The following is a 115,343-nucleotide window of genomic DNA, read 5'->3' as shown; positions in this document are numbered from 1 at the left end:
TTATCAGTGACCTTGATGTTCACCAACTTCTGCGGATAGGTCTGAACGGGTGCGGCCAGCTCAGACAGCGGCTTACCCGTCTGCTTCATCACATTCAGCAGCTGGATCCCGGTCAGCATCCCGTCACCGGTGTTGTGGTAGTCGAACAGGACCACGTGACCGGACTGCTCTCCCCCGATGTTGTACCCATGCGCGCGCATGGCCTCCACGACGTGCCGATCACCGACCGCCGTCTGAACGGACTGCATGCCGTTCGCCTCGAGTGCCTTGTACATGCCCAGGTTACTCATCACAGTCGTGACGACGGTGTCTTGCTTCAGCCGGCCCTGAGCCTTCATGTAGCTGCCCAGCACGAACATGATCTTGTCCCCGTCAACGATGTGCCCGGCTTCATCGACTGCGATGCAGCGGTCACCGTCGCCATCGAAAGCCAGCCCGACTTGGGCGCCCTTATCGACGACCATCTGGGCCAGCGCTTCTGGATGGGTCGAGCCGACATTCTTGTTGATGTTCAACCCATCCGGATGGGTCGCCATCGTGTCGAACTCGGTGTCCAGGTCCGCAAACAATCGGCTGACCAGGTTGCTGGTCGCCCCGTTAGCGGCATCGATGCACACATGAAGGCCTGCCAGGTCATCGGAGAGCGTCTGTTCGAGGAACTGCGTGTACTTCAAGGCGCCTTCCGGATAGTCGGCGACCGCACCTAGGCCTTCAGCCGCTGGCCGTGGCAGCGTGTCCTCCGGCGCGTCCAGTAGCGCTTCGATCTCCTCTTCGGTCGCATCCGACAGCTTGTAGCCGTCCGGGCCGAAGAACTTGATCCCGTTATCCGCCGCCGGGTTGTGGGAGGCAGAAATCTGGATGCCGGCGTCTGCGCTTTGGACCTTGATCAAGTAGGCCACCGCTGGCGTCGTGATCACGCCGAGGTTCAGCACTTCGATGCCGACCGACAGCAACCCGGCAGTCAGCGCCTGCGCCAGCATTTCACCTGAGGCCCGCGTGTCGCGTGCCACCAAGACAAGTGGCTTCTTGGAGCGGTCCTGGCTATGCTGTGTCAGCACATACCCCCCGCACCGGCCGAGGCGAAAAGCCAGCTCAGGGCTCAACTCCTGGTTCGCGATCCCACGGACACCATCAGTACCAAAATACTTCGTCATTGTAACTTCCTCATTTCTTCTGCTGTTGATCAATCTGCTGAACTGGACGACGACGCGCTCGATTCATCCGCAGCACTTGAGGTGCTGCTCGCGTTGCTCGCGCGACTACTTGACGACTCGGTCGTGCTCGACTGGTCCGGCACGATCTCACCGTCCGCCTTAGCGTCTTGCGTGACCCCGATAGTCACCTTAAGGGTCTTCGGATCGGTCGCGACCAGCTTGCTGTTATCGTCGAGCAGCCGGATCGTCTTGGTCGTCGAACTCGTAACGCCGCTGATGCTGACGGGCACCTCAAGGCTGTCGATCTGGTCGATCACGTCTTGGGCGCCGTAGATCGTCACGCGGCTGGCACTGGCCTTGAGCGTATAGCGGAGCCCAGTGACGCCGGCACCCGATTGTTGGAGCTTCACAGACACGCGCTTGCTCGGCAGGCGGACCGGCAGACTGACATGGACCGTCTGCGGCGAGACGACGACGTTCACGGTGTTGCCGTCGCTATCAAGCGCCTGTAACAGCACCTCTTGGTCGACGGCGTCTTTGGTGTCGCGGCTCAACACCAGGTTCGCGACGATCTGGTAGACCCGATTGATCTCACCTTTGCCCCCGGTCACCTGGGCGGTCTCAGTGTTCAACTTCGCGGTGCCGGCAGTGTAGCCCGGCGCCAAGCTGTTCGGATTGTATTTGACTTGGATCGGCATGGTCTTAGTCTTGCGATCCTGAATGGTCACCTGAATTGTCTTCGGCTTCAGACTGTATGTCAAGTCCTTGTTCAGGCCCTCCTCACGCAGGTGGACCGTATGCTTGCCGACGCCGAGCTCGCTCAGGTCCGCGATCACGCGGAAGTTCATCGTGTTGGCCGTCATTGTGACCAGGCTGGTGCTGCCGCTCAACGTGACGGCCACCTTCTCGGGATACCCCGTGATGAAGTACTTGTCTGTGTCGGCCTTCAGCGACAGCGGGACCTTGAGCGTGCGCTCTGTCGTCGCAGTGATCGCGTTATTGCTGCGTGAGCTCGGCGACAAGCTGTTCAGGTCCTCAGCGTTGACGTAGGCGAACAACCCGACGGCGAGCAGCAGTGCAAGCAGGCGATAGAACCAGGCGCTTTCCCAGAATTTGCTGAGTTTCATCGCTTCGCCCCCTTCTTGTGGGTCAGACGGGCGAGGACTTGGTTGACCGGGTTCGGTTTTGCCTCTTCCGCTGGGACCAGTTGGGCCGTCAGCAGCTTCAGGTAGTCATCGCGCGTCAGGTCACGGATCAGGTGGTTGTTATTGGTGACGGTGACGCCGCCGGTCTCCTCTGAGACGACGATCGTCAGCGCGTCAGTCACTTCGCTGATCCCGACCGCGGCTCGGTGACGAGTCCCCAGCTCCTTGGGGATCAAGTTGCTTTCGGACAGCGGCAGGTACGCCGCCGCCACCGCGATCCGGTTGTCACGGATGATCACTGCCCCGTCATGTAGCGGCGTGTTCGGGATAAAGATATTGATCAGCAGTTCCCCGGAAACATCTGCGTCCAGCGGGATCCCGGTCTCGATATAGTCCTCCAGCCCGGTGTTCTTCTGGATCGAGATCAACGCGCCGATCCGTCGCTTGCTCATGTACTGGATCGCCTTATCGAGCTCCTTGACCATCCGCTCTTCGACCTCGTGACGCGTCGTCCGCGCCCAAGGCAGGACAGACCCGCGCCCGAGGTGTTCCAGACCACGCCGGATCTCGGGTTGAAAAATGATGACCAGAGCCGGCACCGACCACGTGATGATCAAGTCGATGATGTAGCCGACTGTCTGTAAGTGTAAAAAGACGCTGATCAACTTGATGATCGCGATCACGAAGATCCCCTTGAGCAGCTGCACGGCCTTGGTGCCGCGGATCAGCATGATCAGGCGGTACACCGTGTACCAGACCACCAGGATATCGATCAGATTCGTCAGCGTCGACCAGCGCAGCCATGTCGCCAAAAAATCCTGCATCGTCGTTCCTCCATTTTTGTATTTGCGTCCCATTATACCACGTTGGCGCGTGTGCTTGGCCGTGATTCCGTGCACGCTGTTGCGCCTAAAAAAAATTGCTGTACCAGTCACCGCGCACTGTAATCGCCACCACGATTCGTGAAAAATCAAACGAACTCCGGCTGACTCGTGGGCCAAGCCGCGGTCAGCACACTGCGTCACGCCTAGGAGTAAGCCTGTTACAGCAAGTTTTCATTGGGTTTACAACCACGTCACCGCTCGCTAAGATGGTCCTGAAATCAAGATTAGGAGATGCTTATCGTGACCACGATCACCGCAATTCACCCACAACCCACCCCAGGCCCAGACGCGACGCACGCCGTCGATCAACTGGTGGCGTCCGCCCAGCTCGCCTTCAATGCGTACCAATCCTTCACCCAGGCCCAAGTCGACGCTGTGTGCGCCGCAGTCGTCACTGTCGCCCGCCAGCACGCCAAGGACCTCGCCTTCTTGGCGTGGAAGGAAACCGGGCGCGGTGTCGCCGAAGACAAGGCGATCAAGAACATCTACGCCAGCCAGTACATCTGGAACGCGATCAAAGACGACCGGACTGTCGGCTTGATCCACGACGACCCCGCTCAGGGCCTGCAACAATACGCCGAGCCCCTCGGTATCCTCGCCGGGATCACCCCGGTCACCAATCCGACGTCCACGGTGATCTTCAAGGCGCTGCTGTCACTCAAGACACGTAACGCGATCATCTTCGGCCTCCACCCGCAGGCGCAACAGTGTGGGGCGGCCACCGTCCACTTGCTGGCCGAAGCGGCGACCAAGGCTGGTGCCCCGGCTGGGCTGATCCAGTGCATCGCCCACCCGAGCCTTGAGGCGTCTAACGCCTTGATGAACCACGATCAAGTCGCCTTAGTGCTGGCGACCGGCGGCCCTGGTATGGTCAAGGCCGCCTACTCGACCGGTAAACCTGCACTGGGTGTTGGTCCTGGCAACGCACCCGCTTACATCGAGCGCTCTGCCGACCTAGAGGCGACGGCTAACGACCTCCTATTGAGTAAGAGCTTCGACAACTCGATGATCTGCGCGTCTGAGAACAGCATCGTCGTCGACCGCGCGATCTATCCTGAGCTGAAGGCGGCACTGACGGCCCGCGGGGCGTATTTCGTTCCAGACACGCAAGTCGCGCAACTGACGGCGGCCGTGATCGACCCAGCGCGTCGGACCGTGCGTGGTCCGATCGCTGGTCAAAGCGCAGAGAAGATCGCCCGTCTGGCTGGACTGACTGTCCCTGCTGGCACGAAACTCCTGATCGCCAAGCTCGACGGCATCGGCCCGCATTTTCTCCTCTCTGGCGAAAAACTCTGCCCCGTATTATCCCTCTACCTCGCCAATGACCAGGCCAGCGCGTTTGCACTGTGCCGCGCCCTGCTGGACTACGGTGGCCTCGGCCACACCGCGGTCATCCACACCCAAGACCCAACGATCGCCACGGCGTTCGGCGAAGCAATGCCCGCGTGCCGTGTCCTGGTCAACACACCGGGGTCGCTCGGCGGGATCGGCGGACTGTTCAACCAGCTCACCCCCTCGCTAACACTGGGGACCGGCTCGTACGGGAAGAACTCGATCTCACACAACCTGACCGATATGGACTTGCTGAACATCAAGACCGTTGCCCAGGCGACCCGCCACCCCAACGACTTGATCGGCGAACTCCGTGACCTGATCCACGCCAAGTGACACGAGTCGTTTTGTTTGCCAAACCCACGGGCCCGCAGTAGACTGCAGGTAATCCAAGGGGAGCTCGCCTGGTGATCGCGTCAGCGCAACGCGGTCGTTCACCGACGGGTAGCCGAAATCATCCAGGGGATATTGCTTCCTCAGTAGGCTAGGCCCGGAGTATCGATACGGTGAGGCGTGATGAGTATGCTCACGTTAGCTGGTCTAAGTCGGATGACACCACCGGGCACAAGGCAAGACGGTGGTGATCGGTGCAACTGCACGCTGCCACGCCAGACGGTCTGAATCTGGCGGGACAATCAAGACGGTGACGCAGACTGACCGCGTCACCACCCGGCCGGTCGATGGCAGACCGTTCACCCCCGGCCGGGCGCCCCCGCGGGGCAGCCGCGGTAGTCAGCCAAAGGCGTCCTCAGGTGCCCTGAGGGCGGCTTTGGTGTGTCTGAAAACCAGAGCGCAGCGGAGGCGAACTTAGGGCGACAGATTGCCTAGCCAAGCGCGTTGACCCCTGGTCTTGGGGTCGGCGTGCTTGGCGTAGCAAGATGCTCGCCCGTTGTCTCCGCGGAGCTCGACGAAACCAGAGCGGCGCAAGGCCGCCCTTAGCGGGACGGCTAGCCTAGCCGGGCGCCTTGGACCGCTTCTGGGTCCAAGGTGTCCGGCGTAGCTGACACATGCAGCGATGCTTCATGTGTCCTGCGGCGTGAGGCGAAGCCGAACGGAAGCAAGACGCGCCCGCGTTGGCCTTGCAGAGCTCGACGGCAATCGGGAAGCAGTCAGCAAGCACCCAACCGTTGGTGAGTCCCCGCCCAACGTCAGCCCAAAGCCGCAATATTGTGCGCATCCCCCGGGCGTGGCCTTGCGTTGGGCCGCCTTAGCCCGCTCCTGGGGCCGCGGCGTCTGGCATAGTTGGCCGCGTGGCGCACAAGATGTCGTCCCCATCAATTGATCAACCTGGTGTACTGAATCATTTATATTGAATATTAATTGCATCTTAATTAGACCTCGCATCACTGGTGAGGCCTATTTTTTTCATTCCGATCACGTTATCCGTCTGTAAACATTCAATCAAAAGAATGTGTTCCGGCCCCTTCAAAGCGCTAGAATAAGGGTAAAGAGCGTGTTCACCACGTCCCACGTACCCCAATCGGCGCGCGATGAAAGGACAGACCACGATGTCAACAACAGATAAACGCACGCAATTCAGCCAGGCCTCGCCAGAAGCAGTCCTGCACGCACTGAACAGCCCTGCGACGGGGCTGAGCGAGACGGAAGCCAAAGCGCGGCTCGCGCGCTTTGGGCACAACACGATCACCCACGCCAAGCAGCGCGCCCAACTGATCGTCTTCCTCAAGAACTTCGGCAGCTTGATGGCAATCCTGCTGTGGGTCTCCGGCGCGATCGCCATGCTGTCTGGCACGCCAGAGTTGGGGGCCGCGATCTGGTTGGTCAATGTGATCAACGGCCTGTTCAGCTACTGGCAAGAGCGGGCAGCGCAAAAAGCCACCGACTCCCTGATGGCGATGCTGCCGACCTACGTGCAGGTCTTGCGCGATGGCCACCTGCAGCAACGTGACGCAACGGAACTGGTCCCGGGTGACATTTTTACCCTTCAAGCCGGTAACGCGATCCCCGTCGATGCACGCCTGCTCGAAGCGACGGCGATGCAGGTCGACCAAAGCGCACTGACAGGTGAGTCGGTGCCGGAATCTAAGACGGTCACCTTCGCCCCTGGTGAAGGTGAATTCGCCGAGTCTAACCTGCTGTACGCCGGCACGACAGTGGGCGCAGGGACCGGCAAGGCGGTCTGCTATGCGACCGGGATGTACACCGAATTCGGCAAAATCGCAGCGCTGACCCAGAACCAGACGAAGCGCGATAGCCCGCTGACGCGCGAGTTGAATCGCCTGACCAAGCAGATCTCACTGATCGCCATCGCGATCGGCGCCGCGTTTTTCCTGGCGGCGATCTTCTTTGTCCACTACCCCGCGGCCAAAGCCTTTATTTTTGCCCTCGGGATGATCGTCGCCTTCATCCCCGAAGGCCTGTTGCCGACCGTTACGCTAAGTCTCGCGCAAGGCGTCCAGCGCATGGCCAAGAAGCACGCACTGGTCAAGGACCTCAATTCGGTCGAGACGCTCGGGGAGACCACCGTGATCTGCTCGGATAAGACCGGCACCCTGACCCAGAACCAGATGACGGTCGAGGCCGTCTGGACCCGTGCGCAGACCTTCACCGTGACCGGACGCGGCTACGTCAACAACGGCCACGTCCAGCGCGGGGATCAGCCTCTGGCCTGGGACGCCGACCCCGACCTTGCGACCCTGATCCGGGTCGTCGCGCTGAACAATGACACAACCGTCGAGACCACCGAAACGGGCAAGCCCGAGCTCCTCGGGACACCGACGGAAGCCGCACTGGTGATCTTGGCGCAAAAAGCGGGCTTCCCGCTGGCCGAACTGGCAGCCAAAACGCCACGGTTGCGTGAGTTTCCCTTCGATTCCGAGCGCAAGCGCATGTGTACCATCCACCAACACGACGCCAAGACGCTGAGTGTCTGCGTCAAGGGCTCGCTGTCCGACACGCTGCCGCAGTGCGAGACGATCCAAGTCGACGGGCATGCACGGCCACTGACGGAAGACGATCGGCGCGCAATCAACGCGGCCAACGCACACTACGCCAAGCTCGGTCTGCGCAGCCTCGCCGTGGCCTACCGTGAGCTACCGGCCGCGCCTGACCAAGCCGCGCAGCTGGACGCGATGACGATCGCCGACACCGAGGCGCACCTGACCTTCGTCGGGTTGACGGTGATGGCCGATCCCCCGCGCCCCGAGATCTACGACGCCGTGGCGAAGTGCCATGCCGCCAACATCAAGATCATCATGGTCACCGGCGACTCAACGCTGACTGCCAAGTCCATCGCCGTCAAGATCGGCCTGACCTCCGACCAAGCGCGGGTCGTGACCGGTAGCGAGCTGGACGCGATGAGCGAAACCGAGCTTCAAGACGCGCTACGCGGCGAGATCATCTTCGCCCGCGTCGCGCCAGAACAGAAGTACAAGATCGTCTCGACCCTGCAGAAAAATGGTGAGATCGTTGCCTCCACCGGTGACGGTGTGAACGACGCGCCGGCACTCAAAAAAGCAGACATCGGCGTGGCAATGGGCGTGACCGGCACTGATGTGGCCAAGGACGCCGCGGACATGATCCTGACCGATGACAACTTCGCCTCGATCGTCGCGGCGATCGAGGAAGGCCGCACCGTTTACAGCAACCTCCAGAAGTTTTTGACCTACATCCTGACCAGCAACGTCCCCGAAGCGATCCCGTCGGTGCTGTTCCTCTTCTCGCGCGGGCTGATCCCGCTACCGATGACCGTGATGCAGATCCTGACGGTGGACCTGGGCACCGACATGCTCCCGGCGCTGGGCCTCGGCGCCGAAAAAGCGGAGCCTGGCATCATGCAGCAACCGCCGCGCGCGAAGTCTGCGCACCTCATGAGCCGCGCCGTGATCTGGAAGGCGTTCGCGTGGTACGGTCTGATCGCCAGCGTGATCGCGACCGGCGCCTACTTTTTCGTCAACTGGCAGGCCGGCTGGCCGAGCCAAGCCTTGGCTGCCAGCGGGACCACTTACGCCCGTGCGACGACCATGGTGCTCGGCGCGATCGTGTTCTCCCAGATCGCCAATGCCTTGAACTGCCGCACCAAGGTGGCCTCGGTCCTGCGCACTGGCGTGTTCAGCAACCACCGGGTCTGGCTCGGCATCGCCTTTGAAGTCGCCTTGTTCTACGTGCTGACCGTGACGCCGGGGCTGCAGACGCTGTTCAACACGACCCCGCTGACTGGTGGGGACTGGCTGGTTCTCTGCGCGATCCCGCTACCGCTGTTTCTGATCGAAGAAGTGCGCAAGGCGCTGGTCCGCAGGCACCGGCACTGAAGCGGCAACCGCAACAGGCCACCAGGCCCCTGATCGGGGCCTGGTGGCCTGTTTGTTACGTCAGCTGTTTCAGGACCAACGGCGCCAGTGCGTCGATCAGCGCGCGACCATCACTCGCGAGCGGCACCGGGGTAGCGTGGACACCGGCCCCATCGACCAGCGTCAGGTAGTCGCCCGCCGGCACGGCGACCGTCACCGCTTCATCTGTCGCGTTGAGCCCCAGCACCAACGAGTCGACTTGAACCACCACCACGCCTTGCGCCGCCTGTAGCACCCGGCTGGATGCGGCCAGGCGCGCGTAACTGGTCTGACGGAGGGCAGGTTCTCGCCGCCGCAAGGCCAGGAGCGCTTGTAGCGCCTGCTGGCTGGCCCGGTAACGATCCGCCAGCGTCCAGTCGATCGCATTGACCGCATCGCCAGCCGCATAGGAGTTGGCCGCGCCGCCTTTGCTGCGCAGGAACCCCTGGCCGAACTGGAAGAACGGAAGCCCCTGGCTCAGCGCGATGATCGCGTTGGCCAGCTCGACGCGCCGCACGCGCTGTGCCTCTGGTTCATCCGGTGCCGTCGCGGCCAGCTTGTCCGCCAGCGTCAGGTTATCATGCGCCTCGACGTACTGCACGACCTGCGTCGGTGCAACATACGGGGCCCCCGCGCCGAGCAGCCCCGCGGCGACCGCGGCGGCCTTGCTGCCATCGCCGTTGACGAAGCCCGGGACCGCCGGGTCGAAGACGCTACCCTTGACCGCGTCACGCACCCCGTCGTTGAAAAATGCGATCCCCGGCAACTTCGCGGCATTCGTCTGAGTCGCCTTGTGCCCCGCCGGCAGCGGCGTGTTCAAGTCCCACCCCTCCCCGAGCAGCAACAGACCCGGCGCAACAGTGGCCAGTGCGGCTTGCACGGCTTGCATCGTCTCGACGTCCAGCACCCCCATCAGGTCGAAGCGAAAGCCGTCGAGCTGATACTCACGCGCCCAGTACACCACCGAGTCCACGATGTACTTGCGCGCCATCGCGCGTTCAGAGGCCAGATCGTTGCCGACGCCAGTCCCGTCGGCCAGTGTCCCGTCGGCGTTGTAACGGAAAAAATACCCCGGCACGGTCAGCGCCAGTGGACTGGTCGTCGGGTCATAGACGTGGTTGTAGACCACATCCATGATCACCCGCAACCCCCGCTGGTGCAGCGCCTGGATCATCTGCTTGGCCTCCAGCAGCCTGATTCTCGGCGTCGCGGGATCGGAGGCGAAACTCCCCTCCGGCACGTTCACATTGACCGGATCGTACCCCCAGTTGTAGCTGGCCTGCGGGTGCGCCTCATCGACAGAGCCGAAGTCAAAAAACGGCATCAGCTGGACATGGGTCGCGCCGCTGGCCACCAGCGCATCCAAGCCGGTCGGGGTCCCGGCAGCCGTATGTGTGCCCGCCTCGGTCAGCCCAAGGTACTGGCCACGGTGGCGCACCCCACTGGTCGGGCTGGCGGTCAGGTCGCGGATGCTGACCTCTGTGATCACCGCATCAGTCGCCGAGCCGAATGGGGGCAACCGCGGGCCCCAGACCGCCGGGCGGACCTGATCAGGGGCCAGCACGACCCCACGGCCGCCGTTGAGCGTCGCCGCCGTCGCGTAGGGGTCGATCGTCTCGTTCGTCGCACCGTCACCGAAGCGCAACCGGTACGTGTAGACCAGCTGATCCTGGTCCCCCGGTAGCGCCAACGTCCAGACCCCGCGGACCCCACGAGTGAGCGCGATGGCACGCACACGCGGCGCGGTGGGCGTCGCGTCGGCGTAGATCACCATCGTCACTGCCGTGGCCGTCGGCGCCCAGAGGCGAAACAGCGTCTGCTGTGGCGCGTAGCGGACTCCGAGCCAGCCATCAAAGGCCCAGTCGGCGTCCACGACGTGCATCATCGCGCCTGTCACCTCACACCTCTGGCCGCGCGGCGATGTTGAATTGGATCGCGGCGAAATCGTCGTCACGGTGCGCCTGGACATACGCCATCGCGTCGCGGTTGACCTGCGCGAGGTCGATCCCCTGCTGCTTGGCGGCAAACAGGCAGCCGCAGTAACACTGACGATAGACGTCATACTCTTTGCACATCGCCACGCTGCGCGCGTAGCCGCCGCGTTTTTTAAAATCGCTTGGCAGGTACGCGACGTCGTAGAGGTGTTGGACCTCCAAGCCGAGTTCGTTGATCACCGCCGAGTTCTTGCTTGGACTGATCGTCAGCGCACTGCCGAAGTAGTCGAACCCCAGCGCTTGAGCCTTGGCGGCAACGCGGTCCAGTCGGTAGTTATAGCAGATACGGCAGCGCGCGCCGCCTTCCGGTTCGTCCTTGAGGTGCTTCGTCACGGCGAGCCAGTCGCTCGGCGTGTACGGCGCCGCAAGGAACTGCACGTGGTTGCCGGTGTTGCGGTTGAAGTCCAAGATGAACCGTTCCTGCACCAGTCGCCGCCGCTCATATTCCATCCGCGGGTGGATGTTGGGATTGTCGTAATACACCGTGACCGCCGCGAACTGCGTGAGGTACTCCAGCGTGTACGTCGAGCACGGCGCACAGCAGCTGTGCATCAGGATCTTCGGGCGCTTGGCCGCCTGCTGCCAGTCGCGGATCACCCGCTGCAAGATCAAGTCGTAGTTGATCTTCTGGCCTTTTTCGAACTGGTTGGCGATCTCCTCATATTCCAGCATCGTGCACCTCCAACTTCATTACGTTCAGTATAGACGAAGCCGAACGACCGCGCAAAAATCAACAGGCGCAGCCGCCGATTTTGGGGGTGAGGCCCCGACCATAAAGTGATAGAATGGTAAGCGGATTCAACCTATATGGAAGCGAAGGTGATGACGATGACTCGTCTCGGCAGTATCGAGGCTGGTGGCACCAAGTTCGTGCTGGCAGTCGCAGATGAAAACTTTAAGATTTTGGCGTCTGAGCGGATCCCGACCACGACCCCGGCGGAATCGCTGGGGGCATGCATCGACTTTTTCAACGCCAACCCGGTGGAAGCGCTTGGGATCGGGAGCTTCGGCCCGATCGGCATTCGCCAAGGCGCCGAAGACTACGGCCACGTGCTCAAGACTCCTAAGCCCGGCTGGGAAGGGGCCGACATCGTCGGTACGCTGACCGAAGCACTGCATGTCCCGATCGCGTTCACGACTGACGTGAACGCTTCAGCCTACGGGGAATACAGCGTCGGCGCCGGCAAAGACGCGCACTCGCTGGTGTACTTCACGATCGGCACCGGTATCGGTGGCGGTGCGATCCAAGACGGCCACTTCATCGGCGGCCGCGCGCATGCCGAGATGGGCCACACCGTCGTGTTGCCGCACCCAGACGACCACTTCGAAGGCGTCTGCCCGTTCCACGGCAACCGCTGCTTCGAGGGCATGGCCGCAGGGCCGTCGATCGAGGCGCGGACTGGCCAGCCTGGCGAGACCCTATCGCGTGACGAGCCCGTGTTCGACTATATCAGTTACTACGCCGCCCAGCTCGCCTACAACACCTACCTCAACTTGGCCCCGGAGAAGATCGTCTTTGGCGGCTCCGTGTTGAGCGAAGCCGAGCTGCCGAAGGTGCGCCACTACTTCGAGCAACTGAACCAAGGCTATGTCGACCCCGGCGATCTGAACGACCTGATCGTCTTGTCCGGCGTCCCGAACAACGGCTCCGCGACTGTCGGCGACTTCGCCATGGCCGCTGCGCTACTCGCCTGATCACGGCTCGCACAAACGGGGCTGTGCCATAACGCGGTTTTAGCCCAGAGTATAAGCGCGATCCCCTGTAAAACCCGAACTTAGGTTTTACAGGGGATCGCGCTTATACGGCTAGGGCGTTGCGTTATGGCACGTAACGTTCTGGAATAGTCGTGCCACCAAGGGTTACGTCACAACTCCGTTCGTGCGTGTGACGCCGCACCCGTCTCGGCGGAAGCATGGCTCAACACACACAAAACCGCCCGCGACCCAATTACAGGTCGCGGGCGGTCTTCGTTGTGTGTCAGTCCCCTAAGCCGATGCGGTCGAAGACCTCGTCGACATGACTGAGGTGGTAGTGGTAGTCGAACGCATCGTCCAGCGCCGCCTGGTCGAGCCGGTCAGTGACGGCCGGATCGGCTTCGAGCAAGGCGCGAAAGTCGCGGTGCTCATCCCAAGCCTGGGCGGTCTTCGGCTGGACCAGGTCGTAAGCCGCTTCACGACTCAGGCCGGTCTCGATCAGCTTCAGCATCACGCGCTGGCTGAAGATCAGGCCATGGGTCTTGTTCATGTTGACGATCATCGCGTCCGGGAATACGTCGAGGTTCGCGACGATCGTGGTGAAGCGGTGCAGGATGTAATCGAGCAGCCCGGTCGCATCCGGCAACATCATGCGCTCCGCGCTGGAGTGCGAGATGTCGCGCTCGTGCCAGAGGTTGACGTCTTCAAGCGCCGGGACGCTGTAGCCGCGCACGATCCGCGCCAGCCCCGAGACGTTCTCGGAACCGATCGGGTTGCGCTTGTGCGGCATGGCGCTGGAGCCTTTTTGGCCGGCGTTAAAATGCTCTTCGACCTCGTGGACCTCGGTGCGCTGCATGTGGCGGACCTGAGTCGCGAAGCGCTCGACAGACGTGGCGATCAGCCCAAGCGTCTGAATGTAGCGCGCGTGCAGGTCACGCGGCAGGATCTGGGTGGAGATCTCCTGGGCGCGAATGCCCAGGTGCGCGGTCACATAGGCTTCGACTGCCGGCGACGTGTTGGCGAAGGTGCCGACCGCACCGGAGATCTTGCCGGCTTCGACTTCGTCTGCGGCCTCTTCGAAGCGCGCCAGATTCCGCTTCATCTCGGAGTACCACGTCGCCACGACCAGCCCGAAGGTCGTCGGCTCGGCGTGCACGCCGTGGGTACGCCCCATCATCGGGGTGTGCTTGTAAGCCTTGGCCAACGTCGCCAGCGCGTCCAGCAGCGCCTGCAAGTCCTGCCGCAGGATCGCGTTGGCCTGCTTCAAGACGTACCCCTGCGCGGTGTCGACGACGTCGGTGCTGGTGAGGCCGAAGTGGACCCACTTCTTCTCGTCACCCAGCGACTCGGAAACGGTCCGCGTGAAGGCGACCACATCGTGGCGGGTCACCGCTTCGATCTCGTGGATGCGGTCGACGGTGAAGCGCGCGTTGGCGCGTAGCTGCTTGACGTCCGCTTCAGGGATCTCCCCTAACGTCGACCAGGCCTCTGCCGCCAGGATCTCGACTTCAAGCCACGCCTTATACCGGTTCTCTTCGGTCCACACCGCGGCCATCGCGGGGCGGCTGTAACGGTCGATCATGCGAAAATTCCTCCTTATCAGTTCAACGTCTCAGTCATCTCAAGGTGAAAATGGTCGGTCGCCGCCAGCGCTTGGCGCACGCTGGCCGCCGCCCCGAAGATCGTCACTTGCCCGATCAGCGGCGCGTTGGCCGGATAGAATTGGAACTGCCAGTCCGGTTTGATCTGAAGCTGGGTCAGGGCCGCCGCGCGGTCATCGGCGCGCAGCGGGAGCAAAACGCCCGGGCGGACCAACGTGACATTGGGGAGCGGCCACCCCAGTAGCGCGCGCAGGTGCATCTCGTAGGTCGAGGTGCCGGTGGTCGGCAGCAGGACGTGCCCGTTGAGCTGCGGCCCCGGGAACACGCGCTTGACGTACAGTGTGAGTGACGCGGTCATGAAGAACTCGATCCCGAACACGCCGGTGTAATCGAGGTGCTCGGCGATCACGCGCGCGACGCGCGCGATCTCTTCGATCACCGCGCGCCCGCCGCTGGCTGGCACCACCGATGCCTGTAGCGCATGCGCCGCAAACACGGTCTGCACCACCGGCATCACGCGGATCGTCGTGTCGCTTTTGGCCACCGTCACGGCGTATTCTGTCGGGTGGTCCAGCCACGCCTCCAGCACATAGGGCCGCGCGGCGAGCAAGTTAGCCGCCCGCTCGACGTCGGCGGGCTGCCTCAGGAGCAGCTGGGAGCCGACCCCGACGCCTTTTTGGATCGGCTTGAGGATCGCCGGGAAGCCGACGGACTCGATCGCCTTGGTGATGTCGCTGGGTGTGACCACCTGCGCATACGGCAAAATGTTCATGTTCAAGTCATCCAGGAAGACCTTCTCGAGGTAGCGATCCTGCGTGACCGACAAAATATCGACCCCCGACGGCAACTGACGCGCGGTGGTCAGCGTCGCCAACGCCGCGGCGTCCACGTTCTCATCCATGTAGGTGATCACGGTGGCGACCTCTGCCAACCGCGCGAGCGCGGCCGGGTCATGCGCCGCCCCGACCAACGCCATGTCCGCGGCGTCGAGTGCGATATCGCCTTCGTCAGGCGCTAGCACCACGGTGTTGCACCCCAGCTGCTTGGCCACCTCGACGAGTCGAAACGCCAAGATGCCCCCACCGACGATCCCCAGGACTGCCCCGGGCCGAATAAATTCTGTCATTGCCTTGCCTCCGATGGTCGCGCGACGCGACCAGTATTGCCTCTATTGTACCTAGATACGGGCAAAATGGGTAGGCAACGGGTCAATCGCGTTCATTCAGCCCGTCTTTGATCTCCAACTCTGGCTGTTGCTGCTTGGAGTTGAACAGCAGGTTCAGCCCCACCGCGCTGATGGAGGCCATCAGAATCCCCGACGAGAAGAGCAACTGCGCCGTTTTGGGCAAAAACTGCACGATGTCGGGCTGCACGGTGACCCCGAGGCCGAGGCCGATGGAGATCGCCGCGACCAGCAGGTTTTTGTCATTATGGAAGTCCACCTGCTGCAGCATGCGGATCCCCTGCACGGCGACCATGCCGAACATCACCAGCATCGCGCCCCCCAGGACTGGATCCGGGATGATCGTCGCCAGTGCCCCGACCTTCGGCAACAGGCCCAAGAGCACGAGGAAGGCCGCCGAGAAGATCACCGGCTTGCGGGTCTTGATGCCCGAGAGCTGGACCAGCCCGACGTTTTGGGAGAAGGTCGTGTACGGGAAGGTGTTGAACACCCCACCGAGCAGCACGGCCAGCCCTTCGGCGCGGTAGCCGCGGCGAAGGTCATCCTGCTCGATGCGGCGCCCGACGACGTCCCCCAGGGCGAAGAACACGCCGGTGGATTCGACCATCGAGACCAGGGAGATCAGGATCATCGTGACGATCGAGCTCCACTCGAAGTGTGGCGTGCCGAAGTAAAACGGCGTTGGCACGTGGAACCAGCTCGCCTCAGCCACCGGGGCGAAGCTGACCATGCCCAAGGCCCCGGCCAGCACCGTGCCACCGATCAGCCCGATCAGGATCGCGATCGAGCGGACGAAGCCCCGGCCCCAGACGTTGAACGCTAGGATCAAGAGCACGGTGAAAGCGCCGACCGCCAGATTCGCCATGCTCCCGAAGGACTTGGCCGTCGTGTCGCCACCGCCGAGGTTCTGGAACGCGACCGGGATCAGGGAGAGCCCGATCACGGTGATCAGCGTGCCGGTGACCAGCGGCGGGAAAAAGCGTCGCAGCTTCGCGAAGACGCCGGAGATCAAGAAGACGAACGCCCCGGCCGCGATGATCGCCCCGTACATCGTCTGGGGATCGAACTTCTGCCCGATCATGATCAGCGGGGCGACCGCCTGCACGGCGCACCCGAGCACTACCGGCAGCCCGATCCCGAAGAAGCGGTTCGCGAAAACTTGCAGGGCCGTTGCGATCCCACACATGAAGATGTCGATGGACACGAGGTAGGTCATCTGGGCGCTGTTGAAGTGCAGCGACGCGCCGATCAGGATCGGCACGAGCACCGACCCGGAGTACATGGCCAGCAGGTGTTGAAGCCCCAGCACGGCGGCTTTTGGGGCAGAAATATCTGGTTGTTTAGTCAAGATGACCCTCCTTGAGTGCTAGTCTTGGGCGAACACGACAGCGCCGTCGGCAAATGCCTCGATGCGCGCGAGCGATTCCACGTGGATGCCACGCTCGTCAAGCAGCTTGCGGCCCTTCTGGAAGGTCTTCTCGATCACGATCCCGACCCCGGCCAGCGTCGCGTCGGCCTGCCCGATGATGTCGATCAGCCCCTCGACCGCCTGCCCGTTCGCCAGGAAGTCGTCGATGATCAGCACCGTGTCGTCCGGGCCGAGGAACTTCTCGGCGATGGCGATCATGTTGGCCGTCTTCTTGGTGAAGGAGTAGACTTCCGCGGTGTACAGGTCGTCTTTCAGCGTCAGCGACTTGTGCTTACGTGCGAATACGACCGGCACGTGGAACTGCATGCCCGCCGCCAGCGCTGGTGCGATCCCAGAACTTTCGACCGTCAGGATCTTCGTGATCTTCGTGTCCTTGAAGCGGGCGTAGAACTCCGCCCCAAGCGCCGTCATCAGGTCTGGATCGATCTGATGGTTCAGGAAGTTATCGACCTTCAACACGTCTTCGCCTAACACTTGACCGTCCTGTTTGATCCGGTCTTCCAGTAATTTCACCAGTAAGCACATCCTTTATTGAGAGTTAAATTTTACAAATTCTACCACAATTTACGCACTCAGACAACGCGATTCCCTAAAAACGTGTGGCTTTTCGTCAACATGTTCTGGGCATGAAAAAACGGTGAAATCTTGATAAGCACCGGCATCTGCGGATTTTCCCCGTAAAAAAATAAAACCCGATCATTCGGGTTTTAGGCACGTTCCTGCATCTCGGCGCGGTATTTGTCCATCTTGCGCCGGAAGAGCTCACCGTTGCTCGGCGGGGTGTAGGTCAGCACCTGTGCTCCTGCCGCCAGGGTCGCCGCGATTGTCTCGTCGGTCGGCCCACCGGTCGCGATGATCGGCAGTGTCGGGTGGGCGTGGCGCAGGCGGGCGACGATCGCCGCCGTGTCGCGCCCACCCGACACGTTCACCATGTTCACGCCGGCGGCTAAGAACGGCGCGACCGGTTGGTTGACCGACACGACGCTCAGCACCAGCGGCGAGTCGATCGCCGCACGGATCTGGCGCACGGTGTCTAGCGGCGTCGGCGCATTGACAACCATCGCGATGGCCCCGAATGCTTCCGCCAAGAGGCCGATGTCCGCGGCTCGCCGGCCTTGGGTCAGGCCCCCACCGATCCCGGCGAACACCGGGATATCGGCGACCTGGCAGATCGCCTGCACAATCGCGGGGTGCGGCGTGAACGGGTAGACGGCGATGATGCCGTCCGCATCTGTGTTTTTGACCAGCGCCACGTCTGTTGTGAACATCAGGGTCTTGATCCGCCGACCGAGGACACGTAGGCCCGGGGCCGCGTGCATCGCCGTCGGGACCCGCACGATCTCTTGGCGCAGCGGGGACATGATCTCTTGTTTGGCCATAACGCTCCTTTCTGACGGGCACCCGTCAGCCATCGTATTGGGCGAGGTCATAGGTCTCGATCACACGGATCAGCTTGGCGGGGTAGTCGGGGTCGGTCGCGTAACCCGCAGCCTTGAGCGCATACGCCGCGGTCTTATAGTCGCGCGCCTGGCGCACGGCCAAGTACTGATCCTTGTTCCAGTCGGTCCCGTTGACGAACAGCAGTGCGTGCGCCTTCATCGAGGCGACGTCGCTATCGTAGACCTGAAACCGCGCCTTGACGGTCACCCACTGGTCGTTGACATACTCTTGGGTCTCCAGCAGCTTCGTCGTCGACGGATTACTGCCTTTGATCCCAAACAGGTTGTGGTACTGGCTCGCTAGCGTCGACTGGCCCCAGTCCGACTCCAGGATCGCCTGAGCCAGCGTGATGCTGGCGCGAACCTGATACTGCTTGTCAAGCACTTGGGCGTAAGGGGCAAGGCGGCGAATGAACCCCTGCTTCGACTCACGTGCCGCCACGCTTTGGCTGGCGGCACGCTCGGCCTCCTGCGCGAGCTCATGGCGCGTCATCAGCGTCTGCACGCTGACGATGCCGATGCTGAGAAGTATGAACCCGATGAGCAGGCTCACCAGCACCGGTAACTGTTTTTTGCGGCGTTTGGCCATGGCTACCCCTTCGTCTTCAGTTGCCCGCTGGCGCCGGCAGTTGTGCGGCCGCCCATTCGAGCAAGTCGAGCTTCTTCGTCTGGATCTGCTTGGCCACCGCGGTCGGGACCACGAAGTCGAGCAAGTCGACCAGTTCATGGGCCCCGTATTCGCGGCGGATCTGCAAGTGCTGGGCGATCACGCCGTTAGGCTGCTCCGTCGCCAGCACGCGCGTCGTCACGTCCGGCCCCTTGAGCCAGGCCATCGCAATGGTCGCCTTGGCGTTTTGGTAGCGCCACGCGAGGCCCTGCTCGACCGGTTCCGTCTCGTTTTGGACCACCAGCTTGCGCGCCAGCATCCACTCGTAGTCGGTGAATAGATAGCGCAGGCGCTTGCGCTGCGCAGCCGTCAGCGCGGCATCCCCCGCCAGGACCGCTGCAATCGGGATGTGTAGTTGGTGTTCGAGCACCGCGCGCCCGTCGCCGTCGCGCGCTTGCAGGGTCTGAACGGCTAATTCAAGCAATGTCTGATCATTCATATCGATCACCTCTTCTTCTATTGTACCAGAGCTCACCGCAAGTGGTACGATGGAAGCAGTTAGCGTCATCACTCATTGCACCACCTGAAGGAGGAACTCACATGACCACTTACAACTGGGGCATCATCGGCCTCGGCGGCATCGGGAGCCAGTTCGCCGCCACGCTGCCCGCCGACCAAGTCCTTTACGGCGTGGCCGCACACGATGCGACCCGTGCGCAGGCCTTTGCCACACAGTACCACGCCCTGCACGCCTATGCGTCTTACGCCGAGCTGTTCGCCGATCCGGCGATCGATATCGTGTATGTTGCGACCACGCACAACTTCCACTACGAGAACATCCGTGCCGCCCTGACGGCTGGCAAGCACGTCCTGGCCGAAAAAGCGATCACGCTGAACCTCGCCCAGCTGGATGAGCTGATCGCGCTGGCCCAGGCCAACCACCTGATCTTGATGGAGGCCCAGACGATCTACCACATGCCGCTGTACCCCGCCCTCGCCGAGTTTGCCGAGACCAACCGCCTCGGTCGGCTCAAGACCATCAGTGTCACCTTTGGCTCGTACGCCAAGGGCAAACCCAACGGCCGCCTGTTTGCGCCAGAGCTCGGCGGTGGCGCGATGCTCGACATCGGCGTGTACGCCCTGAGTTTTGCCCGCCGCTTCCTGACCGCGACCCCCACACTGGTCGCCACGCAGTGGACCCCGGCCAACACCGGTGTCGATAGCCAAAGCGTGCTGATGCTGAACAATGCCAACCACGAGATGGTCAACGTCGCCTTGAACCTCGAAGCCCGCATGCCCAAGACCGGGATGGTCGCCTACGAGGAAGGCTACTTCACCGTCGACCAGTATCCGCGCAGCGAAGAGGCGACCTTCACCGCGCCGGATCAGCTCACCCAGCGCGTCGCCGCCGGCCAGACCGAACAGGCGATGGCGTACGAGGTCGCCGACATGGTCCAGGCCGTGACCACCGGTGAGAACCCGACGCTGGCCTGGACCCGCGACGTGATGGCGATCATGACCGCCGCACGTGAGGCCTGGGGCTTCCGCTACCCTAACGAGTGAGTCAACAGCACCATGTCGCGCAGCGGGCGGCCATTGACGCGCGGCACTGGCGTGTACTGGCTGAAGAAATCACGCCGCAGGCCACAACACACGAACCCGTTGCGCTGGTAGAAGCGCAGATTGGCGTCCTCTGCGTCCCCCGTTCCGACCAGTAGCGCTGACGCCTGGCCGCGATAGGCTGTGATCATATATTGCACGAGTTCAGAACCTAGCCCACGCCCCTGTTGATCTGGGGCCACGGCTAGGTTTTTGAGTTCCAGCCCGTCGCCGGTCCGACACACCAACGCGACCGCGACGGGCTGACCGGCATCATCGACCCCGCCCCACAGCGTCCCGTGCGCCTCATAGCGCGCCAGCATCGCTGGGTCTTCGTCCCCGATCAGCAGCAGGGCATGCCATCGTTGCCGATCGCCTGGTGCCACCACTTGGATCTTCATCGCGATCACTCCTTTGTGCCGCAATCATACCAGAGCGACCAGGCGGCGTCGAGGCCCAGTCGGTACCGCTAAGCCAAAAGCGCATTCATACGCTATAATCAATTCTATTGCCCGCAGATCGATCCTTGATCCACAATCGACCAGAGTCGAAATCGATGATCACGGTATTTTGGCCGTTATTTATAGATATTGCCGCTGAATCGCTCATCACCCATGCTATATTTAACGTATATAATGTGCTTTTCGATGAGGTGATATGAGGTAAAAATATAAATCAAACGCAGTGCCACGCCATTATTCTGCGCCGCGGGGCCCGGTCTTGATCGTCAAGCCTGTGCCGCCGCGATCCCGTTCTGTCACGCAACGCGCCTTTGGAGGAATCGATTATGGAAAATTTTGCCACCTTGGTCATCTTGGCGGGCTTGCTCGCGATGGGCTATGCCGTCTTTCACCTGATCAAAGCGTTCAGGAGAAAGGCTAGGTTCAAGGTCACTGGCCTCATTGCCGCTGGCGGGTTCGCCCTGATGCTACTCGGCGGGGCCCTACTGAACACGACCGACTACCCAGCGAGACAAGCCGCGCTGGAACAAAAAGCGACCTTAGCGTCATCGCGGCAGGCGTCGACAAGCGCCAAACAAGCGGCGGCAAAAGAAGAGGCGGCGTCCCGCTCGAGCCGCAAACAGGCGACGAAAAAAGCCGCAGTCGCAGCCAGTGCCAGCCGGCAGCGCGCCAAACAAGCCGCGAAGAAAGCGACCAAACAGGCCGCCTCATCCGCCGCTCGCCAAGCGGCGTCAACTCGCTCATCCAGCCGCAAGGCAGCGTCTAGCACGTCGGCGGCCGTCGCCTCATCCCAACAGGCGGCAAGCCAAGCTGCGCAGGCGAGTCGTACCGCCAGCGCCAGTCGGGCGGCCAGCAGCGCGCGGGCCGCTAGCACCAACCGGGCCGCCAGCGCTAGCCGGGCCGCCGCAGCGGCACGCGCAAGGAGCATCGCGGCAAGCCAGTCCAGGGCCGCTGCAGCCAGACGCGCTGCCGCAGCGGCCGCGACGTCTCATCAGCAGGTCAGCCGAACGGTCTACATCGCCCCGAACAGCGGCAAGAAGTATCACTTCGATCGCCACTGCCGCGGCCTGAACAACGCCAACGCTGTGGTCTCAATGTCACTGTCAAAGGCTCAAGCCGAGGGCTACACGCTTTGCGGCTGGGAGGACTGACGGACAGGCGTTATCGTCAGCACACGATGTGGGCCCGAACGTGATGATGTGGGCGCTCAAGCGCACCACCGTCGGTCACCCTCGAGCGGTGGCCGGCTGCCTGCACGCCGATCGGCACACACCCGGATCGCCGTTAAGTCGCCCACTCGACCTCGACCAGATCCATCGCGTCAAAGACCGTCTCTGCGCCGCCTCAGCGGCTTTGCAGGGACGGTCTTTGAGCAGATCAAACCCCGCGACCCGGTACCGGCACCCGGCTGACGATGCGCACAAAAAAAGATCGGCATCCGTTGCATAAGCAACAGCTCTGCCGATCCTTTGTCACCGCTTATTGCAGTTCTTCGCTGCGGGCAAGAAGACTCGAACTTCCACGGGCGCAATGCCCACAAGATCCTTAATCTTGCGCGTCTACCAGTTCCGCCATGCCCGCATGACTCATAAGCACAAGAAATAGTATATTAGGCGGGCAGACTAAAGTCAACGGTTTTTCACCGAAAGTGCAAGAAAACCCAGTCTGTATTCAGTCGAGGGGTGACGCTACCCCCTGCCGGTCGTTTTTGGTATGATAGGCGCAAGACAATATGGAGGCGTATCATGACACGCAAAGGTTCTTCGTATACCATCAGCATCCTTGGGATCTTCGGTGCGCTGATCATCTTGCAGGCCTACATCCCGATGATCGGCTACATCCGCATCTTCCCCGCCTGGCCCGCGATCTCGACCATCCACCTGACCGTCATCCTCGGCGGCGTGCTCCTCGGCGTGCGCGGCGGGGCGGGCCTCGGTCTGCTCTGGGGCCTGATCAGTCTGATCAAAGCCTACACCAGTGCGACGGATCCGATGACCCTATTGCTGTTCCAAAATCCGGTGATCGCGATCGTGCCTCGGGTGATGGTCGGCGTCGTCGCGGCCCTGATCTTCAATCACATCGCCCGGAGCCACCGAACTGGGACTGGCGCCACACTCAAGATGGTCTTCGCCGGCATCGCTGGTGCGCTGACCAACACCGGCCTGGTGATCGCCTTCACCTGGCTGTTCTTCGCCAGCCGCGCGACTCAGGTCGTGCCCGGCGCAGACGCCAGCAACCTCGGATGGCTCCTGATCGCCGCTTTGGCGATCAACGCCCTGGCCGAGGCGACGATGGCTGCGATCGTGACGCCGATCCTCGGCACCGTCTTGTTGCAGGTGCAGCGGCGCCACCGCAAGTGACCAGAACAGATAACTAAGGGGCCGTGACTTTTGTCACGGCCCCTTAGTTATGCCCGACTATTCCAATCATGTGACGTGTGGCCCCGCGCTAATTCATGTGGTCAGCGGCCTGCTTCAGCAGCTTACCCTGCGCTGTGACGGTCTCGAGGTTCGCCGTCACGATCTCCGCCTGCTGGCTGAGTGAGCTCGCGTACTGGTTCAGACGAGACAGCGCCGCATCGACCGCCGACTGATCGGTCGGCGCAGCGGCGACCGCCTTGAAGAACTGCCCTTCGGCCGCGGCCAGCTCCGCGTAGTAAGCGTCGAAAGTCTTATGGTCCAGCTTGGCGAGCTTCAGACTATCCAAAACGCTGGTCAGCTGTGCGCTCGGTAGGTTCTCATTTTGCTGCGAGTTGATCTTGATCAGCTTCGTCGTCGCGGCCTCAAGCTGCTTTTGGGCCCGTTCCAGGCGCTTGAACGCGGCCTCGCGCTTCGCGATCAACGTGGCCGCTGCCCCGGTGGTCGCCAAGTCGGCAGCCGGGGCAGCGGCGTGCGCCTGCTGGAATGTCGACGGGAAGGCCGTGGCGGCGTGATCGATGGTGGTCAGCGCCGCCTGCTCCTGGCTCACTTGGGTCAAGACCGTTGTGGTCGCGTCTTGCAGCTGCGCCTTTTGGTCGAACACGCGCGTCGAGCAGCCCGTAAGGAACAGGCCAAGCGTCAATAGGCTGAGGATCAGTTTCTTCATCGTTGCCCGCTCCCTTCTGTTTCTTCAATCGTAGCCGATTTGGGGACCAAATACCAGACCGACATGTCGCGATCCGATTAAAGCGCCACCATTCATTCAGATTACTAATCGTTTTATAAAAAGCGACCAGTCAGCCTATCCCGACCGGCAAACAACCGTTATTTTGGCGCTTGCCTTGAACCATTTTAGTGATGGTGCTAGAATTTAAGAGTACTTTTTGACTAGCGTCCAAGATCGCCTGGCGGTCGCAAGCCCCTACCCAAAAAGCTACTTTATTATTATAACGCGCCAAGGCGCAAGGAGGATGTTCATTCATGGAACACGGCACAGTTAAATGGTTCAACGCAGAAAAAGGCTACGGCTTCCTCACCCGCGAGGATGGCTCGGATGTCTTCGTTCACTTCTCCGCGATTCAAGGTGAAGGCTACAAGACGCTTGAAGAAGGCCAAGCAGTGACCTTCGAAGTTGAGCAAAGCGATCGTGGCCCACAGGCGGTCAACGTCAACAAGGACTAATTACCCGCCATTAACGGCACAGCAGGGGCGCGAGTTTTGTCGCGCCCCTGTTTTTTGTCCACGACTAGTCCAGCCTCGCGACGGGCCAAAAGTCCGCTTTAGGCCCGCCGCGTGGCTCGCATCTTACCGCGCGGTGCCGCATAATGAACGTAATCACTCCGAAAGAAGGCCTGCTTCATGATCCGACTTGCGACCCTACCAGACGCGGCGGCGATCGCCGCCTTGTACACCGACTTGACCCACGAGATGGCGACCCTGGCCCCGACGGTGATCCGCCCGCTGAATGCGCCGAAGACCGGCTATTTTCGCGACTACATCACCGATGACGCGAGCGGTGTGTGGGTCGCCACCCACGCCGACACCATTGTCGGCTTCGCCTTGGCCGTCACGGCGACGACCGGGGTCGAGGCAGAGGCGGTGCCGCACCGCTTTGCCTACCTGATCGACATCTACCTCACCCCGGCGGCCCGCCGGCAGGGGCTCGGGCACCAGTTATTAGTGGCCGTTGACGCCTGGCGTCAGGCCAACGACCTGGCGTTCCTGCAGCTGAATGTCTTGGCGGCCAACACCGCGGCGCGCCAGTTCTACGCGGCCCAAGGGTTCACCGAGACGACCCTCACCCTAATGCGCTGAGGCGACCAGTTGCAACCGGTGGTGGCACCGCCCGCACACGACCCGAGCTAGGTTCATGCGCCGCTGGCGGGGGTACCGCATCCCGCAGTGGGTGCACCGGTATTGATAGCGCGGTGGCGCCACCGGCGTCAGGCGCGGGGCGAAGCGCAGCCCGCCGACCGCCGCCAGCAATGCCTTGAATGCGCGGTCCTTGTGCTGATAGCCCCGGTGCGCGCGGTACAGGTGGTAGTGGCACAGTTCATGCTTGATGATCCCCGCCTGCACGTCCGCGCCACAGGCAGCAAACAGGTGGGGGTTGAAGTCGAGGTGCTGGTCGCTGAGGTGAAATCGCCCACCGGTGGTGCGCAAGCGGGCGTTGAAACGCGCCTGATGGACGAATGGTCGCCCGAAGGCCTGAAGTGAAAGCGACTCGACGAGTCGTTGTAAGTCTTGATCTGTCATGCGGCCACTGTATCACAAATCACGCGCATTGTCCCGCCCGCTTGAGGCGGGTCTTTGGCGTGGCTGCGAGATGAGAAAACCTGAACGGTTCGGTTAAATTGATTGTCTTTCTTCGAAACGTCACGCTATAATAGGGCCACTAACCGGCTGATCATTCGTTAATTGAGAGGAAGTGCACAAGTTATGGGCGTCATTCGCATCACCAATATGCAGTTTCACACCTACAACGGGGTCTACGCAGAGGAGCGGCGCCTCGGCCAGCGACTGGCCATCGACATCGCCCTGCGTCTGCCGATCGAAACGCAGGTCCAGCACGACGACCTCAGCGAAACGATCAACTACGGCGACGTCTACCGCGAGATCGCCGAGTTCGTGGCGACCCATTCGTACCAGCTGATCGAATCACTGGCCAACCACCTGCTCACCCACCTGCAGGCGCAGTTTGCCGTCCACGGGATCACGCTGCGGATCCGCAAAGGTGCGGTACCGATCGCCGGGGTCTTCGACACGGTCGAGATCGAGGTGAACACCGATGACTGAGGCCTATGTCGCCCTCGGCAGCAACCTTGGGGCACGACTGGCGACGCTTCAAGCGGCGCGCGTGGCGCTTCAGGCGCTACCGGGGCTGAGCGGATTGCGCGCCTCACGCGTCTATGAGACCGAACCGGTCGGCGGCGTGCCTCAAGGCGACTTCCTCAACCAGGTCGTCCGCTTTGACACGACGCAGCGAGCCGACGCCTTGCTCCAGCAACTCCAAGCGATCGAACGCGCGCAACACCGCGAGCGCCTGGTCCACTGGGGGCCGCGGACACTTGACCTGGACCTGCTCTACTACGGTCACCTGGTGATGGCGACCCCCCAATTGACGCTGCCCCATCCAGAGATCGGGAAGCGGCGCTTCGTGCTCGAACCGCTGCTCGAGGTCGCTCACGGCAGCCTGCGGGCCCAGGTCCACCACCTGCTCGCGACGACCCCCGACACCCACTGGGTGCGCCCCTACACTGAAGACAAAGGATGACTGAGATGGACACACACCAGATGGAAACCGCCGTCCACGCGCTTTTGACGGCGGTCGGCGAGACCCCTGATCGCGCCGGCTTGAAAGAGACCCCCGCCCGCGTCGCACGGATGTACCAAGAGGTCTTCAGCGCGCTCGCGCAACCGACCTTCAACGACGCGAAGGTGTTCACTGTCGACGCCGACCCAGGCCTCGTCATGATCCAGCAGATCCCGTTTTACTCCATGTGCGAACACCACCTCCTGCCCTTCTTCGGCCACGTGACGATCGGCTACCTCCCGGCGGACCGGCGGATCATGGGGCTGAGTAAGTTTGCCCGCCTGGTCGATTGGGCGGCGCGCCGCCCCAACGTCCAAGAGGCGATGACCAGCCGCATCGTCACCGAGCTGACCCGGGTACTCGCTCCGCAAGGTGTGGCCGTTACAGTCACGGCACGCCACCTCTGCATGGAGATGCGTGGGATCAACCGCGGTGATCTGTTCACCTACACCTCCCAGTACACCGGGGTGTTCGCCGAAGCCGGTACGATGCGCAGTGATTTTGACCAAGCCTTGAGGCAGCCCCATGACCGACTATGAGCAACTGCGCTAGGCGATGGATCAGCGCATGTTGGCCGGTGATCCGCGGCGTGTCGCTGCGTTGCGCGCCGCTCTCCACCGGCTCGGCGACCCCGACCAAGCCTTACACCTCATTCACATCGCCGGCACCAATGGCAAGGGCTCAACTGGGGCCTTCCTCGCACAGGCCCTGGCGAACGCTGGCTACCACGTCGGTCACTTCGCCAGTCCGCCACTGGGCGACCCGCGCAATCAGACCCAGCGTGACGGGATGGCGATCCCCGCGGCCGCGTACGTCGAGGTCCTGACTCACTGTCAGACGGTGCTCGGCGTGACCGGCGCGGCATTCACCACGTTCGAATGGGACGTGTTAGTCGCGCTGCAGTGGTTCGCGCAGACCCACACCGACTGGGTTGGTGCTTGAGGCCGGTCTCGGCGGGGCGACCGATGCGACCAACGCGATCCACGCCGCCCAACTGATCGTCTTTACCCACCTCGCACTTGACCACACCGCCCAACTGGGCCCAACAGTTGCAGCCATCGCGGCCAATAAGGCCCAGATCATCAAGTCTGCCGCCCCGGTCGTGATTGCCCCGCACCAACCGGCGGCCGCGTGGGCGGTCCTCACCACCGCCGCCCGCCGCCACCATGCCCCGGTCGTGGCGGCCCAGGCCGTCAGCGTCACGGTCACCACCGCGACGTTGACGGGCACCCAGCTGACCCTCGCCGGCCAGCCAGTCCACCTCGCGATGCTCGGGGCGCATCAAGTCGACAACGCGCGCACTGCATGGGCAGCCAGTACGGTCCTGATCGCGCAAGGGGTGCTGCCCGACGCTGAGCCGATGCGCCAGGCCCTGGCACACGTGCAGCTCCCCGGCCGCCTGCAGGCCCTCGACACGCAGACCTTCCTCGACGCCGGCCACAACCCAGATGCCCTCGGCCAGGTCCTCGCGACACTGCGCGCCCAGCGCCCGGTCGGCGGGCGCCTGCTGGTCGTCGCTGGGTTCCTGGCGGACAAGGACGTGCAAGCACTCGCCCACTTGCTGACGCTTGCCGATGCTGTCTGGGTCACGACGCCGGCCCACCCGCAACGAGCCTTGAGCGGCGCGCGCCTTCAGCGGCTGGTCCCGGGCAGTCAGTTCAGCCCGTCCGTGCGCGCCGGACTGGCGGCAGCGCGCGACGCAGCAGGCCCACAGGACCTGATCCTTGTGACGGGCTCCTTCTACTTGATCGGCGACCTGATCGATGACTGAGTGGCTGGTCGCGACGCACAACCTCGCCAAACTCGCCGAGCTGGCAGCGCTCCTGCGGCCCTACGGCCACACCGTCCGCGCGGCGGAGAGCGCACCGCTTGAGGAAGGGCCCCTTAGCCTCGCCGCCAACGCTCGGGCCAAAGTCGAGGCGCTTCACCGCTGCTACCCGCATACCTGGGGCCTCGCTGATGACAGCGGGCTGTTCGCCCGCGGTTTGCCCGGCGCCCTGGGGGTCCAGACCGCGCGTCGCCTGCCGCGCAACGGCACCAACGCCGCGTTGCTCACCTTGCTGGCCGGCCGTGATCGGCGCGTGACACTGGTCTCGGTGTTGGCACTCGCCACCCCGAGCGGCCGCGTGACCACCGCCACCGGTCGACTGGTCGCGACGGTGGCAGACGCCCCAAGGGGGACAGAAAGCGGCGGGTTCGACCGCCTGCTCGTGCCGGTCGGTGCCACTCAGACGCTTGCCCAAATGTCTGCCCTCAGCCGGGCCACGTACCTGCCGCGCGCACGTGCCCTCACCCAACTTCTAGGAGGTTTCGCCGATGCAGTTCACTGAATTGACCACCCCGACCACCATCTCAGCGCAGACCGACCCACTACAAGCGACGCAGCAACTCGCTGACACACTCCTGCAGACCACCTGCGTCCGCGACCGCCAGGTGCTACTCGCGGTGACCACCCAAGCAGCGGAGCAGGCGGCCCTGGCGGCGCTGTTCGATCGCTTAGACCTCATCCACACCCCGACGCGGGTGCTCGTCCCGCACGTCGCGCTGCCGGTCCTGCAGGCCGCACTGGCCCCGCACTGGCCACAGGCGGCCGCTCAGATCCAGGCGATCGACGCCGCCCACCGGATCCACTGGCAGGCCGGCCGCTTCAGCTTCGATGTGTCTGCGCGCCCGCTGGTCTACGGGATCTTGAATGTCTCGCCCGATTCGTTCTACGACGGTGGCCGCTTTGTCGCCAAAGCCGCGATGCAGGCCCAGGTGGCCAAAATGATCGCCGCAGGGGTCGATGTGATCGAAGTCGGCGGCCAGACCACACGCCCCGGCTTCACTGAGATCAGCCCTGAAGTCGAGCTGACGCGCATCGTGCCGGTCCTTGACTTCCTCCGCCGCGCGTTCCCCGACCTGCCGCTGGCCGTCGATACCTACAAGTACCCGGTGATGGTCCAGGCCCTCAAGCTTGGCGTCGATATCGTCAACGATGTCACCGGCTTCACCGACGATCCACGCAAGCTCACGCGGCTGGCTGACAGTCCGGTCGGCCTGCTGACGATGCACAGCAACCGCGACCGTGAGTACCAGGATCTGACTCGGGAGATGAACGCCTTTTTTACGCGCAACCTCGCCGATCTGACGGCGGCTGGCATTGCCCGCACCCGCATCGCGCTGGACCAAGGGATCGGCTACGCCCAGGTCGCCGACGGCCAGCAGGATTACACGATGATGCGCAACCTCGACCAACTCAACCACTTCCAGCGGCCGCTGATGGTCGCAATCTCACGCAAAGGCTTCGGCGCCCGGCTGTTCGGCTTAGCCAAAGACGACCGCCTGCCGGTCACCCTGGTCGCCGAAGCCGCGATGGTGCTCAAGGGGGGCAACATCTTGCGCGTCCACGACGTCGCCGAGACCGTCCAGTTGGTCAAGATGCTGCGCACGATCGAGACCGCATACTGGCTGGGCTGACGTCCCAAGCCCGTGACCTGCGCCGGCGGTTGGCGAAAGGTATCCGCTCGCTAACCGCCGGCGCACGTGAAAGCCCCCTGCTAAGCAGCCGCCTTGGCGGCACGACTCAGCAGGGGGCTTTCACGCGGTTCTGCGACCGCTTGATGGCTCAGCCAAAATATTGAAGCAGATCTGCCCGCGTCAGTTTCGCCTTCGCCGCCGCGTCGTAGTCGGCGACGATCCGCCCCGCATCGAGGACGATCAGCCGGTTACCGTAGTTCAGCGCGTCTTCCATCTGGTGCGTGATCATCAGGCAGGTCAGCTGCTCACGCGCCACGATCTGCGCCGTCAGCGTCATGATCGCCGCGCTGGTGTGCGGATCGAGCGCCGCCGTGTGCTCATCGAGCAACAGAAGCTCTGGCTTGCGCATCGTGGCCATCAACAGACTGAGCGCTTGGCGCTGGCCGCCGGACAGTTGCTCGGTCGGCTTATCCAGTGCGGCCTCCAACCCGTTGCCGGTCTGGGCCGCCAGTGCCTTGAACTCGGCCATCTGGCTGGCGAGCTTGCGCGAGGCCAAGGTCAGCCGCTGCCCGCGCCGAGACGCGAGAGCCAGGTTCTCCGCCACGCTCATCCGCGGCGCCGTCCCCATCTTCGGATCCTGAAACACCCGCGCGATCAGGCGGGCACGCTTCTCCGGTTTTTCCCGTGCGATCGCCTCGCCGGCCAGGGTGATCGTGCCGCCAGCCAGCGGAATGTCGCCGGTGATCGCGTTGAACAGCGTCGACTTGCCCGCGCCATTGTTACCCAGCAGGGTGATGAAGTCCCCTGCGTGAACGTCTAAGTTGATCTCGGTCAACAGCGGCTTGACGGTCTCGCCCACCGCGACGTTGACTTGCACGTCTTGCAACGCTAATTGTGTCTCAACCATTGGTCTTCACCCCGTTTCGCAAAACCCGGCGGATGCGCAACCGCGCCTCCAGCTGTGGCACCATGATTGCGACCGCCAAGACGACCGCCGAGATCACCTTCAGGTCGTCCGGGTTGAAGCCGAGTTTGAGCACGATCAGGAGCACAAAGCGATACAGCACGCTGCCGAGCACCGTGGCGACCAACCGCTGGCTCAGGCTCAGCTGACCGAACACGACCTCGCCGATAATGATTGCGGCCAGCCCGATCACGATCACGCCGATCCCCATGTTCACGTCGGCATACCCGTTGTTCTGGGCGATCAGGCCGCCGGACAGGCCGATCAAGCCGTTGCCGATCACCAGCCCCAGGACCTGCTGGTGTGCCGGATCGATGCCGAGGCTGCGGGCCATCGTCGGGTTATCCCCGGCGGCGATGAAGCCCTGGCCCAGCTGCGTGTTGAGAAACACGATCAGCCCGGTGACCACCACCACGCAGACGATCAGTCCGACGACGACACTGTCGGCATAAAGCGGAAGTGACTTCAAGAAGGCGTTGTCAAACAAGTTCGCCTCATTCAGTAGCGACAGGTTCGCGCGCCCCATGATGCGCAAGTTGACCGAGAACAACCCGGTCATCACCAGGATCCCTGCGAGTAGCACCGGAATGTGGCCCTTCGTCGACAGCAGACCGGTGACCAGCCCCGCGAGCATCCCCGCCAACAGCGCCAGTAGCGTCGCCACCGCCGGGTGAATCCCGTGCGTGATGGCCGCCACCGCGACGGCGGCGCCGAACGGGAACGTTCCTTCGACCGTCATGTCGGGAAAGTCCAAAATGCGAAACGTCAGGAACAGCCCGACCCCGAGTAACCCGTAAAGTAATCCTTGCCCGATGGCAGATACGCCTAAACTCATCTTATTCGATGACCTCCCCAGTCTTCTTCGCCTTCTCGACCACGCTGGCTGGGATCGTGATCCCCAGCTTCTTGGCTTCCTTCAGGTTAACGATCAGATCGCCGCTCGTCTCGAAGTGGATCGGCGTCGTCGCTGGCTTCTTCCCCTTCAGGGCCGCTGCGACCATTTTACCAGTCGACACGCCCAAGTGGAACTGGTTGAGGCCGATCGTGGCAAGCCCCCCGTCTTTGACCATCGTGTCGACCGTCGGGAAGACCGGGATCTTCTCGGCGTCCGTGGCGGCGATCAGCGTCTGCATCGCCCCGGCGATCGTGTTATCCGTCGGGACGAACACAGCGTCGACCTGCGTCGCCATCTCACCGGCGACCTGGTTCAAGTCGTTGGTGGAGCTGATGCCGTAGCGCTTGACCGTGAAGCCATAATCACCCGCCTGAGCTTCGACCATCTTGGCTTGGGTCTGCGCGGAGTCATCGCTGGAGGTCGCGATCACCCCCAGCACCTTGGCGTCTGGCATCAGCTGGCGGATCAGCTTCAGCTGAGCCGCGATCGGCGCTTGGTCGGAGACGCCGGTGATGTTGCCGCCGGGGCGTGTGTTGCTCTTGACCAGCTTAGCGCCCTTCGGATCAGTGATCGCGCCGAGGATGATCGGCGTCTTCTTCGTCGCGTTAGCCAGCGCCTGGGCGGCCGGCGTCGCGATGCCGACGACCACATCGGCGTTCTCGTTGACGAAGCGCTCGGACATCGTCTTCATGTTGCTCTGATCGTTCTCCGCGTTCTGGAAGTCGATCTTCACGTTCTTACCCACTGTGTAGCCTTCATCCTTCAACCCCTGGATGATCCCCTTGTGGATCTGGTCCAGCGCCGGATGGCTCATCATCTGCAGGATCCCGACGGTCGGTGTGGCCGCCTTCTTCTCCGTCTTGGTGTCGCTCGGGCGCGTCGCCACATAGGCGATCCCGACAAAAGCCAGCAATGCGATAACAACTGCGATCATTCGTTTCATGTGTTTATCCCCCTAGGATCGGTCTTGGTGCCAAAAAAACGACAGACATCCGCGCAAGCTGCGGAAATCTGCCGTGAAAAACAAAAGTCCGCATAGCCCCACTATGGGTGTCTATGCGGACGAAATGGAAGCCAACATAGACACAACCTGCGCGTCTGGCAGGTTGTGTCGTGACAACCTACCTACTGTTGGCTTTGCCAGCTCTTGATGACAGTAGATACGGAATGTTTCATGTCGGCTTCCTCCTCGAATATTTCTTGTGTCTAACGATACGGCCTTCAGCGCAGGCTGTCAACACTAATCGCGAATTTTTTTCGCAGACCGGGGTCAGGCTAGGGCGGAGACCTTCTGCAGGTGCTTCATCAGCTTGCCGGTCGCTGCGTCTTGCGCCGCCTCGGCGGCGTTGAACGCCGCGACATCCAGCGTGGCCGGAGTGTCATTCAGGCTGGCCGTCATTGCGGCACAGCCGGCAACGAACTCGGCGTATGCGCTAGTCATCAGCTTGTGATTGCCCATCAGGCGCGCCGGAACGGCCACTGCGTCTAGTTGCTGGCCCAGTGCCGCGTACTGCGTCGTGCCGGCGCTAAAGGCGGCCTTAGTCTCGGCGTAGCTTTCACTGTCGAACGCCGCCAGCGTCTCGCTATCGATCGCGGTGCGCAGCGCCTCGAACTTCGCGCTCATCGTCTCTTGGATCTCTTCGGTCTGCGTGATCACGCGGTTGACCACCTGACCGTAATGCAGCAGCTTCACCTGATTCTTATTCATCATGTTCCTCCTTAGCCTCACGAGGCGGGTCGCAAACACCCGCCGAGAAGTCCCGGCGGGTGCTGTCTATTATCAGTGTACTAGTTTTTGCGTTGACGTAAAATCAATTTTACCAATTCCACGATCACAATGATCGCCACCCCGGCGCCCAGGACCGTCAGCCACTGGTGCCAGTCGAGGCTGGTCACGTGGAACAGCCCGTTGAAGCCCGGCACGAGGATCGTGACGGCGAGCAAGACGAACGACGTCAGGATTGCCCAGTTGAACGCCTTGTTGCGGAAGGCACCGACCGTGAAGAGGCTCTGGTGGATCGACTTGACGTTGAACGCGTGGAACAGCTGGATCAGCCCCAGCGTCGCGTAGGCCATCGTCAACGCATCAGCATGCACCGCGGCGCTACCAGTGTGCACCGGCCAAGTGATCCCGATGAAGTAGACCCCGAGCGTCAGCGCGCCTTCAAGCAGCCCCTGCCAGATCACCGCCGGCCCGACGCCACCGGAGAAGAAGTTGGATTTGCGCCCGCGCGGTTTCTGGTTCATGATCCCCGGTTCCGTCGGTTCGACGCCCAGTGCAATCGCAGGGAACGTGTCGGTCACCAAGTTGATCCACAGGATGTGCACCGGTGCCAGCAGGTCCCAGCCCAGCATGGTCATCATGAACAAGGTGAGCACCTCACCGAGGTTCGCGGACAGCAGATACTGGATACTCTTTTGGATGTTGGAGAAGACCTTGCGCCCCTCTTCGACCGCCACCACGATAGTCGAGAAGTTGTCGTCGGCCAGCACCATGTCGGAGGCCCCCTTGGAGACTTCCGTTCCGGTGATGCCCATCCCGATCCCGATGTCCGCCGCCTTAAGCGCTGGTGCATCGTTGACCCCGTCGCCAGTCATTGCGACCACTTTGCCGCGCTTCTGCCAGGCGTTGACGATCCGGACCTTGTGTTCCGGCGCCACCCGAGCGTACACGCTGTACTTGGTAACGTTGCGCCCGAATTTCTCGTCGGACTGCTGGTCGAGCTCGGCCCCGGTGATCACGGCGTCGTCATCCCCGGCGTCGATGATCCCCAGCCGCACGGCGATCGCCTCTGCGGTGTCCTGGTGGTCCCCGGTGATCATAATCGGGCGGATCCCCGCCGCCTTCGCCTCCGCGACGGCCTTAGCTGCTTCCGGCCGCTCCGGGTCGATCATGCCGACCAGCCCGGCGAAGATCAAGTCGGACTCGATCGTGTCAGAATCGACGTCGTCTGGTACCTCAGGGATCTGGCGGTACGCCATCATCAGCACGCGCAGCGCCTGCTTAGCCATCGCCGTGTTTTCGGCCAGAATGGTCTCGCGGTCTGCGTCCGTCATCGGCCGGACATCCGCCCCTGTCGCGATCCGCGTCACCCGCTTCAGCAGCTGATCCGGCGCCCCCTTCGTCGCGACCAGATAGCCGCCGCTTGGCAGCTGGTGGATCGTCGACATCAGCTTCCGCTCGGAGTCGAACGGCACCTCGGCCACCCGCGGTTCGCCGGTCAGCTTGCGGTGCAAGTCGAACTCATGCTTGATTCCGTAAGCCACCAAGGCGGTCTCGGTCGGATCGCCCAGCATCGTCCCATCTTCTTGGATCTTCGTGTCGTTGGCGAAGTTCATGATGGTCATCAGTGGGTTGCCGCCGGTGATCCCGTCGGCCGCGTCATGCAACGCACCATCGTAGTAGACCTTCTCGACGGTCATCTTGTTTTGCGTCAGCGTCCCGGTCTTATCCGAGGCGATGATATCGGTCGACCCCAGCGTCTCAACCGCCGGGAGCTTGCGCACCAAGGCGTTGCGTTTGGCCATCTTCTGGGTGCCCAGCGCCAAGATGATCGTGACGATCGCCGGCAGCCCTTCTGGGATCGCTGCGACCGCCAGCGAGATCGCGGTCAAGAACATCTCGGGCAGGCTCGCCGCCCCGCGCCACAGCCCGACAGCAAAGACGATCGCAGCGATCACAAGGATCATCACGGTCAGGGTCTTGCCCAACGCCTTCAGGTTCTCCTGCAGCGGCGTGGTCGTGTCGCCGGCCGCGTTGATCATGCCGGCGATCCGGCCAACTTCCGTGTCCATCCCGGTCGCGACGACCACCCCGACCCCGCGGCCGTAGGTGATGTTCGCGTTCATGAAGGCCATGTTCGTGCGGTCCCCGATCCCGACCTCCGTTGAGTCCAAGACCCCAGTGGTCTTCTCCACCGGTACGGACTCGCCGGTCAACGCGGATTCTTCGCTCTTGAGGTTCGCGGACTCCAGTAGGCGCAAGTCAGCTGGCACCACGTCGCCGGCTTCCAGCAGCACGATGTCGCCGACGACCAGCGAGTCGCTCGGGATCGTCACGACCTGGCCGCCGCGGCGGACATGGGCATTCGGCGTCGCCATTTTTTGCAACGCGTCGATCGCCTCTTCGGCCTTGCTCTCCTGGAACACGCCGAAGACGGCGTTGAGGATCACGACCGCCAGGATGATCCCGGCGTCGGCCCACTCGTGCACGACGAAGCCGGCGATCAGGGCCGCGACCAGCAAGACGATGATCATGAAGTCCTTGAATTGGTCCAAGAAGCGCTGAGCCAGCGTCTTCTTCTCCCCCTTCGCCAACGCGTTGGGGCCGTTATTGGCCAGGCGGGTCTTCGCTTCGGCGGCAGAAAGCCCGGTCGCGAGCTCCGTCCCGACGCGGTCTAGCGTTTCGCGCTCGGTGAGCGCGTATGCGGGTTTATCGGTCAATGTGGTTCCTCCTTTTGATAGCCGGGCTGGCGGATAAAAAAGAGACTTACGGCCGCCTAAATAGACGATCCATAAGTCTCACTGATTAAGGCAGCGCCAGAATTTTAGCCTAGCTGGTGGCACTGCCGCGGATCAACCGCTAGTTACTCCCTTATGTCTACAATAACAGTATACTGTGTCAACCGGCGTTGCGCAAGCGGGTACGGTCAACTCGCCGAACCCACTCACCGCCAAAACGTGTCGAACACCGTGATCGGCAGGTGCCGCTTATGCGCAGACTTCTGGTACCACGCCTCGATCTTATCCGCAGCGGCCGCATCGATGGCCTTGCCTTCCAGATAGTCGTCGATATCGCCGTAGGTCACGCCCAGCGCAACTTCATCTGGCAGTGATGGCCGGTCTTCCTCTAGGTCAGCGGTCGGCGTCTTCTCGTAGAGGTGCGCTGGGGCGCCGAGCACCCGCAGCATCGCCGCCCCTTGCCGCTTGTCCAGTCGGGCTAGCGGCGTCACGTCAGCACCGCCATCCCCGAATTTGGTATAAAACCCGGTGATCGCCTCTGCCGCGTGGTCGGTCCCGATCACGACCCCGGCGCGTGCGCCCGCGATTGCATACTGGGCAATCATGCGGGCGCGGGCCTTGATGTTCCCCTTATTGAAGTCCGAGATCACCTCGCCGTTCGCCGCCACCGCGCTGACCATCGCGTCGACGCTGGCCTTGATGTTGACGCGTGCGGTCTCATCCGCCTGCATGAAAGCGATCGCCGCCATCGCGTCCGCCTCGTCTGCCTGCTCACCGTACGGCAAGCGCACCGCGATGAAGCGGTAGGCCTGATCCCCGGTCTCGGCACGCAGCTCCTGCATCGCCTGTTGGGCCAGTGTCCCTGCAAGCGTCGAATCCTGACCGCCGGAGATCCCGAGCACATAGGTGTGCAGCCCCGGATAATGCCGGATGTATGCCTTCAAAAAATCGACGCTGCGGCGGATCTCCGCGTTCGGGTCGATGGTCGGCTGAACGCCGAGGGCGGTGATGATCTCTTGTTGCAGTTCACGCATGTTGTTGCCTCCGTTGTTTGAGTTCACGACTACTGTACCGCGATCGGTGCGCCCGCGCACGCGGTCGTGTCAGCTATACTGTCATCGAGGCGAAAAAAGCCTGCACCAGGCAGGCTCGGTCGCCGGCCTAGAGCTTGCCCTTGGCCACTTTGGTCTTGATGTGCTTGATCAGGTTCATCTTGTTGTCCCAGGCCGCCTGCGACAAGTCGACCGGGTACTCCTGCGGATTCAAGACGCGCGTGTACTCATCCCACAGACTCGCCACGCTGTGCATGCAGAATTCGCGGATGTCACTCAGACTCGGGAGCTGGTAGACCAGCTCTCCTTGGTCAAAAATCGGCTTCAGCACCGGCCGCGCGTCGAAGTCCGTGACCGTCTTGTTGATGTAGGTGTAACTCGGGTGGAACATGTACAGCTCATCCAGATCGGTGATGTCCTCATCGGCCAGGCTGATGTAATCTCCTTCGGACTTGCCGTTGGCGTGGCGCGTGATGCGCCAGACCTGCTTTTTGCCCGGCGTCGAGACCTTCTCAGCGTTGCTGGACAGCTTGATGGTATCGACCATCTCGCCGCCTTCGTCTTCGATCGCGACGAGCTTGTACACCGCCCCGAGCGCGGGGTGATCGTACGCGGTGATCACTTTGGTCCCGACGCCCCAGATATCGATCTTAGCGCCTTGCATCTTCAGGTTCTGGATCGTGTGCTCGTCCAAGTCGTTCGACGCGACGATCTTGGTGTCCGTGAACCCTGCCTCATCGAGCTGCTGACGGACGCGCTTGGAGATGTACGCCATGTCCCCTGAGTCGATGCGCACACCTTGGAAGTTGATCTTGGCGCCCATCTCCTTGGCCACACGGATCGCCGCCGGCACCCCGGAGCGCAACGTGTCGTAGGTGTCCACCAAGAAGGTGACGTCGCGGTTGGCCTCCGCATACGCCTTGAAGGCGGCGTAATCATCGCGGTACGCCTGCACCAGTGCGTGGGCGTGCGTCCCAGAGATCGGGATGCCGAAGCGCTTGCCGGCCCGCACGTTACTGGTGGAGTTGAAGCCGCCGATGAAGGCCGCCCGCGTGCCCCAGATCGCCGCTTCCGTCTCCTGGGCACGCCGCGTCCCGAATTCCATCAGCGGATCGTTGCCGACCACTGCTCGGATCCGCGCCGCCTTCGTCGCAACGAGCGTCTGGTAATTGACCATGTTCAACAGCGCCGTTTCGATCAGCTGCCCCTGGGCCAGCGGCCCTTCGACCTGCAGGATCGGCTCATTGTTGAACACCAGGTCGCCTTCGACCGCGGCGCGGACGCTGCAGGTGAACTTGAGGTCCCGCAGGTAGTCGAGAAACGCCTCCGGCCACTCGGTCGTCTCACGCAGGTACGCGAGGTCACTGTCACTGAAGCGCAGCGCCTGCAAGTAATCCACCACGTGTTCAAGGCCGGCAAACACGGCAAATCCACTGCCGAACGGTAGGTCGCGGAAGTACATCTCAAACACCGCGTTCTTCTCGGCGATCCCCTGCTGCCAGTACGTATACATCATGTTCAGCTCATAAAAATCTGTATGAAGGACCAAACTGTCATCTTCATAGGTCATGCGAGTTTTCTCCTTTATCGGCAGTCGCCTGCCGTTATCGCCCATCAGGCGTTCAGTATTATTCAACCAGCTTGGTGACCATTATACCAGAAATCTGCCTGACGGCGTCGCTGAGCCGCAAAAGGTGTCGCGACAGCGGGCGCTTCGGGTCGTAAGCGGCCCCAAACCCAAACAGGGGGGTATGACATAACTTCTGGTGGCACGACTATTCCAGAACGTTACGTGCCATAACGCAACGCCCTAGCCGTATAAGAGCGATCCCCTGCAAAACCTAAGTTCGGGTTTTTCAGGGGATCGCTCTTATACTCTGGGCTAAACCCGCGTTATGGCACAGCCCCCTAGGGGCGCTGCATCAGCGTTCGAGGTAAAATTCGAAACGCTCACCCACGTACTGGGTGCGGACGTACTCGAACGGCCGGCCGTCTTGCAGCAGGGAGGTCTGGCGCAACCGCAAGATCGCCTCGCCTCGCTTGATCTCCAAGAAGTCCGCGATGCGTTCCGACGCCAGCTGTGCGCTGACAGTCTGCGTCGCGCCACCGAGGTGGTAGCCACCCTTTTTTTCCAGCGTGTGGTAGAACGACTTCGTCACTTCGCTCTTGGAGAAGTCCTTGACCAGGTCGTAAGGCACCGTCGCGACTTCGAAGCTGATCGGCACGCCGTCTGCGTATCGGATCCGCTCCATGCGCAGCACCTGTGCGCCATCGGGCAGCCGCAGCTTTTCGCTTTCGGACAGCGACGGCTTGGCGACGTGATACGAGATGGTCTTGCTCGACGGCTTCTTGCCCTGCGCGATCATGATGTCGGTGAAGCTGGTCACCCCGGAGACCTTCTCCTGGACCTTCTGGTTGGCGACATACGTCCCCGCCCCGATCCGGCGCTCCAAGATCCCTTCATCGACCAGCGTCTGGATCGCTTGGCGCAGCGTCATCCGCGAGACATTGAAGGTCACGGCCAAGTCGCGTTCGCTGGGGATCCGGTCCCCGACTTGCCACTTGCCGGCCTCGATGTCCTGGCGGATCTGGTTGTGGATTTGAATATAGACTGGAGATTCCAACTGATGTCGTCCTTTCTCGACCGTCACCTCAAGGCGGCGGCTCCGCGCAGATTACGTACACGGTCTAGTTTAAATGGTATAGACCAAAAAATCAACCCATCGGCCAAAACTTTGGTCTACTCCTCCTGGTCCTTGGCGATCGTCGCGTCGACGCCGGCGACCACCGCCGGCATGAAGCCCGCCGCCTCCATCGCGAGCAGGCCGGCAACGGTCGTGCCTCCAGGGCTCGAGACCTTGTCGATCAAGTCGAACGGGCTCTCGCTGCTCTGCAGGACCATTGCCCCGCTGCCCAGCACCGCCTGCGCGGCGATCCGCGTCGCGGCCGCCTTGGTCAGCCCGTACTTGACGCCGGCGCGGCTCAACGCGTCGATGAACAAGTAGACGAAGGCCGGACTGGAGCCAGACAGCGCCACGAAGGTGGAAAAGTGTGCCTCGGCCAGCTCGATCGTCTCGCCCAAAGCGGCGAACAACCCGACGACCGTTGCCAGCACTGGCTGGGCAGCGGGGTTCGCAGCATACGCCGTCATTCCAGCGTTGATCGCAACGTTCAGGTTAGGCATGGTCCGGACCAACGGGTAGTCTTTGGTACCCAGATACCCCTCGATCTGCAGGATCGAGACCCCACTCATCAGTGAGATCAGCGGCGTGACTTTCGCGGTCAGCGCCGGTTGGATCTCGGCGATCACATCGCTGGCGAGGCGAGGCTTGACCGCCAGCACGACCAGGTCCGCCTGTTCGACCACCGCTGCGTTGCTCGAAGCGGTCTGCACGCCGACCTTGGCGGCATACGCCGCATAGTGCGCCGGCGTGCCGCCGTGGATCACGATATCCGTCGGGAGCAGTGTACCGGCTTTCAACAAGCCGTCGATGATCGCTTGCGCCATATTGCCGGCGCCGATAAAGCCTAGTTTCATGTGTGTTCCTCCTTATCGCTCAGCGGTGGTGGTCAAACCAGTCTAAGATCTCCTGCAGGCGGGCGAGGCGTAGGTTCGGCAACCCGGTGCGGGACAGGTCGTGATTCGATTGCGGGAAGCGCACGAAGCGCGTATCGACGCCGCGCAGGCGCAGCGCCATGTAGAACTCCTCCCCTTGGCCGATCGGGCAGCGGTAATCTTGCTCCGAGTGTAAGACCAGCGTCGGGGTGGTCACCGCGTCCACGTACTTGAGTGGTGAAAACGCCCAGAGCGTCTCGATGTCATGAGTATCACCGGCCCAGTCACCCGTCAGCTCCCAAGGCGTGAAGTAGTAGCCGATATCGCTGGTCCCGTAGAAGCTGAGCCAGTTGGCGATCGAGCGCTGCGTCGCGGCCGCCTTGAAGCGATCGGTGTGCGTCACGATCCAATTGGTCATGAAGCCCCCGTAAGACCCACCAGTCACGTACAGGTGGGTCGCATCCGCCGTCGGGTCGAGCGCCAGCACCTGGTCGACGCCCATCATCAGGTCGTCGTAGTCGCCTTGGCCGTAATGCCCGATCACCGCCGCTTGGAACGCCTCACCGTAACCCTGCCCCCCACGCGGGTTCATCGCGATCACCCCGTAGCCGGCGCTTGCAAGGACCTGCATCTCGTGGAAAAACGTGTAGCCGTAGCCGACCTGAGGCCCACCGTGGACGTCGAGGACCACCGGGTGCTTGCCGGTAGTCGTTGGCCGGTAGTACCACCCCTCCAGTGCGAAGCCGTCGCGCGTGAAGGTGAAGTGTTCCGGCGTGACCAGCGTGTGGGTCCGCTGGTAGGCCGTGTTCGGATCGACCAGCAGCGTCTCTTCCTCCGTGATCAGGTCCAGGTAACGCAGCTGGCTCGGCGTCGTCAGCGTTGATGCGGTGAACAGCACCCCGCGCCCGTCTGGCGTCAGCGACCAGTCGCTGATCTGCCGATCCCCACCGAGGATCACGGCCAGTGGCTCGCTCGGGCCGCCGGCGTACAGGCTGAAGCGCCCGTGATCGAACCCCGTGGTCAGGTAATAGTCCGTCGTCGCATAGGCCGCTACTCGGTGGGACAAGCCCTGCTGGATGTCGCCGGTCACGTACCCGTTGATCTCCAGGTCCCACTCGGCGGTGACATCGGTGAAGGTCTGAGTCGTCAGGTCGTAATGCCACAAGTGGTTCTGCGCCGTGTTCGGGGCGTGGTTGTCCGTCCCGTAGACGAGCAGCTGCGTCCCGTCATGGGCGAACGCAACGCCACTGAAGCTGCCAGCTAGGACTGTCTGGTTGATCACGGTTTCTTCGCCAGTCGTCAGGTCGAGCAACGTCGCGACGTCGCTGAAGTCATTCGGATCCGCCGGCATGCGAGACTGGCTGTATGTCGCCTTGGTCCCATCCGGCGAGACCGCCGTCAGCTCGATCGGCGTTGCGCTCGTCAGCAGCGCCTGGCCCGACTTGTTCCCCAGTGCCTGGCGTCGCAGGGAATACGTCAACCCTTCCGGCAGGAACCCGGCGCCGTTGAGCTTGTAGCGCGCCTGGGTGATCACGGTCGGCACCGGCAGCTTGCCTGCCGCCGGAACAGGCGTGTGCGTGGTGTACAGAATGTCCGCAGCCGCCCAGAAGAACGCGTCGACGCCCGCCGGCTCGTGCGTCAGCTGGCGGGCACTGCCCCCGCTGGTCGCCTGGATGAACACCTGCGTCTTAGCCGCCTGGTCCTGGCTCAAAAACGCCAGCGTCTGACCGTCCTGGCTCAACTGAGGCGCGTGGTCGTGGCGCTGATCCGCACCGTAAGTCGTGCGCTTGCGGGTGGTCCGATCCAGGTGGCGGATCCGGCTGTAGTAGGTATTGTCCGCCTCATCCACCCAGTTCTCTTGATAGAACACCGATTGCGCCGTACCGATCGGGTAGCTCAGCGTCTTGATGGCAAAAATGTCGCGTGCTTCCACTTGCTTCATGGTATCCCTCCGTCATGCGGTATAGACTGCTTTTCTTCCAGCCTAGCGATTAGGGCGCGGCAAGTCAATGCGTGGCGCGAAAAAATTGGTCTACCTCACGTACCACAGACCGACTAGGCTGCCCGCGGCACGCGCGAACATCAAAAAAGCGAGTCAGCCGCAGCTGCTCGCTTGTGTAATGGAGGATCTAGGATTCGAACCTAGGAACCCGAAGGAACGGATTTACAGTCCGTCGCGTTTAGCCTCTTCGCTAATCCTCCGTGTGCGTTGACCGAATCAACGCTTCTTAATATACAAAATCCACGGGTCAAAATCAACCGTTTTTTTCCGCCACCGTCAGGACCACCAGCGTGCGCGTCCACTCCTGGTACCAGTCCGGACTGGCCCATTCGTACAGTCGGCGCAGGCCGTACCCCATCGGTTGGTGGTGAAACGTGGTCTGGTCCACCGTCAGTGGCGGCTGGCGCTTATGCAGGTGCCCGAAGACCACGTCGCGGACACCGGTGCGCACGAGCAAGTTGCCGAGGTGGCGCGAGCCCATCAGCGCCGTCGCCATCTGCCAATGCGGGTGGTCCGGTGCGTACACCATCATCTGCGGCGTCGGGACAAAGTGCGTCGCGTACAGCACCCGCTTGCCAGCCGCCGCAGTGACAGCGGCCTGCGTCGTCGCCAGCACTCGGGCCATGCGATCGCCGTCGCTCACCGGCTGATCGATCCCGCGGTCGATCCAGTAAGCCCGTTTCCACTGGGCGTAATCCGCCGCGGTCTTACCCGCATCCGCCGGCGCCAGACTGTAGTCGTACCAGCCGTTGTTCCCGATGACCACCGTGTCCGTGCCCGGCAGTGCGACCATTTTTTCGTGCAGGTACAGCGGCGACACCGGGCTCTGCGCCTCCGCGTAGCTGATCCCGTTGACGAGGTCGTGATTGCCCGCCAGGAAGCGCACCGTAGTCGCTGGCGCCTGGCGCTGAAGCGACTCGAAGAACGCCAAGGTCTTGGTGAAGTCGTTGAACGTATCCCCGGCGTTGACGTACACCGCGATCCCCTGGGCCGTCAGGTAAGCCGCCTGGCGCTCGGCGACTTCGAGCGGGTCGAGCTTATTCACATCGATGTGGTTATCCACGCTGAACGCGATCTTCATGCCGCACCTCCCCCCATAGTGTTCCATACCCGCCGCCTCAACGCAACTGGTCACGAGCCCGCGCCGGGTGATCACCGCGCGACGCCCAAACGGGGCCTCAGCGCAGCGGTAGTCCCCGTCACGCCGAGGCCCCGTCATCGGTCCCGTCTTGATTCAGTTTCGGGCCTGGCCCGTGATCGACCAGCAATCAGCGGCGCAATGCGCCCGGGCCCAGTCGGCGTGCTTGCGGCAGCGCGCGCACCAGCTCAGTTGACCCCTTGCATCAGCTTCTCGATCCGCGGGATCATGAAGCCAAGCACGACGGCAAACAGGATCGTGATGACCCCCACCGCCGTGAAGTAGGCGACCTCCGTGGCCGGGGTGTAGAGCTTGACGATCTGCGCGTTGATCGCCTGTGCGGCCGCGTCGGCGAGGAACCACATGCTCATCATCTGGCTGGCAAAGGCCTTCGGGGCCAGCTTGGTGGTCACGCTCAGCCCGACCGGCGAGATCAGCATTTCCGCAATCTCCACGATCGCCCAGGACAACACGAGCCACAGCGGCGAGACCCGCACGTCGGTCCCGAACAGCGCAACTGGCACGACCATCACCAGGTACGAGAGCCCGGTGAAGACTAGGCCGTACGCGAACTTTTTGGGCGAGCTCGGCTGCCTGTTGCCCAACCGCACCCAGAGCCATGCGAAGAGCGGGCCGTAAAGCAAAATGAACAGCGGGTTCAGCATCTGGAACCACCCTGGCAGGATCTGAAAACCCCCGAAGTGCAGCTGCGTCTGATCGGCGGCAAAGACCGCCAGCACGACCGACCCTTGCTCTTCGATCGCCCAAAACAGCACCGCGGCGATGAATAGCGGGATATAGGCCCAGACACGCGAGCGCTCGACCTGAGTCACCTTCTTGCTGCGCAGCATCATCACGAAGTACGTGACCGGCACCGCGATGGCGAAGACCGTGATCAGCGTGATCACGTTGGCGATCGTCAAGCTGCCGGTGACCCCCATCACGCCGAGGATCACCACCAAGGCGACCAGCCCGATCGCGACCTTGAGCAGCAGCGGCCGCAACTCGCTGGCCGTGATCGGATCCGGCGCCTGGTTGTCGGCCGGGTTGATGTACTTGCGCCCGTCGATCACATAGACGACCAACCCGACGGCCATCCCGAACGCCGCCAGCGAGAAGCCGACGTGGAAGTCATACGTCGCCTGCATCCAAGACACCACTAGCGGCGCCAGCAGCGACCCGAAGTTGATCCCCATCACGAAGATCGAGAACCCGGAGTCGCGGCGCAGGTCCTGCTCCGGGTACAGCGACCCGACCATCTCAGAGACATTCGGCTTCAGCAGCCCTGTGCCGAGCACGATCAGGGCGATCGAAGCGAACAAGGCGTTCGCGCCCATCGGCAGGCTCAACACGACGTGGCCGAGCATGATCAAGATCCCGCCCCAAAACACTGTCTTGCGACTCCCCAGCAGGCGATCGGAGATGAACCCGCCGATCGTCGAGCTGAGGTACACCAGCGAGCCGTAGATCGACATGATCGATAGTGCCGTCGCCTTGTCGAAACCCAGCCCGCCGTCGCTGACTGCGTAGTACATGTAGTAGATCAGAATGGCACGCATCCCGTAGTAGCTGAAGCGCTCCCAGAACTCGGTCATCGACAGCGTCAGCAAGCCGCGCGGATGCCCCATGAACGTTTTTGGTTGATTCAATTCCAACAGTCCTCTCACTTGGTCAGTAACCACCGAGTGAGCCTTCCGCGACGCTCCCTCAAACGCCGCGGAATCCGAGAGTCAATTATATACCTGAATGAATTCGGTAACAATATACAAAAAAACGTCGCATGGCATTTCTCATTTAACTAGTCAATTCTCACGTAATGCTCACCTGACCGCCATGGAGTATGATTTCGTCCCGTGACGACCACCGCGCAAACCACTCATGCCCGATTGAATAAAAAAACGATTAGAATTGAATGTTACCGAATGAGAATCCGGTGACGTTGGCGGGACGGCCAAGGGCCCGAGCCGATGTTGACGATCGACTCGGGCCCTATCGTTCTGCCTCTCGCCCAGGCGCCGGTCACACCAAGTGCGGCCAATCCGCCGGTTGTGGCAGCGTGACGGCGTGCGTCTGCCCGTCGAACGGATCGGTGAAGCTGAGCGCGAACGCCTGTAACCACTGGTGCGGCGTCGCCGCTGTCGGAGTCCCGTACAGCGGGTCACCGACCAGCGGGTGACCCAACGCCGCCATATGCACCCGGATCTGGTGCGTTCGGCCAGTGAACAGCGTCAACTCGACGAGGCTCATGTCGCCGGCCGTCGCCACCGTGCGGTAATCCGTGCGCGCCGGCTGACCATCCGGTGCGACCATGCGGTGGATCCCGTCTTCCGCCTTCGCCAGTGGCAATGCGATCGTACCGCTGGCTGGCTGCGGGCGGCCGGTGACCACCGCCCGGTACTGCTTCGTCAGCTGCGCCGCTTCGGCATCGAGCCGGCCTTGCGCGTAGGGGTGCTTGGCGACCAGCACCAGCCCTTCGGTGTCGCGATCCAAGCGGGTGATGATCGCCGGCTGTGGGCCCTCGACGCCGGCGGCCGCCAGATAGCCCGCAACACGGTTGAGCAGGCTGTCCGTCGGATTGCTCGGCCCCGGCACGCTGGCGAGGCCCGTCGGTTTGACCACGACCAGCCAGTTCGGCAGCTCCAGCATCACCGTCAGCGCCGCATGGCTAACGGCCACCTCTGCGCTTGGCGGCAGCTCGATGCGCACGGTCGCCCCGTGGATCATCTCAGCGTTGCCTTTGAGCTGGCTGTTATTCAGCCACACCATCCCCGCGTCGAGCAGCCGCTTGAACAAGCGGTGGCTGACCCCGTTTTTAGCCAGCAGGCGCTTGACGGTCGTGGCCTTGTTCGCCTTGAAGTTGAAAGTATATCGCATGATTGCCTCGATTCCTGATTTTCTCTCTATTATACCGGACATTTGGCTCGCCTTGCGGTAGACTAGATAAAAATCCCTTGGAGGCGCTCTCATGCTTGATGATCCCAATGCCCTGACCCAGCTCCACGACGACGCAGGCGCCGTCTACTTCGACTACCACGGCTGGCACGCGCGCCTCAGTGCGGTGAACGACCACCTCGCCCGCCTGACCGTCACGGCCGGTGACTGGCCGACGCAACCTAGCATCCCGGTCGACCCGACGATCGAGAAACACGCGGACCACACGATCGCCACCGGCGGCGCGGGCCAGCGCTTCGACGCCCCCCTGATCACCGCCACGGCCACCCAGCCCATTCGTTGCACGGACGGCGTGGTGACGCTCGGGGCCCACACACTGACGCTGGGCGCGGGGCGACTGGCCATCACCCGCGGCCCGGCCCCGGTCTGCACCGTGTTCTTGCCCCAGCTGACCGACCACGAGTGGACCACCCGTATCCGTAGCCTGCCTGGTGCGGCCTACTTCGGCGGCGGGGTCCAGAACGGGCGGGTCAACCTCAACGGCCTGCTCGTCGCGATCAAAAACGAGAACCGCTGGACGCGCGGCAGCGTCACCAGCCCGGTCCCATTCTACTGGAGCACCAGCGGCTACGGGGTCCTGATCAACTCCTTCACACCCGGCGAGTACGACTTCGCCGACCCGCATGCTGGCGTCTACCTGCGTCACGAAGACGCCGTTTTCGATGCCTACCTGATCCTGGGTGCCACGCCCCAGGCGCTGATCCACGGCTACCACGAGCTGAGCGGTCTGCCGGTGGTCAGCCCGCGCTTCGCGTTTTACCCCGCTCACTTCAACGCTTACAACCGCGACTACTGGGTCCCTGTGACGCCTGACTCTGCCGGTGCGATCCAGTTCGCCGATGGGCTGTGGTACAAGGAGTACCAGCCGATCAAAGCCGAGACCTTCAACACCGGCTACCGTGCCGGTACGATCACCGTCGCCGGCGTCACGCTGGTCCCCAATGTGACCGGCAACGGCCAGGTCACCTTCACCGACGCCGACGCGCAAGGCATGCCGCGCACCGCGATCCGCGAGACGCTCAACGGTGAACACGACCCGCAGTTCTCTGCTCGCGCAGTGATCGCGCGTTACGCCGCGCACGACGTGCCACTGGGGTGGTTCCTGCCGAACGACGGCTACGGGGCTGGCTACGGTCAGACTGAGACGCTGGCCGGCGACCTCGCCAACCTCCAAGCCTTCGCCGACTACGCCCACACCCAAGGGATCGCGACCGGGCTCTGGACGCAGGCGAACCTGTCGCCGGCAGACCCCGCGCACCCGCGCAAAGGTGAGCGCGACTTTGCCCGGGAGCTGGACGCCGGCGTGCGCGCGATCAAGACCGATGTCGCCTGGGTCGGCGAGGGCTACACCTTCGGCCTCAACGCCACTCACCGAGCGGCCGCCGAGTTCACCCAGCGCGACTTGCGCCCGATGATCGTCACACTGGATGGTTGGGCTGGCACCCAACGCAACGCGACCGTCTGGAGCGGCGATCAGGCCGGTGCCGACTGGGTCAACGTGCGCACACACATCGCCACCTACTTGTCCGCCGGGCTCTCGGGCCTCCCGAACATCGCCAGCGACGTCGATGGGATCTACGCCGGGGGCGATCCGGTGATCCAGACCCGCGACTTGCAGTGGAAAGCCTTCACGCCGACCTTCTTTGCCATGGACGGCTGGGGCGATGCACCGCGCCTGATGGGGATGCAGCTCCCGGCCCCATTCAACGCGATCGATGCGGCCTACCTGCGGTTCCATACGACACTGATCCCTTACCTCTACAGCCTCGCCCACGCGGCCCGCACGACTGGCGCCCCGGTCCTGCGCCCGACCTTCTGGCAGGCCCCAGACGACTACACCACTAGCGCAGCGTTAGAGGACCAATTCCTCGTCGGTTCAGCGTTACTGGTCGCCCCGGTCACGTCCGCCTATGGCCTGCAGGCCGACGGCAGCGGGGTGCGCGACCACCTCTTCCTGCCAGCTGGCGACTGGGTCGACTGGTGGTGCGGCCAAGTCTACCACGGCCCGCAGACGCTCGCAGACGTGGCGGTGCCGCTCGATCGCGTCCCCGTATTCGTGCGCGCCGGCGCGATCCTCCCGCTGACCCCCGCCCACCAGAACCCGGCAGCGGCGACCCAGGCCCGCCACTTCGAGTGGTTCCCCGGCGCGCCAACCCGCTTCACACTCACCGAAGACGACGGGCAGACCCAAGCCTACCTGCACGGCGCACAAGCCACAACCACGCTGGACAGCGACGGCCAGCACCTGCTGATCGATGCGACCCAGGGCGAGTACACCGGCCAGCGCGAGCGCGTCAACGTGACCGTCTTCATCGCCGGGGCCACCGCTCCTGTGACGGTGACGGTCGGTGGCCGGTCGGTCACACCGACCGTCACGGTGGGCCCGCGGCCGGCCGACCCGCTGAAGCGCCCGGCCCCTGGCCTGACCCTTGACCTCGGCGTCTGCTCGATCCGCGAGCCGATCGTGATCACGCTACCGGACTGATCGTCAGCCGGTGGCCGTGGCTGGCGTAACGGCCCGCAGGCGACACCCGCCGCTTCCAGATCAGGCCCGGCCCATCAAGCGCCGCCCGTTGTCACGCAAGTCACGCCCAACGTGCGAACGGGCCCAACCCGGTGGACAAGCTCACGTCTGGCTCAGCCGGTGGCGCGTCTCGGGCGACTTGCAAAACCGCTTCCACTTGGACTATGGTAGAGGCAGCGACTATTTTTGATGGAGGTGTCTCATGATCCAGAAGAGCGATATTGCGTATGGCCCAGACCCGCTACAGCAGGCCGATATCTATTTGCCTGACCAGCCCAACGGTGCCGCGATCGTGTTCGTGCACGGCGGCGGGTGGTTCCGCGGCGACAAGGCCCAAGACGCGGCGATCGGTGAGGCTTTTGCCGCGGCGGGCTACGTCACTGCGCTGCCGAACTATCGCTTGGCCCCTGGCCACCGCTTCCCGACCGCTCAGACAGACGTCGATGCCTTTCTCGACTGGTTCAGCGCGACGGATTACCCGTTCGAGCCGACGCGGATCGGACTGCTCGGCGCTAGCGTTGGTGGGACCATGGCGCTGACGAACAGCCTGACCAGCGGCCGGCCGGTCGTCACCTGGTCAGCGATCGTCGACCTCGCCAACTGGATCCAAAAACACCAGACGGTCAAGGCGGCGTTGGATGCCCGCACTGAGCTCGGCTTGACCGAGATCCACGCGATCCACGATGCGTTTTACAAATATTTTGTGCAGACTTACCTCGGTGACCTGTCGCCGCAGAAGCTGACCGCCGTGAACCCGATGAACCACCTGACCGAGACCCTCGGCCCAACGCTGATGTACAACTCGACGGATGAGCTCGCCCCCCTGCCAGGCGTCTTTCGCTTCTTGGAGCAAGCCGCCGCGTTCAAACGCGACATCGCAGTCCACGTCGTCCCTGGCACCGGCCACGCCCGGGCCTACACGGACTTCGCACTGCCTGGGACCCGCCAGTTCTTCGACTATCACCTGCGCCAGGACTGAATCACACCGGATCGCCCCAGCTGTGGGCGATTTTTTTGCTTGCATAATCGAACGTATGTTTGTATTATCGACTCATGGAGGTGAGCGCATGGACCATGCAGCCTATATCCGCCGCGTCAGCAGCTTCTTTGCGCACGAGTACGTCGACCGCGGGATGCTGAAGTGGCAAGGGTTTTTCTTATCCGATCACACCGCCGCCCTGAAGCGGCAGGCCGCCGCAGAACAGGCTGCCCCGACCGACCTGCCCGCGCAGTCGCAAGCACTGATCCGGGCCGCGCTGGCGCGTGCGTTTGCCACCGGCCAGTCAGTGCGCGCGCAGCCCACTGGCTTGACCCCCGACGGCACCCACCTGCCGCCGTTCGTCGGTGTAGTCGGTGGCTACACCACAGACGACGGCGTGCGGATCGGCACGCAGACCGTGACGATCACTGAGCTACGCCACGTCGCCGTCCTTCCGTTCAAAAAATAGTGAAATCTTAAGCAGATGGTGGTATGATTGGTCCTCGTTGTTCCAACCAAGCAAGGAGGGTCATCATGACCACATCGTTTCGCCCCTGCACGCCAGCCGATATCGATCAGCTGCGCACGCTCAGCGTCGAGACATTCACCGACGCGTTCGGCGCGCAGAACACCCCGGCTGACCTGCAGGACTACTTGGCCCACGCCTACGCCCCAGAGGCGCTGCGCCGCGAGCTCACCACGCCGAATTCGACATTCTACTTCGCCTTCGTCGGCTGCACGCTGGCCGGCTACGCCAAGCTGAACACCGACGACGCGCAGTCCGAGCAGATGGGACCCGACTACCTCGAGGTCGAGCGCCTCTACATCCGCCGCGACTTCCAGCACCAAGGCCTGGGCCGCCAGCTGCTCACCCTCGCGGCAGCGCGCGCTGAAGCGCTGGGCAAGCACTACCTTTGGTTAGGCGTCTGGGCGCTCAACACCGATGCCCAGGCCTTTTACACCGCGGCGGGCTTCCACACGATCGGGCAACACCCCTTCACGCTCGGCACCAGCGTTCAAGTCGACCTGATGCTCGAAAAACACCTCGGGTGACCCCATACCCGGCGGCCCCCAGCGGGAAAGCGCCGCTGAGCCATCAAGCACCCCTCTGCAAGCCCGACTTAGGGTGCTGCAGGGGGGTGCGTTTAGCTTGTGCTGCCTCGTCGGGCCCGCGCTGTGATCGGGCCCTCAGTCCTTGCGCGCCAAGATCGAGACATTGCCTTCGTTCAGGTCAACTTGAGGCAGGTACCCGGTCTGATTGTAGACATCGAGGTAAAACGCGTCGGCCACGACGCCCAGGATCGAGGTCGAGAGGTTCTTCAGCCCCAGTAAGGCATCGTTACCAGTCGCCGCCTGGATCCCGAGCTGGCCGATCCCGCCATGCGAGAAGACCAGCGCGTTGTCATCCGGGCCCAAGGCGCGGGCGATCGTCCAAAGCGCCGCCGTGAAGCGGCGACGCGCCTGGGTGAAGTCCTCCACGCCAAGGGCGACCAGCCCAGGATCGGGCTGGCGCGCAGAGAGCTTTTGGAACAGCGCCGGGGCGGACGCGACCAGCGCCGCTTGGGTCTGCCCCTCCCACTGGCCGAACGAGAGCTCCGTCAGGCCCGCCACCGTCTGGCACGGTGGTAGCGGGGTCGTCATCGCCGTGGCGACGCGGGCGGCGCTGGCTTGCGCACGGCCCAGCGGACTGCTGTACACCGCCGCGAAGCGGTACTGATCCAGGTAGGCGGCGAGCGCTTGATACTGCTCCTGATCGTCGGTCAGTAAGGGACTGTCTGCGCCGGCCCCCTGTAACCGCTTCGCCAGGTTCCACTGCGTCTTGCCGTGCCGAACGATGAATACCCGGCGCATCAGACGCGCCCCACGGTGTCACCGCGCAGACCGCGACGCAGCGTTTCCAGCGACGTCGCCTCATCGTAGGCGATGTTGCCGAGGTTGACCCCCGGTCCGAACTTGAGGATCAGGGCGACCTGCTGGGCCTTCAACGGGGCTTCAAAGATCAACTGGTCGACGCCCGCGGTCGCCAAGGCCGCCAGCTCGTCTGCAATGATGTCACCGTTGGCGTCGTAGATCCCGATGTTCTTGCCGGCTTCGCGCGCCTCAAGGATCACCGCTTCTGCCCCGCTTTCGAGGTCGGCCTGGATCTGCGCCAGCCGCTGGGCCACCGTCAGCTCGTGGTCGAGCGCCGGGGTCTTCTTGCCAACCTCCGTGAGGACCGTCAGCCCGGCCGCGCGGGCCTGCTGGATCAACGCGCGGCGCACCTCAGGGGCGATCGTCGTCGACCCATCCGAGACCTCGATGGCGGTGAAGCCCAGTGCCTTGGCTTCGGCCAAAAACGCGTCAGCGCGGCCGGCCGCCACAGCGACCTCCAGCAGCGTGCCGCCTGGGTATGGCACGATCCCCGCGGCGCGGTACCTCGCCGTCTTCGCGGCGATCAAGTCCGCCGACATCGTCGCCGCAGTCCCCCAGCCGAATTTGACCCAGCTGATCGACGCCCCGGCCGTGGCGATCAGATCGGTGACCGCATTCAGCCCCAGGCCCTTATCCAGCACCATCGTCCGACCGTGTGGTGCGGCCCCCGGGGTGATCGATCGTTCAAATGCTTGCATTCCCTCGCCTCCTCATGATTAGCGTCATTGTCCGCCGTACTGACGACGCGGGCCGGACCAATTCGTGAAGAAAGCGTGATGATTTAATGAAATCTTGACCACGTCGGGCCCGCCGACCTGCTATAATCAGCGCAATAGGAGGTGCCTTATGACCAAGTACCGCTACCCACTACTACTTGCGATCGTCGCGATCGCACTGCCGCTGATCGGTGCCCACTTCTCGTGGCTCGACCGCGCTGGCTGGCTGCATGAACCCTTCTTCTTCACGGTGCCGCTCGGCTACGCCCTCTTGGCTGTCGCCGTGGTCTGGGCGATCGTGATCGCCGTCAAGCATCACCGCCAGGCCCACTGACAAAAAATAATTCTGGTCCGCTGAGCAGTCGCTCGGCGGATTTTTTTTGCGTCGTGCAGTTCGGCCTATACCACTAGGAAAATTCGGTTCGAAAAGGCTTCGACGGAAGCGGTCACGATAACCTTGTTTATATAAATAAAATCCTATAATAATAATAGTTATTCACGTTGTTCGTGATGAAACTATCTGGTACGATTTTCGTAGCGATAGATCAAATTGCTAACAACCTAAGGAGGAACCACTCAATGTTTCATACCCGGACCCTACTGACCGCCGCCTTCGCTGGCCTGCTACTGGCAAGCGCGCAACTGACCCCCGTCGCCGCTGCCGAAGCCAAGGTCACCGATCAGACCACCGCGACCGTCCAGATCACCGATACCGATCCGGCAGACGGCGGCTTGACGCTGATCCAGGCGCCGAACTTCGACTTCAAGACCGTCGCCGCCGAAGCGATCTACAACGGCTTCGAACGCACCGCGACCGCCGATCAGGACCTGATCGTGCTCGACGCGCGCCCGTTCGATGACGCCAACGGCTGGACCCTGACCACCCAACTCGGAGCGTTCCGCAACGCCCGGGCGGGTGAGCTGAACACCAGCGCCCTGGCCTTCAACACGACCGTCACCGACCCCGCCTTTGCGGCTAACGGTGAGCTGACGACCAACGGTAACGCGACGCTGGTCGTAAGCCCTGCCAGCATCCGTGGGACCCAGGCACTGGCGGCCGATGGCTTGCACGTCAAACTGACCCAGACCGGCACACAGTTGCAGGTCAAAAAAGGCGATCGCTTCACCGCTGATCTGACCTGGACCCTTGCCCCTGCCGCCGCCACGCCGGCCGGCTTGTAACCCCCACTAAGGAGGTCCCCTTGCGTCACTTAGTCTTCCTTTTGCTGATCGCCTTGAGCTTGCCGGCGACGCCTGTGGCCGGTGCCGAATCTGGTGCCGGCTTTACGCTGACGTCAGCCGTGCCGGATTCGGCGGTGACTAGCTACGTCCGCCTCACGCTGCCCGCCAACGCCGACCGTCACCTGCAGTTTCGCGTCAGCAACCTGACCGATACTGCGGCGACCTACACCGCGCAAGTCACCGATGCCAGCACCGGGCCCGAGGGCAAGATTACCTATGTCCCCGGGACCCCACAGCCTAGCGAAACGACGCGCTTGAGTCACTTCGCTCGCCTCACGGCGCCCACGCTGAGCGTGGGCGCCCACTCGACCAAGACGGTGACCGTCCGGGTCCAGGTGCCGGCGACCGGGGTGCCGGGGGACCTTCTCGGGGCCTTGTACGTGCGCCGCGACCGCCAAGCCGACCAGGCCGGCGAAGGGCTTCAGAATCGCTTCGCCATGGCGGTACCGATCCACCTGACCGGTACGACGCCACCCCCAGCGCGCCCGCGCTTGTCGCTGAAGCAAGCCAAGCTCCTGTCACGTCCGACCGGACTGGCGGTCAGCGCCTTGCTGACGAATCACAGCCCGCGCACATTCGGCGCAATCACCCTGACGACCACCGTGACCACGGCCGCTGGCCATCAAGTGACCCGCCAGCAGCTGACCCAAGCCGAGATGGCCCCGACCAGCGTGATGCCGCTGAATCTGCCCCTGGCGGCCCGCCAGCTCGGGCCCGGTCGCTACACCGTGGCCGTTACGCTGCGATCGGGCCGCCAGCGTTACCAGCTACGCGACCACTTCACGATCAAGGCAACGGCCACCGCCGCCCGGCCAGGGGCTCGCCCTACGCGTCTCGGGCCGTGGATGTGGCTGTCCCTGGGCCTGGCCGGTGTGGTCTTGCTCCTCTTGCTGTTGCTCTGGCGCCAGCACCGGCGGGAGGCAACGCCATGACGCCCGCATGGTCAGGCCGGGCCCTGGTGTTTGGCAGTCTCCTCACCCTCGCACTGTGGGGCCCCGCCACCGAGTCCGTGGCAGCTGCGGCGCACCATCAGCACAGCCACGCCCAGCTGCTCGTGACGACCGACAGTCCATCACTGCCGCCGATCTCACCACCGCAGCCGGTCCAGACCGTCGTCCCGGCGCCGACCACCTCGCGTCGCACCGGCCGCTTGCCGGCCACTGGCAACACGCCTGGCGGCTGGCTGGTCGGGCTCCTCGTGCTGAGCGGCTGGTGCCTGGTCCTGACCCACCGGAGAAAGGAGGCTACCCATGCCACGCACTGATCGCCGCGTGTACCTGGTGATCGTCGCCCTGATCGGTTGCTTACTGGGCTGGGCGCCGCATCACCGGACACACGCCATCACGACCCCGATCCTCCCGCAGGTCAGCCGCTGGGCACCGGCCTATATCGCACCGACTGCGCCAGGCTCGGATTTTGTTAACGGCTTCCGCGCGCCGACTCCGAATCAACCCGGGCTGTCCCTCAAGGCTGGTGGGACCTTGATCGTCCCTTACCTTTACCAACGCGCTGTGCTGAACGACCTGTGGGCCAAGCTGGTGATCACACTCCACGTCTGGCAGGTCAGCGACACCGCGCCGTACGTCGCCACGCGCGTCCACACCCAGTCCGAGACCCACACCGCCGCTGCGTTCACCTACAAGTTCGACGGGCGGATGGAATACGTCCCGCCGACACCTGGCGTCTATTTCTTTCAGTTCACCGCCGGTCGCGACACCAAAACGACGAGCTACGCGAGCAACATGGTCCAGCTTGAGGTGACCCCGACGCTGATCCCACCGACCAAGCTGACGATCACCGGTCCAACCACCGTTTTGCCTGCCCTGGGGGACGACCCGTGGTGGCCGGCGACGGCGACCGTATGGCCAAGCAACGCGACCGCACCGCTCACCTGGTCGGGTTCGGCGGGGTTACGTGTCGCACCGATCCACGGTGGCAGCACCGCGCTGACCCCGCTGATGCCACAAGCGATCAACTGGGCGCCGACCCGCGCCGGGTTTCCGGAGACCCTCCGTGTGACTAGCGGACCGATCGAGGCGACCCACACCGTGCTCGTCGGCGGGCTCACCGCCTTGGACCTTGACCTCGACCAGCACCAAGCACGGACCTTCACGCACGCCCCGAACGGGTTGGTCAGCCTGGCCAACTTGCTGCCGGACGCCACTTGGCACTACCAGTGGTTCCGCTACTCGACCACGGCCGCCGACCACGGGCCACAACTAGACCCGGACAGTGACACCGCGCTGACCCCGGCGCTCGGTGTGACCAATGCCAGCGGCCAGACCAATACGCTGAGCGACGATGCGGTCGCCTTGACCCTGAACCGGACCGGTGCGGCGATGCGCCACGCGCGCCTTGCCCAGCGAGCCGGGACCCCCGACGTCCTGCAGCTCGTGCTCACCGCCACACAGGCGGGCCACGTCTACACCTACAGCACGAACTACGCGGGGCTGAGTGTTCACCATGGTCCTGGCCACCTGACGCTTCACGCCCCGACGCACCTCCGCTGGCAGATGGACTGGGCGACGTTCTACGACGCCCGTGCGGTCCCAGCGCTCAAGGCAGGGCCGGTGGCGATCCGCGACACGCGCCCGCCGGAGTTCGAAGGCGCTGAACCGTGGCAACTCAGCGCGCAGCTACACACCGGCCGTGCCGGGTTCCCCTTCGTCCTCGCCTTCACCTTAGACGAGCAGACGGTCCGGCTGCTCCCCAACGGCCCCAGCCAACTGGTCGCAGCCAGCAGGACCGGCAGCGCGACCCTGCCGCTGATCGCGACGGCGACTGCGCTGCGTCAAGCGGTCGATCGCACCCACTTCAGCGCGACCGTCGATTGGACGCTGACGACCGCGATCCCGACGCTCGACGCCTTGCCATGACAAGAAGACCGGCCCGATGTGGGCTGGTCTTCTTGCGTCAGCGGGTCAAAACGCAAAAATTGACTCGTCAGTCATTGACCAATTGGACAACAGGGCGTACACTCTAGCCGTAATCAAATCACCGGCGCCAGACGCGCCCATTGGAGGCATCCTTATGACACAACCCGTCGTTGTGATCGATCAGCTTCAGAAGAATTTTGGCTCATTCAAGGCCCTCAAAGACATTACCCTCACGGTCAATCCCGGTGAGGTATTCGGCTTCATCGGGCCCAACGGCGCCGGGAAGTCGACGACGATCCGTACCCTGCTTGGCATCCTCCAAAAATCCGGCGGGCGGGCAACGATCTTCGGTCAAGACGTCTGGACCGACGCCGTTGCGATCCACAAGCGCCTCGCCTATGTGCCCGGAGATGTCTACCTGTGGCCGAACCTCAGCGGTGGCGAGGTGATCGACTTGTTCCTGCGCCTGAACGACCAGGCCCACACGGCCCGCACCGATGCGCTGATCCAGAAGTTCGACCTCGATCCGCGCAAGAAGGCCCGCACCTACTCCAAAGGCAACCGGCAAAAAGTCGCGCTGATCGCCGCGTTTTCGACCGACGCCGAGCTGTACATCTTCGACGAGCCGACCAGCGGCCTTGACCCGCTGATGGAAGAAGTCTTTCAGCAAGAAGTCCTTGCGCTCAAGGCCGCAGGCAAAAGTGTCCTGCTGTCCAGCCATATCTTGAGCGAAGTCGAACGGATGTGTGATCGGATCGGGATCATCCGCGATGGTCGGATCATCGAGACCGGGACACTGGACGACATGCGCCAGCTCTCCCGCACCCAGGTGACCGTCACGACCACCCTGCCGCTGGCTTCGATCCAGTCGCTGCCCGCGGTCCATCACTTCGATGCTCCCGACGCGCACAAGGCGACCTTTGCCGTTGACTCCGAGGCGCTCGGCAGCGTGATGTCGGCGCTCGCGCCGCTGGGCATCACCGCCCTGCAGAGCACCCCACCGACGCTGGAGGACCTGTTCCTGCGCTATTACAATCAGGAAGGCGGGGAAGCGGATGCGCAACACTAACACGAAAGCCGGCTTCTTGCTCCGGTCAGCCCTGCGCCGGGATTGGTTGAAGATCACCCTGTGGCTGATCGGGCTCGCCGGCTTGATGGCCGGTGCGGCGGCCAAATTCGATACGCTGTACGGCACCCCCAAGACCATGGCCACCATCGTCGAGACGTTGAAGACGCCCGCGATGGTCTCGTTGCTCGGCCCGTTCACCGCCAGCAAGCCTTACACGGTCGCGAACGTGTACGCCGCTGAGATGATGGTGTTCATGGGGCTGTTCGTCGCGATGATGAACATCTACTTCGCCGTGCACGCGACCCGCGCGGAAGAAGACTCCGGCGTCGCAGAGCTGATCCGCGCGCACGCCGTCGGGCGCAGCGCGAGCCTGAGCGCCGCAGTCCTGGAACTGATCGTGATCAACCTCGGGGCTGGTGTGCTTGAGGCACTCGGCCTGCAAGCATCCGGCATGTCCGGCACCGATATCGCCGGGAACTGGTTGTTCGGGCTAGGGCTGGCCGCGTTTGGTCTGATGTTCGGGGCCTTCACCCTGCTCGCCGCCCAGATCGCTGAATCCGGCCGCGGTGCGACGATCATCAGCTACAGCTGGCTCGGGTTACTGTTCATCGCCCGCATGGGGACGGACATCCAGGACCCTGACCTGACCTGGTGGACCATCTACGGCTGGATCGAAAAACTCGAGATCTACGATGGCAACAATTGGGCCCCAGTCGGCCTGATGCTGGCGCTGACCGCCCTTGTCGGCGGGGTTGCGCTGTGGTTGGGGACAACGCGCGACCTCGGCGCTGGGCTGCTCCCGCAGCGCAACGGCCGCCGGACGGCAAGCGCCTTCCTGCGCGGGCCACTGGCGTTGGTCGCACGTCTGGAGCGCACCAGTACGATCATCTGGCTGGTGTCGCTATTCATCCTTGGTGCGACCTATGGTTCGATCTTCGGGACCGCCGGTGATCTGATGGCCTCCAATCCGACCATGGCCAAGCTGATCGGGACCACCGGGCTTCGCCTGGCGAACCGGGCGATCGTCTTATCCTTTGCCAACAAACTGGCGATCATCTTCGTGATCCTCGCCACCATCCCTGGGCTGATCACCCTGTTTCGGCTCAACCGCGACGAGCGGCACGGCTACTTCGAGCAACTCCACGCTCGCAGCGTCTCCCGCGCCCGGCTGTACTTCAGCGTCGCCGGCTTCGGGCTCGTCTGCGCCATCATTGCATTCGCGCTCGCCGTCCTCGGCATGACCGCCGCCGGTGCGGCCTCGATGGGCGCAGACATGCCGAGCCTGGCCCGCTTCATGCGCGCCTTTTGGGGGTACGCCCCGGCGCTGATCGCAACATTCGGCGTTGCCGCCCTACTCGTCGGCCTGTTACCGAAGTGGCAAAACCTCGCGTGGGCCTTGCCCGCCTACGGATTTTTCTCCCTGTACCTGGGCAGCCTGATGGACTTCCCGAAGTGGGCACAGCAGCTGACGCCATATGGCTGGGTCAACAACGTCCCACTGCGTCAGGTCCAGTGGGGGCCGGCCGCCTGGATGACGGCTCTGGGCCTCGCCTTGCTCATCGCCGGCTACCTGGCGTATGCTAGACGTGACTTATTAGAAAACTAGGTGACAACATGCCAAGAACCAGACAACCGATCGACCCGGAGAAACAGGCGCGCATCCTCGCCGCCAGCCAACATGAATTCGCGACGCACGGCTACCGCGACGCCAAGACCGACGACATTGCAGCCGCGGCGGACGTCTCCAAGGGGCTCGTATTCCACTACTTCGGCTCGAAGGCCAACCTCTACCTACAGACCGTTCAGGCCACTTTCGACAAGATCATGGCCGTCGCCGATCTCAGTGTCTGGCAGGACTCGACTGACCTGCGGGAGATGGTCGCCCGGGCGACGCGCTATAAGCTCCAGCTCCAGCTGACTTACCCGGAAGAGTTCACACTCGCCATGGCGGCCTACGCGGAGTCCGGCAACCTGCCGGAGGGCTTGCGCGGCAAGGTGCAGGCGATCTGGCAGCGCCTGCTGTCGACCAACGTCCCGGACATGATTGGCCCCGTCCTCGCCCGCCTACCACTGCGCGACGGGATCGACCCGACCGACGTCGCCACCCTTGTGATGGCGATGACCAATCTGATCGGGGAGCAGAGCAAGGCGATGCTGCAGCGCAACCCGAACATGAAGATCGACGAATTTGAACCCGTGATCGCCAATGTCATGACCTACATGGACATCTTGGAACACGGCTTCCTGAAATAACAGCAAGGCGCTGTACCATAACCTCTGGTGGCACGACTATTCCAGAACGTTACGTGCCATAACGCAACGCCCTAGCCGTATAAGAGCGATCCCCCGCAAAACCTAAGTTCGGGTTTTGCAGGGGATCGCTCTTATACTCTGGGCTAAAACCGCGTTATGGCACAGCCCCTTGCTGTTATTAATTGAGCTTACGCGTACGACCCGCCTAACGCCGGCCCGCAGAGATCGGGAGCATGTTCGCCTGCATCATGCAGACCTTCGCCGCCAAGTGGTTCGCCAGGCTGATCGAATCGCGCAGCGACAGGCCCTTGCTGAGTCCGGCCAGCATCCCCCCGCAGTGTGAATCACCGGCACCGACCGTGTTGACGACCTTGACGGCTTCGCCAGGGACGATGCCCTGGTCGGCCTCGCTGGCGTAGTAGTACGTGCCGCGTGCCCCAAGCGTGACGACCACCGGCTGGTGGGTCAACGCGTGCAGGTAAGCCACCCGTTCGGCAAAGGTCTCACCACGTGCGACCTGCGGCAACTCGACCTCGTTACAGTGCACCATCACGCCCGACTTCAAGAGCGCCATCAGGATCTCCTGGTCGACCGTCTCGATCCGCGCCGCAACGTCGAACAGGACCGTGGCGCCAGGCCGACGCCGGTCGTACACCGTCAAGACGTCCTGCGCGACTAGCGGGTTAGACAGCTGGAAGCCGCTGAGGTAGAGCAGGTCGTAGCTGCTAAAATCCAGATGCGTCATCCAATCGGCGCGCATCAGCTGCTCCATCCCCGGCAGCACGATGAACGTCCGCTCACCGTTCGGCTCGATCATCGCGACCGTCCAACCGTTATCGGCCGTCCCCGGGATCACACGCGGCGTCTCACCGATCTTGCGGATGTGTGCCGCGATCCGATCCGCGTTCGCCCCGTGGCCGACCGGCACGAACAAGTCCGCCTGCGCCCCAGCGTAGCGCATACCGCAATAGGCGTTGATCGCGCAGCCACCGACTTGGTACTCGAGAAAATCGCCCAGCGAATTGCCGCCGCTGCCCGGAACGCTTGGCACGTTCATCAGGGCGTCGACCAGTGCCGTGCCGAAGATCAGGGTTTTAGTCATGAGAAAATTGATATCCTCCTGTAAATTGTCTTACAGTTAGTTGTACCGCATTTGGTGGGCGAAAGTCTAGACCACTGGCCGATTTCACCCCCAGTAACGCAAAGGCCCGATCGGCGATCGATCGGGCCTTGGGTCATACGTCACTCACGCCGTCGCGGCCGGTGTCCGGTTCCGCCGCCACCACCAGATCATCCCGCCGACCAGCAGGACGATCACAGCACCCAGCCCGCCGACCAGATACCAGATCCATGTCGACGGTGGTGCAGGCGTCGGGGTCAGGCCGAGTGCCTTGTTGACCTTCGCGGCTTCCTTCGCTTTGATCGAGAACGACTCCGTGAAGTTCCAGGTCTTGCCGCCGGCCTTGGCGACCACCGTCACGTCGTAGTCCTCCGCTTTGAGTTCCTTGGTCGTGTTCACTGTCAGTGGCAAGGACGAGTTCGGCGCCATCGACCAATCCTTGACCGTTCGTGTAAGCGTCGGCTTCTCGTCACCTTTGCGTGTCACCTTGACCGTCGCCGTCATCCCGTCCACGAAGATCGGCGCCACGTTGCGCAGGTTCACGATCACCCCACCACTGCTGTCGATCGTCCCGGCGGAGACCTGTCCGAGCCTCAGATCCGGCTTGGTCGTCACGACTGCGTTCTCATCCGTCTGCAGCTGCACCCCGATGATCATGGCGAACTGGTTATTCAGGCTGATCCCGCTGTCACCAGATTCTGCCGCACTGACCGACTGATCGAGGACGTAGATCCCGCCGAGTTTGACCCCGGTGAAGCCACCGGCTGGGATCTGCAGCGGGATCGTCACGATCTGACTCTGCCCTGCCGGGACCTTGACCTCTTGCTCCGGCTTGCTGCTGAGGCTGCTCAGCGGCTGCTTCAGCGAGGCGTCCAACTTAGTGCCCGGCTCGTAGCCGATCTCCCCGTTCGCCTGGCTGGCGGCATTCGTCAGAGTGACTGTGAATGTCTTGGCCTGGTCACTGGTGTTGTCGATCTGCACCTGCAGATCACGCGCGCGGCCCGGCGTCGCGACCAGGTTGAAGTAATCGGTCACCGTGTTGAGCTGATCCGACCCGATCAGCGGGGCAACCGAGAAGCCAGCCCCCTCCGCCCGGACCAACTGATGATGGGTCAAGCTGAGCCCCAGCATCAACGCGAGAAACCCCAGCACGAATCGCAGTATTTTCATAGATGACATCTCCTGACTTCTGGCCTGTATACAGAAATTAATTATATTAACTATTTTAATTGTATAAAGGTGGCCCTTGTCGGTGCAACTTTCGACCCTTAAGCACACAGAAAAAGACGGGGTCATCCCCGCCTTCAACTCGCTTGATTTAGCGCGTATTCGACATCTCCCATGTGATCGTCGCCGATTTTTGACCGGCACTGACAAGGTCGAATTGATCGATCACGAGCTGACTTTCAGTCACACGCTGGTGACCGTTCATGTCGGCCATCACTGTGGTCGTCGTGTTGTTATCCTGCAGACTGACCCACTGGCCCCCGGCTCTGAACTTCAGGGTCACACCACCCGGCCGGTAGCCGGCCCCGAGGTCAAAACTGCTCAGTCGAGCGGTCACCCGCGCAACCTTAGCCTTATCCGTGTTAAGCACCGTCAGCGCGGAATCCGCACGCCCGTACACCGTGGTCTGCCGCGTTGCGATGGCTTCAACCGTCGTACTGCCGAAAGTGAAGTTTGGCGCTGCCTGCAGCGCGTACTCATGGGCCTTAGGCTTCGGCAACGCTAGCGTCGCCTTGCGCTCATGGGCCGCGCCATAGAAACGGGCAGTGGCTGCCGCCTGGTTCGCAGTCGTGCCTTTGGCCACCACGGGCACGTCCACGGTGATCGACTTGGTCTTCTTCGCGTCCAAGTCACCGACTGCTACCTTGGTCAGTGTATTGGTCTGACGATTCTCGATCGTGGTCGTTCGCCCACCGATCCGCAACGTGATCCGGTTATTGACGTTGGCCAGTTGGTAGTTCTTCGGCACCGCGAAGTCCGCCTTCACCCCGCGCCACTGACCTTTGCCTTCATAGACGATCTTGTAGCGCAGGACCAAGGTATCGTTCACCCGAACCACCGCGTTGGGCTTAAGCTGATCGCCCGTCTGTGCGATCGTCCCGTGGTGAGCGGTCGCTGCAACGCTTGCGGCCCAGTGATCGGTCTGCGGCTTGTCGGCCTCAACAGACGGGGTCTCGACTGCTGCTGGCAGCGTCACGACTGGGCTCGTCGGCGCCTCAGGTGTCTCTGCGACCACTTCGTCTTCTGCTTCGACCACGATCGTCTCCGCCTCGCCTTCAGGAACAGCCACCTCTGGCGTTTCTTCAGGGGTCACTGGGGCCGCTTCGCCCACCGGCGTCTCCGCGGCGGCATCAGCCACCGGCGCGGCGTCGGGGGTATCAGTGCCCTCAGTCGTCACCGGGGCCGGTGCTTCAACGGCTAGAACAGTGTGAACGGCCGACAGCGGGATGGCCAGCGCACACGCCAAGGTCACAACGGACATCAGTTTGTTGTGTCGCATATCATCCCTTCTTTCCTTTAGCACGTGACACACCAGAAATTAGGCCGATGAGCGCGATTCCGGCTGCCGCAACGCCAATGCTGGACGTCTCGCCTGACAGCGGTAGCGCCGTCTTCTCTTTGGGTGGTCGCTTATTCGTGATCACGATCCCAACGCCATTGCTAGTTGTAACCTGCTCCGCCGCTGACACTGGTCGACCGGCCACTAGCATGAGCGCAGCAGCGATGACCGTGAACAGGGCTAAGGGCATTTTCAATCGCATTGCATTCCCTCCTTCGTCTCTCAAATAAAGAGCCGGTGGCACCATGCCACCGGCTCACAGTCAAGGCTGTGACTGTATTTGTAGGGTAGATTATCAGCGGGTGGACGCCAGCATCCAGGTCACGGTCCCGGTATAGGTACCGGCCTGAACGTCATGTTGGCGTTCAATGCGCAGGTCCGCTGGGTTCAGGGTGTATCGGCCGACCCCTGCACCTGGGTGCCGGTGATCGGTGTTAAGCAGCGTCTGGCTCGCACCGCCCGCATCCAGCCATGTGTGGGCCCCAGCCTGCAGTGGCATACTGCTATTTCCATCACGACGCAACGCCAGCATCATCTGAACCTTGTTCAGCTTATTTGTCTTCCCGCGGTTGCGGCTGGTCAGCTCGCTCAACTTGGCGGACAGTTCCCAGCCGTTGGAATCGCCACGGAAGTCGGACAGTACGATCGTCTTTTGGCTCTTATCTGACAGGCGAGAATCAACGTAACCTTGGCGTGAGGTCAAGATGTCTTCGACCGTCACCTTGTTGAAGCTCAGATTCGGAACAGCCTTTAATTGCAACGTGCCGCCTTTGATCTCAACAGATGCATTCGTCTGCTTAACGATCGGACGAGCTGGCGCGTCAGCTTCGTCTGCCGATACCCCAACACCGGCACCCATGCTCATCGCAACGGTAGGAAGAACTAACAGAGCGGCAACTAAACCCTTCTTCATAAACAAAAACCTCCTAAGATTGTGAGTGACAACTAACTTACAAATATAATCATAACGAGATGATCTTCAGCGGCGCAACTCGGAGGTATCAAAAAACCAATATTTTTTATAATTTATTTTCTATAACACACTTATCTAAACAAATGCAAGTGATACATATGCTGAATATTAGTTTTTGAAATAATTTAAATCGGTTAATTATGCAAAGAAAGCCTAGTGAATCAATTAAAAAACCAATGGCCTCACGCCATTGGTTAAAGAGTTCCAAGTCTATGAAATTAACGAATTAGAAAGGCACAGAGGACAGCGTCCAGGTTACCCGGCCCGAATACTTACCCGCCTGAATATCACGACGACCAGCAACATCTAACGTTGTTTCAGTAACGGTATAGTAATTTTTTCCCGCCCCAGAAAACCCGTTTTTGCCTGGGTCAAGAACGTCTGCAGATACCCCCCTGCCGATAGGGATGATTGCACCACCCGTCAGTTGACCTTCCCCCCAATCGTCAGTCGCATTAGCCCGTTTAAGCTTAAGGTTCATCTGTCCGTGTAACTGGTGACCTTCCCGGTTAACGATCGAACTGACATCCGCAGTCAGCTTCCAGCTTCGACTATCACCTCGGAAATCCTCCACACGAACCATCTGGTCTTCCTGACCGGCCAGTTTTACAACCGTTGTTAGATTGGTGACCAATTCCTTAACTGACACATCTCTAAATGTAAAGGTGGGCACTTCTGTCAGAGATAGCGAGTCAGAATTTACGTTGATCTCAGTCTTAGAAAGCGCAGTTTCTTTGAGGTCAGGTGTCTCAACGTCCGCCGAGACGCCAACCCCGGTCCCCATGCTCATTGCAACGGTCGGGATAACTAAAAGTGATGCGAGTAGACCCTTCTTCATAGACAAAAAACCTCCTAAAATTTTGTGCAACAATTAACTAACAAAGTTAATGATAACGGGATGCGTTTTCCGTGCGCAACCAATAAGCATCTAAAAATGATATTTTTTATAACTATTTTCGTATATCATATCAACGCATCTGACTGCAACCAAAGCGCCTTGGTCCCGGGCCTCACAGCGATTCCTCTCGGTCATCCTCAGTGCCTATGGCTGTAAGCAGTACAAAAAAAGACGCCCAACTCGCCGTCGGGCGTCAATTCATCTCAGTTATCGGTATCGAGCCACTTCCAGGTGTAGTGTAGCGACCCATCCGGCGCGGTGAACGAGTAGGCAGTCGCTGGGCGGCCAGAATCGCCTTGCGCGGCCTTCATTGCGGCAATCGCCGCATCCATCGTGTCATAAGGGCCGTTGACGACCGGATCCTCACTGACCGGGTCGTTCGCGGACGCAGGGTCTTTCGTCGTGGACGATGACGTTGCAGCCGGCTCGGTCGTGTCAGGCTTATCCGCGGCCGCATCGCTGTCCGGCGCACTGGTCGTGTCGTCAGCCGCCGGGGCCGGCTTGACAGGCGCGGTCATCGGCTGGTCAGCTGCCGGGGCCTGATCTGACGACGCGGCAGACGTCGCGGTATCAGGCGCCTCACTGGTCGCAGTCGACGTGCTCGCACTTGATGTCTCAGACGTGCCCGCAGCATCACCGGTGGTCCCGGTCTGCGGGCGCTGCGGTGCGAGGGCTGCGACTTGCGGCAGGTAGAGGGCCTGGAAGCCCGGGGTCTGCACGGCGCGGATCGCCGCTTCAGCCTTGGCGCGCTTGGCGGCGTTGGTCGGTTCGGCCTTGGCGGCGTGCAGTGCCTGCAACGCCGCGACCTGGCCGTCGATCAGTTTGACCCGCGGCGCCAGGGTCTGGGCGTACTTCGGCTGGCTGCGCTTGAGCTTCGCCAGCGTCGTGCGCAGCGCCTGATCGGAGTAGGTCGCATCCTGGATCACCGCGTCATCGCCGAGGACGTGCTTGATCTCAGTGTCCGCAGCCAGCAGTAGCTTGGCTGCGTCCAGCTTGTCACTGGCCGCCGCGTATTCAGCTTGTTGGTCAGCCGACAGCGTCTGTTGCACGCGATCCAGTTGGGTCTTCGCGTGTTCGGCGCGGTTGAGCAACGCGGTCGCCAGGTTACTGTCCGGTGCTTGATAAAAATCGGCGTGGGTCAGGTCACTGGTGCTGGTCGTAAAGTCCTTCAGCGCCGAAACATGGGCTGAACGGTCCTGGCAGGCCACCAGGATAGTCGCCGCCACAATCGCCACCGCGCCGGTCAACCAACGTGCGAGTTTCATAGCATCCTCCCCTTTGAATGCGTTTTGTCTCAAAAATAGTTTTATTTATAAGATAGATTACCCTTTTTCACCGACTAAAACAATAGCGTGTGCACAATTAATTCGTTGAACGGGTGAGCGATTGGTGGTGCCCACAGGTGCTCACCGCAACGGGCTGTAGCGTCCAGGCGCCTGCTTGACGCGGCAGATCATCACGCGGATTCTGGGGCCGCGGACTGCGGCCGAACTGGCCGTCCGCCGTGACTCCCAGGGTCAGCAAGCGACCAGCCGCCCCCAGCGGCGCCAGTGCTTGTAACAGGTGGCTGTACGCTTGGGCGATCTGCTGATCGGCACCCGCAACCGCGCCGCGCAGGTTGCCGGTCGCCAGCAGCACGTCGGCATCGGGATGTGTCGCCAGCAAGTGCGCGATGAACGCCAGGTTACTGATCGACGGGAGCGGATGTGCCCCCGCCGTACGGTTGACGCGCACGGCGTTGACACGATCATAGGCGTTCAGCTGCCGCTGGGTCAGCGGCGTCAACGTACCGTCCACCAGCCGCCGCTGCCAGTTCTGCCGGCCGTACACCGCTGCTTCATCGCGCAACACCCCAGCGCGCAGGTAGCGCGCATTGCCGGTGACGACCGGCACGACGTTGACGCACAGCAGCGCAGCATACTGACGCGGAGCGAATTCGATCAACCGGGCGTAAGTCTCCTCCAGTATCGACGGCAGCATGATACTCGGGTGCTTCATTACGACGATCAGCGCCTGTTCACCGGTCAAGGTCAGCGGTTGCCCGGCCACGGTCGCCGTGCGCCGGTCGATGAAGAGCCCATAGCGCATATAATTGACGATGCGCGGCGCGCCGGCCGCTGAGACCACGGCCTTGAGGTTCAGCTCACCGGCGATCGGGGTCGGCACGTCGCAAGCCGTAAGCTGCGCAGTCACCTGGACGCTACGCGCCGGTGGCGTCTGTGCCCACTGCCAGATATGCCCCGTCGGCTCCGGGACGGTCACGCCTGCTGTCATCTCACGCACCTCCTTGTCGACTATATTGTAGCAAGTTTCACAATCAAACGGCAGTCCCAATCGTCAAATCAGTCTTGAGGCGGATGTTCCTGGGCTAGCAGCCGCTATGATGAAGCTATGGAGGGGAGCAATCATGAATATTCTAGTCGGTAGCGCGTTTTGTCTGTTAGCTGGGTTTCAGATCTGGATGGCCGTCCGTAGCACCCGACACATCGTGAGCGGCCAGGTACGCACCACGAACGCCTTCATGCCACTGGGGCTGTGGTTCGGCTTACTGATCGGGATCCTGTTTCTCGTCGTCGGCATCTCTGCCTTCTTCGTCTGACTGTGCTATAATCACGACATCACTTGTCAAGAGAGGAGAATTCGATGCCATTACTCGCGCTTCTACTCGACGCGGCGGCCTTCGGGCTGTATCGACTGCAACCGACTGGCGGTCCGGCGACCCTATTCGGACTGATCGGTCAAGGCGCCCTGGCGCTGATCCTGCTGATCATGACGTTCGGCTACAAAGGCAAGCGGCTGGGGTGGTTCAATTTTGATACCTGGACGCACAACTTCACCCTGCGGTACGCGCTGATCGTGCTCTCGCTGATCGGCAACGCCATCTTGCTGTTCCTGTATTACCTGAGCTACTCCGGCGCCAACAACTTGTTATTTCAGGGTTAAAAAAAGTTTCTCGTCAACTGACGGGAAACTTTTTTGATGCCATCGATTCAGTCGAAGCGGACCTGGACCATCGCCAGGTGTGGCAAGGCGACCGGGATGATCACCTGCTCGCCGTCGTGCGCCAAGGTGACGCGCTCGGTGACGACTTGGTCGCCACGGCGACTGATCACGGTCGCCGTGGTCGCAGCCAATGGCTCAGCGGGATGCCACGTGATCTGCGCGTAGTCATCCAGCGTGAAGTTGGCCGCCCACAGCGTCAGGTCGTGTTGGGTGGTCACGACCAACTTGGTGTTCGGCATCCCCACGAGGTAGTCGACCTCGGTGAGCGCCGCGAGGATCTGCTGATAGAGCCCCTGCTTGAAGCCAACGTACTGCGACTCCCAGCCGTACTTAGGATCTTGATCCATTGGCATCACGACGATGCGGTGGTCGATCACCGCCATTACGTTGCCCAGCCGTTCGGACTGCGCGTTGTAGGCGTGGCTCCAGATTGCTACGTCGGCGTCAGTGGCGTAGTCAAGCTGCAGGTAGTCGCCGGTATGCTGCAACATCGTGACGCGCGGGGCGTCGATGCCTTCGACCGTATGGCCGTCCGCCGCCTCATACGACTGGTAAGCCGTGCGCACGCGGTGCCACTGACTATCGGTGATGTGCAGGAGCGCCTGCAAGCCACGGTCGATCAGCACCTGGACGGACTCCCCGTCTAGCAAGACCACGTTATCGTGCAAGAGTTGGCGGATCGCGTCATCGCTGAAGTTGCGCAGCAGCTGGCCGCTGATCGCCAACCGCGCCCCTTGGAAGCGGCTGTCGGGCTGCACCGGGGTGATGGTGGTCGAGAAGCCAAAGGTGCCCAGGAGTGCCGCCCAGTGCGTCTCGTGCGGCAACAGCGCCTCCGGATCCGTCCCGCCTTGGGTGTGCAGCGTGTAGCTGGAGTCTTGGTCGACCAGCACCTGGATCCCCCGGGTCTGGCTCATCTGCAACCGCCGCTCGGTGATCGCATCGAGGAACGGGCGACTGGCCGCCAGCATCTCCGCGTAGTGATAATCGTCGTCGATCCCGTTGCCGATCATGTCAAAGAGGTTCAGTAAGATGCCGCTGGCGCCAACCAGTGCGGCGGTCTCGATCTGAAACTGAGTGAACGCCACGGACTTGACGAATGGTGAGTACATATAGTTCTCAAGCTCCGGCAACAAGATCGCGTCGTCGCCGAGGTAGGCCGCTGTCGTGCGCGTGTAGTCTTCAAAAACGCGCGCGTACTTCAGCGGCGCGATCTCGTTGTACGCCGGTAGGTGTGGCCGGGCGACCCGTGGGTGCCCTGCCCCGCGCAGGTTGTCGAACAGCCCCGCCCAGTCGCGGCCTTCGATCGCGTGCCAGTTCGGGAAGGAGGTCATCTGCGCCAGGTTGGTCTCCGGTGATACTGCGTGCACCGCTTGTTCGATCTGGTGGACGGTGACCTTCATCTCCTCGCGCGCAACGTCGAGGTAGACCTGGCGCTCAGCGCTTGGCGCTCCTGGTGCGACCATCGCCTTGACGAAGTCTTCCCGACTGATCTGACGCCCGAGCCGCGCCTGGTACAGCGCCATGTGTCGGTCGCAGAAGCACCCCATTTTCAGCGGGGTGTGGTTGTAGTGGCGAAAGTCGTCTTCGAGCCACAGTTCTTCTGGGTGCAGCGTCGCGTACTGGGCGTAACGCGCCGCCAAGTAGTCACGCCAGACCGGGTCGGCCGGGCAGGCGATCGAGGTCGCCTGCTTCCCGTGAATATCGACGAGCGTCTGGAAGCCGATCGACGGATCGACCACCTGCCCGCGGTCACTGTGCATGATGGTGGTCCACGGGTTCAGGCTAGTGGTCACCCCCAGCGTCGCCAGGTGGTCGGCCAGCGGTCGGATCGCATCCAACCACACCTGGGTCTGCGCCGCGGTCAAGTGACTCGCGTTCAGCTCCTCGGGGTTGATGAAAAACGCGACGTTGTCCACATGGGCCTGCTTCACAAAGGCGAAGAGGCGCGCATCCTTAGCCGGCGTGTTCGTCCGCGGGTCGAGCGTGTAGCGCAGGGAATACTTGAACATTGGATCTCCTCCAGTTGTTTGACTTTACTAAAAACCAACAGTTGCGGCGGTCTTCGCCTTCAACCGGTTACATTGTAGCATAGCCCCCGCCAAAAAGAAGCCCGCCGGTGAATTTGTTGTTCACTTTTTTACCAGTTTTTAGTAAAATACAGTCAGTAAGCCGAAAGGGAGATGAGACTCATCGCGACCCTCAAAGATATCGCAGAAGCCGCGCATGTCAGTAGCGCCACCGTCTCGCGCGTCCTGAACGCCGACACGTCACTGCAAGTCAGTCCGGAGACGCGCCAGCGTATTTTTGCCGCGGCGGAGGCCCTGAACTACACCAAACACCAACACCGCAACCCGAACAGCGCTGGCACCATCGCGCTGGTGCAATGGTACTCGGAGGTCGCCGAGACCAATGACCTGTACTACCGCGCGATCCGCTGGGGCACCGAGACTCAGCTGCAAGCCGACGACTTCACGATCGCCCGCGTCTTCTCTAATGAGACGCTGCCCCCGGCCGGCGAACTCGCCGGTCTGATCGCGCTGGGCAAGTACTCCCCCGATCAGCTCGCTGCCTTCCAGGCGCTGAACAAGCCGCTGGTGATCGTCGACCAAGACACCTTAGCGCAATCGATCAGCTGTGTGACCACCAGCTTCGGGGACCCCGTCGACAAGATCGTCGCACACTTTCTCGCCACCGGCCACCGCCACATTGCAATGATCACCGGCGACGAGGCAACAAGCGACGGGCTCCCGCTGGAAGACCAGCGCCTGATCGCCTTCAAGCAGGCGATGCGCAGCCGCGCAACGCTAGATGAAACGCTGATCTTCCACGGTCAGTTCACCATCGAAGGTGGTTACGAGACCATGACGCGCATCATCGAGACGCATCAAGACGCGTTGCCCAGTGCGTTTTTCGTCGCGAGCGACGCGATGGCGATCGGAGCGATCAAAGCGCTGCAGGAGCACCACATCGCCGTGCCGGCGCGCGTCAGCGTGATCGGCTTCAACGATCTGGCCGTCGGGCGCTTCTTGAACCCCAGCCTGAGCACCGTGCGCGTCGCCACCCAGATGATGGGCATGAGCGCCGCTCGCCTGCTCAAGGATCAACTCGACGGATTGGCGACGACGCCGACGCGTCTGACGCTCGCCAGCGAACTGGTCCTGCGCGACAGCAGTCACTGACTCACCTTGTGTCTTAACGCCATCCAGGCAACTCACTATAAGGAGGATTTTTGATATGGATACACAAGCACTGCGCACCGGCTTCAGTGAGGTCTTCGGCACCGCGGCCACCCACACCTACTTCGCCCCGGGCCGGATCAACCTGATCGGCGAGCACACCGACTACAACGGCGGCCACGTCTTCCCGTGCGCGATCAGCCTTGGCACCTACGCGGCCGTCGCACCGAACGACGCCGCTGCCTTCCGCCTGTTCTCCGCCAACTTCCCGGACGCCGGGACCAAGGAGATCCCGCTGGCTGAGCTGACCACCGCTAAGGACGGCGCCTGGACCGATTACTTCAAGGGCATGGCGCAAGTCCTGCAAGCCGCCGGCGCGACTTATGCGACCGGGCTCGACGTCTACATCGAAGGCAACCTGCCGAATGCCTCGGGGCTGTCTTCGTCGGCGTCCCTGGAGCTGTTGACCGGGATCATCCTCAAGGACACCTACGGGCTGGACGCGACGATGCTGGACCTGATCAAGGACGGGCAAAAAGTCGAGAACCACTACATCGGCGTCAACTCCGGGATCATGGACCAATTCGCCATCGGCATGGGCCAGAAAAACCGCGCCACGCTGCTGGACACTAACACACTGGAATACGAGTCCCTGCCGCTGGCCATGGGCAACAACGTGGTCGTGATCATGAACACCAACAAGCGCCGCGAACTTGCCGACTCCAAGTACAACGAACGCCGCAGCGAGTGCGAAGAAGCCCTCGCCCGGCTCCAGACCAAGCTTGACATCAAGACCTTGGGCGACCTGACCGTCGATGAATTCGACCAGTCCACCTACTTGATCTACGACGAGACGCTGATCAAGCGCGCACGCCACGCCGTGTTCGAAAACCAGCGCACGCTCAAGGCCGCTGACGCCTTGAAGGCAGGCGACCTCGACCAGTTCGGACGCCTAGTCTCCGCCTCTGGCGTCTCACTGGCCTATGACTACGAGGTGACCGGCGTGGAGCTGGATACCCTGGTGACCAACGCGTTGAAGCAGCCCGGGGTCCTCGGCGCCCGCATGACCGGCGCCGGTTTCGGCGGCTGCGCGATCGCCTTGGTCGACAAGGCTGCGGTCCCAGACTTCACCGAAGCGGTCGGCCAGGCCTACCTCGACACGATCGGCTACAAGGCGGACTTCTACGTCGCTGAGATCGCAGACGGCCCGCGCCAGTTAGACTAACGCGCAACAGACGAAAGGAAGCAATCCATATGACAATCGCAGTTCTCGGCGGGGCCGGCTACATCGGCTCCCACACCGTCGCCCAGCTGATCAAGCACGGTGAAGATGTGGTCGTACTCGATAATCTGATCACCGGCCACCGCAAGGCCGTCGACCCCAAAGCCCGGTTTTATCAGGGGGATATCCGTGACTACAAGTTCTTGAGCCAAGTGTTCCGCCAGGAGAAGATCGACGGGATCATCCACTTCGCCGCTTTTTCCATCGTGCCGGAGTCGATGAAAGATCCGCTGAAGTACTTCGACAACAACACCGGTGGCATGATCACGTTGCTGGAGGCGATGCACGAATTCGGCATCAACAAGATCGTCTTCTCCTCCACCGCTGCGACCTATGGCGAGCCGCAGTCGATCCCAATCAAGGAAGACGACCCGCAGATCCCGACCAACCCGTACGGGGAATCCAAGCTCGCGATGGAGAAGATCATGCACTGGGCGGACGTCGCGTATGGGATCAAGTTCGTCGCCTTGCGCTACTTCAACGTCGCTGGCGCGATGCCCGATGGTCGCATCGGTGAAGACCACCACCCCGAGACTCACCTGATCCCGATCATCCTGCAAGTGGCCGCCGGCACGCGCGACGGGCTGCAGATCTTCGGGGACGACTACCCAACACCGGATGGCACCAACGTGCGCGATTACGTGCACGTCGTCGACCTAGCGGACGCACACATTCTCGCGATGCAGTACCTGAGCGCTGGGCACGACTCCGACGCCTTCAACCTCGGCTCGGCCACCGGCTTCTCGAACCTGCAGATCCTCGAAGCAGCGCGCAAGGTGACCGGCCAGCCGATCCCGGCGACCATCGGCCCGCGGCGCCCGGGTGACCCGAGCACGCTGATCGCCGCCTCTGACAAGGCGCGCAAGGTCCTGAACTGGCAGCCGCAGTACGACGACGTCGAAGCGATCATCGCGACCGCTTGGAATTGGCACGAGCACAAGCCAGAAGGATTCGGTGACAAGCTGTGACCGCCGTAGAACACCACCTCGATTACATCCTCAGCCACAATCCAGACTACACGGCACTCGACCGCATCTACTTGAAAAACCGCGTGCTCGCGCTGGTCGGCGACGCCGCCGCCGATTGGCCCGGCGCCCCAGATCCGCTCCACAACCTCGATGCGCTCGTCGAGGCCGCCGTCGCCAACGGCACCTGCCCGGCAGCCAGCTCTGCCCGCGCGATCCTCGAAGCCGAGCTGATGGCCCTGGCGACCCCGGCCCCAAGCACCGTCAACGCGACGTTTTGGGCCCAATACCAGCTGAGCCCGCAGACCGCGACTGACTGGTTCTTCGCGCTCAGCCGTGCCAACAACTACATCCAGACACGCGCGATCGCCAAGAACCTCAAGTTCCCAGCGCACACGGACTATGGCGACCTTGAGATCACCATCAACCTCTCGAAGCCGGAGAAAGACCCGAAAGACATCGCCGCGGCGGCCAAGGCCACCAGCTTCAGCTACCCGACCTGCCAGCTGTGCATGGACAACGAGGGCTACCGGGGTCGAGTCGACCACCCGGCGCGCGCGAACCACCGCATCGTGCGCTTCACCCTGGCCGGGGAGACCTGGGGCTTCCAGTATTCGCCTTACGCCTACTTCAACGAGCACGCGATCTTCCTGGACGCCCGCCACACACCGATGAACATCAGCCGTCAGACGTTCTCGAACCTCCTCGATATCGTCACGCTGTTCCCCGACTACTTCGTCGGCAGCAACGCCGATCTGCCGATCGTCGGCGGCTCGATGCTCGCCCATGAGCACTACCAAGGCGGTCGCCACACCTTCGCAATGGCCGTCGCCCCGGTCGAAAAGACCCTGCCGCTGCCAGACTATCCGGCGGTGACCGCTGGCCGCGTCCGCTGGCCGATGAGCGTCTTGCGCCTGACTAGTCCCGACCGCGCGCAGCTAGCCGACGCCGCCGAGCACATCCGCCGAGCCTGGGCGACCTACAGCGATCCCAGCGTGGACGTGCGGGCCACGACAGACGGTACCCCGCACCACACCGTCACCCCGATCGTGCGCCGCGTCGACGGGGCGTACCAGCTCGACTTGGTCCTGCGCGACAACCAGACCAGCGCGACGTACCCCGACGGCATTTTTCACCCGCACCAAGACGTGCAGCACATCAAGAAGGAAAACATCGGTCTAATCGAAGTGATGGGCCTCGCCGTGCTACCGGCGCGCCTGCGCACCGAGCTCGCTGAGGTCAAAAAGTTCCTGCTCGGGCTACCCAATGAAATGGCTGCCGCGCACCGACCGTGGGCAGAGGCCCTGGCAGCGCAGTACGCATGGACCCGCGCCAACGCCGATGACCTGCTGAACCAGGCGGTCGGCCAGGTCTTCAGCCGTGTGCTCGAAGACGCCGGCGTCTTCAAGCGCGACACGACCGGCCAAGCCGCGTTCGACCGGTTCTGCGCGACGCTGTGACCGGCGCCTCAATTCAAAACAGCGCTCCCCGAGATTTTCGCTCGGGGAGCGCTGTTTGCCTTTAGCAGCCATTCGCCGGCTCACGCGCGCCGCTTCGGTCGCCCTTAAGGGGGGACACACCCAGTTGCTCAGGTACCGGCCAGCGCTTGGCGATCGCGGCTCAGTCAGGGCGCCGCCGTCACACGGACAGGTATCGCCGCGCTGAGCGGCGTCGCGGCGGTCGGGGTGGCCTTCGGTGCATCACTGGTCACACCGGCTCGCGGCCGCACAGCGGCAGTGGTCAGCGGCTTCTTATCGTCTTGAGGCCGAACCGGCGCCACCGACCGCTGCGCACTGCCCGCCGAGGCCACATGGTCTGGTGTCGAGAAGTCTGGCGGATCGACGGCCAACAGGTCTCTGATCGCGCTTGGCGCAGTCGAAAGACGATACTGCGATCTTTGGCGGGATTTCGACGAGTAGGTGAACGCGATCAGCCATCATATGCCCTTCAATGATCTTAACGTCCTTGTACGAAAAAAGTTGTTTGATGAATTCGATGAGGTCCTTTCGATATTGATAATAAATCATCTTCCGCCTATACTCTGGGGGTCAAGACAATGTGGCACTTGCAATTCTATTTCGTGTGAGCGAGTGAGTTTGCTTGGTTTGCCATATATTTCTTCTCTTCTTCTCGATTATGCAGTGTGGCCTGAACACCTACACTCTAATCTAGAAGGAGAGTTTTTGTATAACTTCATTGACTCCACCCGCATAGCGGGTGGTTTTGAGGCAGGCGCGTTTCCGCGCGCACCAGGCTAAAGCCCATTAAAAAAGCCCGTCATCGCATGATGACGGGTCGTCGGTCGTTCAATCAGCGTCGGCCGCGGCTTGCCAGTGCGCGAGCACATCGCGGTGTTGCCAACGCTTGTAGGTCTCAACGACGATCAGTGGCAGCACGCTGGTCAGGCCGACCACACCCCACTGCGTCAGGGTCAGCGGGACCAGGCCCAGCCAGGCGCCGAGCGCCGGCACGCTGACGAGCGCGATCAGGCTCAAGATGATCACCGTGCAACTGATGGTCAGCGCTGGATTGGTCCGCAGCGTCTGACGGGTGAGGCGCTGGCGAGTCTTGATTGCGAACAGGTCCAACACGGACCCGATCGCCAAGACAAGAAATAGCATCGTGACACCCAGGGCCGGTGAGCCGGCCGGGCCGAAGCGGCCCAGCGCGTAGACGCCGAGGATCAGCACCACGTATGTCGCGGTGCGGACCGCCACCCGTCGGCCGAGTCCAGCCCCCCAGAGGCTCGCGGTCCGCGGCAACGGCGGCTGGGCCATCAGCCCCGCCTCGGCGGGTTCGCGGTTCAGGAACATCCCAGGGATCCCGTCGGCTAACAGGTTGACGATCAGCATCTGCTCGGCGGACAGCGGCGCACCCCAGCCGATCGCCACCGCGACGATCATGGTGAAGATCTGGGCGAAGTTCACTGACACGAGGAACTCAACGGCTTTGACGATGTTCTGGTACACCGTCCGCCCCTGCCGGACGGCCCCGACGATGGTGGCAAAATTGTCATCGGTCAGCACGATATCTGCGGCATTCTTGGCCACCTCGGTACCGGTGATGCCCATCGCCACCCCGACATCCGCCTGGCGTAGCGCTGGTGCATCGTTCACCCCGTCACCGGTCATCGCGACCACCTCGCCGCGCGCCTGCCAGGCCTGCACGATGCGGAGCTTGTCCGCCGGTGTCGTGCGGGCGAACACATGGACGCGGTCGATCACCGCGGCCAGCTCGGCGTCATCCAGCGCGGCCAATTCCGCCCCCGTCAGGGTCAGGGCGCCCGGCGGCAACAGGCCGATCTGGCGGCCGATCGCCTCGGCCGTCGCAAGGTGATCCCCCGTGATCATCACGGTGCGGATCCCGGCGGCCTGCGCCGTGGCGATCGCTGCCGGCACTTCCGGCCGGGGGGGATCGACGATCCCGACCAGCCCCAGCGGTGTCAGATCGGTCAAGTGCGTCTGCCAGTCCGGCCCAGGATCGGTGTCAAAGTACTTGACCCCGGCGGCCAGCACCCGCAGGCCCGCCTCGGCCATCTCGTCGTGCACCGCCTGTCGCGGCGCGCTCGCACCACTCAGTGCCAGCCAGTCCGGCGCCCCTTTGACCACGGCGAGATAGCCGGCCCCATCACGGTGCAGCGTCGCCATGTGCTTCGTCGCGGAATCGAACGGCGCCTCAGCCACCTGGGGGTAGCGCGCCTGCACATCCGCCAGGGGGACGTGCTCTGCGACGAAGCGTGTCACGGCGATATCTGTCGGGCTGCCGGTGAGCGTCCCGTCTGCTGCGGGTCGGACCGCCGACGCCAGCGCCCACAGCTGGCTTTGTGCCGCGATCGTTGCGTCAGCCGCTGCGACCGCGGGGCCTTGCCCCGGCCAGAAGCGGGTAACGGTCATGCGGTTTTGCGTCAGCGTTCCGGTCTTATCCGATGCAATCACGGTCACATTCCCGATTGTCTCGACCGCCGGCATGCGCCGCACGATCGCGTGCTGCCGCGCCATGGTCTGCACTCCGGCGGTCAGGCTGAGGGTGACGATCACCGGCAGCGATTCGGGCACGGCGGCGATCGCTAAGCCGATCCCGAGCATCAAGCCCTCAGCCGGTGAGTCCTGGTACAGGCCGAGCACTAGCGCGATCGTCAGCAACCCACCGAGCACGGCCACCAGAGACAAGCGCTTGCCGAGCTGATCCAGGCGGCGGGCCAGCGGCGTCTGAACGGGCGCGGTGCGCGTCAGCATCCGGGCGATCTGACCGAGCTCGGTCGCCATCCCGACGCCAACGACCATCGCCGTCGCCTGACCGGTCAGGACCGCCGTGCCGCTATACAACGCCGGGGCCTCATCACGGTCTTTGCCGACCGCTTCGCTTTCGCCGGTCAACATCGCTTCGTCGACGGACAGCGCGGTCGCGGTCAGCACGCGCGCATCGGCCGGTACCGTGTCGCCGGGCCGCAAGCTGATCACGTCCCCGACCACCAGCGCGCTTGCGGGGACCGTCTGCGCCTGGCCGCCGCGGATCACCGTCACGCTCGGCGGGTTCATCGCCTTGAGGCTCGCCAGCGCTTGCTCCGCGCGCCCTTCTTGAAACACGCTGATTCCGACATTGAGCGCAACGATCGCGCCGATCACTAGGGGTTTGACCCACCCGCTGTCAGTCGTCAGTGCGAGGTACGTGGCCAAGCCGACCGCGACCAGCAGGATCATCGCGGTCACGTCGCGCAGGTGGTGGCCGATCCGCCGCCACAGACCCGGCGCCTGGGCCTCGACCAAGACGTTCGGGCCGTCGCGCGCCAGGCGGGCGGCGGCGTCTGCCGCGGTCAGGCCAGTGTGGGGATCGGTGTTGAGTTGGGTCGCCAATTCATCGGGGTGGCGACGGAACCACTGAGCATTCAATTGCGTCATATGGGCCTCCTCTTGGGGGGTCTTCAGTGACTACCTACTTTAATTATATTGGACATGATTATATCGTGCAACCAATCGGCTAGATCCGCCCGTTCCACCGCCGCCGCAGGGCCCCAAGCGGACGCCAAAAAAGCCGCCCGCAGGCGACTTTGGACCGTTAATCCCGGTGGGGCAGGTGCAGGCGGCGCGCCGGCATCGTCTGCAAGAACGTCGTCGATAGCACCAAGAGCCCGCCGACCACCTCTGCGGCGCCGAAGCGCGCATGGAAAAACAGGATCGAGACAAGTGTGGCCGACAGCGGCTCGAAGACGTTCAGCATCGCCACCGTCGTCGGGCGCAAGTACTTCATACTCTGCAGGTACAGCAGGTACGCCAGGAGCGTCCCAAAAATTGTGACGTAGCCGATCCCCAGCACGATCGGCCACGTCAGCGCCGGGCCGCGGTGCATGACCAGAAGCGGCGCCAGCACCAGCCCACCGGCTAACATACCGCCACCGGACACGACCAGCGCGTTGAACTGCCTCAGTAGCTTCGCTGGCATCAACGTGTAGATCGCCGCCCCCAGACCCGCGCCGACGCCCCAGAACAAGCCCGCTGGCGATAGCGCGAGTGAATCGAGGCGGCCGTGTGTCACCAGCAGGAAGATCCCGGCGAAGGCGACGAGGATCGACACCACATCGACGCGGCGCGGCCACTCCCAATGCCGCAGCGCCAGGTAGCCGATGATGAACACCGGCCCGAGGTACTGCAGGACCGTTGCCGTCGGGGCGTTGCTCGTCGCGACGGCGGAAAAATACGTGAACTGCGACACGACCACCCCGAAGACGCCGAAGCCCAAAAGCGCCCACAGCGCTTGCGGGGTATGGGCGAGCCGGGTCAACGCTGGGCGCTGACGAACGGCATTGTACGCCATCAAGAGGCTCCCGGCGCCGAGTAACCGCACCGCGACCAGCCAGTCCGGCCGGATTCCAGGCTGTTGGAAGAGCCACTGCGCCACGTTGCCCGAGACGCCCCAGAACATCGGGCCGAGGATCGCGAAGCACAGCCCTTTTTGTTGATCAGTCATCACTTAACTCCTTACGCATCGTCCAAAAAGTCCAATGCGCTTATATTACCAGCGTCTCGGGCAAAATGATACCCCCAGAAGCACCTCGTCTTCACAGCCAAGACCGCGGCCACTTCTGTGACGGCCTCGCACGTCCGGGCGCATCGCGGATAGTCACGGATCGCTCGGTATCGCCTGCTCACGCAGCCGGCGCTCGTCGGTCGCCGCCAAGGGCGTCCACCCCGGCCCGTATAACTCCGCGGCGACCGTCGCTGACTGCGGTTGCAGGCGGACGACGAACCACTGCCCCGTCGTCGGTGAGGTCCACCACTCGTAGGCGCCAAACTGCTTATCCGTCGCCGACCAGTGGAACCACAGGCTGGTCCACTGACCGTCCGTCAACTGCTTCAGCTGACTGGGCGGTCCGGTCTGCATCTGTGCCAGCGCGGTGCCGGTGAACAGCTCTGGCTTGAAGGCGACCCCCGAGACGGTGCGGTGGCTCGCCCAGTAAGCCCACAGGATCACCTGGCTGCCAGCGTGCGGGTCGGCATCAAGCGTCTCGATGCGCCCGACCTGGGCGGCGGGACCGAAGAAGTCGTCGTGGAACTCCACCTGAGGCACGTGGACACGCGCCACACTAGATTCTGTAACCCGCGAAGGCGTAGGGGCGCTGGTGTCGCCTGAGTCGGGCCACAGCATGCTCGCCCCGCGGATCAGCACCAAGAGGACGATCCACCTGAGCACCACTTTGCGTCGGCGGGACTTGGGCCGCGGCAACTCATAGACGTGCCGGATCACCCACCGCCGCAAGTCGTCTGGGACCAGCCAGCGCGGCAGCTGCCGCCACAATTTTTCTGCGGCCTTGGTCGTCGGGGCGAAGACCATGCTGATGAACGCGTACATCGCCGCCGGGACAGGCATCCCGCTGGCCGTCGTCGGGCGAGGCATCGACGCGGTCAGCTGAGTACCGGTCATCACGGCCACATACGCCTCGATCAGCTGACGGGCCGGATCGGTCGAGGCGACCTTGGCCAACTGGGCCTCGATCACGGCGAGCGCGTCGACCGGGAGTCGGGGCGCCAGCATCAGCGTCGCGCCAGCCAGCAAGATCGCCGTGTCCGCGTCGATCAAGGGCCCGGCCAAAAGCTGCTCGCACACCGCTGGCAGTGCGTCTTGGGCCGTCGCGTCCGGCGCGTTCAGCAGCCCATACAAGCGCAACCGCGTGCGGTACCACTCGGCCTGTTCGTCAGCCGGGAGCGTGAGCGCCGGCACGTAAGCCATCGGCGGCACCCCCACGACTTGCTGGTGCCACTCGCGGGCCGCCGGCAGCGCCGTCGCGTCGAGTCGCTCGAGGGTATCCGCGATGGCGGCCTGCGCAGCCGGCGCGATCAAGCCCCCGTTGCCCCCGGCCGTCAGCCAGGCGAGCAACCGGGTCACCCCGGTGAGTTGCGTGTCCAGGTCGGCTTGCCGCAGTCGGTGCAGCAGGGTGTGCCACCCGGTCACATCGCTAAAATAGCGTCCGGCCGCGATGAACTGATCGAACTGGGTCGCCCAGTCCACCAGTGGCGTCTCGGCCAGCGCCACCGCCTCCGTCAGCGAGTCACCCGGCTTCCACGTGGTCCCGGGCGCAGCCGCGCTTGCCCATGTCGGGGCCGGGTCGGTCACCGGCGCCCAGGCCGGGGGGTGCACGGCGGCTGGCGGGGAGGCGAACGTCGGCGGCTGCGGCGCGCTTGGTGGCGGATCGCCCGCTTGGCCCTCATCGGGCGGCACATCGTCCGGGGCCGAGGCGCCTGCGCTGGCCGCGTCCTGGGCCGCCTGCAGAGCCGCGCGGTAAGCCTGCGTCAGTGCCTGAAAGGCCGTCGGGTCGTGCCGGTCGATCTCGCGCAGCCGCTTCGCGTAGGCGCGGCGGATCGCCGCCGCATCGGTGGTCGGCGCGCTTCCCAGCGTTGTCCAATCCGCAGCAGTCATGACCAGTCACCGTCGAGCTGGGCCAAAAACGCCGTCACCGCCTGCTGAGTGCGGGCGATCTCACGCGGATCCTGCCCGTCTAACGCGCTACGAAAATCGACCATCGCCGATTGGATCGTCGCACGTACGGTCCCGGTGTGCGCCTCGTACGCGCGCGCCAGCTGGGCCAGCAGAAACTGGTTCGCCGCCCGGTCCTTAGGCAGCACCTTGAACGCTTCCAGCTTCTTTAACGACGCGTCGATCGCTGCTTGGTCCAGTGTCTGCGCATCCTGGGTGATCACCAGCTCGCCCTTGGCGCCGGAGGTCTGGTCCTCTGCCTCGACCAGGAGCACGCCGTTGACATCGTACGAGAAGCGCACGGTCAACGGGGCGTCAACCTTGTGGCGCGACTGCAGCGTCAGGGTGCCGATGTGCAGATTGGCCGACGCCTGCGGATTTTCGCCCTGATAGACCGAAAACTCGATCGTGCGCCCGCGCCCCGCGGCCGTGAAGGTCCGCGTGATGCTGATCGGGATCGGCGTATTGCGCTCGATGATCGGCGCAAACACGTCGTGGATCAGCTGGCCCTTCGCGTCTTCGGCCACCGTCTCGATCCCCAGCGTGTAGGCTGCGACGTCGGTCATGATCAGCTCAGCCTCAAGCGCCGGGTCGGACTCCAGCTGCGTCTGCAGGCTGGCGCCTTGGGCCACGACCTGGTCGGGCTCAAGGCTGACATCCGGCAGGCGGCGAAACAGGCGGGCGACCTCCTGGCGCACCACCGGCATGCGCGTCGCCCCGCCGACCAGTAGCACCCGGTCGATGTCGCTGAGGGTCAACCCCGCGTCGCGCATCACCCGCGTGATCGGCCCTTGAAGGCGGGCCAACAGCGGGGCGCACAGCGCGGCAAACCGCGCACGATCGATCGTCAGCGGGTAGCTGGTCTCATCGAGGGTGATCGTCGGCGTGACCGTCTCGTCTGTGCTCAGCTGCTGCTTGACCGCGTCGAACTGCGCGTACAGCTTCACCCACTGCGCCGGTTCGACCGACTGCACGCCCAACGTGTTGGTGATGAAGTCTTGGCACAAGGCGCGCGTGAAGTCGTGGCCACCGAGGTAGTTGTCCCCGGCGATCGCCTTGACCTGCACCACCCCTTCGAACATGTCGAGCAGCGAGACGTCGAAGGTCCCACCGCCCAGGTCGAGCACCAGGAACTGCTCGGCGTTGGTTCGGTGCAGCCCGTACGCCAGCGCGGCGGCGGTCGGCTCGCTGATCAGGCGCTGCACCGTCAGGCCGGCCAGGCGCGCCGCCTGGATCGTTGCCTCGCGCTGCTGGTTATTAAAATACGCCGGCACGCTGATGACCGCATCTTGCACCGGCTCACCGAGGGCTCGCGTCGCGTCTGCGACCAGGGCCTTCAGCACCAGCGCCGAAAGCTCCACCGGCGAGTAGTCGTGCCCGCCCAGCCGGTACGTCTTGGCGGTCCCCATCTGCCGCTTGAACTCGGCGGCCGTGTCGCGGCCTTGGTACTGCCAGGCCTTGGCGACGGCGCCGACGACCAGCCCGCCGTCGTCATCGACGCCGACCACTGACGGCGTCAAGACGCTGCCAAGGCTGTTGGGGATCAGCTGCACCGCCGTGCCGTCCCAGTACCCAATCAAGCTATTGGAAGTCCCTAGATCGATGCCCACTACTGTCATCGTATTGTGCCTGCTTTCTTCCCCGTTCCCCCGGTATCGCTATTCTAACACAGGTCCTGCGCCACCGAATACCGCCTGCAGCTTGCCGGCCACCCGCCTGAACTCGTATACTGGACCCAATCACATGTTGGAGGTGCGCCATGCCCAGTGAAAAAACGATCATCGAGCTCTGCGGCCGCGTCGGGAAGCTGCTCTTGGAGAACGGTGCCGAGACCGGCCGCGTCGAAGGAACCGTCGAATACATCGGCGTCGCAGCCGGCGTCCCGATCTCGTGTCACGCGACGATGACCGCACTGTTCGTCGATGCCGACACCGACACGGCGACCCACCTCGTCAAGGTCCGGACCAAGGACTTCGACCTGCGCAAGGTCGACGCGGTCAATACCTTGTCGCGCCAGTTCACGGCCGGTGCCATCGATTTTGCCACCCTCGACCAAGCCGTCGGCGCCATCGAGACGACCCGGCGCGACTACACGTGGCCCCAGAAGATCTTGGGGGCTGGGCTGGTGTCGGTCGCCCCGATGCTGCTGTTCCAGGCTGCTTGGTCCGACCTGGCCTGGGCGTTCGGCGTCGGGATCGCCGGCTACCTCGCCGCCAACCAAGTCGGCCGCCACACCGAGACGCCATACATCGCGGTGGCAGCCGGCGGCGCCGTGATCGGGTTGCTGGCGACTGGCCTGCAACGCGCCGGGGTCGGCGTGAGCGCGGATAACATCATCATCTCGGCCTTGATGCCACTAGTCCCCGGCGTCGCGATCACCAACTCCCTGCGTGAGCTGATCGCCAAGCACACGATCTCAGGGCTGGTGCGCGCCGTGGATGCCGTGATGGTGGCTGGCGCAATCGGTGGCGGCGTTGTGGTCGGCGCCGCACTCGCTCACCTGCTGACGGGAGGGCGCGCATGATGCAACTACTGATCCACGCCATCGTCGCCTTTGCGTCCAGCGTGGGGTTCGGGATCATCACTAATATCCCGCGGCGAACGCTCCTACCGGCCGGGGTCACCGGCGCCGCCTCGTGGGTGGTGTACGTCGTGATCACCGGCCTGACACCCAACGTGATCCTCCCGAACCTGTTGGCGGCCGTCACCATCGGGCTCGTCGCCAACACGTTTGCCGTGGTCGTCAAGGCCCCCGTCAACGTGCTGTATATCCCCAGCCTCGTGTCGCTGGTCCCTGGCGCGATCATCTACATGAGTATGAAGGCCTTCACCCTCGGACAGGAAGCCGCCGCCCAGCAGGGGCTGATCAAGACGCTGACCATCGCGATCAGCCTCGCGGTTGGCTTCGTCGTGGCCGAGGCGCTTTTTCGCCCCCTGCGCCGCCACTTGCACCGACGGCCCGCCCGCTGACCCAGACACCATCCCATTGTGACCAGGCTATGGTCCACGACCTCAAGCCCGATTGGGGGCGTTCTCAACCGCCAACTAGCCACGCCCCGACCAGCACCGCAAGCAGCCCCGCAACGGTCGTGCCCAGAACATAGCCGACTGCGCGCCAGCGGCTGGTCGCCGCCAGGATATCGGCGTCGACCATCATCGTGGAAAACGTGGTCAACCCGCCGCAGAGTCCGGTCACCAGGAGGCTGCGTCGCCAACCGGTGCTCGGCAGGCTCGCCAGCATTCCGGCGACCAGCGCGCCGCTAAGGTTGACGAGGATCGTGGCGACTGGTCGCCCAGGCCAACGCTGCTTGCTCCACTGCGTCGTCAGGTACCGCAGGGTCGCGCCGCACCCTGCGCCCAAGGCGATCCACCCGATCATCGCGCCCACCGCCTTTGGCCCCACGCCCGCCCGGCCCAAGCGGCCAGCGCCCCGCCGCCAAGGTTGAGTGCGAGCACTGCCCCGGCGATGACGGGTCTGGTCGCGACCGTCTGCACCGCTGCGAGCACCAGGCTCGAAAAAGTGGTGAAGGCGCCGATGAAACCGGTGCCCAGCCCGAGCATCAGCCACTCCGGCAGCGCTGCCCGCTGGCTCAAGCCATAGGTCAGCCACGCCAAGCCGAAGCTGCCCAGCAAGTTGACCGTGGTCGTGCCCATGAGCGTCTGGCTGTCGTGCAACCACCACCCGACGGCGGCGCGTGCAACGCCGCCGCCCATCCCGCCGACAAAAACCGCGATGACCCCGGCAAGCGGGATCCTAGTCTGAATCATGTTACCCCTCCTATATTGGCAAAAAAATGACACCTACCCTGTCTGCACAAGGTAGGTGTCATCATCGGTGGCCCGAATAGGCGAACACCATCGCCATCTCAATGTGGTCAGTATACGCGTCGCGCTTGCGCCGCGCAAGTCACTTCAAGTATTGCCAGATCCCCCGCCCGACGCCGTCTTCCACGTTGCTCAGCGTGAGGTGCTTGGCCACCGCCTGGATCTCCGGCAGCGCGTTGGCCATCACGATCGGGGTGCCGACCATGTTCAGCATCGGCAGGTCATTGTGCCCGTCGCCAAACGCCGCGGTCTCGGCCGCACGCAAGGCGTAGCGATCCAGGATGTACTGGATGCCACGCGATTTTTGGGCCGCGGCACTGGTGACCTCCCACCAAGCGGTCCCGGACTGCTGCGCTGAGATGCCGGGAAACGCCGCCGCTGCAAAGTATGCCTGCAACCGCTGGAGCTCCGCGGGGTCGAAAGTGATCATCATGATCTTCAAGATCGCCAGGTCGTGGCGGGCGAACACCGTGTGCGGTTCCGCCAGCGTCGGCATCTGGTGCGAGACCGCGATCTCCCCGCGTAGCCCCTCGTCGATGCGCGCGGCGAACCAGTCGTCGACGGTGTAATAGCTCAGGCTGACCGCTGGAAAGTCGCGAGTCACCGCGGTGATGATCTGCTCCGCCACTGACGTATCCATCGGGGCCGCGTCCAGCACATGCCACCCCGTCGCCGCACGTTCGTAGATCAGCCCCCCGTTGAAGCCGATCTGCGGTCCGTCCAAGTCGAGGCGCGTGATGGCATCGGCCATCTCCATCGGCGCACGCGCCGACACCAAGGTGAACGGGATCTCACTGTCCCGGATCAACTTGGCGTTCGTCTCGCTGACGTTGCCGTTGGCATCCAGCAGGGTGCCGTCCATATCAGAAAAAATCATGCGGATCATCGTGTCCACTCCTATCGTCTTTGCCCTTAAGTGTGCGCTTTCGACGCTGGCTTTACCATACCAGCTGAAACGCGTTTCAGCGCAAGCCTTAAGTGGCCCGGCGTGGACACACTACGCGATCACGCCGAACTGGTAGCCTCGCTGGCGGTAGTAGGCGATGATCTGCGGCAAGGCCGCTAGCGTCGTCGTTTTATCCGGCGCATCGTGCATCAGAACCACCGTCGCGTTGTGCGGGCCGTACGCCTGCAAACTGCGGCTGTGGTACGCAAGCATCGCCGGGACCGTCGTCGGGCTGGTGCGCCCCAGCGCATCGCCGCTTGCCGCGTTCCAGTCGATCCAGCTCATGCCATGGGCGGCGACGACGGCGTCCGGCTTGGCGAGGTGCGCCGCCCAGGACATGTGGCCGCCGGGGTAGCGCCAGGCGTGGGTGACAAAGCCAACCCCGAGTACCCGGCGCACCGCCGCCAGGCTTTGGTCGATCTCCCAGGCGGTGGCCCCTGCGTTACCGGTGCGCTCGAAGCCATACGTGTGCGTCTGACTGTGCAGCCCGATCGCGTGGCCCTCGTCGTACTCGCGCCGCAGCATGGCGGCCGTGCGCGGGCCGACCTGCCGCCCAACGACGAAGAAGGTGGCGGGGACCTGCGCCTGGCGCAGCACCGCCAGGATCCGCGGCGTCATCGTCAGGTTCGGCCCGTCGTCAAACGTCAGGTACACCGTCTTGGGCTGGCTGGGATCCAGCCGCCCCGTCATCTCGGCGTGAACTGTAGCGGCCGGGTGGGCGTAAGCCGCCGCCCGGGCGTTGTGGTTGGTCCCCTGTGGCAGCGTGGCGGCCTGGGCCTGCGCATCACGCGCCCGGCTGGCGCTTGATGCACTAGCACTCGCAGCCTGGGCACTGGCCGCTTTGGTATTCGCCGCACTGGCGCTACTCGAGGCCGCCCGCGCAGCCTCGCTCGATCGCCGACTGGCGACCGCTTTGCTGCTGGCCGCTGCCTTAGCGCTTGGCGCCTGATGCACCGCGCTTCGCTGCGCCTGTTTGGGCCGCGCGCACCCAGCAAGTGCCGCGACCAGTAGTAATCCGATCAGCCATCGTTTCATGTTATCGCCCTCCACTGTCAGGATAGCATGGGGCGCACACGCGCGAATTAGAGTCTCTCATTTACCGGACGGATCGCGCGTTTTGGCCCGCGATCACACCCCAAAAACGCCTGAGCGATCACGCTCAGGCGCCTTGTCTCGGTGGGGTCAACCCCGCCAGCAGGAACTCGATGCACTCGGCGCAGACCTGATCCACATCCAACGCATCGCTGCTCATCACCACATTGGGCAACAAGTAACTGAGCAACGTCCCAGTGATGTAGCGCACGATCCGCATCGACGGCCAATCGACCAGCTCACCGGCCGCCTGATACTGGGCGAACAGCGGATCGACCGCCTGCAGCAGCAGGGTGTTCAAGTCGGCGGTCAGCCCGCTCAGGATCGTCGGGTCCTTGACCATCTCTTGAATAAACACGCGCATCTCACGGCGGTTGGCCATCACGAACTCGACCCGATCGCGCAGGGCGAAGCTGAGCAGATCGGCGAAGTGGCTGGCCTGCGCGTGCTGAAGCTTGGCGACAAAATTCCCCGCTTCGATCGGCAGCACCCCGCGCAAGAAGGGCTGCAAGACGGCCTGCAACAGTCCGTCCTTGGTCTTGAAACGCTTGAATACAGTCCCTTCCGACACCCCGGCGAGTTTGGCGATATCCAGCGTGCTCGTGCTGTCGAACCCGTGCGTCGCAAACAAGGCGAGGCTCGCGTTGAGCACCGCCTGTTGCTTCTTCGACAGGTGTGCGGCATCCAGTGACTGGGCAAAAAGCGTCGTCACATCCGTTTGCGTCATCTCAGTCATTCCTTATCCAGCTTGCTCGTCTTGGCCTGATCCGCCACCCCGTATGGCAGCATGACGCGCGTGCGCTTCTGTGTTCGGGTCAGGTGCCAAGTCGTCTCGCCCATCTTCAGGTCAAGTGTCTTGCCTCGGCGCGTGTAGGTCCCGACCGCCTTATGCGCCCCGCTTTGGGTGTACGAATACGTGGCCGGGTTGACATTGTTGGCCAAGTCATCGGCGTTGCTGTACCGGAGCCCTGCGATCTCGCCGTTCATCGTCAGCTTCTTGGCGCCAACGGTCAACCCCTCGTAGCGGCGGTAGTAGGTGCCAGCGCTAGCCGTCGCAGTCGTCAGCACGCCGCGCTGATCGGCGTCTGCGAGGAACAGCTCCAGCGTCAAGTCGTCTGCGGCGGTGAGCTTCGTGGTCTTGGTGCCGACCGTGTAGGTCTTGGCGACATAGACGGCGCCCATCGCGCTGCTGTCTTGCCGCTTGCAGGCGCTCAACCCCACCAGGGTGAGCACAATGGCCATTGATCCGATCAGTTTTGTGTGCATGGCTCTCTCCTTTATCATCCCTTCCAGTTTAGCACAGGAACCCCCCGCGCTGGCGCACAAATCGGGACGCCCCCAAAATGGCTGAGCCCCCCGCAACGATTCACGGTAGCGGGCCGGCCATTCCGGCCCCGGGCGCGCCGCAACGCGGTTGTGGTCGCAAAAAAAAGCGTGCGACAAACGTCACACGCCCTCCCTGTGCCCGCTGACGCCGATCGCGTAACGGGCGACCAGCGCCGAAGTGGGCGCCGATCAGTTCGCTTGCACCAGGCGATCTGCCTGAGCCACCGCGGCCATCGCCACGGCGTTGACCCAGCTGATCGGCTGGTCGAAGTTCGGCTGGAAGAAGAAGTCGACCATCGCCAGTGTATCGATCGTCATCTTGGTCTGGATCGCCATGGAGATGACGTTGGCGGACATGGAGACATCGTGTTGGCTGTAGAAGGCCCCGCCGAGCACACGGCGTGTTGCCGGGTCCCAGGTCAGCGTCGCCAGCACCGGGGTGGTCGTCAGCATGAAGTCCGGCCGGTAATCCTGCTCGATGGTCACGCTCTCGACGGCGACGCCGCGCGCCTTGGCGCCTTCAGTGGTCAGCCCGGTCGCCGCGATGCAGCGATCGAACAGCTCAACGGCACTGGAGGCCTGGGTCCCGAGGTACTTCTCCGTCGGCGCGGCGATGTTCTTGCCCACCAGCATCCCCTGACGCACCGCATTGGTCGCCAGCGGGATGTAGTCAGACTTGCCGGTCGGGTTGTAGTGAACAGCCGCGCTATCGCCGGCAACAAAAATGTCTTCGTTGCTGGTGCGCATATAGTCATCGGTCAAGATCGCGCCGTTGCCCAGCATCTCGACTTGGCCCTTCAAGAGCTCGGTGTGCGGCCGGAAGCCGATCGCCAAGACGGCGATGTCCGCGGTGTAGCGCCCAGCGTCGGTGGTCACGGTGATCTGGGTGTCGGTGTCTTCGAATCCGATCACCTTTTCACCCAATGCCAACGTGGTCCCGTTATCGCGGTACAGTGCCTCGACGCGGTCGGTGATCGTCGCGTCGAAGTTCTTCGCCAGCACTCGCGGCAGTGCGTCGACCAGGGTGACGGCCTTGCCGTTGACCGCGTACTGCTCGGCCAGCTCGGCGCCGATGTAACCGGCCCCGATCACCACGGCAGACTGGATCTGATCCGCGTTGGCCTGCAGCTTCTTCGCGTCGTTCCAGTCCTTGCAGAAGAACACGCGGCTGGAGTCGATCCCTGGCAGCGGCGGTACGATCGGCGCGGAGCCCGGCGTGAACACCAGCTTGTCATAAGTATCCGTGAACTGGGCGCCGGTCGCCAGCTCGGTCACGCTGACGGTCTTGCTCGCGCTATCGATCGCCGTGACCTCGTGGCCCATCTTCATGTCTGCGCCGAGCTCGGCGAGCTGTTCCGGGCTGGAATAAAACATCTTGTTGGGATCGGACACATGCCCGCCGACCCATAACGCGATCCCACAGGAGAGGAAGGACAGCGTGTCGTTCTTCTCGTAAACAGTCACGTCGTAATCGGGGTGTTCGGTCAGGGTCTGCTGTGTCGCAAAGGTGCCTGCGTGCGTGGCACCGACAACAATGATCTTCATATTAGGGTCATCCTTTCGGGGGTAGATTGAGAGTGCTTTCACATTATCATTCTACCACAGGTCGGCTGTGCACGGCTAGATAGCAGCAGATTAAATTGGCTATTATCAGTTTCTTAATGAACCGAGCCGCTTGAACTGATGCCGCTAGCTGCGGTATGCTAGCGCGAGACGACTAACCAGACCGGTCTCGGGTGTGAACCAGACCGGTAAGAAAGGACATGCCCATGATCCAGATCGCCCCTGCCACCCCCGACCAGCTCGACGCCCTGATGCGCATCGAGCGCGCCGGATTCACCCCGGCCGAAGCGGCCACCGTCCCCAGTATGACGACGCGCATCGCCACGATCCCCGACACCTTCCTCGTCGCCACCGACGCCCAGGCGGTGGTCGGCTTCATCGTCGGGCCCGCCTACACGAAACGCTACTTAGACGACGCCCTCTACGCGCGTACGCACCCGAACCAGCCCGACGCCCCCTATCAGACGGTGCTCAGTCTGGCCGTCGCTCCCACCCGCCGCGGACAGGGACTCGGCAGCCAACTGCTGACGGCCTTGGCGGATGTCGCCCGCGCACAGGGGCGCCGGGCCATGACATTGACCTGCCTGGCGGCGCTCGTCCCCTTCTACACACGCAACGGCTTCGTCAACGAAGGCCGCTCTGCGTCGACGCACGCCGGCGAAGTGTGGTACAACCTCGTGCAGACGCTGCACGCCTGACCATTCGACCCTCGGATGACTTGTTCCCCATCGGGTCAAGGGCCAATTAGTCGCACTTCACGTATTTTAAGCCGCTAGCCTCCGCCGATCATTCGTAAATTTACGAACGATCGACGGTTTTTTTACGGTTTTGCGCTTGTTTTCAGCCCGATCCAGGTCTATACTCCAACTTGGCCAGAAAAATTCGGACATTGCCACCCGATCAGTGGTGTGTCACTTTTAATGTTCGTGTTTTGCCGAAAAATTGTGTTGCAACACGCAAATCAATCCATTGGGGGACCATTCGCATGAAGTTCTGGAAAACACTCGCGGTGACCGGCACCGCCCTGCTCGCCGCCGTTGCACTGGCGGCTTGTGGAAGCAAGTCCGCAAGCGACAAGAGCAGCAAGACCAGCTACACGCCCAAGTCGTTGAACATCCAATTCGTTCCGTCATCCCAGGCCGACACGATCGAAGCCAAGGCCAAGCCGCTGGAAGGGCTCCTGAAAAAGGAGCTCGGGATCCCGGTCAAGGTCTCCGTCTCGACCGACTACAACTCGATCGTCGAAGCCATGGACTCTAAGCAAGTCGATGTTGGCTTCCTGCCACCTGACGGCTACGTTCAGGCCCACAAGCAAGGCGCCGCAGACATCTTGCTTCAGGCGCAGCGCTTCGGGATCAAGCAACCAGGTGGTCTCTCGACCACCAAGCTCTCCGACAGCTACCGGTCCATGATCGTGGTCAAGAAGGGCTCTAAGATCAAGTCGATCAATGACCTCAAGGGTAAGAAGATCGCGGTCCAAGACGTCACCAGTTCTGCCGGCTACATCTGGCCGATGGTCGAGCTGAAGAACAAGGGGATCGACATCGCCAAAGACGACACGCTGGTCACCGTCAAGGGGCACGACCAAGGCGTCATGTCCGTTCTGAACGGTGACACGGACGCGGCCTTCGTGTTCGAAGACGCCCGCAACGTGGTCAAGAAGGACGTGCCGGACATCATGGACAAAGTGATCCCGCTGTACTTCACCAAGCCGATCCCGAACGATACCATCGCGGTCCGCACCGATATGAGCAAGGCCTTCCGCACCAAGCTCGCCAACGCCTTCATCAAGATCGCGAAGACCAAGAAGGGCCACGCGATCATCTCAAGTGTCTACACCCACGAAGGGTACGTCCACAGTAAGGATTCGAACTTCGATATCGTGCGCAAGTACGAAAAGATCGCGAACGCTGACGCCGAGTGATCTTGGGGGCTCGTCCGAGCGAGGCTGAGAGGCACTCTCAGCCTCGTTTTGACGCCCACCGCATCGTCTTACACGCGGCCGTGATCTATTGCACGGCCGCGTGTTTGCGGCAATGGCGCCATTGCCGCCCGTCATTATAGGAGGAATACCCACATGGCAGAACCAAAGCCCGTCATTGAATTCGAGCACGTGAACAAGATCTACACCAACGGGGTCATCGGCCTCAAGGACATCGACTTGACCATCATGCCCGGCGAGTTCGTCGTCGTTGTCGGCCTGAGCGGGGCTGGCAAAAGCACGTTGATGCGCGCCGTCAACCGCCTGCACGATATCTCCAGCGGTGACATCCGCATCGATGGCGAATCGATCACGAAGGCCCGCGGTAAGCAACTGCTGCACATCCGGCGCAAGATCGGGATGATCTTCCAGAACTTCAACCTGGTCCGCCGCGCCACCGTGCTCAAGAACGTGCTGACCGGGCGCGTCGGCTATTACCCGACGTGGAAGATGCTCTTCGGCCTGTTCTCCGCCGAGGACAAGCAACGCGCGTACGAGGCCCTGCAGACCGTCGAGCTGGCGGATAAGGTCTACACGCGCGCCGATCAGCTCTCCGGCGGCCAACAACAGCGCGTCTCCATTGCGCGGGCGCTCACCCAGTCGCCGCGCATTATCTTGGCCGATGAACCGATCGCCAGCCTCGACCCGCAGACCACCAAGCGTGTGATGGACGACCTGCGGCGGATCAACCAAGAGCTGGGGATCACCATTCTGATCAACCTGCACAATGTCGAGTTGGCCCAGGAGTATGGGACCCGCATCGTCGGGATCCGCGCAGGCGAGAAGGTCTTCGATGGTCCAGTCACCAGCGCCGACGCCGCGACCATGGCGGCGATCTACAGCGGCCAGGAGGAGGCGTGAGCATGAGCCTACCTAAGCGCGCTTTTCCGTGGCAAAAATGGGTGCTCACCGCGGTCATGGTGCTCGGCCTGATCTGGTCGGCGATCATCACCGACGCCCACATCGGCAAGTTCTTCGAGAACTTCGGCGAGTTCACCAAGATCTTCGTCGAGATGTGCCAACCGGACTGGCACTACACCCCTTACGTGTTTGCCCCAATGCTTGAGACCATCAAGATGGCCGTGCTCGGGACCCTGATCGGCTCCGTGCTCGCGTTCCCCTATGCGCTGCTGGTCGCCCGCAACATCGTGACCAACAAAGTGGTCGTCGGCGTGTTCCGCTTCATCCTGAACATCGTGCGGACGATCCCGGACCTGATGCTCGCTGCACTGTTCGTCGCCGTTGTCGGCATCGGCCCGGTCGCCGGGGTCATCACCCTAGCAATCTTCACCTTCGGCATGGTCGGCAAGCTGTTCTATGAAGCTGTCGAGACCATCGACCCCGGCCCGCTCGAAGCGGTCCGGGCAGCCGGTGCCGGGCGCCTGGAGATCATTCGCTTCGCAGTTTTTCCGCAGATCGCCAATTACTTCGTCTCCTATGTCCTGTACGCGTTCGAGATCAACGTGCGCGCCTCGACTGTCCTCGGCTACCTCGGAGCCGGCGGGATCGGGGTCTACCTTCAACAGGCACTGTCCATGTTTCGCTATGACCGCGTCGGCCTGATGGTACTCGTGATCTTCGTCGTCGTGCTCCTGATCGATTACGTCAGCGGCAAAACCCGGGAGGCCTTACTATGACAGAGACGAATAAGTTACCTAAGGCCCCAGCGGCACACCGCCTCGGCTTTTGGCTCGGCTGGGCGGCCGTCCTCGTGCTGGTCGGCTGGTCCTTCACCGGCATGCCGAGCTTTGCGCTGAAGGAAAACGCGGTGGTCGTTGCCAAGTCCATGTGGGCCGGCCTGATCCACCCCGACTGGGGCTACGTCTGGACCGGTGATGGCGAAGACTTGACCAACGCCCTGCTCCAGACCCTCGGGATCGCCTTCCTAGGGACCTTCATCAGCGCGATCATCAGTCTGCCCTTCGCGTTCTGGGCGGCACACACCCCCAACAAGTTCTGGCTCACCTCGCGTTCCGGCAAATTCATCCTGACCGCGATCCGGACCTTCCCTGAGATCGTCATGGCGCTGATGTTTATCAAGGCCGTCGGACCCGGCTCCTTTGCCGGGGTACTCGCCGTCGGGTTCCACAGCGTCGGCATGCTGGCCAAGCTGTTCTCCGAGGCGATCGAGAACATGGATCAAGGCGCCGGCGAATCCGTCACCGCAGCCGGGGGCTCGCGCCTGGATGTCACCATCCTGGCCAGCCTGCCACAGCTGCTGCCGGAATTCGTCTCCAACACGTTGTACCGCTTCGAGCTAGCCATCCGCTCTGCCTCCATCCTCGGGATGGTCGGCGCTGGCGGGGTCGGCACGCCGCTGATCTTCGCGATTCAGACCCGTTCATGGAGCCGCGTCGGCATTATCCTGCTCGGCATCATCCTGATGGTCACGATCGTCGATTGGCTCTCTGGTACCCTGCGCAAGCGGCTAGTGTGAGTCGCCCCTGATCGCAAGTTGAAAAAGCCCAGCCTCGCATTCGCGCGAGGCTGGGTTTTTGGCGTCACTTGGACTCGGACTGAAGGTGGCACCGGTCGGTGGCGGCGCGCGGGGACTTACCAACGGTTGGGTGCTTGCTTACTGCTTCCCGACCGTCGTCGAGCTCCGCGGAGGCAACGGGCGCGCATCTTGCTACGCCAAGCACGCCGACCCCAAGACCAGGGGTCAACGCGCTTGGCTAGGCAATCTGTCGCCCTAAGTTCGCCTCCGCTGCGCTCTGGTTCGTCGAGCTGCGAAGCGCATGTGGGTGCGGTCTAAGGCGGCCCAACGCAAGGCCACGCCTGGGGATGCGCACAATATTGTGGCTTTGGGGCTGACGTTGGGCGGGGTCTCACCAATGGTTGGGTGCTTGCTTACTACTTCCCAATCGTCGTCGAGCTCTGCAAGGCCAACGCGGGCGCGTCTAGCTACGCCGGACACCTTGGACCCAGGAGCGGTCCAAGGCGCCCGGCTAGGCTAGTCGTCCCGCTAAGGGCGGCCTTGCGCCGCTCTGGTTCTAGACACACCAAAGGCGTCCTCAGGGCACCTGAGGACGCCTTTGGCTGACTTACCGCGGCGGTCCCGCGGAGCCTCACCGGGGCCTTGAGTCTCTCGGCTTACCGGTGGGGTGGTGGCACCGTGCAGTCTGTGCCACCGCCTGATTGTCCCGCCAAGTTCAGACGACTTGGCGTGGCCGCTTGCGACGTTGCGATCACCACCGTCTTGCCTTGTGCCCAGTGGTGTCATCCGACTTCGACCATCTAACGTGAGCATACTCATCACGCCTCACTGTATCGATACTCTGGGTCGAGCCTACTGAGGACGCAATGCCCCTGGATGATTTCGGCTACCCGTCGGTGAACGACCACGTTGCGCTGACGCGATCACCAGGCGAGCTCCCCATGAAGTACCTGCAGTCTACTGCGGACCGCGGCTTTTGGCAACCAAAACGACTCGGCACTGACTTTTTTTACCGTCGCGTTGGCCGCGGCAACTTCGGCACCCAGATGAACGCAAGCAACGCCCCGGCCAGGAGCAGGCCGCGGCCGATGTGCGCATCCTTGGTCACGACCATCATCACCAGCAGCCCGAGCGGTAGGATCGACTCCAGCACCGGGTACTTGTACGCCGCCAACCCCTTGACCCCCACGTGACTCATGTCTTGGGCGTAGTGGCCAAAATCGTTTGCCAGCAGCTGGCGCAAGTTATCGGCTACGTAGCGGAGCCTCATGCTGGCGTCCTTGTTCGCATAGAAGCTAAGGTGCTCACCCTGCCAGTCGAAGTCGAAGACGACTGACTCCTCCGCCCCATCGCGCACGGTGAAGTGCTCGACCTCGGCGCGCGGATACCGGTGAACTTGGTCATCTTTCAGCCGCTGCGTGATGATCGCGTCTGGCGCGAACACAACAGCGAAGGGTTGCTCGGAGCGCGCATTGAGATAAGTGCCCCCCAGCAGCTCGGTGGCGATGCTTTTGCCCGCACTATTATGATGCTGTGCCAGCAAAAAATTACCGTCTGGCTCGACGCCTAGGTCGCGCACCAGCGCCTGCATTTCCTGCTCGTTTGGAATCTTTGTGCCCATACTGTCCTCCCCAAGTGGCGCGCCAGCTCCGGACGCGCGGTTAGGTTCATGATACTGCTTTCACAAAGGCTGTCAATCCGCCTCTGGTCCGAGCGTGACCCCTACGGCCACCGTATCCACCTGAGCGCTGCACCGCCCCCGCCTGACTGCACGCAAAAACCGTCCTCCCCCGCAGGCAAGGACGGTTCAACAGGCGTGCTCAGCTCATGATCCCCAGTGTCTGCAGGATCAGGTAGACGTTCAGCGCGATCAGCACCCAGGTCGCAGTCCAAGCGCAGATGCGCACCCAAGTCTTGTTGGCGAATTCCCCCATCAAGTCTTTGTTCGAAGTGAACGCCACCAGCGGGATGACCGCGAACGGTAAGGCAACGCTCAGGAAGACTTGCGAGAAGGTCAGCAGGTCTTCGATCTTGGCTTCGTTGCCGTGGTAGTAGATCGCGAAGATCAGGACCGGCGTCACGGACAGCAGCCGAGTCAGCAGGCGCTGAGCCCACATCGGCATCTTCAGGTGGATGAAGCCTTCCATGATGATCTGGCCGGCCAACGTGCCGGTGATCGTCGAGCTCTGACCCGAAGACAGTAGCGCAACGGCGAAGAGCATGGAGAGGATCGGACTGGCGATGGCCCCGACGATCTGGGAGTCGCTCAGCGCATGGAACAGGTCCACGAAGCGCCCAAGGTCGGAGTTGGTGCCGTAGAACAGCGCCGCCCCTAAGATCAACAGCAGCGAGTTGACGATGAAGGCCAAGATCAGCTGCAAGTTCGAGTCAATGGTGGAAAAACGCACGGCTTGGGCCAACTCGGCCCGGTTCGTCCGATCGACTTTACGCGTCTGGGAGATCGACGAGCCGAGGTACAGATCGTGTGGCATCACGGTCGCCCCGACGATCCCCAGCGTCAGGTACAGCATGCCATGATTGGTCAGAATGTCTTTGGTCGGCAGGTACCCTTCCAAGATCCCGGTGACGCTCGGGCTCGCCAGGAACACTTCGTAAGCGAAGACCATGAGGATCACGGCAACCAACGTGGCCACGATCGCTTCGATCTTACGGAACCCGAGCTTCATCAGGAGCAACAAGATCAAGACGTCGGCGGCGGTGATGACGATCCCCATGATTAGGGGGATATTGAATAAGAGCTTGATCGCGATCGCCGAGCCGATGATCTCGGCAATGTCCGTGGCCATGATCGCCAGTTCTGCGACGATCCACAAGAGGAACCCGGAGACTTTGCCGGTGTGCTCACGCGTCAACTGGGCCAGATCGCGGCCGGTAACGATCCCGAGCTTGGCCGCCATGCTCTGCAGGAGCATCGCGATCAGGCTGGACAGCAAGACGACGGCCAACAGGCGGTACTGGTACTGCGCGCCCCCGGCGATGGAGGTGATCCAGTTACCCGGATCCATGTACCCAACGGCGATCAGGACGCCGGGACCAGTGTAGGCCATCAAGGTGCGGAAGAAGCCGGCGTTCTTTGGCACTTCGACAGTCCCGTTCACCTCGCTCAGGCTCTGCTGGCCTGGCTCATCGGCGAAGTGCAGGACCTCGCGCTTTTTCTTTGATTCTTTTGCCTTCATTCGAACGGCCTCTTTTCTATTGGTTTAGAAATTTGGTATCGATCTCGCTCAGCCCCAACTGAGCGCTCGCTCAAACCCCACAGGTTACTTTACGCCCGATTCTTTCAGAAAACAAGTAAATTTTTGGGCCACCCTAATTCTTTTTGTGTGAGCGGCCGAAACGCCTTGACCGCGGGGTTCAGCGCCGTTATCAGCAGCGCAGCGACTGGTGATCGCGCGGTGAAAGTTTGTTACGGCTCAACTCTGAGTCGCCCTACCGCTGGCCACAAAAAAGCGGCCGACGTCCGCCGGCCGCGGGTGCTTCACAGCACGTGTTCCATGTATTGCAGGACGCCGGCGTCGGCGTTCGTGCCGGTGATCACATCGGCCACCGCCTTGACTGCCGGCGTCGCGTTGGCCATTGCGACCCCCGTCCCGACCTCGCGGAGCATCTCCAGGTCGTTCCCGCCATCACCGAACGCGCACATCGCACTCAGCGGGATGTCGAGCATTCCGCCCAGTTCGGCGAGCCCGGCCGCCTTGTGCAGCCCAGGCTGGATCAAGTCGATATCCCCGTGGCCTGAGCTCGTCGGCTCGGCCCATGCGCCAAGCGCCGTCTTCAGCTCGGCGACCAGCGCGTCGGTCTGCGCCGGCGGGCACGTGAGCGCAAACTTCAAGATGCGATCGTGGACGTCTTCGTAGCGGTCGACGACCAGCAGGCGATGGTAATACTGCCGGGCGAAGGTGACGTAATCAGCCGGCGTCGTCGCCAGCGTGTAGGCACTCTCGGCCCCACACACCAAGAAGTTGACGTCCGGCAAGGCGCTGACGATCGGCAGGATCGCCGCGACCGCCTCATCGCTGAAGTGGTGCACGGCGAGCTCTTCCGTCGTCGTTCCGAGGTACGCCCCATTTTCTGCCACGAACAAGGTCTCGGGGTAATCGGTAAAAAACGAGCGCAGCTGGTACACCTGGTTACCACTGGCGACCACCCAGCGGATCCCTTGAGCTTGCATCTTGGCGTACAGGCGGCTGAAGCGCTCACGGTCATAGGTCATGTCAGCGCGCAGGAACGTGCCATCCATATCGGTTGCGAATAACTGCGTCATGTCGGGTCCTCCTGATGATAGGCGTCTTGTTCGGCTTGCCAATAGCGGGCGTCGTTGGCGGTCAGCTTACGCAGCGGGCGCGCCGGCACCCCGGCGGCGACCACGTTGGCTGGTAAGTCCTTCGTCACCACCGAGCCAGCGCCGACGACCACGTTATCGCCGATCGTGACGCCGGGGCAGACGGTCACGTTGCCGCCGAGCCAGACGTTATCGCCGATCGTGATCGGGTGGCCGTACTCCAGCCCCGCCACCCGCACAGCGGCATCCAGCGGATGGCCGGCGGTGTACAGGCCGACGCGTGGTCCGAGCATCACGTTGGCCCCGATCGTGATCGGCGCGACATCTAAGAAGATGCTCTCGTAATTCGCGTAAAAATTCGGCCCGACATGCACGTTCGTGCCGTAATCTAGCCGCGTCGGCGCCTCGATGTAGGCGTCGCCGCTCGGGCAGTCGATCATCGTCGCTAACAGCGCCTTGCGCTCGGCTTTGTCTTCTGGGCCAAGGTCGTTGTAGCGCGCCACCAGTGTCCGGGCGTGCACGCGCGCGTCGTGCAGGACTGGGTCTGAAGCATCATACAGTTGCCCCGCGAGCATGCGGGTCGAGTCTTTGGTCATCGTGTCCACCTCCACTGTTAGTATCGCACAGCGCGGCCCACGCAAGGGACACTTCTAAAGGCAGGAACGGTCAATTTTGGCTGTTTGCGCGTATGCCTGGCGGTAGGCGCTGGGCGTCAGGTTTTTCCACGCCTTGAAGTTGCGCGTCAGCGACTTCACGCTGCCAAACCCGACGGTACTGGCGATGTAGTCGATCTGCTTATCCGACTCCAACAGCAGACGGCGCGCCGCCATCAGCCGCACCAGCCGCACGTAATGGGCGACCGGCATCTGGACCGTCTTGTTGAACTGCTGGTTCAGCGTGGTCAGCGAGACATGGAACTGCGCCGCGATCGCCGCCGTCGTCAGTGGTTGCGCAAAGTCGCGGTCGATCTTCGCCATCACCATGTCGACCAGGCTCGGATTCGGGTTGACATCCAGGTCAGCCAGTGGCGTCGTGAACGCCTCATCGAGCAGCACCAGTAGCGGGTAAAAATGACTCAGGATCAACAAGCGCCGGTTCGGCGTCAGCCCCTGATCCATCAGGGTGCGGATCGCCAGCAGGTGGTCGCGCAGCGCCGCGTACTCGTCAGGCGCCAAGGCGGCCGACGCGCGTCCTTCCAGGTCGAGATGCCAGTTGGTACTTTGCGGCAGCCGCGCCGTCAGGAACGTCTCGTCGATGATCAGCCCGAACTCATCCCAGTCTGTGCGCCGCGCACCACTGGCGCTGTGTACCGCGCGGCGGTTCACCGCCCAGACCTCCCCGGGCCGATACGTCACCGTACGGCCGTCGGTCACGAAGGCCAGCGCGCCACCGGCGACCAATAGATTCAGCTCGATCCCCTGATGCCAGTGCGGTGCCACGTCGATCGCCGTCAGCGGGTCGTGCGCATAAAATTTGAAGGGCAACCGGGGGACCTGTTGCACCCGCTCGAATTCTGCCAATGTTTTTTCACCTCCTGATTAGCATAACCGTCTGGCGGCGCGCTGACAACGGCGAACGCGGCTGACCTAAAAAAGCCCCGGCGCCGCAAGTGCGGTCCGGGGCCCATCGCGATTGGCTCAGTCCGTTGACGGCGTCAGCGTCAACACGCTCGCCCCGTGTGCCACGGTCCCAGTCGTCTGCAGCGGCGTTACCGCCTGGTACGCCGCCGTGTTCGTGACGATCATCGGCGTCGTCAGATCATAACCGGCTGCGCTAATCGCCGCTGGGTCGAAGTGGATCAGCGCGGTCCCCTGCTTGACCGTCGCTCCTTGGGCCACCAGCTGGGTGAAGTGCGCCCCTTCCAGCTGCACGGTGTCCATCCCAATGTGGATCAGGACCTCAGCGCCTTGAGCGGTCCGCAGCCCGATCGCGTGCTTGGTGGCAAACACCATGACGACCAGCCCGTCGGCAGGCGCGTAGACCGTGCCGTCCGTCGGCACGACCGCGAGCCCCTGCCCCATCGCCCCAGAGGCGAACACCTCATCCTTGACGGCGCTGAGCGGGATCACGGTCCCGCTGACCGGCGCGACCAGCGTCTCCGCTGCAACGGCCGTGCCCGCGTCTGGAGCAGCGGGACTGGCGACCGGGCTCTCCGGGGTGCCAGTCGCCGGGTCGAGCACGAGACTATCGCGGGCGAACAGCCAGGTCAGCCCGAAGCCGAGCACAAAGGCGGTAGCCGCCGCGATCGCCGCACCGTAGAAGCCCATGTCCATGCCGGCCGGATCGATCATGACCGGGAACTGGAACACACCGAGGCCGCCCAGCATGTAGATCCGCGTGCCGAACAACCCGAGCAGCCCGCCGCTGATCGACGCCGCGATACAGCTCATGATGAACGGCTTTTTGCGCGGTAGCGTCACGCCGTAGATCGCCGGCTCCGTCACCCCGAAGATCCCCGAGATGAAGGTCGACCAGCCGAGGCTGCGGACCTTGGCGTCACGGTTGGCCAACGTGACGGCCAGTACCGCGCCGATCTGGGCGAAGGTGGTGCCGAACATCAGCGCCAGCAGGTAGTCGTAGTGCAGGTTTTGCACGTTCAAGATCGCGATCGGGATCAGCCCCCAGTGCAGCCCGAAGATCACCATCACCTGCCACAAGGCGCCGAGCAGCATCCCGGCGAGCACCGGGGCGAAGCGGTAGACGCTAACGACGCCGGCCGAGATCGCGTCGCCAGTCCAAGACGCCAGCGGGCCGATGACGATCAGCGTCAGCGGCACAATCACCAACAGGGTGAAAAACGGCACGAGAAACGTCCGCACCACCGTCGGGATCACCCGCTGCAAGACGCGTTGCCAGCGCGCGGCCAGCCACACCGCCACGATGATCGGGATCACCGAAGACGTGTAATTCATCATGATCACCGGCACGCCCAGAAAGCGCAGGTACACGTTGGCGGCCAGCGGCGTGCCGCCGAACAGCGTCATCAGCGGCTGGGTCCCGGCCGCAACGTTCAGCGGCGCCAAGGCGACGATGCTCGGATAGACCAGCGCCGCACCGATCGTCATCCCCATCAGCGGCTCTAGCTTGAATTTGCGCGCCGCTGAGTAACCCAACAGCACCGGCAGGAAGTAGAAGAACGCGTCACCGATCGCATTGAGCACGATGTAGGTGCCCGCCGTTGGGGTCAGCCAGCCCACCGCCGTGAACAGCGCGTTGAACCCCTTGATCATCCCCGTTGCCGCCAACAGCCCCAGCATCGGGGCAAAAATACTCGAGATCAAATCGATCGCCCGGTCCAACCAACTCATCGGCCGCTCGTCAGCGCCGCCGTCGGCCACCGGGGCTTCACCGAATCCACCGGCGGTCACGACGGCCTGGAACACCTCGGCCACTTGGTTGCCGATCACGACTTGGTATTGGCCACCGCTTTGGACCACGGTCACCACGCCGGGGGTCTGCTTCAGTGCCGTCGTATCCGCCTTGCCTTCGTCTTTGAGGCGAAACCGCAAGCGCGTCGTACAGTGGATCACGCTATTGACGTTCTCCCGGCCACCGACGAGCTTAACGATCGCTTGCCCTAGATCTTCATACGCCATGTGTACTCCTCCTTTGCGACGCGTGCGTCGCGATCCGCTCACGCCGGCTCCCCGTGCGTGATGCGCCAGACATCAAGCGTCAGGTCCAGCTGATCCGCCGGCGTCAGCACCCAGCCTTGCGTCCGCATCAGGTACTGGCCGACCGCCTGGACGGTGGCAAAAGCCGGTGCGTACGCCGCGGCGATCTGGGCGGTCAGCGCGGCATCACCCACCGGGGCCACCTCGTGGTGCATCAGGCGGATCAACAAGGCGCGCAGGTGCGTGACGAAGTGAGCGTAGGCATACGACGTCACATCCAGCGGCGCCACTAGGTCGATCACCCCGCGCATCAGCTGGTTCAGCTGCCCAAGCGCCGCCCCGGCCGCCTGTCCCGCGGTCAGGGTGATGAGGTGGTAGGTCAAAAACACCGCTTCGATCGGCGCCAGTGGCCGCGCCAGCACGCCGTTCAACAGCGCCACCGCGGCGGTCGCCGCCTGAAACTCCTGCGGGAACAGGTGGGTCAGCTCCCACTGGGCGCTGGCCTCGGGAAGCACAGGGGCCGCCTGGGCCCGGTGTGCGGCCAAGCGGATGTGGGCGGCCAGCAGTTGCGCCTGCGCCGGGGCGAGTTGGACCCGCAGCTGAGCTTCGACCAGCGCCACCACCGCACGCGTCGCCACGGCGAGTGCGGTCGGCAGCGTCGTCACGTCCCCAGCCGCCTTGAAGCGCCGCAGGATCGCACCGTCATCGACCGGTTGACCGGCGTGTTTGCCGAAGCCGACCCCGTTGCCGAGCACCACCCATTCGCGGCCCCAGTCATCGACCACCAGCGCAGCGTTATTGTTGAAGTTCTTGACGAATCGCACGGTGTTCGCCTCCTTCGCCGGGGCCGCCAGACGCCAAAAAAGGCATGCCCCACCTTACGCTTTCGTGTAAGAAAGGTCATGCCTGATCGAATCAGTAACACGCTCACTTTACGTGTGCATCGTACAGCCAAAGCCCGACAGCGTCAACTAATCTGCTTGACTCAGCCGTACGCACCGTAGAACAAATACCCGGCCAGGCCCAAGGCGGCGATCGCCACGCTGAGCCGTAGCAACTGCGCCGAGACATGGCGCACGACGATCGGCCCGAGGAAGCCACCGACGAACATCCCCGCGCCCAAGGGCACCACCATCAGCCAGTAGATCCGCGTCGTCAGCATGTAGATCACGAGCGCCATCACGTTAGTGGCAAAACACGCGAAGTTCTTGATCGCATTGCTCGTCGCAAAGTCCACCGTCAGCGTCAGGCTGAGGATCGAGAGCATGATGATCCCAGCACTTGCGCCGAAGTAGCCGATGTAGACCCCCACGGCCAACACCGCCAGTGCCTGGCCAACGCGGTGATCACCACCGCTTGCCGCCGCCCGTTGGGACTGCGGCCGCGCCGACCACAACATCAACAGGGCGGCCAGTAGGATCAAAAACGGGACGACCTTCTCAAACGTCGTCGCCGGCGCAAAGGCGAGGATCAGGCTGCCGACCAGCCCGCCGAGCAACGCCCAGACCGTCACCCGCAGCGTGATGCGCGGATGGGCCCGCAACTCACGCAGACTTGACAGCCCCGACCCCAGTCCGTTGAAGATCAGCGCGGCCGTGTTCGTCACGTTCGCGTTGACCGGCGGCACGCCCAGGCTCAGCAGCACCGGATACGAGACCAACGACGCCAGCCCCGCCATCGAGCTCAGTAGCCCGGCCGCCACCCCCGCCGCTAATAGATAGAAGAAGCTCGTCACCGTCATCGCCACGCCCCCAGTCAGAATGTGCCCAGTATACCGCAAGCCGGTCGGCTCGGGTAGGCCAAAAAAAGACCGGGTCAACATTAGTCGTTGACCCGGTCCGACCACTTAGCGTTGAATGATCCGCTCGCCGACACGCTCCATCAGCCGCAGCAGCTCGCGGGCGTCCGCCTCACCGAGCAGTTCGACCCAGTAAGCGAAGCGCGCCTCGATCTGCTGGTTCAGGCGTGCGGTGACTGCGGCTCCGGCAGGCGTCAACGCCAGCGGCAAGCGCCGGCGGTCGCCCATCTGGCGCTCCTGCACCACCATCCCCCGCGTGATCAAGACCTTGATCTGCCGGGAGATCGCGGCGCGGGTCACCCCACGGCGCTGCGCGATCTCACTGACCGCCAGCTCGTGACCGGCCGCCAAGTCGCGCATGATCAGGAATTGCTCGAAGGAAAGCCCGTCCGCCTTCATCGGCTCGGCGATCAGCTCGTCTAGCTTTTTGAACGTCTGCCAGTACATGCGCAGGTAATCTTGAAGCAGTTGCGGGTCTCCCATCGGCGTTCCTTTCTGCCCCGATCAGTCGTGGGCGGGCGTCTTCATGTGCATCATCGTCGCGGGGATCATCAAGGCGAGGCTGATCACCGCCGTGGCGAGGAGCACGACCACGCTGGTCGCGACCGTGCCGGCGTTGATCCCGCTTGTGATCATCTCCCGGTAACCGTTGATCGCATAGGTCAGCGGTAGGAACTTCTGCGTGCTTTCATACAGCGGGCTGATCGTCTCAGCTGGGAACAGGCCACCGGAGCCGCTCAGGGTGAGCAAGCCCAAGGCGACGAAGATCCCGGCGCGGCCAAAGGCGATGTTGAGCATCATCGTCAGATACTGTGCAGCCAAGGCGAACAGCAGCGTGATCCCGAAGAACCCGGCCACGTGATCGACTGGCAGGTGCATCATCGCCAGCATCAGACCGGCTTCGATGAGCCCGGCAGCCACGGCGACCCCGGTCCCGACCGCCAGCTTGCTCAAGAGCCACTGCAGCGGTGCGCGGTCGTCGTCGGCTTCCCGCTTCATCGGGTAGGCGAAGTTGAAGATGATGATCGCGATGAACAGCGCCAACGCCAGCACGTAAGGGGCCAAGGCGGCACCGTAGTTCTTGACGCTCGAGTACTTCAGCTGCACGTCCTTAGACGGTGCGGCAAACATCTTGGCCGTCAGCTTCGTCAGCTTGGTGCGCGCGATCTGCTCGTAGCCAGCAGACAGACCGTCGGACAGCTGTGTGTTGGCCGCAACGAGCTTGCCAGAGCCGTCATACAGCTGGTTGACCCCACTGGCCAAGGTCGGCACCTGCCCGTTGAGCTGCTTGAGCCCTGCGTTCAGTTGACCAGAACCCGTGTAAAGCTGAGCGACGCCGCTGGACAGGACTGGCGTCTGCCCGTTGAGTTGACCCAGGCCGGCCGTCACTTGGCCGGAGCCTGCGTAGAGCTGCGAGACCCCACTAGCAAGTGCTGGCGTCTTACCGTTCAGCTGATTGAGGCCGGTAGCCAACCGACCAGAACCCGCGTAGAGCTGGGACACGCCATCTTTCAGCGTTGGCACTGCGGCGTACAGCTGGTTCATACCTGCTTTAAGCTGGGCAACGCCATTCATGAGGCTCTTATCACTGGCCCCGTTGACGCTGTCATCAAGTTGTGTCAGGCCCACCTGCAGTTGCTGAACGGCACTCTTATACGTATCGTGACCGCTCTGGTCTGGATGACTCAGCTCATTATCAAGTGTGGTGAGCTTGGTCTGGAAGATCTGGACGGCGTTGAGCAGACCCTTGGGATCGCCTTGCGCGTCATAGGTCTTGTCGCCGATCGAGGTCTTGGCGTAGTTCAGATACGCCTTGACGGTGGAATAGCCTTCTTGGTTGGCTTCTTGCTCCGCCACATAGGATTGTTTGAACTGATCCAAAGCCGCCTGTGCAGCCGCATCGCCTGAGGCGGTAACAGCAGCTTCTAGACTATCAAGATCAGTCTTGGACTGCTTAGTTGCCGCCGTGGTCGCTTTTTCAAAGTGGTACAGGGGGTAGAGCTTCGAACCGGCGGGTAAGCCGATGTCTTCAGCGGTCACCCCAGCGACAGTTGGCAAGCCCATATCAACTTGCATGAAAGACGTGCTAATCAGAGTATTCTGATTCTGAACCGCAGAGACTAACTTATCCATCCCTGCCTTCATCATTGCGACCCCCGTCGGCATGTCCGGGTTATCATCGCGCGAAGTCAGCGTCAGACGGTACAATTCGTTGATTCCATTCTTCAACAGGCGTACACCTGAGGTCAACTTGCTCTGATCGCCGGAATCAGGCTCTGTCCCAACTTTGGTGGCCAGTTCATTGATTCCACCATTGAGTTTCGTCACACCAGACGCCAGCGTCGGCACCTGTGCGTTCAACTGACCTAAGCCTACGTTCAACTGGGAGCCCCCAGCGTTCAGCTGCTGCACGCCGGTCTTCAGTGCAGGGACATTCTTGTTCAACTGGCCTAGCCCATCAGTGACCTGGCCGCTGCCGGCAGTCAGCTGCGACACGCCGCCGACCAGCGCCGGCACCTTGCCGTTGAGCTGGCCCAGTCCGGTGTAAAGCTGGGTGCCGCCATCCGCCAACTGGGTCACGCCGTCGCTCAGGGTCGGGACGTTGTCGTGCAGCTGGGTCAGGCCGTCGTTGAGCTGGGTCTGACCGGCGGTGATCTTCGTCGCGCCGTCGCTGGCGGTCTTGATCTGCTTGCCGATCGTCTTGATCTGATCGAACAGCTCGACGGCAAAAGCCGTGGTGACCTTCTCGCGGATCTGGCTGTTTAGCTTATCGGCCCCGACTTGGCTGATGATCTCAGAGACGTAGTTCAGCGACCCGTTCGTCTTGTACGTGAGTTCCATCTGCTTCGGGTGCGCGTCCATCAGTGTCGCGGCGTTAGCCGAGAAGTTCTTCGGGAAAGTCACGACGGTGTAGTACTTGTTGTCGGCCAGGCCTTTTTTGGCCTGCTCGGGGGTGCAGAACACCCATTTCAGTTGCTTGTCATCATGCAGCTGCGCGATGGTATCGCGACCGGCATGGATCGTCTTGCCCTGCAACTTGGCCGGTTCGTCTAGATTGACGACCGCCACGGGGATCTTGCCCGTGTTCCCGTAAGGATCCCACGCAGAGGTGAGGAAGCAAAACGAGTAGGCGAATGGAATGAATAAGATCACCAACATCGCTGCCATGAGCCCCTTATTCTTGGCGATGCTTCTGAATTCGTGCTTGAACAAAATCATGGTCAACTCCTTCGTCAAACCCCAACCGGGTCTGGGTTCGCCTGTTATGGCGTATCACTTCAACCGCATTAACTGTTTATGCCATTGACAAAGACTTAATATCCGCCGATCCCCTAGTCTTGTCAATGCTTTTCTGTCCTTCACAAGCGCACCGAGCCGTCTTATCACCACCCCACAGGCGTTGCGACGGGGCGGGAAATTATTTTTTTCACAAAATAAAAAGGCCTGCTTGCACAGACCTTGCGCCTCACAGCTCGGCCCCACGCGTGGCGATCGTGCGCTTCAGCCAGGCATAGGAGGCCTTGGGGACGCGGCGCAGGCTGCCCTGCCCACGGTCGTCCATCGCCACGTAGACGACGCCGTAGCGTTTCTTCATCTCGCCAGTGCTCAGCGACACCAGATCGATCGGCGCCCACATCGTGTACCCAAAACATGGCACTCCGTCTTCGGTGACCGCCGCGAGGATCGCCCGCAGGTGTGCGGCCATATAGTCACTGCGGTAGTCATCGTGCACCGTGCCGTCCGGGGCCAGCGTATCGACCATGCCCAGCCCGTTTTCGATCACGATCAGCGGTTTTTGGTAGCGATCATACAGTGCATTGAGGCACAGGCGCAGCCCCAGCGGATCGATCGGCCAGCCCCACGGGGTCGTCGCCAAGTGCGGATTCTCGTTGACCAACCCCGCTGCGTGCGTCACAGTTCCCGAGCGGTAGTAACTGAAGGCGACAAAGTCGATCGGATTCGCCGCCAACACCGCCAAGTCACCTGGCGCCACGCGTAACGTCACCCCTTGCGCCTGCAGGAACGCCTTGGCGTAGCGGGGATAGCGCCCGCGTGCCATCACATCGGCGAAGAAGAAACACTGCTCGCGCCGCGTGGTGTAGGCAGCGAACACATCTTCTGGCCGGCTCGTCGCTGGGTACATCTCGCTCATCATGAACATTGTGCCGAAGCGCGCCTGTGGGTCAAGCGCCCGCGCCGCGGCGATCACCCGCGCACTGGCGACAAACATGTGGTGCACGCACTGATAGCGCGTCTGGGCGTCTTGCGCGTGGGTGCCCAGCGCCGCATACCCACCGAGAATGTTGATCTCGTTGAAGGTCAGCCAGTGGTGCACCCGCCTGCGGTAGCGCCGGATCAGCGTCAACGCATACCGCTCATAACAAGCGATCGTGTGGCGGCTCGCCCACCCGGAAACCGATTCGGCCAGCGCATTCGGTAGCTCATCGTGACAGATCGTGATGATCGGCGCGATCTGCCGCGCCACGAGGTAGTCGATCACCTGATCGTAAAACGCAAGCCCCGCTTCGTTGGGCGTCAGCTCCTCGCCAGTGGGGAACAGACGCGACCAGCACACCGAGAAGCGGTACGTCGTGAACCCCAGGTCTGCCATCAAGTCGATGTCCTCCCGCCAGTGGTGATAAAAATCCGTGGCTTGGTGGCTCGGATAATAGGTCCCCGGCTCGATCATCACCCGTGCCCCCGCGGGGAGCGGGTCGTGCCACCCGACCCGGGCCGGGCGTCCATCGGCCAGTCTCAGCGTCAACTGGCGCGGCTGGTCCACACTACCGGCAGTCACGAAGTCATGTGTCAGTCGCCCGCGCCCCCCGACGTCGAAGCCTCCCTCACACTGAAAATCGGCGGTCGCACCACCGATCAAGAACCCTTCTGGAAACGTTGCCATGTCATCGCACCCTTTCGTCCCCATTATAGCGCTTACTGGCGCGTGACTGCCGCTAGACCCGAACGTCCCCGGACCGCGGCTGGCGGCTCGGGGACGTTCATGTTATCAGACGAGGTTCAATGGCTGACCGCTCAGGAACCCGTGAATGTCATCCGCGACGATCTGCACGAGGCGCTGGCGCGTCTCCGCGCCTTTCCAGCCGATATGTGGCGTCAAGAGCACATTCGGCAGCGCCCACAGGGGACTGGTCGCCGGCAGTGGCTCTTGTTCCTGCACGTCCAGGCCCGCCCCGGCAAGGCGGTGGGCCTGCAAGGCTGCGACCAGCGCGACCGTATCGACGAGGCCACCACGCGCCGTGTTGATCAACAAGGCGCTGGGCTTCATCTGCGCAAGCGCCGCCGAGTCAATCAGGTGGTGCGTTGCCGGAGTCAGCGGCAGGTGTAGCGAGACCACGTCACTGTTAGCAAGCAGGTCCGCTTGACTGGTAAAGTGGATCCCGTCGCGATCGACGCGCGGTGTGCGGGTCGAGACCAGGATCCGCATCCCCATCGCCTGCGCGATCTTGATCACCGCCTGCCCGATGTGACCGAAGCCAATCACACCCAGGGTTTTACCGTTCAGCTCGACATGTGGCACCATCAAGTGCGCGTCAAAGTTGCGGTGGTCGCCGTGGGCCAGCATCGTCACCTGCGTCTGCAAAGAGCTGGCCAAAGCCAGCATCATCATCACCGCCGTCTGTGCGACGCGGTCGGTCGAGTAGGCCGGGACGTTGGCCAAAGCGATCCCGCGCTCGGCCAGCGCCGCGCGGTCATGGTTGTTGTAGCCGGTCCCCGCCTCCACGATCAGCTCGACGCTTGCGGGCAGCTGCCGCACGAGCGCACCGGGCATCGGCATCTCCTTCGTCACCAACACCTGGGCCCCCGCGGCACGCGCGACGACTTCTGCCGGTGCAGTCTGACCATAGACGGCCACATCTGGGCCAAGTCGGGTCCAGTCGACCTGCCCGTCGAAGTTCACCACATCACCGTTCAACACCACGATCTGACTCATTCGGCTCACTCCTTCGTCAATAACCCCTGGGCGACCAAAAATTCGCGGGCGACTACCGCCGCCTTCTCGTGCTTGACGGTCACCCGGTAGTTCAGCTGTTGCATCTGCGCCGTTGTGATCTTACCCGCCAGGCGGTTCAAACTCGCCACGACTTGCGGATGGGCCTTGGCCCAGTCGGTCCGCATCAACGGCGCGCCTTGGTAAGGCGGAAAGAAGTGCCGATCATCCGTCAGCAGCACCAAGTCGTACTTGCGGATCTGCGGATCCGTCGTGTACGCATCCGTCACCCCTAAGTCGCCGTCGGCCAGCGCCTCGTAGCGCAGCGACGGCTCCATCGTCCGCACCGTGGTGAAGGCCAACCCGTACGCCTGACGCAACCCGGGGTACCCGTCCGGTTGCTGGTAAAAATCAGGATCGAACCCGGCGATCAGGTCCGGGTGCGCCGCCAGATCGCTGACCGTCCGCAGGTGGTACCGAGTCGCGGTCTCGCGGCGCACGGCCATCCCGTAACCGTTCTGGTAGGCCATCGGCTTCAGGTACGTCAGCTGGTAGCGCGCGGCGATCGCTTGGCGGGCGGTCTGGTACGCCTGGGTCGGGTCCTTAGGCACGCCCGTTTTTTGCGGCACCAGCGCCTGCAGGACCGTCCCGGTGAACTCTGGGTAGAGATCGATCTGCTTGCTGCGCAGCGCCTTGAACAGGAAGCTCGTGCCACCGAAGTTGCGCCGGATCACGACATGGACGTTCGGTTGGTCGCGTTCGATCAAGCGCTTATACATGTTGATCAATAACTCGGGCTCCCCGCCCATTTTGCCTGCGATCGTAATGGTCTCGACTTGCGGGCGGCTGAGCGCGCGCGCCCCGTACGCCCCGCCGCCACCGATCACGAGGACCGCCAGGCCGATCAACAGGGTCCGTCCGGATAAACGGCTGAGCAGGCGGATCGCCGCGCTGGCGACCAGCGCCAGGGCGGCCGCCAGCACCGCACCGATCAGCAACGCGGCGTTGTTATTGCTCTGGATCCCCAGCAGAATATAGGTCCCAAGCCCCCCACCGCCGATCAGCGCCGCAAGCGTCGCCGTCCCGATGATCATCACCACACCGGTGCGGATCCCCGATAAGATCAGAGGCATCGCCAGCGGAAACTGGATCCGAAACAGCTTGTAGCGCCGGGACACGCCCATCGCGTCGGCTGCTTCCAGCAGTAGCGGGTCAATGTTGCGCAACCCAGCATAAGCGTTGGCAAAAATTGGCATCAAAGCGTACAGCACCAATGCGATCACCGCCGGCACCGTGCCGATGCCGACCAGCGGGATCAGCAGCCCCAGGATCGCGAGGCTCGGGATCGTCTGGATCACGCTGGCGACCTGGAGCACCGCCTCCCCCAGCTTCGGGTGGTCCAACAGCGCCACCGCCAGTGGCAACGCGATCAAGATCGTGATCACGGCGGCGATCAGCGACAACAAGACGTGCTGCCCCAACGCCGCGAGCAGCTCCGCACTGTTCGCCTTCAGGTACTGGTCAACGGCTTCAATCATGGCCTTCCTCCTTCGCCAGGTACGCGATCAGATCCGCCGCCGTCAGCAGCTTCTCGCCCACGGCAACGGTCTGCGTCGGCTCACGCTGCACGACCGCTGCCCAGGCGCTCAGGCTCGCGTGCGCCGCCAATGGTTGCGGTGTGTCAGTTGCCACCACCGGTCGCCCGAATCCAGCGGCCAGCACTTGCGCCAGCGTTGGCCGAGTCGGCGCCGACTGCGCGAAGAACTCCGCAACGAACGCATTGGCCGGCGCGGTCGTGATCGCCTCCGGAGCCCCGACCTGTTGAAGCGTGCCGGTGTGGATCACCGCCAGGCGGTCCGCAAGCGTCAGCGCCTCTTGCATGTCATGGGTGACAAACACGATCGTCACCTGCAACTCCTGGTGCAGCTGTGCAATCAGCGCCTGTAGCTGTCGGCGCGAGAGCGGGTCCAGCGCCGAGAACGGTTCGTCCATCAGGATCAGCTTCGGGGCCCCCGCCAGCGCGCGCACGATCCCGACTCGCTGCGCCTCCCCGCCAGACAACTCGGCCGGCATCCGGCCATAATACGTCTGCGGTTCTAGCCCCACCCGGCCGAGGAGCTCGCGCACCCGTGCCTCACGCTTAGCGCCAGGCCAGCCAAGGGCTTCCAGCTGCACACCGGCGTTTTGGCCCACCGTCATGTTCGGGAACAGCGCGCTGCTCTGCAACACATAGCCGGTGTGCCGGCGTAGCGCCGCGAGGTCCATCGTCGCCACATCGACGCCGTCCAACTCAACAGTCCCGCTAGTTGGGACCACCAAGCGGTTGACCATCTTCAACAGCGTGGTCTTGCCACTACCAGACGGACCGACCAGCACGAAGAACTCCCCGTCCGCGATGGTCAAGCTCAACCCGCTCAACGCATCTGCCCCTTGATAAGTCTTCGTCACCTGCTTGAACGCGATCATGCGCACCGCTCCTTTCGTCATGTGACCAGTGTACCATGCACGCACGCGAACGCTGAACAAAAGTAAGCTGTGAGGGCAAAAAAAGCCCGGCGTCACTCCACCCAAAATGGCGCCCCCCTACTAGGGAGCGCCACCTGGTAATGCTCAGCCTCGATTACGGTTGACGGTGCATTGCTTTGCGTTGGAATGCGTTAGGTAACCCCGCCAGCGCGCGATATTTCGCCACGGTTCGCCGAGATAGCGTGACCCCTATCGCCTCGAGGCGCTGGGTCAACAGTTCGTCGCTGAGCGGCGCCTCGGGAGATTCGCCTGCGATCAAGGCCGCGATCTGCTGCTGCACGCGCGCAGGCGACCACTCCTGGCGGACCGCCTGCACGAACAAGTGCCGAACGGAAAGCAGGCGGCCACCGAGCAGAAGGTACTTATCCCGCACCGCTCGACTGATCGTGCTGACTGCCAAACCGAGCGCCGCCGCACAGTCGCTGAGCGTCAGTGGCTGAACCGCATGGGTCTGCGGCGCACTCAAGTACGCCTGCTGATGATCTGTGAGGTACATACCGATCAACGTCAACGTCGTCTTGCGGCGTTCCAAGCCGCCGGTGAGCTGCTCGTATTGCTGCCGTTGTGCGTGCAAATACACCTTAGTCGGTTCATCCGCCACAGCCGTTAACTGGTCATAGTAGCGCTGATCGAACCCCAACTGCGGCAAAGCGTCTGTCGCCACCTGAACAACGGTGCGCCCAGCCACTGACTGTGCCACAAAATCCGGCGTCAAGTACTGAATCGACGCGGCGCGCGCGTACTGATGCCCCGGCGCAGGGTCCAGACGCCGGATCGCCGCCAAGGCATTCGTCAGCTGCGTGGCTGTATACGGTAGGCTCGCCCACCGCTCAGGGGTTGCTAGCAGGGGCAGCTGCTGGTGACGCAACAATGCCTGCGCCACCGGATCGAACCCAGGTTGCGCCGCCTGGCGCAGCAGGCACGCGGTCAGATCCGGCGCGCCGACCCCGACAGGGTCGAACGCCTGCAGCACCGGCAGTACCTCGGCCAACTGCGCCTCTGGCAGCTGGTAGGTCGCCGCGAGCAGCGTTAACGGTGAACGGAGATAGCCATCGTCATCGACAGCTAGACACAAAGCGGTCAGTGCCGGACGTAGCCGTGCTGGCACACGAGTCAGCCGCGCCTGAGTCAACAAGTGAGCCGTCAACGTTTCGGTGGTCTCGTCGGGCACCCAGTCCACCGCCGCGCCGTGCGCGACCGGTGATGCTACCCGCAGTCGTACGAATGGATTGGCCTCAGCCACCGCCTGTAGATGTGCGGTCAGCTGGTCGGCACCAAACTGCAGCACTGTCAGCCGCTGACGCATAACCGGCGACAAAAAGAGCCGAGTGGTCACCTCAAGCATTGGGTGTTGAACCATCCGCTGCGTCTGTGCCATCGGCCCCTGCCTCCCTATCGCGATCATAGACTGACTGTCTGAATCTTCATGATATTCTGATT

General features: G+C 62.7%; 106 protein-coding genes, 2 tRNA genes, 1 pseudogene and 1 riboswitch (2 of these 110 only partly in view). Of the genes and pseudogenes, 40 read left to right on the top strand and 69 right to left on the bottom strand.

What is annotated here, in order from left to right; genetic code table 11:
* The 3 genes in view from glmM to cdaA are tightly spaced (at most 29 nt apart) and all read right to left on the bottom strand, a layout consistent with a single transcriptional unit that may run on beyond the window.
* Nucleotides 1-1,154, bottom strand: the 5' portion of a protein-coding gene (gene glmM, locus HII33_RS06070) for a phosphoglucosamine mutase (protein ID WP_179394918.1). The gene continues 202 nt to the left of window position 1, outside the view; only the first 1,154 of its 1,356 coding nucleotides appear in the window; the start codon lies at nt 1,152-1,154; its stop codon lies off the left edge, out of view.
* 29 nt (nt 1,155-1,183) lie between these two features.
* On the bottom strand, nt 1,184-2,281 hold the full coding sequence (locus HII33_RS06065; protein WP_179394917.1) for a CdaR family protein: 1,098 nt from the start codon (nt 2,279-2,281) through the stop codon (nt 1,184-1,186).
* The gene (cdaA, locus tag HII33_RS06060; RefSeq protein WP_179394916.1) at nt 2,278-3,123 is read right to left on the bottom strand and encodes a diadenylate cyclase CdaA; all 846 of its coding nucleotides are present in this window, start codon (nt 3,121-3,123) and stop codon (nt 2,278-2,280) included. Before cdaA ends, HII33_RS06065 begins: the two co-directional genes overlap by 4 nt.
* Nucleotides 3,124-3,423: 300 nt before the next feature.
* Between cdaA and HII33_RS06055 the strand changes: the two genes are divergently transcribed.
* Both HII33_RS06055 and HII33_RS06050 read left to right on the top strand, forming a co-directional pair.
* Nucleotides 3,424-4,851, top strand: a complete 1,428-nt coding sequence (locus HII33_RS06055; protein WP_343036834.1) for an aldehyde dehydrogenase family protein — start codon at nt 3,424-3,426, stop codon at nt 4,849-4,851.
* A gap of 1,172 nt (nt 4,852-6,023) precedes the next feature.
* Nucleotides 6,024-8,786, top strand: coding sequence for a cation-translocating P-type ATPase (locus HII33_RS06050; RefSeq protein ID WP_179394914.1), 2,763 nt, complete (start codon nt 6,024-6,026; stop codon nt 8,784-8,786).
* Nucleotides 8,787-8,841: 55 nt separating this feature from the next.
* Here the strand turns inward: HII33_RS06050 and pulA are convergent, their stop codons facing one another.
* Nucleotides 8,842-10,689, bottom strand: a complete 1,848-nt coding sequence (gene pulA, locus HII33_RS06045) for a type I pullulanase (RefSeq protein ID WP_179394913.1) — start codon at nt 10,687-10,689, stop codon at nt 8,842-8,844.
* 13 nt (nt 10,690-10,702) lie between these two features.
* Complete coding sequence (locus HII33_RS06040) at nt 10,703-11,470, bottom strand: epoxyqueuosine reductase QueH (protein ID WP_179394912.1); 768 nt, start codon at nt 11,468-11,470, stop codon at nt 10,703-10,705.
* Between the two features lie 150 nt (nt 11,471-11,620).
* Between HII33_RS06040 and HII33_RS06035 the strand changes: the two genes are divergently transcribed.
* Nucleotides 11,621-12,493 (top strand): ROK family protein, encoded by an 873-nt coding sequence (locus HII33_RS06035; protein ID WP_179394911.1) that lies wholly within the window; start codon nt 11,621-11,623, stop codon nt 12,491-12,493.
* Between the two features lie 283 nt (nt 12,494-12,776).
* On the opposite strand, the gene purB is transcribed toward HII33_RS06035, so the two are convergent.
* From purB to HII33_RS06000, 7 genes are all read right to left on the bottom strand, one after another.
* Nucleotides 12,777-14,075: an adenylosuccinate lyase gene (purB, locus tag HII33_RS06030; RefSeq protein ID WP_179394910.1), complete on the bottom strand. Its 1,299-nt coding sequence runs from the start codon at nt 14,073-14,075 to the stop codon at nt 12,777-12,779.
* Nucleotides 14,076-14,092: 17 nt separating this feature from the next.
* Nucleotides 14,093-15,220 (bottom strand): ATP-grasp domain-containing protein, encoded by a 1,128-nt coding sequence (locus HII33_RS06025; protein ID WP_179394909.1) that lies wholly within the window; start codon nt 15,218-15,220, stop codon nt 14,093-14,095.
* 82 nt (nt 15,221-15,302) lie between these two features.
* Nucleotides 15,303-16,625 (bottom strand): nucleobase:cation symporter-2 family protein, encoded by a 1,323-nt coding sequence (locus HII33_RS06020; protein WP_281362244.1) that lies wholly within the window; start codon nt 16,623-16,625, stop codon nt 15,303-15,305.
* An 18-nt stretch (nt 16,626-16,643) separates the two neighbouring features.
* Nucleotides 16,644-17,219, bottom strand: coding sequence for a xanthine phosphoribosyltransferase (locus tag HII33_RS06015; RefSeq protein ID WP_179394908.1), 576 nt, complete (start codon nt 17,217-17,219; stop codon nt 16,644-16,646).
* Nucleotides 17,220-17,413: 194 nt separating this feature from the next.
* On the bottom strand, nt 17,414-18,085 hold the full coding sequence (locus HII33_RS06010; RefSeq protein ID WP_179394907.1) for a beta/alpha barrel domain-containing protein: 672 nt from the start codon (nt 18,083-18,085) through the stop codon (nt 17,414-17,416).
* A 25-nt stretch (nt 18,086-18,110) separates the two neighbouring features.
* Nucleotides 18,111-18,734: a glycoside hydrolase family 73 protein gene (locus HII33_RS06005; RefSeq protein ID WP_179394906.1), complete on the bottom strand. Its 624-nt coding sequence runs from the start codon at nt 18,732-18,734 to the stop codon at nt 18,111-18,113.
* 16 nt (nt 18,735-18,750) lie between these two features.
* A complete protein-coding gene (locus tag HII33_RS06000) occupies nt 18,751-19,251 on the bottom strand; it encodes a hypothetical protein (RefSeq protein ID WP_179394905.1) in 501 nt (166 codons plus the stop codon).
* A 101-nt stretch (nt 19,252-19,352) separates the two neighbouring features.
* Between HII33_RS06000 and HII33_RS05995 the strand changes: the two genes are divergently transcribed.
* Nucleotides 19,353-20,315 (top strand): Gfo/Idh/MocA family protein, encoded by a 963-nt coding sequence (locus tag HII33_RS05995; protein WP_179394904.1) that lies wholly within the window; start codon nt 19,353-19,355, stop codon nt 20,313-20,315.
* On the opposite strand, the gene HII33_RS05990 is transcribed toward HII33_RS05995, so the two are convergent.
* Complete coding sequence (locus tag HII33_RS05990; protein WP_179394903.1) at nt 20,300-20,752, bottom strand: GNAT family N-acetyltransferase; 453 nt, start codon at nt 20,750-20,752, stop codon at nt 20,300-20,302. The two genes, HII33_RS05995 and HII33_RS05990, sit on opposite strands and share 16 nt — an antisense overlap.
* A 386-nt stretch (nt 20,753-21,138) precedes the next feature.
* On the opposite strand from HII33_RS05990, the gene HII33_RS05985 reads away from it, so the two are divergent.
* Complete coding sequence (locus HII33_RS05985; protein WP_179394902.1) at nt 21,139-21,963, top strand: hypothetical protein; 825 nt, start codon at nt 21,139-21,141, stop codon at nt 21,961-21,963.
* Nucleotides 21,964-22,308: 345 nt separating this feature from the next.
* Here HII33_RS05985 and HII33_RS05980 read toward each other — a convergent pair.
* Nucleotides 22,309-22,393 (bottom strand) — tRNA-Leu (locus tag HII33_RS05980).
* Between the two features lie 164 nt (nt 22,394-22,557).
* On the opposite strand from HII33_RS05980, the gene HII33_RS05975 reads away from it, so the two are divergent.
* Complete coding sequence (locus HII33_RS05975; protein ID WP_179394901.1) at nt 22,558-23,172, top strand: ECF transporter S component; 615 nt, start codon at nt 22,558-22,560, stop codon at nt 23,170-23,172.
* Between the two features lie 88 nt (nt 23,173-23,260).
* Here HII33_RS05975 and HII33_RS05970 read toward each other — a convergent pair whose 3' ends face one another.
* On the bottom strand, nt 23,261-23,896 hold the full coding sequence (locus HII33_RS05970; protein ID WP_246287336.1) for a hypothetical protein: 636 nt from the start codon (nt 23,894-23,896) through the stop codon (nt 23,261-23,263).
* A gap of 314 nt (nt 23,897-24,210) precedes the next feature.
* Between HII33_RS05970 and HII33_RS05965 the strand changes: the two genes are divergently transcribed.
* Nucleotides 24,211-24,411, top strand: coding sequence for a cold-shock protein (locus tag HII33_RS05965; RefSeq protein WP_179394900.1), 201 nt, complete (start codon nt 24,211-24,213; stop codon nt 24,409-24,411).
* Between the two features lie 177 nt (nt 24,412-24,588).
* On the top strand, nt 24,589-25,044 hold the full coding sequence (locus HII33_RS05960; RefSeq protein ID WP_179394899.1) for a GNAT family N-acetyltransferase: 456 nt from the start codon (nt 24,589-24,591) through the stop codon (nt 25,042-25,044).
* Here HII33_RS05960 and HII33_RS05955 read toward each other — a convergent pair.
* Entirely contained in the window at nt 25,033-25,485 is a 453-nt protein-coding gene (locus HII33_RS05955) for a SprT family protein (protein WP_179394898.1), read from the bottom strand. The genes HII33_RS05960 and HII33_RS05955 overlap by 12 nt on opposite strands.
* Before the next feature lie 183 nt (nt 25,486-25,668).
* On the opposite strand from HII33_RS05955, the gene folB reads away from it, so the two are divergent.
* The 7 genes from folB to folP are packed head-to-tail and all read left to right on the top strand — an operon-like array spanning nt 25,669 to nt 30,001.
* A complete protein-coding gene (gene folB, locus HII33_RS05950; protein WP_179394897.1) occupies nt 25,669-26,025 on the top strand; it encodes a dihydroneopterin aldolase in 357 nt (118 codons plus the stop codon).
* A complete protein-coding gene (folK, locus tag HII33_RS05945; RefSeq protein WP_179394896.1) occupies nt 26,018-26,503 on the top strand; it encodes a 2-amino-4-hydroxy-6-hydroxymethyldihydropteridine diphosphokinase in 486 nt (161 codons plus the stop codon). Before folB ends, folK begins: the two co-directional genes overlap by 8 nt.
* A gap of 5 nt (nt 26,504-26,508) precedes the next feature.
* Complete coding sequence (folE, locus tag HII33_RS05940) at nt 26,509-27,081, top strand: GTP cyclohydrolase I (protein WP_179394895.1); 573 nt, start codon at nt 26,509-26,511, stop codon at nt 27,079-27,081.
* A 16-nt stretch (nt 27,082-27,097) separates the two neighbouring features.
* A complete protein-coding gene (locus tag HII33_RS05935; RefSeq protein WP_179394894.1) occupies nt 27,098-27,484 on the top strand; it encodes a folylpolyglutamate synthase/dihydrofolate synthase family protein in 387 nt (128 codons plus the stop codon).
* Nucleotides 27,477-28,313: a glutamate ligase domain-containing protein gene (locus tag HII33_RS05930; protein ID WP_179394893.1), complete on the top strand. Its 837-nt coding sequence runs from the start codon at nt 27,477-27,479 to the stop codon at nt 28,311-28,313. The genes HII33_RS05935 and HII33_RS05930 overlap by 8 nt, the downstream gene beginning before the upstream one ends.
* The gene (locus HII33_RS05925; protein WP_179394892.1) at nt 28,306-28,872 is read left to right on the top strand and encodes a non-canonical purine NTP pyrophosphatase; all 567 of its coding nucleotides are present in this window, start codon (nt 28,306-28,308) and stop codon (nt 28,870-28,872) included. Before HII33_RS05930 ends, HII33_RS05925 begins: the two co-directional genes overlap by 8 nt.
* Nucleotides 28,859-30,001 carry a dihydropteroate synthase gene (folP, locus tag HII33_RS05920; protein ID WP_179394891.1) on the top strand — a complete coding sequence of 381 codons (1,143 nt, stop codon included), beginning with the start codon at nt 28,859-28,861 and terminating at the stop codon, nt 29,999-30,001. Before HII33_RS05925 ends, folP begins: the two co-directional genes overlap by 14 nt.
* Before the next feature lie 148 nt (nt 30,002-30,149).
* On the opposite strand, the gene HII33_RS05915 is transcribed toward folP, so the two are convergent.
* From HII33_RS05915 to HII33_RS05850, 14 genes are all read right to left on the bottom strand, one after another.
* The gene (locus HII33_RS05915) at nt 30,150-30,908 is read right to left on the bottom strand and encodes an ABC transporter ATP-binding protein (protein ID WP_179394890.1); all 759 of its coding nucleotides are present in this window, start codon (nt 30,906-30,908) and stop codon (nt 30,150-30,152) included.
* On the bottom strand, nt 30,901-31,800 hold the full coding sequence (locus HII33_RS05910; RefSeq protein ID WP_179394889.1) for an ABC transporter permease: 900 nt from the start codon (nt 31,798-31,800) through the stop codon (nt 30,901-30,903). The genes HII33_RS05915 and HII33_RS05910 overlap by 8 nt, the downstream gene beginning before the upstream one ends.
* 1 nt (nt 31,801) lies before the next feature.
* The gene (gene trpX, locus HII33_RS05905) at nt 31,802-32,803 is read right to left on the bottom strand and encodes a tryptophan ABC transporter substrate-binding protein (RefSeq protein WP_179394888.1); all 1,002 of its coding nucleotides are present in this window, start codon (nt 32,801-32,803) and stop codon (nt 31,802-31,804) included.
* Between the two features lie 327 nt (nt 32,804-33,130).
* Nucleotides 33,131-33,568, bottom strand: a complete 438-nt coding sequence (locus HII33_RS05900) for a hypothetical protein (protein ID WP_179394887.1) — start codon at nt 33,566-33,568, stop codon at nt 33,131-33,133.
* 80 nt (nt 33,569-33,648) lie between these two features.
* On the bottom strand, nt 33,649-36,303 hold the full coding sequence (locus tag HII33_RS05895; protein WP_179394886.1) for a cation-translocating P-type ATPase: 2,655 nt from the start codon (nt 36,301-36,303) through the stop codon (nt 33,649-33,651).
* Between the two features lie 224 nt (nt 36,304-36,527).
* Nucleotides 36,528-37,355: an ammonia-dependent NAD(+) synthetase gene (gene nadE / locus HII33_RS05890; protein WP_179394885.1), complete on the bottom strand. Its 828-nt coding sequence runs from the start codon at nt 37,353-37,355 to the stop codon at nt 36,528-36,530.
* Nucleotides 37,356-37,482: 127 nt separating this feature from the next.
* Nucleotides 37,483-38,943, bottom strand: a complete 1,461-nt coding sequence (locus tag HII33_RS05885; protein WP_179394884.1) for a nicotinate phosphoribosyltransferase — start codon at nt 38,941-38,943, stop codon at nt 37,483-37,485.
* 352 nt (nt 38,944-39,295) lie between these two features.
* Nucleotides 39,296-39,997 carry a GntR family transcriptional regulator gene (locus tag HII33_RS05880; RefSeq protein WP_179394883.1) on the bottom strand — a complete coding sequence of 234 codons (702 nt, stop codon included), beginning with the start codon at nt 39,995-39,997 and terminating at the stop codon, nt 39,296-39,298.
* 116 nt (nt 39,998-40,113) lie between these two features.
* Nucleotides 40,114-40,911 carry a pyrroline-5-carboxylate reductase gene (gene proC / locus HII33_RS05875; RefSeq protein WP_179394882.1) on the bottom strand — a complete coding sequence of 266 codons (798 nt, stop codon included), beginning with the start codon at nt 40,909-40,911 and terminating at the stop codon, nt 40,114-40,116.
* Between the two features lie 19 nt (nt 40,912-40,930).
* Nucleotides 40,931-42,871: an alpha/beta hydrolase family protein gene (locus tag HII33_RS05870; protein ID WP_179394881.1), complete on the bottom strand. Its 1,941-nt coding sequence runs from the start codon at nt 42,869-42,871 to the stop codon at nt 40,931-40,933.
* Between the two features lie 179 nt (nt 42,872-43,050).
* Nucleotides 43,051-43,131 (bottom strand) — tRNA-Tyr (locus tag HII33_RS05865).
* A gap of 53 nt (nt 43,132-43,184) precedes the next feature.
* A complete protein-coding gene (locus HII33_RS05860; protein WP_179394880.1) occupies nt 43,185-44,012 on the bottom strand; it encodes a metallophosphoesterase in 828 nt (275 codons plus the stop codon).
* A gap of 245 nt (nt 44,013-44,257) precedes the next feature.
* Entirely contained in the window at nt 44,258-45,697 is a 1,440-nt protein-coding gene (locus HII33_RS05855) for a peptide MFS transporter (protein ID WP_425483990.1), read from the bottom strand.
* Between the two features lie 391 nt (nt 45,698-46,088).
* Entirely contained in the window at nt 46,089-46,943 is an 855-nt protein-coding gene (locus HII33_RS05850; RefSeq protein WP_179394878.1) for an RluA family pseudouridine synthase, read from the bottom strand.
* Between the two features lie 91 nt (nt 46,944-47,034).
* Here HII33_RS05850 and HII33_RS05845 point away from each other — a divergent pair, with 91 nt between their 5' ends.
* From HII33_RS05845 to HII33_RS05830, 4 genes are all read left to right on the top strand, one after another.
* Complete coding sequence (locus HII33_RS05845) at nt 47,035-49,506, top strand: TIM-barrel domain-containing protein (RefSeq protein ID WP_179394877.1); 2,472 nt, start codon at nt 47,035-47,037, stop codon at nt 49,504-49,506.
* A gap of 241 nt (nt 49,507-49,747) precedes the next feature.
* Nucleotides 49,748-50,524, top strand: a complete 777-nt coding sequence (locus HII33_RS05840; RefSeq protein ID WP_179394876.1) for an alpha/beta hydrolase — start codon at nt 49,748-49,750, stop codon at nt 50,522-50,524.
* Between the two features lie 88 nt (nt 50,525-50,612).
* Entirely contained in the window at nt 50,613-50,993 is a 381-nt protein-coding gene (locus tag HII33_RS05835; protein ID WP_179394875.1) for a phage infection protein, read from the top strand.
* A 65-nt stretch (nt 50,994-51,058) separates the two neighbouring features.
* The gene (locus tag HII33_RS05830; protein WP_179394874.1) at nt 51,059-51,577 is read left to right on the top strand and encodes a GNAT family N-acetyltransferase; all 519 of its coding nucleotides are present in this window, start codon (nt 51,059-51,061) and stop codon (nt 51,575-51,577) included.
* Between the two features lie 135 nt (nt 51,578-51,712).
* Here the strand turns inward: HII33_RS05830 and HII33_RS05825 are convergent, their stop codons facing one another.
* Entirely contained in the window at nt 51,713-52,375 is a 663-nt protein-coding gene (locus tag HII33_RS05825) for a histidine phosphatase family protein (RefSeq protein ID WP_179394873.1), read from the bottom strand.
* Nucleotides 52,375-53,133 (bottom strand): phosphosulfolactate synthase, encoded by a 759-nt coding sequence (comA, locus tag HII33_RS05820; protein WP_179394872.1) that lies wholly within the window; start codon nt 53,131-53,133, stop codon nt 52,375-52,377. Before comA ends, HII33_RS05825 begins: the two co-directional genes overlap by 1 nt.
* A gap of 148 nt (nt 53,134-53,281) precedes the next feature.
* On the opposite strand from comA, the gene HII33_RS05815 reads away from it, so the two are divergent.
* The 8 genes from HII33_RS05815 (at nt 53,282) to HII33_RS05780 (ending at nt 60,591) form a co-directional block, all read left to right on the top strand.
* Nucleotides 53,282-53,485 (top strand): DUF3955 domain-containing protein, encoded by a 204-nt coding sequence (locus tag HII33_RS05815; protein ID WP_179394871.1) that lies wholly within the window; start codon nt 53,282-53,284, stop codon nt 53,483-53,485.
* A gap of 245 nt (nt 53,486-53,730) precedes the next feature.
* Entirely contained in the window at nt 53,731-54,333 is a 603-nt protein-coding gene (locus HII33_RS05810; protein WP_179394870.1) for a WxL domain-containing protein, read from the top strand.
* A gap of 20 nt (nt 54,334-54,353) precedes the next feature.
* Nucleotides 54,354-55,325, top strand: a complete 972-nt coding sequence (locus tag HII33_RS05805; RefSeq protein ID WP_179394869.1) for a WxL protein host-binding domain-containing protein — start codon at nt 54,354-54,356, stop codon at nt 55,323-55,325.
* Nucleotides 55,322-55,657, top strand: a complete 336-nt coding sequence (locus HII33_RS05800) for a hypothetical protein (protein ID WP_179394868.1) — start codon at nt 55,322-55,324, stop codon at nt 55,655-55,657. The genes HII33_RS05805 and HII33_RS05800 overlap by 4 nt, the downstream gene beginning before the upstream one ends.
* Nucleotides 55,644-57,269 (top strand): hypothetical protein, encoded by a 1,626-nt coding sequence (locus HII33_RS05795; RefSeq protein WP_179394867.1) that lies wholly within the window; start codon nt 55,644-55,646, stop codon nt 57,267-57,269. Before HII33_RS05800 ends, HII33_RS05795 begins: the two co-directional genes overlap by 14 nt.
* Before the next feature lie 154 nt (nt 57,270-57,423).
* Nucleotides 57,424-58,338: an ABC transporter ATP-binding protein gene (locus HII33_RS05790; protein ID WP_179394866.1), complete on the top strand. Its 915-nt coding sequence runs from the start codon at nt 57,424-57,426 to the stop codon at nt 58,336-58,338.
* Nucleotides 58,325-59,944, top strand: coding sequence for an ABC transporter permease (locus HII33_RS05785; protein ID WP_179394865.1), 1,620 nt, complete (start codon nt 58,325-58,327; stop codon nt 59,942-59,944). Before HII33_RS05790 ends, HII33_RS05785 begins: the two co-directional genes overlap by 14 nt.
* A gap of 8 nt (nt 59,945-59,952) precedes the next feature.
* Nucleotides 59,953-60,591 carry a TetR/AcrR family transcriptional regulator gene (locus HII33_RS05780; protein ID WP_179394864.1) on the top strand — a complete coding sequence of 213 codons (639 nt, stop codon included), beginning with the start codon at nt 59,953-59,955 and terminating at the stop codon, nt 60,589-60,591.
* A 205-nt stretch (nt 60,592-60,796) separates the two neighbouring features.
* Here HII33_RS05780 and HII33_RS05775 read toward each other — a convergent pair whose 3' ends face one another.
* The 8 genes from HII33_RS05775 to HII33_RS05740 form a co-directional block, all read right to left on the bottom strand.
* Complete coding sequence (locus HII33_RS05775; protein ID WP_179394863.1) at nt 60,797-61,693, bottom strand: PfkB family carbohydrate kinase; 897 nt, start codon at nt 61,691-61,693, stop codon at nt 60,797-60,799.
* Between the two features lie 144 nt (nt 61,694-61,837).
* Nucleotides 61,838-62,881: a DUF3324 domain-containing protein gene (locus tag HII33_RS05770; RefSeq protein WP_179394862.1), complete on the bottom strand. Its 1,044-nt coding sequence runs from the start codon at nt 62,879-62,881 to the stop codon at nt 61,838-61,840.
* Nucleotides 62,882-63,029: 148 nt separating this feature from the next.
* Nucleotides 63,030-64,217, bottom strand: a complete 1,188-nt coding sequence (locus HII33_RS05765) for a hypothetical protein (RefSeq protein WP_179394861.1) — start codon at nt 64,215-64,217, stop codon at nt 63,030-63,032.
* A 1-nt stretch (nt 64,218) separates the two neighbouring features.
* Nucleotides 64,219-64,479, bottom strand: a complete 261-nt coding sequence (locus tag HII33_RS05760) for an LPXTG cell wall anchor domain-containing protein (RefSeq protein ID WP_179394860.1) — start codon at nt 64,477-64,479, stop codon at nt 64,219-64,221.
* 93 nt (nt 64,480-64,572) lie between these two features.
* Complete coding sequence (locus HII33_RS05755; protein ID WP_179394859.1) at nt 64,573-65,190, bottom strand: WxL domain-containing protein; 618 nt, start codon at nt 65,188-65,190, stop codon at nt 64,573-64,575.
* Nucleotides 65,191-65,476: 286 nt separating this feature from the next.
* Nucleotides 65,477-66,088 (bottom strand): WxL domain-containing protein, encoded by a 612-nt coding sequence (locus tag HII33_RS05750; RefSeq protein ID WP_179394858.1) that lies wholly within the window; start codon nt 66,086-66,088, stop codon nt 65,477-65,479.
* Between the two features lie 263 nt (nt 66,089-66,351).
* Nucleotides 66,352-67,413: a hypothetical protein gene (locus tag HII33_RS05745; protein ID WP_179394857.1), complete on the bottom strand. Its 1,062-nt coding sequence runs from the start codon at nt 67,411-67,413 to the stop codon at nt 66,352-66,354.
* A 97-nt stretch (nt 67,414-67,510) separates the two neighbouring features.
* Entirely contained in the window at nt 67,511-68,422 is a 912-nt protein-coding gene (locus HII33_RS05740) for a metallophosphoesterase family protein (protein WP_179394856.1), read from the bottom strand.
* 133 nt (nt 68,423-68,555) lie between these two features.
* Between HII33_RS05740 and HII33_RS05735 the strand changes: the two genes are divergently transcribed.
* Both HII33_RS05735 and HII33_RS05730 read left to right on the top strand, forming a co-directional pair.
* Nucleotides 68,556-68,747 (top strand): hypothetical protein, encoded by a 192-nt coding sequence (locus HII33_RS05735; RefSeq protein WP_179394855.1) that lies wholly within the window; start codon nt 68,556-68,558, stop codon nt 68,745-68,747.
* Nucleotides 68,748-68,791: 44 nt separating this feature from the next.
* Entirely contained in the window at nt 68,792-69,091 is a 300-nt protein-coding gene (locus HII33_RS05730) for a hypothetical protein (RefSeq protein WP_179394854.1), read from the top strand.
* Nucleotides 69,092-69,138: 47 nt separating this feature from the next.
* Here HII33_RS05730 and HII33_RS05725 read toward each other — a convergent pair whose 3' ends face one another.
* Nucleotides 69,139-71,160, bottom strand: a complete 2,022-nt coding sequence (locus tag HII33_RS05725; RefSeq protein WP_179394853.1) for a hypothetical protein — start codon at nt 71,158-71,160, stop codon at nt 69,139-69,141.
* A 171-nt stretch (nt 71,161-71,331) separates the two neighbouring features.
* Between HII33_RS05725 and HII33_RS05720 the strand changes: the two genes are divergently transcribed.
* From HII33_RS05720 to HII33_RS05705, 4 genes are read left to right on the top strand one after another with little or no spacing between them, the layout of a single operon-like run.
* Nucleotides 71,332-72,330 (top strand): LacI family DNA-binding transcriptional regulator, encoded by a 999-nt coding sequence (locus tag HII33_RS05720; protein ID WP_179394852.1) that lies wholly within the window; start codon nt 71,332-71,334, stop codon nt 72,328-72,330.
* 55 nt (nt 72,331-72,385) lie between these two features.
* Entirely contained in the window at nt 72,386-73,552 is a 1,167-nt protein-coding gene (locus tag HII33_RS05715; RefSeq protein WP_179394851.1) for a galactokinase, read from the top strand.
* A 29-nt stretch (nt 73,553-73,581) separates the two neighbouring features.
* A complete protein-coding gene (galE, locus tag HII33_RS05710) occupies nt 73,582-74,577 on the top strand; it encodes a UDP-glucose 4-epimerase GalE (protein ID WP_179394850.1) in 996 nt (331 codons plus the stop codon).
* Nucleotides 74,574-76,034: a UDP-glucose--hexose-1-phosphate uridylyltransferase gene (locus tag HII33_RS05705; RefSeq protein WP_179394849.1), complete on the top strand. Its 1,461-nt coding sequence runs from the start codon at nt 74,574-74,576 to the stop codon at nt 76,032-76,034. Before galE ends, HII33_RS05705 begins: the two co-directional genes overlap by 4 nt.
* Before the next feature lie 417 nt (nt 76,035-76,451).
* Here the strand turns inward: HII33_RS05705 and HII33_RS05700 are convergent.
* The 5 genes and pseudogenes from HII33_RS05700 to HII33_RS05680 form a co-directional block, all read right to left on the bottom strand.
* A pseudogene (locus HII33_RS05700) lies at nt 76,452-76,632 on the bottom strand (transposase); the annotation flags it as partial.
* Nucleotides 76,633-76,880: 248 nt separating this feature from the next.
* The gene (locus tag HII33_RS05695) at nt 76,881-79,472 is read right to left on the bottom strand and encodes a cation-translocating P-type ATPase (RefSeq protein WP_179394848.1); all 2,592 of its coding nucleotides are present in this window, start codon (nt 79,470-79,472) and stop codon (nt 76,881-76,883) included.
* A 157-nt stretch (nt 79,473-79,629) separates the two neighbouring features.
* Complete coding sequence (locus tag HII33_RS05690) at nt 79,630-80,538, bottom strand: EamA family transporter (RefSeq protein WP_179394847.1); 909 nt, start codon at nt 80,536-80,538, stop codon at nt 79,630-79,632.
* A gap of 153 nt (nt 80,539-80,691) precedes the next feature.
* A complete protein-coding gene (locus tag HII33_RS05685; protein ID WP_179394846.1) occupies nt 80,692-82,485 on the bottom strand; it encodes a hypothetical protein in 1,794 nt (597 codons plus the stop codon).
* Complete coding sequence (locus HII33_RS05680) at nt 82,482-84,161, bottom strand: Hsp70 family protein (RefSeq protein ID WP_179394845.1); 1,680 nt, start codon at nt 84,159-84,161, stop codon at nt 82,482-82,484. Before HII33_RS05680 ends, HII33_RS05685 begins: the two co-directional genes overlap by 4 nt.
* A 140-nt stretch (nt 84,162-84,301) precedes the next feature.
* Between HII33_RS05680 and HII33_RS05675 the strand changes: the two genes are divergently transcribed.
* A complete protein-coding gene (locus tag HII33_RS05675) occupies nt 84,302-85,066 on the top strand; it encodes a threonine/serine exporter family protein (protein ID WP_179394844.1) in 765 nt (254 codons plus the stop codon).
* Nucleotides 85,066-85,512, top strand: a complete 447-nt coding sequence (locus HII33_RS05670; RefSeq protein ID WP_179395753.1) for a threonine/serine exporter family protein — start codon at nt 85,066-85,068, stop codon at nt 85,510-85,512. The genes HII33_RS05675 and HII33_RS05670 overlap by 1 nt, the downstream gene beginning before the upstream one ends.
* A 64-nt stretch (nt 85,513-85,576) precedes the next feature.
* Here HII33_RS05670 and HII33_RS05665 read toward each other — a convergent pair whose 3' ends face one another.
* From HII33_RS05665 to HII33_RS05635, 7 genes are all read right to left on the bottom strand, one after another.
* Entirely contained in the window at nt 85,577-85,921 is a 345-nt protein-coding gene (locus HII33_RS05665; RefSeq protein ID WP_179394843.1) for a fluoride efflux transporter FluC, read from the bottom strand.
* The gene (locus tag HII33_RS05660; protein ID WP_179394842.1) at nt 85,918-86,310 is read right to left on the bottom strand and encodes a fluoride efflux transporter FluC; all 393 of its coding nucleotides are present in this window, start codon (nt 86,308-86,310) and stop codon (nt 85,918-85,920) included. The genes HII33_RS05665 and HII33_RS05660 overlap by 4 nt, the downstream gene beginning before the upstream one ends.
* A 45-nt stretch (nt 86,311-86,355) precedes the next feature.
* A riboswitch (Fluoride riboswitch) is annotated at nt 86,356-86,414 on the bottom strand.
* Nucleotides 86,415-86,449: 35 nt separating this feature from the next.
* Nucleotides 86,450-87,253, bottom strand: a complete 804-nt coding sequence (locus tag HII33_RS05655) for an HAD family hydrolase (protein WP_179394841.1) — start codon at nt 87,251-87,253, stop codon at nt 86,450-86,452.
* Between the two features lie 111 nt (nt 87,254-87,364).
* Nucleotides 87,365-88,348 (bottom strand): polysaccharide deacetylase family protein, encoded by a 984-nt coding sequence (locus HII33_RS05650; protein WP_179394840.1) that lies wholly within the window; start codon nt 88,346-88,348, stop codon nt 87,365-87,367.
* 124 nt (nt 88,349-88,472) lie between these two features.
* Nucleotides 88,473-89,132, bottom strand: a complete 660-nt coding sequence (locus tag HII33_RS05645; protein WP_179394839.1) for a TetR/AcrR family transcriptional regulator — start codon at nt 89,130-89,132, stop codon at nt 88,473-88,475.
* 5 nt (nt 89,133-89,137) lie between these two features.
* The gene (locus HII33_RS05640) at nt 89,138-89,671 is read right to left on the bottom strand and encodes a hypothetical protein (protein ID WP_179394838.1); all 534 of its coding nucleotides are present in this window, start codon (nt 89,669-89,671) and stop codon (nt 89,138-89,140) included.
* 249 nt (nt 89,672-89,920) lie between these two features.
* Entirely contained in the window at nt 89,921-91,276 is a 1,356-nt protein-coding gene (locus HII33_RS05635; RefSeq protein ID WP_179394837.1) for an FAD-dependent oxidoreductase, read from the bottom strand.
* Nucleotides 91,277-91,500: 224 nt separating this feature from the next.
* Between HII33_RS05635 and HII33_RS05630 the strand changes: the two genes are divergently transcribed.
* From HII33_RS05630 to phnE (HII33_RS05610), 5 genes are all read left to right on the top strand, one after another.
* Nucleotides 91,501-91,992, top strand: a complete 492-nt coding sequence (locus tag HII33_RS05630; RefSeq protein WP_179394836.1) for a GNAT family N-acetyltransferase — start codon at nt 91,501-91,503, stop codon at nt 91,990-91,992.
* Between the two features lie 287 nt (nt 91,993-92,279).
* Nucleotides 92,280-93,218 (top strand): phosphate/phosphite/phosphonate ABC transporter substrate-binding protein, encoded by a 939-nt coding sequence (locus tag HII33_RS05625; RefSeq protein WP_179394835.1) that lies wholly within the window; start codon nt 92,280-92,282, stop codon nt 93,216-93,218.
* A 153-nt stretch (nt 93,219-93,371) separates the two neighbouring features.
* Nucleotides 93,372-94,136 carry a phosphonate ABC transporter ATP-binding protein gene (gene phnC, locus HII33_RS05620; protein ID WP_179394834.1) on the top strand — a complete coding sequence of 255 codons (765 nt, stop codon included), beginning with the start codon at nt 93,372-93,374 and terminating at the stop codon, nt 94,134-94,136.
* Nucleotides 94,137-94,138: 2 nt separating this feature from the next.
* The gene (gene phnE, locus HII33_RS05615) at nt 94,139-94,912 is read left to right on the top strand and encodes a phosphonate ABC transporter, permease protein PhnE (protein ID WP_179394833.1); all 774 of its coding nucleotides are present in this window, start codon (nt 94,139-94,141) and stop codon (nt 94,910-94,912) included.
* Nucleotides 94,909-95,712, top strand: coding sequence for a phosphonate ABC transporter, permease protein PhnE (gene phnE, locus HII33_RS05610; RefSeq protein ID WP_179394832.1), 804 nt, complete (start codon nt 94,909-94,911; stop codon nt 95,710-95,712). Before phnE (HII33_RS05615) ends, phnE (HII33_RS05610) begins: the two co-directional genes overlap by 4 nt.
* Nucleotides 95,713-96,721: 1,009 nt before the next feature.
* Here the strand turns inward: phnE (HII33_RS05610) and HII33_RS05605 are convergent.
* The 16 genes from HII33_RS05605 to HII33_RS05530 form a co-directional block, all read right to left on the bottom strand.
* A complete protein-coding gene (locus tag HII33_RS05605; protein WP_179394831.1) occupies nt 96,722-97,333 on the bottom strand; it encodes a hypothetical protein in 612 nt (203 codons plus the stop codon).
* A gap of 199 nt (nt 97,334-97,532) precedes the next feature.
* Nucleotides 97,533-98,909, bottom strand: a complete 1,377-nt coding sequence (locus HII33_RS05600; RefSeq protein WP_179394830.1) for an Nramp family divalent metal transporter — start codon at nt 98,907-98,909, stop codon at nt 97,533-97,535.
* Between the two features lie 302 nt (nt 98,910-99,211).
* Complete coding sequence (locus HII33_RS05595; RefSeq protein ID WP_179394829.1) at nt 99,212-99,997, bottom strand: Cof-type HAD-IIB family hydrolase; 786 nt, start codon at nt 99,995-99,997, stop codon at nt 99,212-99,214.
* Nucleotides 99,994-100,611 (bottom strand): sugar O-acetyltransferase, encoded by a 618-nt coding sequence (locus tag HII33_RS05590; protein ID WP_179394828.1) that lies wholly within the window; start codon nt 100,609-100,611, stop codon nt 99,994-99,996. The genes HII33_RS05595 and HII33_RS05590 overlap by 4 nt, the downstream gene beginning before the upstream one ends.
* A gap of 54 nt (nt 100,612-100,665) precedes the next feature.
* On the bottom strand, nt 100,666-101,535 hold the full coding sequence (locus tag HII33_RS05585) for an AraC family transcriptional regulator (protein ID WP_179394827.1): 870 nt from the start codon (nt 101,533-101,535) through the stop codon (nt 100,666-100,668).
* Between the two features lie 117 nt (nt 101,536-101,652).
* A complete protein-coding gene (locus HII33_RS05580; protein ID WP_179394826.1) occupies nt 101,653-103,611 on the bottom strand; it encodes a beta-glucoside-specific PTS transporter subunit IIABC in 1,959 nt (652 codons plus the stop codon).
* Nucleotides 103,612-103,649: 38 nt separating this feature from the next.
* Nucleotides 103,650-104,453, bottom strand: coding sequence for a CAT RNA binding domain-containing protein (locus HII33_RS05575; RefSeq protein WP_179394825.1), 804 nt, complete (start codon nt 104,451-104,453; stop codon nt 103,650-103,652).
* 161 nt (nt 104,454-104,614) lie between these two features.
* Entirely contained in the window at nt 104,615-105,370 is a 756-nt protein-coding gene (locus tag HII33_RS05570; RefSeq protein WP_179394824.1) for a sulfite exporter TauE/SafE family protein, read from the bottom strand.
* Nucleotides 105,371-105,475: 105 nt separating this feature from the next.
* Entirely contained in the window at nt 105,476-105,910 is a 435-nt protein-coding gene (locus HII33_RS05565; protein ID WP_179394823.1) for a MarR family winged helix-turn-helix transcriptional regulator, read from the bottom strand.
* A gap of 21 nt (nt 105,911-105,931) precedes the next feature.
* Complete coding sequence (locus tag HII33_RS05560) at nt 105,932-108,646, bottom strand: YhgE/Pip family protein (protein ID WP_179394822.1); 2,715 nt, start codon at nt 108,644-108,646, stop codon at nt 105,932-105,934.
* A gap of 247 nt (nt 108,647-108,893) precedes the next feature.
* Complete coding sequence (locus HII33_RS05555; protein WP_179394821.1) at nt 108,894-110,330, bottom strand: glycoside hydrolase family 1 protein; 1,437 nt, start codon at nt 110,328-110,330, stop codon at nt 108,894-108,896.
* A 105-nt stretch (nt 110,331-110,435) separates the two neighbouring features.
* The gene (locus HII33_RS05550) at nt 110,436-111,380 is read right to left on the bottom strand and encodes an NAD(P)-dependent oxidoreductase (RefSeq protein ID WP_179394820.1); all 945 of its coding nucleotides are present in this window, start codon (nt 111,378-111,380) and stop codon (nt 110,436-110,438) included.
* Between the two features lie 5 nt (nt 111,381-111,385).
* A complete protein-coding gene (locus HII33_RS05545) occupies nt 111,386-112,915 on the bottom strand; it encodes an ABC transporter permease/substrate-binding protein (RefSeq protein WP_179394819.1) in 1,530 nt (509 codons plus the stop codon).
* Nucleotides 112,908-113,843, bottom strand: coding sequence for an ABC transporter ATP-binding protein (locus HII33_RS05540; protein WP_179394818.1), 936 nt, complete (start codon nt 113,841-113,843; stop codon nt 112,908-112,910). Before HII33_RS05540 ends, HII33_RS05545 begins: the two co-directional genes overlap by 8 nt.
* A 154-nt stretch (nt 113,844-113,997) precedes the next feature.
* Nucleotides 113,998-115,281, bottom strand: coding sequence for an RNA polymerase factor sigma-54 (locus tag HII33_RS05535; RefSeq protein WP_179394817.1), 1,284 nt, complete (start codon nt 115,279-115,281; stop codon nt 113,998-114,000).
* Between the two features lie 23 nt (nt 115,282-115,304).
* Nucleotides 115,305-115,343, bottom strand: the final stretch of a protein-coding gene (locus tag HII33_RS05530) for an MgtC/SapB family protein (protein WP_179394816.1). The gene runs 663 nt beyond the window's last position; only the last 39 of its 702 coding nucleotides appear in the window; its start codon lies off the right edge, out of view — the gene reads right to left on this strand; its stop codon occupies nt 115,305-115,307.

This window comes from Lacticaseibacillus absianus, from assembly GCF_013407595.1.
GTDB classification, from domain to species: Bacteria; Bacillota; Bacilli; order Lactobacillales; family Lactobacillaceae; genus Lacticaseibacillus; species Lacticaseibacillus absianus.
Note: the sequence above shows the minus strand (reverse complement) of the source record. Positions and strands in the feature narration are given on the sequence as shown.

Coding starts and splice junctions, on each gene's coding strand:
- HII33_RS06065 (WP_179394917.1), bottom strand. CDS start 2,281: ATGAAACTCAGCAAATTCTGGGAAAGCGCCTGGTTCTATCGCCTGCTT.
- cdaA (WP_179394916.1), bottom strand. CDS start 3,123: ATGCAGGATTTTTTGGCGACATGGCTGCGCTGGTCGACGCTGACGAAT.
- HII33_RS06050 (WP_179394914.1), top strand. CDS start 6,024: ATGTCAACAACAGATAAACGCACGCAATTCAGCCAGGCCTCGCCAGAA.
- pulA (WP_179394913.1), bottom strand. CDS start 10,689: ATGATGCACGTCGTGGACGCCGACTGGGCCTTTGATGGCTGGCTCGGA.
- HII33_RS06040 (WP_179394912.1), bottom strand. CDS start 11,470: ATGCTGGAATATGAGGAGATCGCCAACCAGTTCGAAAAAGGCCAGAAG.
- HII33_RS06035 (WP_179394911.1), top strand. CDS start 11,621: ATGACGATGACTCGTCTCGGCAGTATCGAGGCTGGTGGCACCAAGTTC.
- purB (WP_179394910.1), bottom strand. CDS start 14,075: ATGATCGACCGTTACAGCCGCCCCGCGATGGCCGCGGTGTGGACCGAA.
- HII33_RS06025 (WP_179394909.1), bottom strand. CDS start 15,220: ATGACAGAATTTATTCGGCCCGGGGCAGTCCTGGGGATCGTCGGTGGG.
- HII33_RS06010 (WP_179394907.1), bottom strand. CDS start 18,085: ATGGCCAAACAAGAGATCATGTCCCCGCTGCGCCAAGAGATCGTGCGG.
- HII33_RS06005 (WP_179394906.1), bottom strand. CDS start 18,734: ATGGCCAAACGCCGCAAAAAACAGTTACCGGTGCTGGTGAGCCTGCTC.
- HII33_RS06000 (WP_179394905.1), bottom strand. CDS start 19,251: ATGAATGATCAGACATTGCTTGAATTAGCCGTTCAGACCCTGCAAGCG.
- HII33_RS05995 (WP_179394904.1), top strand. CDS start 19,353: ATGACCACTTACAACTGGGGCATCATCGGCCTCGGCGGCATCGGGAGC.
- HII33_RS05990 (WP_179394903.1), bottom strand. CDS start 20,752: ATGAAGATCCAAGTGGTGGCACCAGGCGATCGGCAACGATGGCATGCC.
- HII33_RS05985 (WP_179394902.1), top strand. CDS start 21,139: ATGGAAAATTTTGCCACCTTGGTCATCTTGGCGGGCTTGCTCGCGATG.
- HII33_RS05975 (WP_179394901.1), top strand. CDS start 22,558: ATGACACGCAAAGGTTCTTCGTATACCATCAGCATCCTTGGGATCTTC.
- HII33_RS05970 (WP_246287336.1), bottom strand. CDS start 23,896: ATGAAGAAACTGATCCTCAGCCTATTGACGCTTGGCCTGTTCCTTACG.
- HII33_RS05965 (WP_179394900.1), top strand. CDS start 24,211: ATGGAACACGGCACAGTTAAATGGTTCAACGCAGAAAAAGGCTACGGC.
- HII33_RS05960 (WP_179394899.1), top strand. CDS start 24,589: ATGATCCGACTTGCGACCCTACCAGACGCGGCGGCGATCGCCGCCTTG.
- HII33_RS05955 (WP_179394898.1), bottom strand. CDS start 25,485: ATGACAGATCAAGACTTACAACGACTCGTCGAGTCGCTTTCACTTCAG.
- folB (WP_179394897.1), top strand. CDS start 25,669: ATGGGCGTCATTCGCATCACCAATATGCAGTTTCACACCTACAACGGG.
- folK (WP_179394896.1), top strand. CDS start 26,018: ATGACTGAGGCCTATGTCGCCCTCGGCAGCAACCTTGGGGCACGACTG.
- folE (WP_179394895.1), top strand. CDS start 26,509: ATGGACACACACCAGATGGAAACCGCCGTCCACGCGCTTTTGACGGCG.
- HII33_RS05935 (WP_179394894.1), top strand. CDS start 27,098: ATGGATCAGCGCATGTTGGCCGGTGATCCGCGGCGTGTCGCTGCGTTG.
- HII33_RS05925 (WP_179394892.1), top strand. CDS start 28,306: ATGACTGAGTGGCTGGTCGCGACGCACAACCTCGCCAAACTCGCCGAG.
- folP (WP_179394891.1), top strand. CDS start 28,859: ATGCAGTTCACTGAATTGACCACCCCGACCACCATCTCAGCGCAGACC.
- HII33_RS05915 (WP_179394890.1), bottom strand. CDS start 30,908: ATGGTTGAGACACAATTAGCGTTGCAAGACGTGCAAGTCAACGTCGCG.
- HII33_RS05910 (WP_179394889.1), bottom strand. CDS start 31,800: ATGAGTTTAGGCGTATCTGCCATCGGGCAAGGATTACTTTACGGGTTA.
- trpX (WP_179394888.1), bottom strand. CDS start 32,803: ATGAAACGAATGATCGCAGTTGTTATCGCATTGCTGGCTTTTGTCGGG.
- HII33_RS05900 (WP_179394887.1), bottom strand. CDS start 33,568: ATGAATAAGAATCAGGTGAAGCTGCTGCATTACGGTCAGGTGGTCAAC.
- nadE (WP_179394885.1), bottom strand. CDS start 37,355: ATGCGTGAACTGCAACAAGAGATCATCACCGCCCTCGGCGTTCAGCCG.
- HII33_RS05885 (WP_179394884.1), bottom strand. CDS start 38,943: ATGACCTATGAAGATGACAGTTTGGTCCTTCATACAGATTTTTATGAG.
- proC (WP_179394882.1), bottom strand. CDS start 40,911: ATGAAACTAGGCTTTATCGGCGCCGGCAATATGGCGCAAGCGATCATC.
- HII33_RS05870 (WP_179394881.1), bottom strand. CDS start 42,871: ATGAAGCAAGTGGAAGCACGCGACATTTTTGCCATCAAGACGCTGAGC.
- HII33_RS05860 (WP_179394880.1), bottom strand. CDS start 44,012: ATGAAGATCGCGTTCAGCGTGGATAACCACATCGATGTGAATAAGCTC.
- HII33_RS05855 (WP_425483990.1), bottom strand. CDS start 45,697: ATGGGGCATCCGCGCGGCTTGCTGACGCTGTCGATGACCGAGTTCTGG.
- HII33_RS05850 (WP_179394878.1), bottom strand. CDS start 46,943: ATGCGATATACTTTCAACTTCAAGGCGAACAAGGCCACGACCGTCAAG.
- HII33_RS05845 (WP_179394877.1), top strand. CDS start 47,035: ATGCTTGATGATCCCAATGCCCTGACCCAGCTCCACGACGACGCAGGC.
- HII33_RS05840 (WP_179394876.1), top strand. CDS start 49,748: ATGATCCAGAAGAGCGATATTGCGTATGGCCCAGACCCGCTACAGCAG.
- HII33_RS05835 (WP_179394875.1), top strand. CDS start 50,613: ATGGACCATGCAGCCTATATCCGCCGCGTCAGCAGCTTCTTTGCGCAC.
- HII33_RS05830 (WP_179394874.1), top strand. CDS start 51,059: ATGACCACATCGTTTCGCCCCTGCACGCCAGCCGATATCGATCAGCTG.
- HII33_RS05825 (WP_179394873.1), bottom strand. CDS start 52,375: ATGCGCCGGGTATTCATCGTTCGGCACGGCAAGACGCAGTGGAACCTG.
- comA (WP_179394872.1), bottom strand. CDS start 53,133: ATGCAAGCATTTGAACGATCGATCACCCCGGGGGCCGCACCACACGGT.
- HII33_RS05815 (WP_179394871.1), top strand. CDS start 53,282: ATGACCAAGTACCGCTACCCACTACTACTTGCGATCGTCGCGATCGCA.
- HII33_RS05810 (WP_179394870.1), top strand. CDS start 53,731: ATGTTTCATACCCGGACCCTACTGACCGCCGCCTTCGCTGGCCTGCTA.
- HII33_RS05800 (WP_179394868.1), top strand. CDS start 55,322: ATGACGCCCGCATGGTCAGGCCGGGCCCTGGTGTTTGGCAGTCTCCTC.
- HII33_RS05795 (WP_179394867.1), top strand. CDS start 55,644: ATGCCACGCACTGATCGCCGCGTGTACCTGGTGATCGTCGCCCTGATC.
- HII33_RS05790 (WP_179394866.1), top strand. CDS start 57,424: ATGACACAACCCGTCGTTGTGATCGATCAGCTTCAGAAGAATTTTGGC.
- HII33_RS05785 (WP_179394865.1), top strand. CDS start 58,325: ATGCGCAACACTAACACGAAAGCCGGCTTCTTGCTCCGGTCAGCCCTG.
- HII33_RS05780 (WP_179394864.1), top strand. CDS start 59,953: ATGCCAAGAACCAGACAACCGATCGACCCGGAGAAACAGGCGCGCATC.
- HII33_RS05775 (WP_179394863.1), bottom strand. CDS start 61,693: ATGACTAAAACCCTGATCTTCGGCACGGCACTGGTCGACGCCCTGATG.
- HII33_RS05770 (WP_179394862.1), bottom strand. CDS start 62,881: ATGAAAATACTGCGATTCGTGCTGGGGTTTCTCGCGTTGATGCTGGGG.
- HII33_RS05765 (WP_179394861.1), bottom strand. CDS start 64,217: ATGCGACACAACAAACTGATGTCCGTTGTGACCTTGGCGTGTGCGCTG.
- HII33_RS05760 (WP_179394860.1), bottom strand. CDS start 64,479: ATGCGATTGAAAATGCCCTTAGCCCTGTTCACGGTCATCGCTGCTGCG.
- HII33_RS05755 (WP_179394859.1), bottom strand. CDS start 65,190: ATGAAGAAGGGTTTAGTTGCCGCTCTGTTAGTTCTTCCTACCGTTGCG.
- HII33_RS05750 (WP_179394858.1), bottom strand. CDS start 66,088: ATGAAGAAGGGTCTACTCGCATCACTTTTAGTTATCCCGACCGTTGCA.
- HII33_RS05745 (WP_179394857.1), bottom strand. CDS start 67,413: ATGAAACTCGCACGTTGGTTGACCGGCGCGGTGGCGATTGTGGCGGCG.
- HII33_RS05740 (WP_179394856.1), bottom strand. CDS start 68,422: ATGACAGCAGGCGTGACCGTCCCGGAGCCGACGGGGCATATCTGGCAG.
- HII33_RS05735 (WP_179394855.1), top strand. CDS start 68,556: ATGAATATTCTAGTCGGTAGCGCGTTTTGTCTGTTAGCTGGGTTTCAG.
- HII33_RS05730 (WP_179394854.1), top strand. CDS start 68,792: ATGCCATTACTCGCGCTTCTACTCGACGCGGCGGCCTTCGGGCTGTAT.
- HII33_RS05725 (WP_179394853.1), bottom strand. CDS start 71,160: ATGTTCAAGTATTCCCTGCGCTACACGCTCGACCCGCGGACGAACACG.
- HII33_RS05720 (WP_179394852.1), top strand. CDS start 71,332: ATGAGACTCATCGCGACCCTCAAAGATATCGCAGAAGCCGCGCATGTC.
- HII33_RS05715 (WP_179394851.1), top strand. CDS start 72,386: ATGGATACACAAGCACTGCGCACCGGCTTCAGTGAGGTCTTCGGCACC.
- galE (WP_179394850.1), top strand. CDS start 73,582: ATGACAATCGCAGTTCTCGGCGGGGCCGGCTACATCGGCTCCCACACC.
- HII33_RS05695 (WP_179394848.1), bottom strand. CDS start 79,472: ATGACGCAATTGAATGCTCAGTGGTTCCGTCGCCACCCCGATGAATTG.
- HII33_RS05690 (WP_179394847.1), bottom strand. CDS start 80,538: ATGACTGATCAACAAAAAGGGCTGTGCTTCGCGATCCTCGGCCCGATG.
- HII33_RS05685 (WP_179394846.1), bottom strand. CDS start 82,485: ATGACTGCTGCGGATTGGACAACGCTGGGAAGCGCGCCGACCACCGAT.
- HII33_RS05680 (WP_179394845.1), bottom strand. CDS start 84,161: ATGACAGTAGTGGGCATCGATCTAGGGACTTCCAATAGCTTGATTGGG.
- HII33_RS05675 (WP_179394844.1), top strand. CDS start 84,302: ATGCCCAGTGAAAAAACGATCATCGAGCTCTGCGGCCGCGTCGGGAAG.
- HII33_RS05670 (WP_179395753.1), top strand. CDS start 85,066: ATGCAACTACTGATCCACGCCATCGTCGCCTTTGCGTCCAGCGTGGGG.
- HII33_RS05665 (WP_179394843.1), bottom strand. CDS start 85,921: ATGATCGGGTGGATCGCCTTGGGCGCAGGGTGCGGCGCGACCCTGCGG.
- HII33_RS05660 (WP_179394842.1), bottom strand. CDS start 86,310: ATGATTCAGACTAGGATCCCGCTTGCCGGGGTCATCGCGGTTTTTGTC.
- HII33_RS05655 (WP_179394841.1), bottom strand. CDS start 87,253: ATGATCCGCATGATTTTTTCTGATATGGACGGCACCCTGCTGGATGCC.
- HII33_RS05650 (WP_179394840.1), bottom strand. CDS start 88,348: ATGAAACGATGGCTGATCGGATTACTACTGGTCGCGGCACTTGCTGGG.
- HII33_RS05645 (WP_179394839.1), bottom strand. CDS start 89,132: ATGACGCAAACGGATGTGACGACGCTTTTTGCCCAGTCACTGGATGCC.
- HII33_RS05640 (WP_179394838.1), bottom strand. CDS start 89,671: ATGCACACAAAACTGATCGGATCAATGGCCATTGTGCTCACCCTGGTG.
- HII33_RS05635 (WP_179394837.1), bottom strand. CDS start 91,276: ATGAAGATCATTGTTGTCGGTGCCACGCACGCAGGCACCTTTGCGACA.
- HII33_RS05630 (WP_179394836.1), top strand. CDS start 91,501: ATGATCCAGATCGCCCCTGCCACCCCCGACCAGCTCGACGCCCTGATG.
- HII33_RS05625 (WP_179394835.1), top strand. CDS start 92,280: ATGAAGTTCTGGAAAACACTCGCGGTGACCGGCACCGCCCTGCTCGCC.
- phnC (WP_179394834.1), top strand. CDS start 93,372: ATGGCAGAACCAAAGCCCGTCATTGAATTCGAGCACGTGAACAAGATC.
- phnE (WP_179394833.1), top strand. CDS start 94,139: ATGAGCCTACCTAAGCGCGCTTTTCCGTGGCAAAAATGGGTGCTCACC.
- phnE (WP_179394832.1), top strand. CDS start 94,909: ATGACAGAGACGAATAAGTTACCTAAGGCCCCAGCGGCACACCGCCTC.
- HII33_RS05605 (WP_179394831.1), bottom strand. CDS start 97,333: ATGGGCACAAAGATTCCAAACGAGCAGGAAATGCAGGCGCTGGTGCGC.
- HII33_RS05600 (WP_179394830.1), bottom strand. CDS start 98,909: ATGAAGGCAAAAGAATCAAAGAAAAAGCGCGAGGTCCTGCACTTCGCC.
- HII33_RS05595 (WP_179394829.1), bottom strand. CDS start 99,997: ATGACGCAGTTATTCGCAACCGATATGGATGGCACGTTCCTGCGCGCT.
- HII33_RS05590 (WP_179394828.1), bottom strand. CDS start 100,611: ATGACCAAAGACTCGACCCGCATGCTCGCGGGGCAACTGTATGATGCT.
- HII33_RS05580 (WP_179394826.1), bottom strand. CDS start 103,611: ATGGCGTATGAAGATCTAGGGCAAGCGATCGTTAAGCTCGTCGGTGGC.
- HII33_RS05570 (WP_179394824.1), bottom strand. CDS start 105,370: ATGACGGTGACGAGCTTCTTCTATCTATTAGCGGCGGGGGTGGCGGCC.
- HII33_RS05565 (WP_179394823.1), bottom strand. CDS start 105,910: ATGGGAGACCCGCAACTGCTTCAAGATTACCTGCGCATGTACTGGCAG.
- HII33_RS05560 (WP_179394822.1), bottom strand. CDS start 108,646: ATGATTTTGTTCAAGCACGAATTCAGAAGCATCGCCAAGAATAAGGGG.
- HII33_RS05555 (WP_179394821.1), bottom strand. CDS start 110,330: ATGGCAACGTTTCCAGAAGGGTTCTTGATCGGTGGTGCGACCGCCGAT.
- HII33_RS05550 (WP_179394820.1), bottom strand. CDS start 111,380: ATGAGTCAGATCGTGGTGTTGAACGGTGATGTGGTGAACTTCGACGGG.
- HII33_RS05545 (WP_179394819.1), bottom strand. CDS start 112,915: ATGATTGAAGCCGTTGACCAGTACCTGAAGGCGAACAGTGCGGAGCTG.
- HII33_RS05540 (WP_179394818.1), bottom strand. CDS start 113,843: ATGATCGCGTTCAAGCAGGTGACGAAGACTTATCAAGGGGCAGATGCG.
- HII33_RS05535 (WP_179394817.1), bottom strand. CDS start 115,281: ATGGCACAGACGCAGCGGATGGTTCAACACCCAATGCTTGAGGTGACC.